The organism is Acetobacter okinawensis (genome assembly GCF_002153655.1).
Classification (GTDB): Bacteria; Pseudomonadota; Alphaproteobacteria; order Acetobacterales; family Acetobacteraceae; genus Acetobacter; species Acetobacter okinawensis_A.
The window spans coordinates 1-115,343 of record NZ_JOPJ01000014.1 but is presented as its reverse complement, the minus strand read 5'-3'; the positions used below and the strand labels follow the sequence as shown (position 1 = coordinate 115,343).

The window sequence follows — 115,343 nt, the reverse complement described above, 5'->3', positions numbered from 1 at the left end:
GTGTGGAGCGGTTTTTCAACAAACGTCTGCTGGTAGACCGCAAACCCCTACGGCTTTCGCTGGATATTCGCGTGCAATCCGCCGTGCGTGAGGAAGTGGCCGCAGCCAAGGACACATTCCAGGCCATTGGGGCGTGCGGCATTGTTATGGATGTGCGCACGGGCGAAATTATCGCCATGGTCAGTCTGCCGGACTATGATGCAAACGAGTTTGCCCACGCCACAAATGATGAGCGGTTCAACCGCTCGGTCACGGGGCTGTACGAACCGGGTTCCACCTTCAAGCTGCAAACCACCGCCATGGGGCTGGAGACGGGGACCATTCATATATGGGACAGTTTTTCCTCCGTCCCGCTCAAGATCGGCCGCTTTACCATCCGGGATATGAAGAACGACCACTTTGCCCCGTGGCTGTCCCTGCCCGAGGTCATGGCCTACTCCTCCAACCCGGCAGCGGCCCATATTGCGCTTGATGTGGGTGGCAAACGGCAGGCCGACTGGCTGCGCAGCATGGGCTTTTTTGCCCCTGTCCCCGTAGAACTGCCAGAGGCCGCCCGCCCGCTTGTGCCCCGCCAGTGGGGCCTTGCCACCACCATGACCGTAGGCTTTGGCCACGGCGTGGCAGAACCGCCGCTGGCCATTGTCCGTGGCACGGCGGCGACAGTTAATGGCGGTATTCTGGTCACCCCCACCCTGCTGGATCAGGAAGATACGGACCCGCCAGAGCAGGACGCCACCCCCGGCGGCGCACTCCAGCAAGGCGTGCAGGCTGTAGCACTCAGCCAGAGCCTGCCCCCAGCCCCCCCCATAAGCACGGGTGCTCCCATGCCCGAGGCCCCGGTTGTGCCGCAGGGTGTGCGTGTTCTGTCCGAAAGCAATTCGGCACTACTGCGCAGGCTGCTGCGGCTGGACGTTACGCAGGGCACTGGCAGAACGGCAGAATCTCCCGGTTATTTTGTGGGCGGCAAAACCGGCACGGCAGAAAAAATCGGGCCGCATGGCGGCTACCTCAAGCACGTCAATATTTCCGCCTTCACCAGTATTTTCCCCATGAACGCGCCACGCTACGCGGTGTATGTCATGCTCGACAGCCCCCAGCCCACGCCGCAGACACATGGCTGGACCACAGCAGGCTGGAATGCCGCGCCCACAGTCTCACGCGTGATCTCTCGCATTGGTCCCATGTTGCAGATTTTCCCCGACATGGACCACGCCAAGCAGATTGACGCCCAGCTTGCCATTCCCATGCACCCGGCAGTGCCGCGTGGCGTCAGACCACTCGGTCCGGGCAACGACCCCGGAGACCCGCGCAAACTGGAGGCCGAACACCGCGCCACCAAACTGGCGGCAAAACAGGCACAGGAACAAAGCACTCACACGCTGGCGATCCGTAAAAAAATGGCACAGGAGAAGATGGACGAATGAGCAGCCCACTCTCCACCCTACTGCGCGCATGCGAACTGAACGCCACAACGCCAGCCGACCCGCACGTCCACGCCATTACGGCCGACAGCAGGCAGGTCGGGCCGGGTGTTATATTCGCGGCACTACCCGGCACACGCGTGGATGGTAGCAGTTTTATCGGGGCGGCAGTCCACGCCGGTGCTGCGGCCATTCTGGCCCCTACCGGCACGCAATGGCCGCAGGGCCTGCCTGCCTGCCCTTTGGTAACCTGCCCTGACCCGCGCCATGTTCTGGCGTTGTGGGCCAGCATGCTGGCAGGGCCACAACCGGCCCATCTGGTCGCGGTAACGGGCACAAACGGCAAAACCAGCACAACCGACTTCATACGCCAGATATGGGCCTTACAGGGCCACAAAGCAGCAGGCATTGGCACGCTGGGCCTGACCGGGGCAGAGGGTACGGGGGTTACCTTCCCCCCCCTGACCACGCCAGACCCGGTGGCGCTGGCCCGCGGGCTGGCAGCCCTTGAGCGCGCTGGCGTGCATTACGCAGCGCTGGAGGCATCCTCCCACGGGTTGGAGCAGCGGCGGCTGGACGGGCTGCACCTCCAGGCTGCGGGCTTTACCAACCTCACACGTGATCATCTGGACTACCACGGCACAATGCAGGCCTACCGGATGGCCAAGTTGCGGCTATTTGACACGCTTTTGCCCCACGGCGGGCTGGCTGTGGCCAATGCGGACATGGATGCAACAACCCTCAATGCCCTGCATACCATTGCCCGCGACCGCAATTTGCACCTGCGCCTGACGGGAACCCACGGTACCACCCTGCGCCTGCTGGCCTGCCACGCAGTACCCGCCGGGCAGGAACTGCATATTGCGTGCAATGAGCGGAGCAAAACTGTGACCTTCCCCCTGCCCGGGCGTTTTCAGGTCGATAATGCGCTGCTTGCCCTTGCGCTGGCTGTGCCTGATGAGACCGCACTTTATGGCGCGCTTGATCTGCTGCCCGCCTTTACGGGGGTGCGCGGGCGCATGGAGCGGGCCGTAGTCCTGCCCAACGGAGCCTGCGCATATGTGGATTATGCCCATACGCCCGATGCCCTCGCCCGGCTGCTGTCCTCATTACGCCCACACGCGCGTGGGCGACTGATTGTTGTTTTTGGCGCAGGCGGGGACCGTGACAAGGGTAAACGGCCACTTATGGCGCAGGCTGCGGCCAATGGCGCTGATATTGCCATAATTACAGATGATAACCCCCGCTCAGAAGACCCCGCGCAAATCCGTGCGGAAGTCCGCGCAGGCGCACCTGACGCGCTGGAGATAGGGGACCGCAGGCAGGCCATAACAGAGGCCCTGTCCATGCTAGGATCGGAGGATGTGTTGGTGGTGGCGGGCAAAGGCCATGAGCAGGGACAGATTATAGGCACAACCGTGCTGCCTTTTGATGATGCGGCGGTCATTCGCGCTGTGGCGGGTCAGCCATGAGCACCCTGTGGACCCGCGCGGAGCTGGAAGAGGCGACTGGTGGCCGCTTTCTGCCCACCACCGGCTCATCATCAACGGCCGACAAACCTGCCAACATCGCAGATTATGGAGCCGTCACCGGCATTTCCATTGACACGCGCACCCTTGCCCCCGGCGATCTGTTTATTGCCCTTACAGGGGATACGAGCGATGGCCACGCCCATGTTCAAGCCGCGCTGGACAAGGGAGCCGCCTGCGCCATGGTGCATACGGCCCATGGGCTGAATGACCCACGCATTCTGGTCGTATCCAACACGATGGTGGGCCTGCAGCAGTTGGCACTGGCTGCCCGCGCACGGTTTGCAGGCAAGGTTGTGGCCATAACGGGCAGTGTAGGCAAAACCACCACCAAGGACATGCTGCGCCTGTGCCTGAGCGCCAATGGCCGGACGCACGCCTCCGTAGCGTCCTACAATAATCATTGGGGGGTTCCCCTTACCCTCGCACGCCTGCCGCGTGATGCTGCCTTCTGCATTAGCGAAATCGGCATGAACCACCCCGGCGAGATCCTGCCCCTTGCACGCATGGTCCGCCCCGATGTGGCGGTCATCAGCACCATCGGTTCCGCACATCTGGGGCACATGGGCAGTCTGGACGCGATTGCTGCGGAAAAAGCCTCCCTCATCACCACCCTGCCCGCTGGTGGCATTGCCGTAGTGCCTGATGATGCCCACGGCGCATCCTTTTTTGCCAGTGCCGCACAGGCAGCCCACGCAACCTTGTGGACGGCAGGCACAAACCCTGCCAGCACCGCGCACATGGACCACCTGCGCGCAGAGGCCAGTGGCACACGGTTTACAGCCCACATAGCAGGGGTGGACGTTGCTGTGCATGTGCCAGCCCCCGGCCTGCATCTGGCCCGCAACGCACTGGCCGCACTGGCCGCCTGTGCTGCTCTTGGGGTGGACGTACCCAAAGCCGCAGCTGCATTGCAGGCTTTTGCCCCCGGCAAGGGGCGCGGGGCGCTCAGCCACATTGCAGGTGGCGCCGTAACCTTGCTGGATGAAAGTTATAATGCGTCCTCGGCCTCCATCCGGGCCGCACTGGATGTGCTGCACCACCTTGATGCCGCCCGCCGCATTGCCATTCTGGGCGATATGCGCGAACTGGGGGACTTCTCCACGGCAGAACACGCAGCCCTTGCCCAACCGGCAGCCACATCAGCCGACCTTGTTTTTTGTTGCGGACCACACATGAAAACCCTTTTTGACGCACTCCCCCCCGCCCGACAGGGCGCATGGGCGGACAATGCCGCAGCCCTTGCCCCACTGGTATGCGCCGCCCTGCGTGCGGGGGACGCGGTGCTGGTCAAGGGCAGTCTGGGCAGCCGCATGCGTGACGTGATAACAGCCCTTGAAAACCTTGATAGCGTGGAGCCCGCCTGAATGTTGTATCTTCTGGTCTCTCACGCGGTCCATGACGGGCACATTACCCTGCTTAACCTGCTGCGCTATATTTCCTTCCGCGCAGGCTGCGCGTGCATGACCGCGCTGGGCATAAGCCTTGTGCTGGGCAGGCCGCTTATTACCATGCTGCGCCGTATCCAGCGCTATGGCCAGCCTATCCGCGCCGTAGGGCCAGAGCGGCATATTCTTGAAAAAGCCGGAACCCCGACAATGGGGGGCATGCTCATCCTGATCTCACTCACCGTGGCAACGCTGCTGTGGGGCAATCTGGAAAACGGGTTTGTCTGGGCGGTACTGCTGACCACGCTCGGCTTTGGCGTTATCGGCTTTGCCGATGACTACCGCAAGCTGGCACGGCGCAATACGGACGGGCTTTCCAAGCGTGCCCGTCTGGGGTCAGAGTTTGCCATATCGCTCATTTGCGGGGCGTGGTTGCAGTACCTTATGCCGCCTGAACTGGCCAACCATCTGGCCTTTCCCTTTGCCAAGGAGCTACTGCTCCCCCTTGGTCTGCTCTACCCCGTGTTCGCCATGATCGTGATTACGGGCTTTGGCAATGCGGTCAATTTTACCGACGGGCTGGACGGGCTGGCCATTGGCCCCGTGGTGGTGGCCTCCCTTGTGTTCGCCATTCTCTCCTACGTGGTGGGCAACCATGTTTTTGCCGACTACCTGCAGGTCCATGCCGTGCCCGGCACGGGGGAACTGGCGGTGTTCTGCGCAGCCCTTGTAGGGGCCGGGCTGGGCTTTTTGTGGTTTAACGCGCCCCCGGCCGCCGTGTTCATGGGGGATACGGGGTCCCTCTCCCTTGGTGGGGCACTTGGCTCGCTGGCTGTCGCCATCAAGCACGAACTGGTGCTGTGCATTGTCGGCGGTCTGTTTGTGGTGGAAACGCTGTCGGTCATTATTCAGGTCTTCTGGTACAAGCGCACCGGCCGCCGTGTGTTCCTTATGGCCCCCATCCACCACCACTTTGAAAAGAAAGGCTGGGCAGAGCCAAAAATTGTCATCCGGTTCTGGATTGTTTCCATCGTGCTGGGCATGTGTGGTCTGGCCACGCTGAAGCTGCGATGAGCACCTTCCCCCCCACAGTGTTTGCCGTGAAACGTTTTGCCGTTCTGGGGCTGGGCCGCAACGGCCTGCCCGCCGTGCAGGCACTCAGCGCCTGCGGCGCACATGTGCAGGCGTGGGATGATGGAGACACAGGCCGCAACGGTCTGGCCGACGCTCTGGCCCACATGCCGCCTGAGCAGGCCGCCTGCATTACCTGCGCTCCGCTGGATGATCTGGGCGGGTTTGACGCCCTTGTGCTCTCCCCCGGTATTCCGCACCACCTGCCACGCGTACACCCCGTTGCAGCGCTGGCCATTGCGGCGGGTGTTCCCATTCTCTCCGATGCGGAACTGCTTTACCGTGCGGTACGCGCCTGTGGGGGCAAGGCCCGCTTTGTCGGCATTACCGGCACCAACGGCAAATCCACCACCACCACTCTTTTAGCCCATATTCTGGAGCAGGCCGGGCTGCCAGTGGCTGCGGGCGGCAACCTTGGCCCAGCGGCCCTTGCCCTGCCCCGCCTGCCGGATAACGGCGTATATGTGCTGGAAATGTCGTCCTACATGCTTGAGCGGCTGGACACCCTGCACTTTGATGCCGCCTGCCTGCTCAACCTGACCCCCGACCATCTGGACCGCCACGCGGGTATGGCGGGGTACGCACAGGCCAAGCGCCGCGTGTTCACGGGGCAGACTGCACAGGACATGGCCGTCATTGGCATTGATGATGCGGACTGCGCCCATATTGCCACCGAACTGGCCCGTGGTGCGGCACATTGCATCACGGTCTCTGGCGCCAATCCTGCTGCCAGCTATTACGGCAAGGATGGCGCCATATGGCACAACGGCGCAGCACTTGCACCGTTGGGGCCTACGCTACCGGGCGCGCATAATGCGCAGAACGCCGCCGCCGCACTGGCCATGGCCCGCTTTTTAGGCGTGGCGGACGATGTGGCGGCCCGGGCGATCGCCAGTTTTACCGGCCTGCCACACCGGCAGAAACTGGTTGAAACCTGCAACGGCACCGCCTTTATTGACGACAGCAAGGCCACCAATGCCGATGCCTCCTCACGCGCGCTGGGCTGCTACGACAAGCTGGTGTGGATTGCAGGCGGCATCGCCAAGGAAGGCGGGATCGACAGCCTTGCCCCGTACTTCAGCCGTGTTGAACATGCCTTTCTGATCGGGCGGGATGCGGCCTTGCTGGCGGCAACCCTTGCCCGCCACAACGTGCCCCATACCGTGGTGGACACGCTGGATCATGCGGTTGTGCAGGCTTACAGTCTTGCGCAGCAGACCCAAACACCCGTTATCCTGCTCTCACCCGCCTGTGCGAGCTTTGACCAGTATGCCGGGTTTGAGGCACGGGGGCGGCATTTTCAGGCACTTGCCCACGCGGTGCATGCGCAACAGACAAGCAGAACGGGGCAGTAGGACAAGCATGGCCGGTTATTCCCGTACTGATGATTCGCCTTTTGGCCGCTGGTGGCGGAATGTGGACCGGACAACACTGGTCTGCACCTTTATTCTGATCGGCTTTGGCTACATCCTTATGCTTGCAGCCAGCCCTGCGGTTGCGGTGCGCATTGGCGCGTCACGCAACATGTTCATTTTCAAACAGGTCATGTTCCTGAGCGTGGCAGGGCTGATTGTGACTGGCGTTTCCATGCTCTCGCGCCGCACCGTGCTCCGGCTTTCCCTGATCGGGGGCGTGCTCATGCTTGGTGCCACCATGCTCACGCTGGTGCACGGCATAGAGATCAAGGGCGCGCGCCGCTGGATTGCACTGCCGCTCATGTCCCTCCAGCCATCAGAGTTCCTTAAGCCGTGCTTTGCTGTGGTTACGGGGTGGCTGCTGACCGAGCGCCGTATTTCACGCTATTTTCCGGGCATGCTCATAGCCTTTGGCCTGTATGGGCTTATTCTTCTGCTGCTCAAGTCCCAGCCGGATATTGGCATGCTTACGGTGATTACCGCCGTTTTTCTGGTCCAGTTGTTTGTGGACGGGCTGAACCTGATTTTTGTCGGGTTTGGGTTTGCCTGCATGGTGGCTGCGGGCATTGCTGCGTTTTTTATCTTCCCGCATGTGCGCTCCCGCGTGGAGCGGTTCATGCACCCCAATGTGGGGGACCATTACCAGATTGATACGGCCCTGCGCGCCTTTGGCAACGGCGGGCTGATGGGCCGTGGCCCCGGAGAGGGCCGGGTCAAGGACCTGCTCCCCGACGCCCATGCAGACTTTGTGTTCGCCGTGGCGGGGGAGGAATATGGTCTGGTCATCTGCCTGCTGATCATCTGCATTTTTGCGGCCATTGTGGTGCGGACCCTGCTACGCCTGATCCGCGAGGACGACCCGTTTGTGGTCATTGCCACCACAGGCCTGCTAACGGGGTTTGGGTTGCAGGCGTTTGTGAACATGGCTTCGACCTTGCATCTTATTCCTACCAAGGGCATGACGCTGCCATTCATTTCCTACGGGGGGTCTTCAGCCATGTCTGTTGCTCTGGCCATTGGTATGGTGCTCGCACTCACACGGCAGCAGCCGGGGGGGCTGCGCTCTGGTAACGGCTTTATCACCACTCTCAGACAATGGCGGTCAGCATGACGTCCCGTACCATCGTGATCGCGGCCGGGGGTACTGGCGGGCATTTTTTCCCCGCCGAGGCTCTGGCCGAAGCGCTGGTGGCGCGTGGCCACCACATTGTGCTCATGACCGATGCCCGCGCAGGCAAACGCGCCAACGGCGTATTTGCCCACAACCCGCAGTATGTGCTGCGCGGTGCGGGGGTTGCCGGGCGTGGCCCCATACGCGCCCTGCGTGCTGGTATTACGCTACTGGGCAGCGCATGGAAGGCCCGCGCCATCTTGCGCACCATACAGCCCGATGCCGTGGTGGGGTTTGGCGGCTATCCCTCCATCCCCCCCCTGCTGGGGGCACGGCTGCTGGGCCGCAAACACCCTGCCCTTATCATCCATGAAGGCAACGCAGTACTTGGCAAGGCCAATGCCGTGCTCTCCCGCTTTGCCGATGTGATCGCCACCTCCTTTCCCACGGTTGCCAAGCTGCCCATGGGGGCCAGAACCGTGCTGACCGGCATGCCCGTCCGCCCCGCCATTGCAGCCCTTGCGGGTGAGCCATGGTCCACCCCGGCACAGGACATCTCCCTGCTGGTCTGGGGTGGCTCTCTGGGGGCGCGCATTTTTTCGCAGGTGGTGCCCGCAGCCATTGCCCGCCTGCCAGCGGAACTGCGCGCACGCATAAACCTGACCCAGCAGGCCCGTGCGGATGATGTGGATGCCGTGCGTCAGGCCTATGCCGACATGGGCGTAAAAGCCCGCGTGGAACCTTTTTTGAACGACGTACCAGCACTCCTGCGTGCGGCTCATCTGGTCATCGGGCGCGCGGGGGGCTCCTCCGTAGCGGAGATCACCACCGCAGGCCGCCCCTGTGTTCTGGTCCCCCTGCCCATTGCCGCCTCTGACGAGCAGACAGAAAACGCCCGCGCCGTAACCGATGCGGGCGCAGGCTGGATGATCCGCCAGCCCGACTTTACCGCCCCAGCCCTTGCAACCCGTCTGCAAGACCTTTTCACCACTCCGGACGACCTTGCCCGTGCGGCTGCCGCCGCAGCAACACTGGCCCGCCCGGACGCCGCCCTCCGTCTGGCTGATATAGTAGAAGAATGCCTCCAACTTTCTCCTTCACCCGCCCATCCGCCCTCACTCGAGACGGAGACACGCACATGAGAGCCCTGCCCCTTTCCATCGGAACCATCCATTTTGTCGGCATTGGCGGCATTGGCATGTCCGGCATTGCGGAGGTGCTGTGCCTGCTGGGCTACTCCGTGCAGGGGTCGGACATAGCGGAGAACGCCAACGTCAAACGCCTGCGTGCTGCGGGCATTCCGGTTACCATCGGGCATGATGCAGCCAATCTGGGCAACGCGCAGGTGGTGGTCATTTCCACCGCCGTCAAGCGCGACAACCCCGAGGTGGTTGCCGCACGCGCCAAGCTTATTCCCGTTGTGCGGCGGGCAGAAATGCTGGCCGAACTCATGCGCCTGCGCTGGGCCGTGGCCATTGGCGGCACACATGGCAAAACCACCACCACAAGCCTTGTGGCCGCCGTGCTGGAGGCCGCCAAACTGGACCCTACCGTTATCAACGGCGGAATTATCGAGGCCTATGGCACCAACACCCGCATGGGCAAGGGCGACTGGATGGTGGTGGAGGCGGACGAGAGCGATGGCTCGTTCCTGCGCCTGCCTGCCGTTATTTCGGTCGTGACCAACATGGACCCCGAACATCTGGACCACTGGGGCTCGGCCGAGGCCATGGAGGCGGCGTATGACCAGTTTGTCTCCAACGTGCCGTTCTACGGCTTTGCCGTGCTGTGCATTGACCACCCGGCTGTGCAGCAGATGATCCCGCGCCTGTCGGACCACCGGATTGTCACCTATGGCTTCTCCCCCCAGGCGGACGTGCGAGCCGAAAAGGTGATTACCGACAAGCTGGGCGCCACGTTTGAAGTCACGCTGACAGACCGCGTAAGCCGCCGCACCCGCAAGGCTGGCCCCTTCCGCCTGCCCATGCTGGGCAACCATAATGTGCAGAACGCCCTTGCCGCCATTGCAGTCGCCACCGAGATGGACATCAGTGACGATGTCATCCGCTCCGGCCTTGCCAGCTTCCGTGGTGTCAAGCGCCGCTTTACCCGCACGGGTGAGGCTGGCGGCATTACCGTGATTGATGATTACGGGCACCACCCGGTGGAAATTGCAGCCGTGCTCAAGGCTGCACGGCAGGCTGGGGCCAACCGTGTTATTGCCGTCATGCAGCCGCACCGTTACTCACGCCTGAGAACCCTGTTTGCCGATTTCTGCACCTGCATGAATGATGCGGATACGGTCATTGTCTCTGACGTGTATGCCGCGGGCGAGGACCCCCTGCCCGACGCCAGCCGTGACAAGCTCATAGAGGGTCTGCGCGAACGCGGGCACCGCTCCGTGGTCCCGCTCTCCAGCCCTGAACATCTGGCGGAAATGATCAACGCCATTGCCAAGCCGGGTGACTATGTTGTCTGCCTTGGTGCGGGCACCATTACCAACTGGGCGCAGGCCCTGCCCGCCCAGCTTGCCGCCCTGCAGGCCGAGCAGAAGGGCGGAAGCGCGGCATGAGCTCTCTCCCCGCAACCACGCTGGAAGACATGGTGCGCCATGCTTTTGCTGGCACACGCGGGCGTGTAAGCGCACAGGCTCCCTTGGGCGCACGCACATGGTTCCGCGTGGGTGGTCCAGCCGAATGGCTGTTCCAGCCCAGCGATGCGGAGGACCTGGCAGGCATGCTCAGCCGCCTGTCCCCCGAATTGCCGGTTATTGCACTGGGTGCCTGCTCCAACGTGATTATCCGTGATGGCGGGCTGGATGGTGTTGTGGTGCGCATGGCCCGTGGTTTTGCCGATATTGCGGTAGAGGCCGACGGGCTTGTGGTCGGCAGCGCCTGCCTTGACGCCACCGTGGCCGAACACGCAGCACAGGCGGGCCTTGCGGGGCTGGAATTTCTGGCAGGTATTCCCGGCTCCATTGGCGGTGCCGTGCGCATGAACGCAGGTGCTTACGGGGCAGATATTGCCAGCGTGCTCGACTGGGCGGAAATTGTTACGCGTGACGGCAACATGCTCCGCCTGGGCAATGCCGCCCTGCGCTTTGGCTACCGCCGCTCTGGCCTGCCCGAAGGGGCCATGGTGGTGCGGGCCCGCCTGCGCGGCACACCGGCCAGCCCGGCTGATATTGCCCGCCGCATTGCCGACATCCGCGCAGCACGCGAGTTGTCCCAGCCCGTGCGTGCGCGCACGGGGGGCTCCACCTTCCGCAACCCCGACCCCGAAGTTTCCGCCCGCAAGGCGTGGGAGCTCATTGATCAGGCCGGGTGCCGGGGCCTGCGCAGGGGGGATGTGCAGGTCAGCGAGAAGCACTGCAACTTCCTCATCAACCTCGGTCACGCCACGGCCCACGACCTTGAAGCACTGGGCGATGACGTACGCCAGCGCGTGGCCCAGCACTCCGGTGTGTCCCTGCACTGGGAGATCAAACGCCTCGGCCGCACACAAGGAACCCCCGCATGAACACTGCCAAACGCATTACCGTGTTGATGGGAGGCATGTCCTCGGAGCGGACTGTCAGCCTTTCCTCCGGGCATGGCGTGGCGGAAGCCCTGCGCAGCCTTGGCCACACGGTCAGCACGCTGGACGCGGGGGCCGACCTTGGCGTGCTGGTGGCCGAACTGGGGGCGCAAAAGCCCGATGTGGTGTTCAACGCCCTGCATGGCCGCTTTGGTGAGGACGGGTGCATTCAGGGTATTCTGGACTGGATGGGCCTTGCCTACACCCACTCGGGTGTGCGGGCCTCCGCCACAGCCATGGACAAGGCCGCCGCCCGCGCCACGTTTGTGTCTGCCGGTCTGCCGGTCGCACCCGGTCGGGTTATTGACATTTCCGAGCTGGAAGCAGGCGACCCCCTGCCCGCCCCCTATGTGGTCAAACCTGTGTGCGAGGGGTCGTCCGTAGGGGTTTCCATCGTCCGGCCCGGCGCTAACGTGCGCGCGCGCATTGTGCGCGACTGGACCTTTGGCCCACAGGCACTGGTGGAAGAATTTATTCCGGGGCGGGAAATTACCGTAGGCGTTATGGGCGATCGCGCCCTGACGGTGACCGACATTACCCCCACAGGCAACGGCCACGATTTTTACGACTACGACGCCAAATACAATGCCGGTGGCTCCCGCCATGAACTCCCGGCCCGGATCGCGCCCGATGTGGCCGAGCAGGCGCTGGACGTGGCCGTGGCAGCGCACAGGGCGCTGGGCTGTTCGGGCGCATCACGCTCGGACTTCCGGCTTGATGATACTAACCCGGATGCTCCACGCCTGATCTTGCTGGAAGTCAACACCCAGCCGGGCATGACCGCGACATCACTCCTGCCCGAGCAGGCGGCCTACTGTGGCATCAGCTACCCCGAACTGTGCAACTGGCTGGTTGAGCAGGCCACCTGCCGCCAATGAAGCGCCCCGCCAGCCGCCCCTCCCGCACGGGACTGTTCCTAAAGCGCCAGAAGCGCCTGCTCCGGCCTGTTATCGGGCTGGCGCTTCTGGCGTGCGCTGGGGCCGGGGTGTATCTGGCAGTGCCACTCCCCCTGCTGGAACAACAGATTGCCCCACTGCGGGACAAAGTTCTGGGCACGTCCGCCCTGCGGGTGACCAGCATCCGGGTCGAAGGGGCCAACCTGACCAGCGATGGCGCAATCCGTGCAGCGCTCAATATTGCCGTGGGCGACCCGGTGCTGAACTTCAACGTCTCCCGCGCGCGGGAGAACCTGAACGCCCTGCCTTTTATTGACCACGTCAGCGTGGAACGCCACCTGTCGGGTGAAATTGACGTGCATATTACCGAGCGCCCCCCCTATGCGGTGTGGCAGCATCAGGGGCATTTCATCCTCATCGACCGGCAGGGGCAAAAGGTGCCTGATCAGGGTGCGAACGACAAGGACGCAACGGCCTTTGCAAAACTGCCACTGGTGGTAGGCGACGGCGCAAACGAAAACGCCGCCGCACTGATTGACGTGCTAGCGCAGGAGCCGGAGGTCAAATCCCACGTGGCGGCTGCCGTGCGGGTCAGTGACCGCCGCTGGAACCTTAGTCTCAAAGATGGCGCAACCGTGCTCCTACCTGAAGGGGAGGAAGCTCCGGCCATTCACCGCCTGGCCCGGATCAACGCCAGTACCCAGTTGCTGGACCGCCCCGTGGTGCTGATAGACATGCGCCTGCCCGACCGGCTGACCATAAGGGAGCGCCCGCCAGAACCTGCCCCGGCCTCCACGCCGCAGGCGGGGGATGCAGCCAAGGCGGCGCCACCGGCCCATAATACTCCGGGCAAGGACACCCCCCACGTCCCGCACCACGCCCAGACCAAAGACACCCCCAAAACCCCTACGGAGGAAAGCCGAGATGAATGACAGCGCGCACTCCCCAGCTTCCCCCGAGCTTAGTCTGACCGACCGCCTGCACAAAAAACGGACCAGCGCCCCGGCCAGTTCCACCCTGCGCATGAGCGGGGGGGCTGGCTCACTCCCTCTGCCGCCGAGCGAGCGCAACAAACGCCCACACACATGGCGCAACGGCTACAGCGCCGTGCTGGACATCGGGTCCACCAAGATCACCTGCCTGATCGGCAAAGGCGAGCCCAACGGCATGCTGCGTGTGGCAGGCTTTGGCTGGCGCCGCTCCGCCGGTGTGCGCAACGGGGCCATTACCGAGTTGCAGGAGGCGGAAGCCGCCATACGCGCAACCGTGGCTCAGGCCGAAAACATGGCCGAGCGCACCATAGACAAGGTGGTTGTCAACCTGTCCTGCGGGCACCCTGCCAGTCGGCTGTTCAATGTCCGCTGGCCCATTGGCGGGCGGGTTGTAACCGAAGCAGACATCCGCCGGGTAGTGACAGAGGGCCGGGTACAGGCCACCGTGCAGGGGCGTGAGGTCATTCACACCCTGCCCATCGACTTTACGGTGGACGATACCGAGGGCGTGTCCGACCCACGGGGGCACCTGTGCGAAACGCTCAAGGCGCGCCTGCATATTATAGATGCGGCAACCACCGCCCTGCTGAACCTTGAGACGGTACTCAACCGGGCAGAACTGCGCATGGAGGCTCTTGTCTCCTCCCCCCTTGCATCAGGGTTATCCGTGCTGGATGCGGATGAGCGTGACCTTGGCTCCACCATTGTGGACATGGGGGGCGGCACCACATCGCTCGCGGTGTTTGGCGAGGGGCAGATCCTGCACACGGCCCAGATCGGTGTTGGGGGGCTGCACGTCACGCGCGATATTGCCCGCGGGCTTGGCACATCGCTCGACAATGCAGAGCGGCTGAAAACCGTTTACGGGAGTGCCGACCTCTCCTCCGATGTGGAGGACGAAATCCTGACCGTGGAACTGCTGGGCAATGACGTGCCGCATTTTGAGCAGATATCCCGCGCGCAGCTTGGCCGCATCATTCGCCCACGCATGGAAGAAACACTGGAGCTGGTGCGCGAAAAACTGGATGGCGCGGGCCTTGGCATGGCCGCCAGCGGTCGCATCGTGCTGACCGGGGGCGGCTCCCTGCTGGATGGAATCCGCCCTCTGGCAGAGCGTATTCTGGGAGCGCCGGTCAGTGTTGGCCGCCACTCCGGCCCCGGTTTTACCCGCTCCGTCCGACTGGGACGGCCCAAGAATATTGCCGGATTGCCAGAAGATACCGCGGCCGCCGCAGGCTTTGCCACAGCCGCCGGGCTGCTGTTCTGGGCGGCCAGTGCGGAGCGCCCGTTCAGTGATGTGGAATTCCGTGAAGCCGCACCAAGTGGTTTTTTACAAAAACTGGTTGCTTTTATTCGTGAGAGGGTTTGATTTGCCTCTCAAAAGCTTGGTAAACTATCCGCAATATTATCCAACCCGCCCCCGTTAACCCGCCGCAGTCCGGGAGAGACACATGACACTCAACCTAACAGTTCCACCCCAGACTCATGCTGATTTTTCGCCCAAAATCACCGTTATAGGCGTAGGCGGCGGGGGCACGAACGCGGTTGACAACATGATTGCCTCCAACCTGGAAGGGGTGGAGTTTGTTGTCGCCAATACCGATGCGCAGAGTCTGGCCAAAAGTCTGGCCGACAGCCGCATCCAGCTTGGCCCGCACCTGACCCATGGCCTTGGCGCTGGCGCCAAGCCCGAAGTCGGGCGTGCAGCAGCGGAAGAAGCTGCGGACGAAATTGCCCGGTATCTGGACGGCGCGCACATGGTGTTCATTACCACCGGCATGGGTGGGGGCACGGGTACGGGGGCAGCTCCTGTTATTGCCCGCATGGCGCGTGAGCGGAATATCCTGACCATTGGCGTGGTCAGCAAGCCCTTTGCCTATGAAGGTAAGCGCCGCGCCCGCGTGGCAGATGAAGGGATTCAGGAACTTCAGCAGTATGTTGATACGCTGATCGTCATTCCCAACCAGAATCTCTTCCGCATTGCCAACGAGCGCACCACCCTGCGTGAAGCCTACAAGCTGGCTGACGAAGTTTTGAACATGGGTGTACGCGGCGTTACCGACCTGATGATGGAGCGCGGCTACGTCAACCTCGACTTTGCCGACATCCGCAGCGTTATGGCCGAAATGGGCAAGGCCATGATGGGCACTGGCGAGGCAGAAGGCGACAACCGCGCGGTAGAAGCAGCGGAAGCGGCCATCTCCAACCCACTGCTTGAAGACACCTGCATGGCTACGGCCAAGGGTCTGCTGGTCAATGTCACGGGTGGTGAGGACATGACCTTCTTCGAAGCCGAAGAAGCGTTCAACCGCATCTGCCGCGAAGTGCCAGAAGACGCAAACATGATCTTTGGTACGGTTATTGAAGAAAAAATGACCGGCCGCCTGCGTGTGTCCGTTGTAGCAACCGGCATTGACGTCCCCCCCAATGGTGGCGGGGCCGAACGCCCCCATACGGCGGTGGAAGCCGAAGCACAGCCAGAACAGCCTTATGCTGCCCCCGGTGCGCCGCCAGCCGCAGCGCCAGTGGCGGCCCAGCAACAGCACGCACCAGCCCCTGTAGCGGAGCAGCCCGTTGCCCCGCAGCCGCAGGCCTATGCACCACAGCCAAGCCACGCAGCGCCTCCGGCACACACCGTGCCCGGTCAGGTGGCCGCGGCTGCTGCGGCACAGCCACGCCAGCCAGCCCCGGCTCCGGCCCCGGCGGCCTCCAAACATGCCAACCTGTTCAGCGAGCCACCGCGCCCTTCGGCCTACCCTGTGCAGGACCCTAACGCACGCAGCCTGTTCGGGCGGGTTACCGGCGCTTTTCGCCGCGCCCCCACGCCAGATGCCCGGCAGGAACCCGTAGCGCAGTCGCACCCGACCATCAGCCAGGCCGAACAGGGCGCTCCCCGCCATGGGGAAGGCGATACAGGACTGGAAATTCCGACCTTCCTGCGCCGTTAAACACCAGTGTGCATACCCCGCCCGACACCCCTGAGCCACAGGGCGGGGTATGAAACACATGGCAATAATCATTGACTCGCATCTGACCCGCACAGGCCCTAGCGTTACCGTGTCATAACTTCCACACGACCATGGGGCGGTTCAGGATCATGGACAATCTGTCAGCGGCACTTACCCCACGTTCCACACCTGCGGAGAGTCTCCCGGTCCCTATGCGACAGATACGCACCAAACCCGATGCAGCCCAGCATACGCTGCACCACGCCATCTCTGCCGTGGGTATTGGCCTGCATACGGGCCGTTCCATCAACATTACTCTTCAACCCGCCCCCGCCGGGCATGGCATTGTGTTCCAGCGGACGGACCTGCCGATGGCAGCCCCCCTGCCCGCACGGTATGATTATGTGGTGGAAACACACCTGAGCACTGTTCTGGGGGATAAACACAACCCCGAAAACCGGGTCGCCACTGTTGAACACCTAATGTCCGCCCTGTGCGGGTGCGGCATTGATAACGCCCTGATTCTGGTGGATGGACCAGAAACCCCGGTTTTTGACGGCTCGGCCACGGATTTTGTGTTCCTGCTCGACTGCGCCGGTCGCACGGCGCAAAGCCTGCCCCGCAAAGTCGTGCGGGTTATGCAGCCTGTGCGGGTTGAACACCAGAATGCCTGGGTGGAACTCCTCCCCCACAATGGCCCGCACACACACCTGTCCATGAGCATTGACTTTCCGGCCAGCGCCATTGGTGCACAGAGCTACGCTCTGGATTTAACGCCATCCTCCTTCCGCAGCGAACTCGCACGCAACCGCACTTTTGCCCTGCGGCAGGAGATTGAGGCGCTGCACAAGGCCGGGCTGGCGCTTGGTGGCTCTTTGGACAACGCCATTGTTGTCGACAACGATCAGGTACTCAACCCGACCGGCCTGCGTTGCCCGGACGAGTTTATCCGCCACAAGATCATGGATGCGGTGGGCGACCTCTATCTGGCCGGGTGTGTGCTTCAGGCCAGCTTCCGGGGGCATCGCTCCGGCCATAAGCTGAACAACCAGCTCCTCCACGCCCTGTTTGCCCAGACCTCCGCATGGCAGGACATGACAAACCGGCAATCCGCCTCCGCTGCGGCGTGAGACTCTTTTTATCAAGACACATGCAATAATCGGCGTTTCTTTGCTTTTCTTGACCCGCCGACATGCTATAAGATTTTGTCTCGATCTGAAGAGCCGGTATGTTTGATATTTCTATAAAAACACAGTCAGTCCGCCGTCGTCTGCCGTTCCTGCTCTCAGCTTTTGCGCTGTTAGGGCTTGCGGATTGCAGCCTTTTGACTGGCAGCAGCAAGACCCCTCCGGCCCCCAAAATTGCGGCACCAGAGACACTCTATAATAACGGCATAGACGCCCTGCGCACCCGCCGTTACGAGTTGGCCGCCGCTGAGTTTGAAACACTCCAGCAGAACTACCCCTATTCGGGCTACATCCCCAACGCGCAGTTGATGGAAGGGTATTCCTACTACCTTAAGGGGAAATACCCCGAAGCCGTGCAGCAGCTTAACCGCTTTATCAGCCTGCACCCCACCAGCGCCGATTCCGCCTATGCCTACTACCTGCGCGCACTCTGTTTTTATGAGCAGATTGCCGATGTGCAGCGTGACCAGCAGGGTACGGCAGAAGCCATGGATGCACTGGAAGAAGTGGTCACCCGCTTCCCCCAAAGCAAATATGCCCGTGATGCCCAGTTGAAAATTGACCTGTGCCGCGACCATCTGGCCGGGAAGGAAATGCTGGTTGGCCGCTATTACCAGCGCGAGCGCAATTATGAAGGGGCGATCAACCGCTACCAGCGCGTTGTGCAGGATTTCCAGACAACCAACCACGTGCCCGAAGCCCTTGAGCGTATGGTGGAAGTCTACCTTGATCTGGGGCTGACCGATCAGGCCCGCAAATCGGCCACTGTACTGGGGTACAACTACTCCAGCAGCAAATGGTATCGTTTTGCTTACGACAAACTCAAAAACCATAACCTGCTGGATGGCAAACTGCCCGTTCCGGGGCAGGCGGTAACCGCTGCCGCCAAACAGAATCTGGACACATCCCATACGTCGGACACGCGTGATGAGCGCATGGCCGCACCAGCAGCCATGCAGCCCGGCAACACACCCCCGGCACCGGCTCAGGCCGCGCCAAGCACGCCCGTTACAGCGCAACCGCTGACAACACCGCCGCCCGCAACCAAAAAGTAATACGCGCTTTGTCGCTTTTTCTCTTGAAATAAGAACACAACCAGAACATACAGAACCTGCCTTTCCTGCCCGCAGCAAAGGCAGGTCTGTGCAGGCCCACGCGGGAGCAGGCGTGAGCGTTAGGTCTGTTCCGCAGACTCCAGTCATTTCAGGTGTGAACCTAAAAGCCGGATGTCGCCATGCTGACACATCTTTCCATCAGAGACGTTGTGCTGATCGAGGCACTCGACCTGACCCTCCACCCCGGCTTTACCGCCCTGACGGGGGAAACGGGGGCAGGCAAATCCATTTTGCTGGACAGTCTGGGTCTGGCCATGGGCGAACGCGCAAACGCCGGTCTGGTCCGCTCCGGGGCAGAGGAAGCGCGTGTAACTGTCTGTTTTGAGGCACCACCCCACCACACGGTTTATGACCAACTGGAGGAACAGGGCATCCCTGCCGACAAAGGCGAGCCACTGGTCCTGCGCCGCGTTATCTCGCGCGAGGGGCGGTCGCGCGCATGGGTCAATGACCAGCCTGTGGGCCTGACCCTGCTGCGCAAGGTTGCGGCAACGCTGATAGAAATTCAGGGCCAGCACGAGCAGATGGGACTGGCCGATGCCACCACCCATCGCGGTTTGCTGGATGCCTATGGAATCAAACCGGCACTCCTTAAAAAAGTCGCGCAGGCTTTTACCCACTGGCAGGACCTGCGCCAAACTCTTGCCAATGCCGAACAGGCACTGGAAGACGCCGCGCGGGAGGAGGAATGGCTACGCCACACGGTGGACGAACTCTCCACCCTTGCCCCCCAGCCGGGGGAAGAAAGCCTTCTGGCCCAGCAACGCCATAGCCTGCAGCAGGCCGAGCGCCGGGGCGAGGCCGTAGCCGCTGCCCTGTCCGAGCTTACCCCACGCGACCGCCGCTCCACCGGCCCTGCGGCAGCCCTGCGTGCCGCCAGCCGCGCTCTTTTGCGCCTGGTGCCCTCCACCCCGGCCGACAATACCACCCCTGATGGCGATGTATTGGCCACCCGCACCACAGAAGCCCTAAGTGCGCTGGAAAACGCAGAGAACGCTCTGGCCGAGGCCGAGAGCCTTCTCTCCCGCCTTATGGCCGATACAGAGGCCAATCCGCGTGAGTTGGAGGAAACCGAGGAGCGGCTGTTCACCCTGCGCACCGTCGCGCGCAAGCACAATGTGCTAGTAGATGAACTGGCCGCCCTGCTCGCACAGTTAAGCGCACGCCTGCATGCGCTGGAAAATGGTGCGACTGAGCTGGAAAGCCTGCGTGCAGCAACACAGGAAGCACGCCTTGCTTACGAGGCCACGGCACGGGAGCTGACCGCCGCACGCACCCATGCCGCCAAAAAAATGGAACAGGCTGTCACCGCCGAACTCAAACCCATAAAGCTGGAAAAAGCGCGCTTTCTGGCCGAGTTGCAAACCCTGCCCGCCGAGCAGTGGAGCCGCCACGGCATGGAGCAGGTGACCTTCCTTATTGCCGCCAACCCCGGCCAGCCCCCCGGCCCCATTGCCAAAGTGGCCTCTGGTGGCGAACTCTCCCGGCTTATGCTTGCGCTCAAGCTGGTGCTGGCTGGTCAGTCCGGTATTGGCACGCTCATTTTTGACGAAATTGACGCAGGCGTTGGCGGCGCGACAGCCGCAGCCATTGGTGAGCGCCTGCACCGTCTGGCACTGAACGTGCAGGTACTGGCCGTAACCCACAGCCCACAGGTGGCTGCCAGTGCAGATGCACACCTGCGTATTGGCAAACAGACCCGCAACGGGCAAACAGCCACCCACGCCACCTTGCTGGCCCAAACCGAACGCAAGGAAGAGATCGCACGCATGCTGGCAGGGGATACCATTACCGATGCCGCACGCGCTGCGGCCGCCAGCCTGCTGGAACCAGAGAAATGACGCAGCCCCCCTCCCCGATCACAGACATGGACCTTGAGCAGGCCCGCGCAGAACTGGCTGATCTGGCCGAAAAAATTGCCTATCACAACACCGCCTACCACCACCATGACGCGCCAGAAATCAGCGATGCGGATTATGATGCCCTGCGCAGGCGCTACAACACTCTGGTGGCCCTGTACCCCGATGCAGAGCCGCAGAACAGTGCAGCCAACGCGGTAGGCGCCACTGCGGACCCCGCCTTTGGCAAACATATCCACCTTGTACCCATGCTCTCGCTCGACAATGTGTTCGACCGCGAGGAGTTTGAGAGCTTTATCACCCGCGCCACCCGTTTTTTGGGTCTGGAGCAGGCGGGGGCAGCCCCCCTGCGCTTTGTGGGCGAGCCGAAAATTGACGGTCTTTCCATCAGCCTGACTTACGAGCATGGGGTTTTTACACGCGGCACCACGCGTGGTGATGGCACCGAGGGCGAGGATGTTACCGCCAACCTGCGTACATTGCGCGACCTCCCCCACACGTTGCCCGCCCCATACCCCGACCTGATTGAAATTCGGGGGGAAGTTTTTCTCTCCAAAGCCGACTTTCTGGCGCTCAACGCAGCGCAGGAGGCCGCTGGCAAACGCCTGTTCGCCAACCCGCGTAACGCAGCGGCTGGCTCTCTGCGGCAGCTGGATTCAAGCATTACCGCGCAACGCCCGCTCTCCCTTTTTGCCTATGCTCAGGGTTTCTGCTCCGACAAAGCAACCCGCAGCCACTGGGACTATCTGGAGCAGTTGCGGGCTTGGGGGTTTGTGGTCAACCCGCTCTCGCGCCAGATTGACGGCGCGGCTGAGGCGGAAGCATTTTTTGAGCAGGTCAATCAGGACCGTGCCAGCCTTGCCTATGATATTGACGGCGTTGTCTACAAAATAGACGACCTGACCCTACAGAACCGTCTGGGCTTTGCTGGCCGCGCCCCACGCTGGGCCATAGCGTGGAAGTTCCCTGCCGAGCAGGCCATAACGCGCCTGAACGCCATAGAAATTCAGGTAGGACGCACAGGCGCGCTAACCCCCGTTGCCCATCTGGAGCCTGTTAATGTGGGCGGGGTGCTGGTGACCCGCGCAACCTTGCATAATGAGGACGAAATCACCCGCAAGGACGTACGGGTGGGGGACACGGTGTTTGTCCAGCGTGCGGGGGATGTTATTCCGCAGGTCCTTGGCGTAGCTCCAGCAGACCCGCAGGGGGGGGAGCGTGGCCCCCTTTTCCACTTTCCCGATCATTGCCCGGCCTGCGGTGCACTGGCCGTCCGCCCCGAAGGTGAGGCCGTGCGGCGCTGCACGGGCGGGCTGACATGCCCTACACAGGCAGTGGAGCGGCTGATCCATTTTGTCTCCCGCCTTGCCTTTGACATTGAAGGGCTGGGTGAGCGCAGTATCCGCGAATTTTATGACGCCGGGTTAATCCGCACCCCAAGCGATATTTTCCGGCTCAAGGAGCACCTGCCCGCACTGGAACAGCGCGATGGCTGGGGCGAGCAGTCCGTGCGCAACCTGCTTCAGGCCATTGAGGGGCGGCGCACCATTGCCCTGTCCCGTTTTATTTACGCTCTGGGTATCCGCCGGATCGGAGAGAGCAACGCCCGCCTGCTGGCCCGCCATTACGGCAGTTTTGCCAACTGGTTACGGCAGATGGAGGCAGCGACCATCATCGGCTCCGACGCCCGGCTGGAGCTGGGCTCCATTACCGGCATTGGCAACGCCATAGCCAGCGATGTTGTGGCTTTTGTAGCCGAACCCCACAACCGGAGCATTCTGGCCGAGCTGGAAGCCGTACTACACATTACGGAAGAGACTGGTGCAAGCGATGGTCCGCTGGCGGGCAAGACCATTGTCTTTACCGGCACGCTGCTCACCATGACCCGACCGGAAGCCAAGGCCAAGGCCGAGCGCATGGGGGGCAAGGTCTCCGACTCCGTTTCCAAAAAGACCGATCTGGTGGTGCTGGGGGAAAAAGCCGGGTCCAAGGCCAAAAAGGCTGCGGAGCTTAATCTCCAGACCATGGACGAGGAAGAATGGAACGCCTTTTGCACCGCAAACGGATAGAACCTCCTCCTGCGCTGTTTTTTAGCTCTGGCGTGTAAAAGAGAGATTGCCCGACGGCCAAATCTGCGCCATGCTGGCGGGCAACGAAGGGGTGGAGTTCGTCGTCCAAACCAAAAATAAAAATTCCGTGCCCAGTCCGGCTGCTGTTCCGGTATCCCCTGTTCCCATCCCCTCGGTCGGAACTTCAGCTCATCTGGCACAAAAGAATGAAGTGAACGGCAAAATGACCAAGTGGATCTACAGTTTCGGTGCTGGCCAAAGCGAAGGCAACGCCGGGATGCGCAATCTCCTCGGCGGCAAGGGTGCCAATTTGGCAGAAATGGCCAATATCGGCCTGCCCGTGCCCCCTGGATTTACCATTACCACTGAAGTCTGCACCGCCTTTTACGATAACGGACGGAAGTATCCGGCCGAGCTGGAAGCCCAGCTTGAAGCCGCCATGGGTCTGGTAGAAAAGGCCATGGGCCTGCGCTTTGGCGATGCCGAAAACCCGCTTCTGGTTTCTGTCCGCTCTGGTGCGCGCGTTTCCATGCCCGGTATGATGGACACAGTGCTCAACCTCGGTCTGAACGACACGACGGTTGAAGGCCTTGTCCGCTCCTCGGGCGATGCCCGCTTTGCATGGGACAGCTACCGCCGCTTCATTCAGATGTACGGCTCCGTTGTGCTGGGCGTCCCGCACCACGAGTTTGAAGACCTGTTGGAACAGGCCAAACGCGCCGCCAACAAGCTGGACGACACCGCCCTGACCGCCGAAGAATGGCAGGACGTTGTTAAAAGCTACAAGCAGATCGTCCTGTCCGAGACGGGGACCCCCTTCCCCGAAAGCCCGAAGGACCAGCTCTGGGGCGCCATTGGGGCCGTGTTTGGCTCATGGATGAACCCGCGCGCCAACACCTACCGCAAACTGCATGATATTCCCGCAAGCTGGGGTACGGCTGTAAACGTCCAGTCCATGGTGTTCGGCAACATGGGTGATGACTGCGCAACAGGCGTGTGCTTTACGCGTGACCCCTCCACGGGCGAGAACATCTTCTACGGCGAATACCTGATTAACGCGCAGGGTGAGGACGTTGTGGCCGGGATCCGTACCCCCCAGCCCATGGCGGAATGTCGCTCGGTCGAGGGCCAGACCTCGATGGAAAAAGCGCTCCCCAACGCCTATAACGAACTGCTCCGGGTCCGTGATCTGCTTGAACGCCACTACCGCGACATGCAGGACATCGAATTTACGGTTCAGGCCAATACGCTCTACCTGCTCCAGACCCGCTCGGGCAAACGCACGGCAGCAGCAGCCCTGCGCGTGGCCATTGACATGGCCAAGGAAGGCCTGATCACGCAGGAAGAAGCGGTGACCCGCGTCCCCCCCGCGTCACTCGACCAGTTGCTCCACCCCGTGCTCGACCCCAAGGCTGAACGCCAGTTGCTGACCCGTGGCCTGCCCGCCTCCCCCGGCGCTGCCACCGGCATCATCGCCTTCTCCGCTGAAGATGTGGAAGACCGTGCCGCCAAAGGCGAGGACGTTATTCTGGTCCGTATTGAAACCTCCCCCGAGGACGTGCACGGCATGCACGCTGCCCGTGGCGTGCTGACCACCCGTGGTGGCATGACATCCCACGCAGCAGTTGTTGCCCGTGGCATGGGCCGCGTGTGCGTGGCTGGTGCTGGCAGCATTGCCGTGGACTACAAGGCCCAGACCATGACCGTGGACGGCCATACGCTCAAGGCCGGGGACTGGATTACGCTTGATGGTGGTACGGGGGCTGTTTACAATGGCCGCGTTCCCACCATTCCGCCCACCCTGTCGGGTGACTTTGCAACCCTTATGGGCTGGGCAGATGGCGTACGCCGCCTTGGTGTTCGCGCCAATGCGGAAACGCCGGAAGACGCCCAGACTGCCCGCCGCTTTGGGGCAGAAGGGATTGGCCTGTGCCGGACTGAACACATGTTCTTTGGCCCAGACCGCATTGGCCATGTGCGCCAGATGATTATGGCAGACGACGTGGCAACACGCGCCCGCGCCATTGAGGCTCTGCTGCCCTTCCAGCGTGGAGACTTTACGGAACTGTTCCGTATTATGGCTGGCCTGCCTGTAACCATCCGTCTGCTGGACCCGCCGCTGCATGAGTTCCTGCCGCATGGTGAGGCCGAACTGGCCGATGTTGCCAAGGCTCTGGGCAAGGATGTGGAAAGCCTGCGCGCACGCCGCTCTGCCCTTTCCGAATCCAACCCCATGCTGGGCCACCGTGGCTGCCGTCTGGGCATTACCTATCCGGAAATCTACGCCATGCAGGTGCGCGCCATTACCGAGGCTGCACTGGACATTGCCAAGGAAACGGGCAAGGCCGTAGAGCCGGAAATCATGATCCCGCTGATCGGCACCAAAGCCGAGCTGGACCTGGTACGCAAATCCTGTGAAGCGGTTATTGCCGATGTGCTGGGCGAGCGCGGTACGCATCTCTCCTACAAGATCGGCACCATGATCGAGCTGCCCCGCGCAGCCCTGACTGCCGACCAGATTGCACAGAGTGCCGACTTCTTCTCCTTCGGCACCAACGATCTGACGCAGACAGCCCTTGGCCTGTCGCGTGATGATGCAGGCTCCTTCCTGCCTGAGTATGTGGACAAAGGCCTGCTGCCGCAGGACCCCTTTGTTTCCATCGACCGCGAAGGCGTGGGTGCGCTGGTGCGCATGGGCGTGGAAAAAGGCCGTGCCTCCAAGCCCGACCTCAAGCTGGGCATCTGTGGTGAGCACGGGGGCGACCCGCTTTCCATCGCCTTTTTTGAGGAAGTTGGTCTGGATTACGTATCCTGCTCGCCCTTCCGTGTGCCGGTTGCCCGACTGGCCGCCGCACAGGCAGCCCTTGCTGCACGCAATAACAAGGCTGTCAAAGCCTAAGGAAAAAGTGGCCGCCTCCCCCTGAGGCGGCCATTTTTCAATCTGAATATCATGCAAAAAATTCTTACTCTCCACCTCGTATCCGAGGCGACGGGGCAAACGCTCGATTCTGTAGCGCGGGCCTGCATAGCGCAGTTCCCCAACACGGAAGTCAGGCTCCGGCACTGGAACCTGATCCGCACCCAGATCCAGCTCAGGCGGGTTTTGCGGCATATTGCCAATAATCGCGGCCCGGTCATGTCCACCCTGACTGACCCCATTTTGCAGGCAGATATGGAAGCCGGCTGCGCCAGCCTCCAGATCAGGCTGCTGGATGTGCTGGACAACGCCCTGAACTTTCTGGCTGAAGAAACCGGGGAGGAGGCAACACGCCACCCCGGCGGCCAGTACATTATGGACGAAAACTACTACCAGCGCATTGAGGCCATGCACTACGTGCTGGCCCATGATGATGGGCAGGAAACACGCGGCCTGAACAAGGCTGATGTTATTCTGGTTGGCGTTTCCCGCGTTTCCAAAACCCCTACGTGCTTTTATCTGGCTAACCGGGGGATCAAGGCCGCCAACGTGCCACTGGTCATGGGTATAGAACCGCCAGAAGCGCTGTTCACCACCACCAAGCCGGTTATTGGCCTGACCATAGACCCCGAACGCCTGATTGAAATACGCCGCAACCGGTTGAACCAGATGATTCCGGGCAAGTCCCGCCCGGAAGCCATAACCGATTATGCCTATATTGATCTGGAAAAAGTGCAGGAAGAACTGCATTGGGCAAGGCGTCTGTGCCGCCGCCACAACTGGCCTGTCATTGATGTGACGCGCCGCTCCATTGAGGAATCATCGGCCTCCATACTGGAGCTGATCGCCACATCGGCATAATACCCCGCCTTTGCTCCTGTGTGCACACAACAGTCCACACAGGGGCAAAGGGTTTTATGCAATCAGGTAGCATACGCTGACATATACGGTTTTAACCCGTATTCTGCTCAGTCTGCCATTTCCTGCGCGGTCAGTCTTTGCACCCGCACTGCCTGACCCTGCGCGTTATAGTAAATCACACTGCTGCCACGCCGTTGGGCGTAGCCATCGGGCTGGCCGTCCTTGGTCCAGAACAGCAGGCGGTTTGTATCTGGCTGTTCCACAACGCGGTCCCCCGGCGGGGTAAAACGGTATTTGCTAAAATCCTTATGGGCACGCGGCAACGGCAGCTTACCTGCCAGATTATGCATGCTGGATGCACGGTGCGCATCCGAATCATCATCTTCCCCACCATTCAGCGGGTCGCCATCAGCGCGGGCAGGCACACTGGCTGCCAAGGATAGCGCAACAGCGCACAAACCGAACATGATTGTCCATTTTTTGCGGAATACCGGCATCATGTCGGCGCGTCCTCCTTTATTCAGGCGTCTGGTGGCAAAATTTGCCGGTTAAGGGCAACCGTAGCACAGGTTAGCTCCTGCTACCGCGTTACTCCTGTTACAAAATGCTGTCAGCCCCAAGTTTTGGCATAGGCCGCCCCTTACAAAAGGCGTATCCGGCCCCTGCTTGCCCGCCCCTGCCCAAAAAGAGTAAGACAGCCGCATGACAGAAACGCTGGTCGGCCCTTTTTCACTCGAACGCGACATCAAAAAAAGCCGCTTTCTTGCACGCGCAACGCCCATAGCCAGCATAGAAGAGGCCGAGGCGTTTATTGCCAGCATAGCCGCGGCCGAACCAGAAGCAACACACCACTGCTGGGCATGGCAGTTTGGCCCCCATTGCCGCTGCCATGATGCGGGAGAGCCGTCTGGCACGGCGGGGCGTCCCATTTTACAGGTGGTTGTGGCCCAGAAGCTGGACCGCGTCGCCATTGTGGTTTCGCGCTGGTTTGGGGGGATCAAGCTTGGAGCGGGCGGGCTGGTACGCGCCTATGCCGGAACGGCTGCCGAATGCCTGCGCGAGGCCCCAAAAGAGGAGCTGATCGAGCGGGTCCGGCTTGGGTTCCACTGCCCGTTCTCATTACTGGGGCTTATTCAGGCACGCCTGCCGGAGTGGGGGGTAGAAGCTGCGGCCCCTGCGTTTGATGCAAACGGAGCGTGGTTCCAGCTTGTGCTCCCCCAGGCCCTGCAACATGACATCAGCGCAAAACTGACCGACCTGACCAGTGGTCAGGCCGATATACGCCTTATTGAGGATGAAGCGCCCGAGGCCTAGCGGGGCGTCACCCAGCCGTTACCTGTGGAGTCACCCACCTGACCAGTGCCAAACGGGCCGGAGCTCTGGTAGGCCGAACCATAGCGCGACAGGTCGGTACCGGTTACCGAATCCCGGTGTACCTTAGCCAGATGGTCCGGGTCATCCCCGTGCTGGAACTCCATGGACGGAGCATCCTGATAACCCGGTGGCAGGCTACGGTGCCCGTGCACGGTTTTTGACTCGGTTGATTTGGCCGCGCCAGACCCCGTATCCATGGCCCCACTCCCTTCGGAAAAGGAGACATCGTCATTCGGGGTCATCAGGGGGTCCGCATGGGCAACACTTGCTGCCCCCATCAGGCTTGCGCCCATCAGAAGGCCGGACATCACGTTTACAAACGGTCTACGCAGCTGCGCCATTGCGCGTTACCCCGCAAGAAAAAAAGAAAAACATACCACATGGGTCACGAGCCAACGGGCCTGCAAGCTCCATACTGGCAACCCTTATCACACCAAAAGTGCAAAAAACCAAATTCTCTGCCCAAGCGTGGAGAGGATGCCACACCATTGGCCAGAACATGGCCAGAAACCGCAAACGCCATTTGCGTAATCCCTGTATTTTAGACATAAAGGCTCCCGCCTTTGGCAAATTCCATGCCCAGAGAGATTGTGTTTATCATTCTGCTTACCATCTGTGTGTAATCAGCCCAACTGAACAGGAACGCGTTATGAGTGCCACGCTCACCCAGCCCAACCCGACGTCTGAGACCTGGATGCCGGATAGCTGGCGTTCGTTTCCGTTCAAGCAGATCCCCACTTATCCAGACGCATCGGCCCTTGGTGTGGTGGAAAACCGGCTGGGCACCTACCCCCCGCTGGTTTTTGCAGGGGAGGTGCGCCGCCTGCGCAATCATCTGGCACAGGCTGCTCAAGGCAAGGCCTTTGTGCTTCAGGGCGGCCCATGCGCGGAAAGCTTTGGCGAGTTCAAGGCCGACATCGTGCGCGACACGTTCCGTGTGCTGCTGCAAATGGCGGTCGTCCTGACCTTTGGGGCCAAGGTGCCGGTTATCAAGCTTGGTCGCATGGCCGGGCAGTTTGCCAAGCCGCGCTCCTCCGATATGGAAACGGTGGATGGTGTGAGCCTGCCCTCCTACCGGGGGGACATCATCAACGGTCCGGAATTCACGCCAGAAGCCCGCATTCCCGACCCCGCACGGATGGAGACCGGCTACTTCCAGTCCGCCGGGATTCAGAACCTCCTGCGCGCCTTCTCCCGCGGGGGGTATGCCAACCTGCATGAGGTACACCGCTGGAACCTTGGCTTTGTGGAACGCTCCCCGCTGGCCAACCGCTACCGCACCATGGCCGAACGCATTGGCGAGACCCTCGCCTTCATGCAGGCCTGCGGGATTGACGCAGCCTCTTCCGCACAGGTGGACGAGACCGAATTCTACACCTCGCACGAAGCCCTGCTGCTGCCGTACGAACAGGCATTGACCCGCGTGGATTCCACCTCGGGCGAATGGTATGACTGCTCGGCCCATTTTGTCTGGATCGGGGACCGCACCCGCCAGCCCGATGGCGCGCATGTGGAATTCCTGCGTGGGGTGCGCAACCCCATTGGCATCAAGGTCGGCCCCACCACCAGTGTGGAAGACATCAAGCGCCTGACGAGCATCCTCAACCCCCATAATGAGGCAGGGCGCATTACCCTGATCTCCCGCATGGGGGCAGAAAAGATCGAGCAGTTCCTGCCGCCGCTCATGCGTGCGGTCAAGGAAACGGGGCAGCCTGTCACATGGATCAGCGATCCGATGCACGGCAACACCATTTCCACTGGCAGCAAGGTCAAGACCCGCTCGTTCGATGCGGTCATGCAGGAAGTCAAAGGCTTTTTTGCCGTCTGCGCGGCTGAAGGCGTGCCTGCTGGTGGTGTTCACCTGGAAATGACCGGCCAGAACGTAACGGAATGTGTAGGCGGTGCGCAGCGCCTGACCGAAGCAGACCTTGGTGATCGTTACGAAACCTTCTGCGACCCGCGCCTGAACGCCGAACAGTCTTTGGAGCTGGCGTTCCTGATCGCGGAGGAGTTGACCGGCCGCAACTAAGGCCGTGCCGCTCTTTGCCTGATCACAGAAGCGGGGGGTGGTCTTTACGCCGCCCTCCATCACACCCATCATCTGTGCAGTGTATTTGGCAGAAAAGAGCATTTCAGCAATGACGCAATTCCCACTTGGCGTACCGGCCCCCGGCATTGCCGCGGCACAGGCCACCACCGCCCTGACGGATGCCGAAATCCGCGCCCGCACGGATTCCTACTTCAACCGGACCCGTCAGATCGTCAGCCATTTTGGGGATTGTCAGGTCACTTATGCTTTTTTCCTGCGCTGTCCGGTTATTTCCGCCCCCGGTATTATGCTGGAATGGCTGAAGAACGTCATGGCAGAGCGCGGGAGCAACTATACCGTGGACCTGCTCCACCCCGAGGGAGAATGGGTGGGAGCGGGCGAGCCACTGGTTTATGTGAGCGGGTCATTCCTGCATCTGGCTGACCTGGAAACACTTTTGCTCCAGAAGCTGGGCAGTTCCTGCGTTGCGGCACTCCGGGCCTACCAGATGGCGCTCTCCCTGCCACAAACCCGCTTTCTGGCCATGGATGCCCGGCACTGTGCCGGGTACGAGATGCAGGAACTCATGGCCTATGCCGCCTCCATTGGTGGGCGGGCCGCCCAGAAGGACGGGGCAGTAGGCTTTGTGGGCACGGCAAACGATGCCGTTTCCGCCTTTTTTGGTGCAACACATGGGGCGGGCACCATGCCCCATGCCCTGATTGGCTACGCCGGTTCCACCGTACGGGCGGCGGAAATGTTCCACGAGACCTTCCCCGAGTCCGACCTTGTGGTGCTGGTTGACTATTTTGGGCAGGAAATAACGGATGCGCTGGCGGTATGCCACCGCTTTGCGGAGTTGGCTCAGGCTGGCCGCATTGCCGTGCGGCTGGACACGCATGGCGGGCGGTTCATGGAAGGGCTGAACCCGCAGGAATCCTACGCTGTTGTCAACCGCCACGCCCCCGATGCCCTGCGCCGCTACCGCTCTGACCGGGAACTGCGCTACCTGATCGGCACCGGCGTATCTGCCGCCTCTATCTGGAAAATGCGCGAGGCACTGGACGAAGCAGGGTTTGACCGGGTGCGCATTATTGCCTCCTCCGGCTTTGGTGTGACCAAATGCGCCTGCATGGCCGATGCCCATGCCCCTATTGATGTGGTTGGCACTGGCTCCTTTATTCCTGAAATATGGAACGAGACTTACGCCACCGCCGACATTATTTCGTACAACGGTGTTGAGCGGGTCAAAATCGGGCGCGAATTCCTTTTCGCCTCCGCCCGCAACAGACAAGACAGCAAGGAAAATCCATGAGCGAAGCAGCCCCCCCACAGGAGCAAGGCTGGAAAGTCCGTATTCTGGACCTGTCCGGCGGTGCGGAAGACAACATTGTGGAAGACGTTGGTGTTTTTCATGATCTTGCCCACGCCAACGCTTTTGCGCGCGCCTATGTGCGCGACAGCGTGGAACGCTGCCGGGTACCCGGTGCCTCTGCCAAGGATGTGCTGGACACATGGATGAGCTTTGGCGAGGACGCGGTTGTGCTCGATACAGGGCTGGACGCTCAGGCCGATGGCTGGCGCTCTGCCAACGAGCTGGATGACTTTACCGCAACCCCCGCAACCCCCATGGAGCGTGACTGGCGCGCACTCGACCCACGTCGTCTGGTGGACGGGGAGGAAATACTCCTTGAAGATGACGACAGTGAGGGCGAGGATGAGGGGGAATACGGCACGGACGAACCGTTCGACCCCGGCCTGCACAACCTGCACTAGCCCGCTCAGGGCTTTGGGGCAGGCCAAACCGCTCACGCCATGCCCCCCTGCCCTGTTTTATCTTTCCTTCCTGCTGGTCTTTCCAGCCCATTCACGGCATAAGCCTCTGTTATGAAACTCCGCTTTGCGCCCAGCCCTACCGGCCTTCTCCACGTTGGCAATGCCCGCCTTGCCCTTGCCAATGCCCTGTTTGCCCGCCGCAACGGGGGCAAATTCCAACTGCGTATTGATGATACGGATACCGGTCGCTCGCGCGAGGAACTGGTAACCGCCATCCAGCAGGACCTGGAGTGGATGGGCATTGCGTGGGACGAGACCTTCCGCCAGACCGAACGGCTGGACCGCTACGCGGCCGCCATTGAAAAGCTCAAGGCATCCGGTCATCTGTACCCCTGCTTTGAAAGCGAGCAGGAACTGGCCGCCAAGCGCGAAACCCAGATCCGCCAGCGCCGCGCCCCGGTCTATGACCGCGCCATGCTCCGCATGACCGAACAGCAGCGCGCGCAGGCCGAAGCCAATGGCAAGGTGCCTTACTGGCGCTTCAAACTCTCGGGCCGCATTGTGCGCTGGCGCGACATGGTTATGGGGGACTGTCAGGTCAAGCTGCCCTCCGTCTCCGACCCGGTGCTGGTGCGTACCGATGGCACGGTGCTCTACACCCTCGCTTCCGTCGTGGATGACCTCGAAACAGGGATCAGCCATATTATTCGCGGGGAAGACCACGTAACCAATACGGGTGTGCAGATCGACATTGCCGAGGCTCTGGGCGCGCGCCCCGACCACTTCCGCTTTGCCCACCTGCCCCTGCTGCTGGACGAAAACGGGGGTAAGCTCTCCAAACGCTTTGACGCCTGCTCCCTGCGCACCCTGCGCCAGGATGGCGTGGAGGCCGAGGCCCTGATCTCCTACCTTGCGCGGCTTGGCAGCTCGGATGACCCGGCACTCATGCCGTTTGATGCGCTGGCCCAGAGCTATGACCTCTCCCATATCTCGCGCTCGGCCGCCCGGTTTGACACACGCCAGCTTCTGGCCATGAACCACCGCCATCTGGCTCAGCTCCCGTTTTCGGCTGTGGTGGACAGGCTGCCGCAGGGTGCGACCGAGGCCTTCTGGCTGGCTATTCGCAGCAATATCGACCTGCTGAGCGAGGCCAAACTGTGGTTGCAGGTCACGCAAAGCCATATTGTCCCCCCCGTGCAGGAAGATGAGGAGGCGTTCCTCAAGGACGCAGCAGCCCTGCTCCCCCCCGAGCCATGGGACCAGACCACGTGGAAGGCATGGACCACCGCCGTAAAGGAAAAAACCGGCCGTAGTGGCAAGGCTCTGTTCCACCCCCTGCGCCTTGCCCTGACGGGCGAGGAAAACGGCCCCGAGCTACGTGACCTGCTCCCCCTTATTGGTCGCGCGCAGGTGCTGGCACGCCTTAACCCCGGGCAATAACCGGGGTTCCATACAAGGGCAGGCATCAGGCACATCCAGACCTACAAAAACATAACTTGACCCAACGGTGCCTCCCATGGACAGTTTGGGTAACAGTTATGCCAGTCTGGATCCTGCATGTCCCCTGCTCTGCACCGTCGTACATTCAGTCTGGGGCTGGCCACGCTGCTGGCAAGCCCGGCCATAGGGCACGCGGCCCCACCGCCAGACCTGATGGACCCCCCCATGCCTGAACTGGAGGAACTGAAGTGGCACCCCCCTATACGGGAGGCCATTCAGGCTCTTGCCAATGCACACGGCCATTACTCCGAGCATTATAACCCCACCAGCCCGCCTTATGTGGTTATGGACTGGAGCAACATGGCCGTTGTGGGCGATGTGCAGCAGATGCTCTTTTTATACATGCTGGAGCATTTCTGCTTTCTTATGCCTGCGCAGAAGTTCCGCGCCCTTATTCATGTACACACCTCCAGCGCACCGCTGCCTGCCCCCTTTACCAACATGGCGGGACAGCCTGTCAGCTTTAACAATCTGGTGGCGGATCTTGTGGAGGATTACCGTGCGCTGGCAGCAGGCTACGGGCATATTCCGCACCCCATCCCCCGTGAGGAGCTACAGGACGACCCGGCATTGCTGGCGTTCCGGGCCAGAATGGCGTTCTGTCATCAGGCTGTCAGCGCACTGCATGGCCCTGATGCGGCCCAGCAATGGATCATCCGGCTTCTGGCCGAGCAGACCCAGACCGATGTGATCGCCTTGAGCCGCGCTGCCAACGAGTGGGGCTTGGGCGCGGGCATTACCACACAACGCTGGGTCTGCCCGAGCGCACGCGCAGGCAAGGCCGGACCAGTGCAGGCCAACATTACCCAGATGCTGCGCTTAACGCCTGAAATTGGTAATCTGCTCCAGATCCTGCAAGAACATGGCATAGACCCGATTATCTGCTCCTCCGCACTGGAAGATGTGGTCGCCCTTTTTGCCACCTCAGCCGAGTATGGCTACAACCTGCGCCACGAACATGTGTTTGGCGCACGCCTGGCCATGCACAAAGGCGTTATGGAGGCCACGGAAGCGCCCCATTATCCCTTCCCCTCCGGGGCTGGAAAAACCGCGTTAATCCGCACCCATTTTCAGGAACGACGCAAGCAGCCACCCCTGATGATCTTTGCGGGTGAGGCCAGTTCGGCTGACCTGCTCAAAGCGTTTCCCGAGACTGCGCTGTGCTGCCTTATCAACCGCACCCAGCCTGAAGAAATGGCCGGTTTTTTAAGGGAAGCCGCAGCCCCACCCAAAGCAGGCAGCCCCCGCAAATTCTACCTTCAGGGGCGGGATGAAAACACAGGGGAATGGAGGCCCCACGCCAGCAGCCTGCCACTGGGCAGCACCACCCCCACAATGCCCGGCTGACAGGCTCTGGCTCAGGTGGGGTCTGCTGGCCGGTGTGGCTTCCACAGGTTTAACAGCAGGGAATTGCTGACGACCGAAACCGAGCTCATGGCCATGGCAGCCCCTGCCAGCACCGGGTTGAGCAGGCCAAAAGCCGCCAGCGGCAGGCCCAGCACGTTATAGACAAACGCAAAAAACAGGTTCTGCCAGATTTTTGAAACCGTTGCGCGGGAGAGGGAGAGCGTATCCACCAGCGCCATAAGCTGGCTGCGCACAAGCACCACATCTGCTGTTTCCAGCGCGATATCCGCCCCTGCCCCAATAGCAAAGCTGACATCGGCCAGAGCAAGGGCTGGGGCATCGTTTATGCCGTCCCCCACCATGCCTACGCAATGCCGCCCGCCATCACGCAGGCGGGTAATCTGTGCAGCTTTGCCCTGTGGCAGAACACCCGCCACGACCTCATCAATACCCACCTGACGGGCCACCACCTGTGCGGCGCGCTCGTTATCGCCGGTTAGCATAACCACACGCAGGCCACCCGCACGCAAAGCCGCTATGGCAGTATGCGCCTCCGGGCGGACCTGATCGGCCAGACCCAGATAGGCAAGGACTTTCTTCCCCCGCGCTACGGCAATAATGCTCTGCCCCTGAGCCTGCCATGCCTCTGTCAGGCTCAGGTCAACCGGGCAGCCGCTCTCCTCCATAAAGGCCAGAGAGCCAAGCCGCACATCCTGCCCGTCCATGCTGGCCGCAACCCCCTGCCCCGGTATGGCCCGGAATGCCGTAATATCCACAGGGGCACTCCCCCTGAGCGTGGCATAAGCCACAACGGCCTTAGCCAGCGGGTGCTCGGAGTTCTGCTCCAGCGCCCGTGCAAGCCCCAGCACCTCTGCCTCCGCCACGCCCGAGGCAAACTGTGTCTGCACAACACTGGGCTGGCCCAGTGTGAGTGTGCCGGTCTTGTCCGTGACCAGAATATCCATCCTCCGTGCCTGTTCCAGCGCATTGGCGTTGCGGAACAGAATACCAGCCTGCGCCCCAAGCCCTGTACCCACCATAATGGCCGTTGGCGTGGCCAGCCCGAGTGAGCAGGGGCAGGCAATGACCAGAACAGACACGGCATTAACCAGACTGCTCCCAAAATGCCCCGTAACCGCCCAGCCCACGCCCAACGTCAGCACGGCCAGCACCAGCACGGCAGGCACAAACACCGCCGCCACCCGGTCAGCCAGCCGTTGCACGCTGGCTTTGCTGCCCTGCGCCTGCTCCACCATGTGCACAATGCCTGCCAGCACGGTTTGCGCGCCCACACGGGTTGCACGCACCTGCAGGGCTCCGGTCTGGTTAAGCGTACCCGCAAACACCCGCGCACCCACTGTTTTGGCAACAGGCGCGCTCTCGCCCGTCAGCATCGCCTCGTTTAGATCGGACTGGCCTTGCAGTACCTCCCCATCCACGGCAACACTTTCGCCCGGGCGCACCATAAACACATCTCCGGGGACGAGTTGCTCCACTGGCTGCTCCACCCACTGGCCATTGCGCTCCACATGGGCTGTGCGCGGTTGCAGGTGCAACAGCCCCTGCATGCCTGCGCTGGCACGGGCCTTGGCGCGGGATTCGAGCATCCGCCCGAGCAGAACAAGGGTTATGACCAGCGCGCTACTCTCAAAATACACAGGCTGGTTAAGGCCCAGAACCACCACCACAGCGCTGAACACAAAGGCAATACCCGTGCCCAGCACCACCAGCACATCCATATTGGCGGCCCCACTCCGCAGTGCATGCAGCGCGGCACCGTACATGGCCCTGCCACACCAGAGCTGCACAATGCCCGCCAGCAGGGCCTGCCCCCACAACGGCAGCATAAGACTGTGCTGGCCACTCATCATACCCGCCATCTGCACACCAAATGGCAGACTCAACAGGGCCGCGAGCACAAAATTGTTCCGCTCCGCACGCCATTGATCGCCGTGGCGCCTGTCCTGCTCCGCGGAGTCCTGCTGGCTGTACAGGCTTGCGCCATAACCCGCTTTTTCCACAGCGGCGATCAGGGTCGGGACATCCACAATACCGGGTACAAAACTGACATGTGCGCGCTCACTCGCCAGATTGACCGTGGCCTGCACAGATGGCAGGGCGTTCAGCACTTTTTCCACCCGGCTGACACAGGATGCACAGGTCAGCCCGCTCAGGCTCAGGTCAGCCTCGGTGCTCTGCGGCACAAAGCCCGCTTTGCGTATGGCCTCCAGCACAGCGGGTATCTGCCCTGCTCCCTCCTCCAGCGTAACCTGCGCACGGGAGGTGGCAAAATTGACCGATGCCTGAACACCGTGCTGGCGATTGAGCACTTTTTCCAGCCGGGTGGCGCAACTGGCGCAGGTCATGCCCATGACCGGAAAACTGACAATCTGGCTCATGCTTCTGGTGCTCCATGCCTGTGTTCAAACACACCGGGCAAAACAGGCTCCCGCACAGGGGGGGATAAACAGGTACTGGCTGTGCCCATTCTTCTTGCCATATATGCCCCCGGGGGGTATATACGAAAGATGCGTTGCTTTTCTCGCCTCTGTCAAATGGTTGTGGGTTGCCTGCTTGTGCTGGCCATCGCCACGGGCGTTCTGGCGCGGCATAACCCTGCACTGGCAGCACAGCACGCAGCCCATGCAAGCATGCACATGCCTGCAACACACGCCATGGCCGCAGCAACGCACAGCCCCCACCATGACCCAGCGGCCGTGGCCTGCCCATCCCCCACAGCAGCCACACACCACCTGATGCACCACCACGCGGCATGCTGCATGACGGGGAACGCCCTATCGGTTGTGGATACATCCGTGGGCATGCTGCCTGTTGGTTTTTTGTGGCACACCCGCGCACGCCCTGTTGCTATCAGCACAACAGCGCTACCTGACCGCAGGGCCGCCCCCCTGCTGCGCCCACCCAAACTGCACACGGCCTGACAAACCAGCCGGAGCCATACAGCTCCACCTGAGCGACCTATGCCCTGCCCATGCAGGGTGTGCAGACTGGACCATACCATGCCCATACTCCCCCCCCGTAACGGGCGGGGCCTTGCGCGCCGCCAGTTCATAACTGGCGCCAGTGCGCTTGCCGCCCTGAGCAGCCTTGCCCATGCCTCCCGCGCACAGGCTGACACGGTTTTTGCACCCACAGTGCCGACCGGCCCCCAATCGGTTTTTGACCTGACCATCAGTCCCCTTGCCTGCACCATTGCGGGCAAGACCCAGACCATTCCCGCCATGAATGGCAGTATGCCCGGCCCCACCCTGCGCTGGCGCGAAGGGGATACCGTAACCCTGAATGTCCATAACCATCTGGCCGAGGACACATCCATCCACTGGCATGGCATACGCTGCCCAGCGGACATGGACGGCGTACCCGGCCTGAGCTTTGGTGGCATTGCACCGGGGCGGAGCTTTACCTACCACTTTCCCGTCAAACAAAGCGGCACCTACTGGTACCACAGCCACTCCAACATGCAGGAGGCACGCGGGCTGTACGGGGCCATTATCATTGACCCACGCACACCAGCCGAGCAGACGTGGGAGCGTGATTACGTCATCCTCCTCTCCGACTGGTCGGATGTGGCTCCGGAGGATATTGTCAGTAATCTGAAGTTTCAGGACGACTACTATAATTTTCGCCAGCGTACTGCCGTCTCTCTTGTGCATGATGCCAAAAAGCAGGGGCTGGGGGCTGCCATAAAAAACCGCCTGCAATGGGCGGGGATGAACATGTCCGCCACAGACATTTCGGACGTGACCGGCATTATCTACACCTATCTGATGAACGGCTGCACGCCCGACACCAACTGGACCGGGCTGTTCCGCCCCAACGAGCGTGTCCGGCTGCGCTTTATCAACGCTTCCTCCATGACCTTTTACGACATCCGCATTCCCGGCCTGCAAATGGATGTGGTGCAGGCTGATGGGAATGACATTGACCCCGTGCGGGTGGATGAGTTCCGCATTGGCGTGGCCGAAACCTATGACTGCATTGTGCAGCCAAAGGACAACAAAGCTTACACCATTTTTGCCCAGACGGAGGACCGCACGGGCTTTGCACGCGGCACACTGGCCCCCCAGCCGGGCATGCAGGCGGCCATCCCCCCCATGGACCCACGCCCTGTGCGCACCATGCTGGACATGGGCATGCCCGAGTCCATGAGCATGAAAGGGATGGACATGAAGGGCATGAACATGGCGGAGCCACCCCCCGCTCACACCCCGCCGCTGAATGTTGAGAACCAGAACATCGCCCGTATGCCCACGGACCGTCTGGCCGACCCGGGTGACGGGTTGCGCAACAACGGCCGCCGGGTGCTGACCTACGCCGACCTGCGCGCCAGACGCCCGGCGGCAGACACCCGCCCCCCCTCGCGCGAGATCACGCTTCACCTGACCGGCAACATGGAGCGCTACATATGGGGTTTTGACGGCAAAAAATTCTCCGAAGCCGAGCCAATTCCCCTGCGGCTGGGCGAGCGGGTCCGCTTTACCCTTATCAATGACACCATGATGGAACACCCCATCCATCTGCATGGGCTGTGGAGCGAGCTGGAAAACGGACAGGGCGCTTACAACCCGGTCAAACATACCCTGATTGTGCAGCCCGGCAGCAAGCTGAGCTACCTTGTCTCGGCCGATACACCCGGATTATGGGCCTATCACTGCCACCTGCTCTACCATATGGACCTTGGCATGTTCCGCACTGTGGTGGTGTCATGAGCACGATCCCCCTCCCCCACACAGCCGTTCTGCTGGGCCTGCTGGCCGCACTCACCCTTCCTCACCCCGCCCATGCCGCCCCCGGCATGGCAGGCATGGACGACATGCCGGGCATGGATATGAGCGGGGATATGGACATGCCTGCACACCCGCCCCCGCCAGCAGCGCATAGCACAGCCCACCCGGCCCACACCGGTGCGGAGCACCTGCCGCCGCCCCACCACACCACTGGCACTGGCACTGGCACTGGCACTGGCACTGGCACTGGCACTGGCACTGGCACTGGCAAAGCGCATACGACCCAAACTGTACGCGTCAACCTGCCAGCACTTGCCCCCAGCAGCCGCTGGCCTGCCACCCCACCACCCATGCCAGCCGTGCATTACGTGCACAACATGCCCCCCGTTATGGACCACAACACGTATTTTCATGTTCTGATGGAACAGTTCGAGGGGCGTTATACAGCGGGGAACAGCCTGCTACGTTACTCCGGCCAAAGCTGGTTTGGCACGGACCATGACAAACTCTGGATCAAATCCGAAGGCACGGTGGACGGGCACGGCCAGATGACCGATGGCGACCATGAGTTTTTGTATGACCATGCCATCTCCACCTATTTTGACCTGCAGGCAGGCGTACGGCTGGACCTGGACAGTGGCCCCACACGGGCGTGGGGGGCAGTCGGGGTGCAGGGGCTTGCGCTGTATTTCTTTGATGTGTCGGCCACGGCCTACTTCAACGCCCAAGGGGTCGCGGGTAAGCTCGAAGGCTCCTACGACCTTCTGATTACCAACCGTCTGATCCTGCAACCACAAGCGGAGCTCAACTTCTACTCCCACACCGATGCGCAGCGTAACGTCAGCCAAGGTTTTTCCGACATCGATGCAGGCTTACGCCTGCGCTATGAGTTCAAACGCAAAATTGCGCCCTATATTGCCGTGACGTACGCAGGCCATTACGGCAACACAGCAAACCATGCCGCCAACTGGCGCGGCACAGCAGACAACGGCCCCGAAGATATCCGCTTTACCTTTGGGGTACGCACATGGTTTTAACCTTTTTATACCCCTGAAGCCCGTAGCACTTTTGCATCCAGTGCGCAGGCCCTCTACACAGGGGACAGACCACACCATACAGGCAGGTGCTGCACCATCCGGCGTTGCACCTGCCCTACCCCGCACGCCCCATGTTTTTAAACAACCAGCAGAATGTTCCATGCCCGCAGAAAAACCCGGCTGCACCGCCTGCACGCCCGCCCCCGCCACCAGCCAGGAACGGCACGTCACACAGCCAGACAAGACAGCCCTTATCAACCGCCTCAAACGGATTGAAGGGCAGGTCGGGGGCATTCTCAACATGGTGCAGGATGACCGCTACTGCGTGGATATTCTAACCCAGCTTTCCGCCGTCAAATCCGCGCTGGATGGTGTGGGGGTGCAAATTCTTACATCCCACGCCAAGGGCTGCGTACGCACGGCCATAGCCGAAAACGGCGGGGACGATGCGCTGGACGAACTCATGGGCGTGATCCGCAAGATGGTCAAATAGTGCTGCTCTGGCAGCTATGGCCAGACACGCACGTTATTTATGCCCCCACTATACCCGGTTCAGCACTCCGTATCGGAAAGGCCAAACAGCTCCGGGTAAGGCATGGCGTTTCTGCCGAGTTTCTTTTTCTTCCACTCAGCCAGCGCCCTGTTGTATTCGACATGACGCAGGACAAACTGCAACGCCTCCTCGTGGCGTTCGTTGGTGTCATCCATCATCTTGCGGCGCCAGCCGGCTGCAATCAGCCAGTATTCCCCGGCAAGCTGCCACGCTCCCGCCCGGTGCTGCTCCATGGCAAGCCGTTCCAGCCCGTGCATGCTGGCATCCGCACTGGCCAACGCCTGTGCTGTCAGAATAAAGTCATCCCCCTTCCACAGGAAAGTGGACTTCATGCTTGGGAACTGCCGGGTAAGTGCTCCCGGATCGCCAAAGTGTTCCTTGATCAGCATCGGAACCAGCCTGTCGTAAGACCTACGCCATTCGCACTGCACAAACTGCCCCTTGCCAATTGTGTTGAAGAACGCTGCCTCTATAACGGACTTGCCCTGCAAAGTCGATTTACACCCGCACCCCAACCCGCAGAATGCAGGAAAAGCCGCAGAACTACCCGCCCCCACAAGACCTTGACGCCTAAATAATGGTTCTGTGCATAGTGCCGGCTCCACTTTGGAGGAAAGAAGCATGACCATGGGTCTGGCACAGGATGTGTCCATTATCGCTGCGGTTTCCGCATTCTGGCTGGTTGCCATGGTCGTGCCGGGGCTGGATTTTCTGCTTGTCACGCGGCTGGCGGTCCTGCGGGGGCGCAGTGCTGCCCTACAGGCTACTCTTGGCATTGCAACCGGTGTTGCGGCATGGGGCGTGGCTGGTTTTTTTGGTATCAGAACACTCTTTATTGCAGCACCGTGGTTATATCTGGCGCTCAAGATCGGCGGCGGTCTTTACCTGATCACAATTGGCGTCAAGCTGTTCATCAGCAGTTGGCACAGCACGGCTGAACCCACAGAGCCAGCCGCCACCACACAAGCGCGCAGCAGTCATTTTCGCGCAGGGCTTCTGACCAATCTGGCCAACCCCAAAGCTCCGGTTTTTATCTCAAGCCTTTTTGCAGCCGCCATGCCCAGACATGCCCCCATCCATCTTGGTCTGGCCTGCGTTGCCGCCATGTTTGCGGTAGCCGTTGCATGGTTTGCACTGGTCACGCTGCTGCTCAGCCTTGAGCGTGTTTCGGCTCTCTTTCTCAGGTGCCGCCGTTGGGTTGACCGTTGCGCCGGTCTTGCATTCATGGCGCTTGGCATGCGCTTTGTCACCGAACGCGCACCAAACTAAGCCTGCTCTGCCGGGCAATAGGCCCGCATTGGCGACGGCGGAACGTGCCGACAAAAAAGGCTCCCCCACATTTGTGAGGGAGCCTTTTTTACAGCGTTATGCCGGTAAGGGCCGCAGTCTTAGTTCTTGGTTTTGTCAACCAGACGGGACTTGGCGATCCAGGGCATCATGCCACGCAGTTTTTCGCCCACGGCTTCAATCTGGTGCGCATCGTTACGAGCACGCGTTGCTTTGAAGAACACGTTGCCGGACTTGTTTTCCAGCACGAAGTTACGCACGAAGGTGCCGTTCTGGATATCCGTGAGGATGTCCTTCATGGCTTTCTTGCTTTCTGCCGTGATCACACGCGGGCCGGACACATACTCACCATACTCAGCAGTGTTGGAGATGGAGTAGTTCATGTTGGCAATGCCGCCTTCGTAGATCAGGTCCACGATCAGCTTCATTTCGTGCAGGCACTCAAAGTAGGCCATTTCGGGGGCGTAGCCACCTTCGACCAGTGTTTCAAAGCCAGCGCGGATCAGTTCAACCAGACCACCGCACAGCACGGCCTGCTCACCGAACAGATCGGTTTCCACTTCTTCCTTGAAGGAGGTTTCGATCGTGCCTGCACGGCCACCACCAATGGCGGATGCGTAGGACAGGGCGATGTCCAGAGCCTTGCCGGACTTGTCCTGTGCAATGGCCACCAGACAGGGCACGCCGCCGCCACGCTGGTATTCGGAGCGCACCGTGTGGCCGGGGCCTTTGGGAGCGATCAGGAACACGTCCAGGTCAGGGCGGGCTTCGATCAGGCGGAAGTGGATGGACAGACCATGAGCAAAGGCAAGAGCCGCACCCGTCTTGAGGTTCTTTTCCAGATATTCGGTGTACAGCGCGCCCTGACCTTCATCAGGTGTCAGCACCATAACAACGTCAGCCCAGGCAGCAGCTTTGTCGGGTGTCATAACCGTAAAGCCGGCATTGCGGGCTTTTTCTACTGCGGAAGACCCTTCACGCAGGCCGATCACAACGTCAGCAAGGCCGCTATCCTTCAGGTTGTTGGCATGGGCATGGCCCTGGCTGCCGTAACCGATAACGGCCACCTTTTTGGACTTGATCAGGTTAACGTCGGCGTCACGATCATAATACACGCGCATAGCCATTCTTCTTTTCTCCCTGTTGCCGGGGGTTAGTCCCCGGCGTTGCTGCCTGTCTATACTTCAGAAGTTCTGAATTGTCTGCGGCCCACGGCAAATGGAGGCAACCCCGGTGCGGGAGACCTCAACCAGCCCGAGTGGACGCATCAGCTCAATAAAACTGTCCAGCTTGTCTGTGGAGCCGGTCAGTTCAAACACAAAGGAACTGGCGGTCGTATCCACCGCCCGTGCCCGGAAAGCCTGTGCAATACGCAGGGCCTCGGTCCGTGGCTCTCCCGAGGAGACCACTTTGACCAGCGCCATTTCCCGCGCAACATAGGGGCCTTCCGCCGTCAGGTTCACTACGCGTGAGACGGGGACAAGCCGCTCAAGCTGCGTTTTAACCTGCCAGATGGAAGACTGCGTGCCCGTGGTGACAATGTTCACGCGTGAGGTGTGGCCATGTTCGTCCACTGGCGCCACGGTCAGGCTCTGGATGTTGTAACCACGACCAGAGAACAGCTCTACAATACGGGCAAGTGCCCCGCTTTCATTATCCACCAGAAGGGAAATAACAGCGGAACCGGAAACTTCGACCTGCATACTCATGTTTCTCGCAATCAAAGCGGAAGGGACAAGGCGGAACCAGACAAGAGCAACTCTGGCGGACTAGACCAGCATCTGCCCTTCCTTGCTGATTGTAGCACTGACGGCCTCCTGCTCCGGGCCAAGGATCATCTGGTTATGGGCAGCCCCCGAGGGGATCATGGGGAAGCAGTTCTCCCCTTCCGCAACACAGATGTCCACAATCACGGGGCCATTATGCTCCAGCGCCTGACGGATGGTGGCATCCAGCTGGTCCAGCCGGGTAACACGCAGGCCAGTGGCATGGAAACTTTCCGCCAGCTTTACAAAGTCCGGCAGTGCATCGGAGTAGCTTTCCGAATAGCGCGAACCATGCAGAAGTTCCTGCCACTGGCGCACCATGCCCATGTAGTGGTTGTTGATGATGAAAATCTTAACCGGCAGGCGGTACTGCGCAATGGTCCCCAGTTCCTGAATATTCATCAGGGTCGAGGCTTCGCCCGCCACATCCAGCACCAGCGCATCGGGGTGGGCAATCTGCGCGCCAACGGCTGCGGGCAGGCCGTACCCCATGGTGCCCAGACCGCCAGACGTCAGCCAGCGGTTAGGCTGATCAAAGCGGAAAAACTGCGCAGCCCACATCTGATGCTGCCCCACCTCGGTGGACACATAGGTATCCCGCCCGGTCTGGCGCGCCAGCTCGTAAATACGCTGGATGGCCTGCTGGGGTTTGATAACCGCATCGGGTGCCTGATCCTGACCAAAGCGCAGGCAGTCCAGCGCGCGCCAGCCCTCAATTTTGGCCCACCACGCCTCCAGTTCAGCCTTGTGCGCGTAAGCGGGCTGTTTTTCCCACTCCTCGATCATCATGGCGATAATCTCGCCCACATCCCCCACAATGCCTTCGTTGACATGCACGATCTTGTTGATCTGCGAGGGGTCAATATCGACATGGATTTTAAACGAACCGGGGGAGAACGCATCCAGCCGCCCGGTCACCCGGTCATCAAACCGGCTACCAAGGGCGATCAGCACATCGCAGTCATGGGTTGCCAGATTGGCTTCGTACGTGCCGTGCATCCCCAGCATGCCCAGAAACCGCTCATCCGTACCGGGGAATGCCCCAAGCCCCATGAGTGTGGAGGTAACGGGAAAACCCGTCAGCGCCACCAGCCTGCGCAGGTTCTCGCTCGCCTGCGGGCCGGAGTTGATGACGCCGCCACCGGTATAGAACAATGGGCGTTTGCCCGCCTTCATTGCGGCCACTGCACGCGCAATGGCTGCGCGGTCGGGCTGGGTGGTCATGCGAATGGTGCGCGGGGTGACCGCGCCTGCATCCACATAAGGGGCATCCCCCACCGTAATGTTCTTGGGCAGGTCGATCAGCACCGGGCCGGGGCGGCCGGAGCGGGCAATGGCAAAGGCCTCATGCACCGCAGGAGCCAGATCCTCGGGCTTGCGCACCAGATAGTTGTATTTGGTCACCGGGCGGGTAATGCCGGTTGTATCCGCTTCCTGAAACGCATCATTACCGATCAGGGGGGTTGGCACCTGCCCGGACAGGCAGACCAGCGGGATGGAATCCATCATCGCGTCCAGCAGGCCAGTGACCGCATTGGTTGCCCCCGGCCCGCTGGTGACCAGCACCACACCCACTTTGCCAGTGGAACGGGCATAGGCTTCTGCCGCATGGACAGCCGCCTGCTCATGGCGCACCAGCACATGGCGGATGTGATCCTGCTTGAACAGCGCATCGTAAATGGGAAGAACGGCACCGCCGGGGTAACCAAAAATGACCTCCACACCCTGTTCGACCAAAGCGCGCAGAAGGACTTCCGCACCCGGCAGGGTGGTGGTTGTCTGAGCGTTCAGCGTGGTCGAACCAGTCATGCTTGTCATAGCGTCCTCTCTTCCCGGAATTGGGAGCAGGTCGTCTGTTTAGGGCCCACTGTCTGGTGCGTCAATCCCCCTTAGAATAAAAGAAACAATTTCGTCACGATTCCTTTCCGAAAATTGCTCAGAATTGGCAAAACAGGCATTAACCGTGCAGGTCAGCCCTTCCGCAGTCAGCGGATGGTGCGCAAACCATGTGGCCTGCCGCTTGGTATACTGCCCTGTGGCAACAATGGCGCGGCTGGCAGCTTCCGCCTGTGTTATCTCGCCGCGCAGCATGGCCGCCAGCTCGGGCACACCATGCGCGCGCATAGCAGGCAGGGTTGGGTCCAGATTCTGTTGTAACAAACTACGCACCTCCTCCACAGCCCCCTGCTCCAGCATACTGGCAAAACGGGCCTGTATGCGCTGGCGCAGTTCGGGGCGGGGGGGAGCCAGCCGCACGGCAACAAAACGGCAGGGTGCTGGTGGCAGGCCCGGCTGCGCCTGCCACCAGTCCAGCCCATGCCCCGTGGCCTGCCAGACCTCCCACGCACGGGCCACGCGCTGCGAATCCACGGGTTTGAGGCGGGCCGCCGTCTGCGGGTCCACCGCCATAAGCCGCGCATGCACGGCTGGGGCGCCTTCTGCCGCCACCAGAGCGCGGGCCGCCTGCTGCACGTCTGGCGCACTTTCAGGTATCTGGGCGAGTCCATCGGTCAGGGCGCGCATGTACATGCCTGTTCCCCCGCACACTATGGGCAGGCAGCCCGTGCTCCACGCCTGCTGCATGGCTGCCAGAGCCTGCTCGCGCCACCATGCTACGCTGCCTTTGTGCGCGGCGGGCAGCACACCGTATAATCTATGGGGTACTCGCTGTTCGTCCTGCGCGTCCGGGCGGGCAGTTAGCACACGCAACTCCCGATAAACCTGCATGGAATCCGCGTTGATGACCACGCCGTTCAACCGCTGCGCCAAATCCAGCGCCAGCGCCGATTTGCCCGAGCATGTCGGCCCTGCAAGAATAAGCGCACGGGGCAGGCCGTGCATGTATGGCGGGGCATGGGCCGCGCTTTGGTGTTCTGCTTGCTTCATGCCCGTATTCCTGCCACACACCCAAGTGCCATGACGAGCCTTGTTCTGACCCTTGTTGCCCCCCGTGCGGCAACAACCCTCGATACCGCCACAATCTCCCTCGCGCGTGACATTGTCCGTGCCAATGGTGAGACCGTTATCCTCTCCCCCGGGGAGGCTGTGGATATTCCATGCCCTTCCACGGCGCGGGACATGCTGCCCCAGTTGCACACCGCACTGGGTGGCAACGTGGATGCGGTCATCACCGCTGCACAAGACCGCCGCAAAAAACTGCTGGTCTCGGACATGGACAGCACCATTGTCGCCAACGAAACGCTGGATGATCTGGCAAGCCTTGCCGGAATCGGGGACAAGGTTGCCGCCATTACCACCCGCTCCATGAATGGCGAACTGGATTTTGCCACCTCCTTGCGTGAGCGTGTGGCCCTGCTCAAGGGGCTGCCCGTAAGCCTGCTGGAAAAAGCATGGCAGGACGTGCGCCTGAACCCCGGCGCAGTAGAGCTGGTGCGCACCATGCGCGCACATGGCGCTTACACGGCACTGGTCTCTGGCGGGTTTACATTTTTCACCTCCCGCGTAGCGGCCCTTTGCGGGTTTGAGGAAAACCACGCCAACACCCTGCTTACCGATGAGAGCGGGCACCTGACCGGCGCTCCCGGCCTGCCCATTCTGGGCGCACAAACCAAGCTGGACCTGCTGCACAAGCTGACCAGCCACCACGCGCTGGCCAACACGGCCACCCTTGCCATAGGGGATGGCGCCAATGACCTGCCCATGCTGGGTGCGGCAGGGCTTGGCATTGCCTATTTTGCCAAGCCGGTGGTGCGTCAGGCCATAGCGGCGCAGATCAACCACACCTCGCTCCGTACAGCACTGTTCATGCAGGGCTATCCTGCATCCGCCTTTGTCAGCGCATAACCCGCAACGCCAGAGCTGACCGCCGGAAGGAGAGATAAGCACCATGCAGTTTGACCCAAGGGATATCTCGACCTACCCCATAGTGCGGGTTCTCTGCATTGTGCTGGGTGCGGGGCTGATGCTGTATTGTCTGGACTTCTATCTGGCCCTGCCGCAGGACACGCCAGAGCATGTCATGCGGCGCATGGCCGCACTGATTGTTGGCACCATTCTGCTGCTTGGCAGTATCTGGATCTAGGCTGGCATTACACTGCACTCAGGTCTTACACATTGCCACCCCCTCCCCCCCAGGGTAGGGATGGGGCATGTCCCACGCAACGCACCCCCAAATCCGCAGGCAACTCCAGCAGGCTCATGGTCACCTTGCCAAAGTGATCGCCATGATGGACGAGGGCCGGAGCTGCTCCACCCTCGCACAGCAGCTTGAAGCGGTGGAAAGCACAATCCGCAAATCCAAGCGCATGCTGGTGCAGGACCACCTTGAGCACTGCATTATCGATGCCATAGCCGCAGGTGAGATGAGCCGCGAGGACGCATTGCAGGCGTTCTCCTCCCTTACAAAATATCTGTAGGGGCAAAGGCACATGCTGCATGTTCTGCGCCACCGCACATACCGGCACCTGTTTGGCGCGCAGCTTGTCGCCCTGACCGGCACTGGCCTTGCCACTGTAGCCCTTGGGCTGCTGGCCTTCCGTATTGCGGGGCAGAATGCCGGGGTGGTGCTGGGTACGGCGCTGGCCATAAAAATGCTGGCCTATGTGGGCGTTGCCCCCCTTGCCGCAGCCTTTGCAAACCATCTGCCCCGGCGCGCCCTGCTGGTCATGCTTGACCTTGTGCGCGGCCTTGTGGCCGCCTGCCTGCCTTTTGTGAACACGCAGTGGCAGATTTATGTGCTGATTTTTGTCTTGCAGTCCGCCTCTGCCGCGTTCACCCCGACTTTTCAGGCCACCATCCCCGATATTCTGCCCGATGAGCGTGAGTATACGGATGCGCTTTCCCTCTCCCGCATTGCTTATGACATGGAGAGTGTGCTCAGCCCGCTGCTGGCGGCGGCCCTGCTGGGGGTTGTGTCTTTTCACGCACTTTTTGTCGGCACGGCTTTAGGGTTTTTGTGCTCGGCAGCACTTGTGCTGTCTGTGCCCCTACCATCCCCCCATACACCCCCGCAGCATGGCGTGCTGGCGCGGACAACCCGTGGCATACGCCTCTACCTTGCCACGCCCCGCCTGCGCGGCCTGCTGGCTATTGATATGGCCGTGGCTGCCGTAGCCTCCATTGTGCTGGTCAATACAGTTGTTTACGTGCAGGGGCTGTTTGGGCTGGACCAGAGCGCCACGGCTCTGACTCTGGCCTGTTTTGGCGCAGGCTCGGTCCTTGCCGCTCTGGGGCTACCGCGTGTGCTGGAACGCATGCCCGACCGCACCGTCATGCTCGGTGGGGCCTGCGTGCTGTGTGTGGGGGCCTGTCTGGCCATATGGGTGCCAAATTACGGCTGGCTGCTCCCCTTATGGGGCGTGCTGGGGGTTGGTTATTCTGTTGCACTCACGCCCTCCGGCCGCCTGCTGCGCCGTTCCGGCACACCAGAAGACCGACCGGCTCTGTTTGCCGCCCAGTTTTCGCTCTCCCATCTCTGCTGGCTGCTGGCTTACCCTGTAGCCGGGCGCATGGGGGCCGCTTTTGGCCTGCCTGCCACGGCACTGGGGCTGGGCTTGCTGGCCGCCGTAGCAACAGGCGTGGCCTGCCTGATATGGCCCCCACATGATGAGGATACGACCACCCTGCCCGCACGCCAGTAAGTGCGGGTTGATTGGGACCGTGCGTTAAAAACCCAGCCTGTTGTGCATCTCGCCCACAAGCTCTGCCGTGTCATCCAAGGGGGTAACGTACCAGGGCGTAGGCAGGCGCACCGCACTCTCGCCCAGCACACGCACACGCCCGGCCAGTTCCAGCTCCTCCACAAACTCGCTAATCCGGCGGGATTTGCCCGGAAGCGGAAAAACCGTGACCGGCGCACGCCCTGCTACGGATTCGGACATCATGGAAACACTGTCTATGGTCACAAGCAGGTTGTCTGCGCAGGCAATCAGCCCGATGTAGGGGTTATCCCCCTCCCCATCCCAGACAAAGCCGCCTGCGGGCTCTATAATTTCCTTCAGCGCGGCAAGTGCCTGCGGGTCCGTCCGGCGCGAGGCGGTAACAATCAGGCTCCCCCCTTCGTCCTGCCGGGTCTGCACCAGCACGGTGGCCAGCCTGCGGGCCTCTGCCTCCCCCAGTTGGAAGCGCCCGTTGGAGCCCCCCACAAAGGCCGCCACAAGCGGGCGGGGCAGATGGGCAAGCCGTGGCTCCCATTCCTGTCTGGCGTGCGCCAGTTCCTCGGGGGTTAATCCATGCAGGGCAGTGCGGCCCAAAAGCACGTTGGGGCCAGAAATATCATCATGGCGGCAGGCAATAATCAGGTCAAAACGCGCAAGGGACTGCCGGGGGTTCTGAATCTGCACCACGGGGCGGCAATGGGCGCGCAAAGCGGCACCAATAGCGCCCCCCTTGCCACCAACACTGATAACCACATCCGAACGCAGCAGGTCTGCATGGGACTCCAGCGTCTGCCCTTCGCTACCGCGCAGGCAGGGGCGGCCGAGCCAGCGCGGGCCAGCCAGCGCCATGCGCGCCATGCGGCTGGGGCATACGGGCTGGAACGTGCCATCCCACCCGGCACGGTGGGCCAGCCCCAATGCCTGCGAACGCATGCCAGCAAAGTTCTCCCCCACCACAAAAGCATGGGGCCGGGAGAGGGGCAAAACCTCCGCCGTGTCTGAACCAGTTTGCGCACCTGCATACATTGCGCTCGCCATAACGCGCATTCCTCCGCTACACATCGGCCTTTGCAACCATGCGCGCTGCATGGCCTGCTTTGTCCTTGCAACCTGATCGCCTTTAAAAGCAAGGCACTTGTACGCATTACAGACCACGAGAAAGGCAACACTATGTCCGCTAGCTTCAAGGAGACGGGTCTTTCCCCTGCCCTTTGCGCCCACGCACAACAGGCAGGCATGGTGCAGCCAACCCCCATCCAGCTTGCCGCCATTCCCCCCGCGCTGGAAGGGCGGGACATTTTGGCCATTGCCCCGACCGGTACGGGCAAAACCGCAGCATACGCCCTGCCTATGCTGCACAGGCTGCTCAAGGCGCGCAAACCCCGCACCTTGCTGGTTATGGTGCCAACGCGGGAACTGGTGTTGCAAACAGCCAAGGTTTTTAGGGCATGTATGGGAGAGAGCGGTAAAAAAACGGCCAGCACCAAACCTGCAAACCTGCCCATAATCTGCCTGTTTGGTGGCGCAGACCGCGACGAACAGGGTAACGAACTGCTCCAGACCAGCGGCATGACGCGCATTCTCATTGCAACGCCGGGCCGTCTGCTGGACTTTATCGGCACTGGCACGTGCGACCTCTCGGACTGTTTTCAACTGGTCATGGACGAGAGCGACCGCCTGTTCACCCATGAGTTTGAGGAAGAAACACGGACCATCCTCAACTACCTGCCCACACCACGCCAGACACTGGCATTTTCTGCCACCATGCCCCCAGCATGCAAAACCATGCTGGCCGCCCTTGTGTACAAGCCGGTTGAACTGAGTGTGGAAAAACCACCCGAGGAGCGCCCCGCCATCCGTCAGGGTGTGCTGTTTTTGGAAGATGAGCAGAAAACCGCTTTCCTCAAGACCTTTTTTGGCCGCAGCCCCAAGACACGCAGCATTGTTTTTGTCCGCACCAAGGCCGAGGCGGATGTGCTGGCTGCAACGCTTAAAAAAGCACGGCTGGCCGTAGCCCCCCTGCATGGCGACCTGACGCAGGACAAACGCACCAGCACGGTAGCCAGCTTTGGCTCGGGCCGCCTGTTTGTTCTCGTTGCAACAGACGTTGCGGCACGCGGGCTGGATATTGCCTCGGTTGCGCAGGTTATCAATTACGATGTGCCCGAACTGCCCGAAACCTATCTGCACCGCATTGGCCGCACAGGCCGTGCCGGGCAGAAAGGCTCCGCCCTGACCCTGTGCTCGGGGGCCGAGCGCAAACTTTTGCGGCAGGTGGAGGTAGGTGCCCATGTTAAACTACGGGTGCTCAGCACGGAGCAGGCCCTCCCCCCCGTAGCCGCCCAGACCGCACGACAGGGCAAACCCCGCCCGGCACGCACGTAAAACACGCTAGCACCCCTAACCCGACGCGGGAGGGATTGCAGCCACGCGCAACCCGAACCATACTCGGGTTTATGTGGTGCAGTTCCTTCCTCCCTCACCCATTCTACCGCGCTCTTGGGGCATCGGTGCGTTACGGCGTACCCGAAGCAGCATGAGCTGCGCTTCCAAACGCCTCCGTAGTGGCCAAAACACCTACCGTTTTCGCACCCTGCCCGAGACCCTGCCCCCTTCCCTGCCACCACTCCCCCATGCCGCCCCCGAGAGGCCGTTGCCAGACCTGACACCATGGGTGCAGGGCAACTGCGGCATAAAAGGTGTGCATCATTTTGAAAGCCATAAGCCCGGCCCCCATGTTGCCATTACGGCACTCATGCATGGTAACGAGTATGCTGGAGCACAGGCTCTGGTCAGCCTGCTGGCCAACCCGCCCAGCCCCCCATATGGGCGGCTGAGCCTGATTTTTCTTAATCTGGATGCTTATGCGGCGTTCGACCTGCGCCGCCCCTCCCAATGCCGCTATATTGAGGAGGACATGAACAGGCTGTGGATGCCTGAACTCATTCGGTCTGAGCATACATCGCTGGAAATGCGCCGGGTGCGCGAGCTTGTACCCGTAATCGACACTGTGGATGTCCTGCTTGACCTGCACTCCATGACGTGGCCCTCCGCAACCCTGCTGCTCACCAGCATGGCCGAGCGGAACCTGCTTATGGCCAATGCCTTGGCGCATGCCCAGCCCACCCCCTTGCAGGTTGTGCTTGATCAGGGGCACCCCACAGGCACGCGGCTGATTGATTACACGCGCTTTTCCGACCCTGTAGGCACCGCGCGCGCCTGCCTGCTGGAAGCCGGGCAACACTGGGCCCGGAGTGCTGTTGTGCAAAGCGAGACCACGGCCCGCGTTTTTCTGGCCCAGAACGGCATGCTCCCCAAAGACTGCGTCAGTTCTGGCACCACCATACCTTCGCAACACAGCACCTCTGCCTCCAACATCTGCGCCATGGTCACCGACTGCGTGGAGGCACACACGGCGGGGTTTGCCTTCCTCCGCCCCTTTACGGGGGGCGAGGTTATCCAACATGCAGGCACGCTTATTGCCGTGGACGGCATGGACGAAATTCGCACGCCTTACGACAATTGTATGCTGGTCATACCCAACCTGCGCCCCCGCCGTGGGCACACCGCTGTACGGCTTGCGCGCATTCTTTAATCCGCCGCACAAAACAGACCTGCCACCACAGCTTGACACCTGCAGCATCCCTGAGCACCCTGCCCTGCGACAAGCGCATAACGCATGCTCCAGCACCGTATTTTAATGGGAATGCCACCCGATGCATTTTATCACCACGTTCGATCCACATTCTTTTCGCGATACGTTTATCAGCTACATGTCCGCCTTTGTTTTTGGCACGCTCATTGGTGCAGAGCGGCAGTACCGGCAGCGTACGGCGGGCCTGCGCACCAATGCGCTGGTCGCCCTTGGGGCCGCAGCCTTTGTGGATCTGGCCCAGCATCTGGCAGGCAGCGCAGATGCGGTGCGGGTTATTGCCTATGTTGTCTCTGGCGTGGGTTTTCTGGGGGCCGGGGTGATTATGAAGGACGGCGCCAATGTGCGCGGCCTCAACACGGCGGCCACATTGTGGTGCTCTGCTGCCGTAGGGGCCTGCTCCGGCACCGACATGGTGGCAGAAGCCGGTATGCTCACGCTCTTTATTATCGCGGGCAACACCCTGCTGCGCCCACTTGTGCGGGCAATTGACCGTATTCCCGTTGCCAGCCAGTCGGAGGAGGCCACTTACTCTGTCAGCGTGCTCACCGACCACGCCCATGCGGGCCAGTTGCGTGACCTTATTGTAGACAGGCTGGAAGAGGCCCGCTTTCCCGTAGCGGAAGTCGAACTTTCCGACCATGCGCAGGGGAGTATAGAAATTTCAGCGACCCTGAGCAGCAACGTGCTGGACACGGACGAACTGGAAAAAGTGGTTAATCGTCTGGAGGACGAGCAGGGCGTGACCCACGCAACATGGCTGACGGAGCGCGAAAACTAGGCGCCCCCTGCCGGACGTCAGGCGTAACAGACACGCCTGACGCCCATCCGGCAAAGACGGTGTTCAGCTCCCCGCTTTTGCCTGCTGTGCCGCAGCGCGGGCTGCTGCTTTTTCTTCCTCGGTCCATACTTTGCGCTCACGCTTTTGCTGCGGCGGCTTGACCTGCTTGACTGGCCCGCCACCCAGCACGGGAGCACGCATGGTGGAGTTCTGCGCGGCATCCGAATGCCAGGGGTGGTCGGCCTGCACATCCAGCTTGCGACCAATTTCGCGTTCCACATCGTGCAGCCATGCGCGCTGTTCCGCATCACACAGGGTAATGGCAAAACCACTGCGCCCGGCACGGCCCGTGCGGCCAATGCGGTGGACGTAGCTTTCTGGCAGGCTTGGCAGGTCGTGGTTGAACACATGCGTGACCGTGTCCACATCAATGCCGCGGGCGGCAATGTCGGTCGCCACCAGCACCTGCGCGGCCCCCGTGCGAAAAGCCTCCAGAGCACGCTCGCGCTGGCCCTGCGACTTGTTGCCATGCAGGGCTTCGGCCGTAATGCCCGCGTCAGTAATAAAAGCGCACACTTCGTTGGCAATGTTCTTTTGCAAGGTAAAGACCACCGCCTGCCCCATGTCCGGCGTTTGCAGCAGGGATAAAAGAGCTTCCTTTTTGTTGGCCGCGTCCATGAACATGACCGACTGCTCAATCCGGTCCACCGTGGTGGAGGGGGGAGCAATCTCCACCTTTGCAGGGTCACGCAGCAGGCTCTCGGCTAATGCGGCAATGGATTTGGGCATTGTTGCAGACAGCAGCACCGTATGCCGCTCCTGCGGCAGGGTGGCTACAATACGCTCGATCGGTTTGGCAAAACCCATGTCCAGCATCTGGTCAGCCTCATCCAGCACCAAGGCTTCCAGTTGGGACAGGTCGCACAGCCCCTGCTCCACCAGGTCCAGCAGGCGGCCGGGGGCTGCAACAATAATATCCACCCCGTCCTTGAGCGCATTGACCTGATGCATTTGTGCAACGCCACCAAAAATGGTGGTGACACGCGGTTTAATGTGGCGACCAAAACTCTCAAACCCATCTGCAATCTGGGAGACAAGCTCGCGCGTGGGGGCCAGCACCAGCACACGCGCCCCATTTTTGGGGGCTGGCCGGGGTGTTTGCGCCAGACGATGCAGCAGTGGCAGCGCAAAAGCTGCGGTTTTGCCCGTGCCGGTCTGTGCCATGCCCAGCAGGTCGCGCCCTTGCAACAGCAAAGGAATAGACTGGGCCTGAATGGGAGTGGGGTTTGTATATCCCTCCTCTGCCAGAGCATCCAGCAAAGGCTGGGTCAGGGCAAGGTCGGCAAAAGTCATGGACATGGTCACGCAGCGCCTCCGGCGCTAATCAGGCTGCGCCGTTTCGGGCTTCGCTGGGTTCGGGGAAGCAGAGATTTACGGGGGGTGAGCCTCCGCGTCAACGCGGAAGCGACGAACTGTCATACACAACGTGACCCTTAATCTTAAGGCTCAGAAACCGCAGAAGACATTGCAATGACCGGCTCATCGGGCATACGTGGAGGAGCAGGCAGGGCCAGATAAGCAAGACGCTTTGCTTCCCGGCGGCCCAATGCAACACTATCCAGCACAAGTCCACACCCTATGGACAAAGCGGCCAATATAACCAAACCCGTTGCCAACAATGCCGTAGGCAAACGCTGCACTAACCCGGTGTGGAAAAAATCCAAGACGACAGGAATACCCAGCCCCATGCCACACACCAGCATAATGACGCATAGGATGCTAAAAAACATCAAAGGCCGTTCCTGTTTAACCAGGTTAATAATCATCCCCAGAATACGAAAACCATCGCGATACGTATTGAGTTTGGACGCAGAACCCGGCGGACGTTCCACGTAGCGGGTAGGCAGTTCACCAATAGGCATCGCCAGTTCAAGCGCATGCACTGTAAATTCTGTTTCCGTCTCAAACCCCGAAGAAAGTGCGGGAAAAGATTTTACAAATCTACGGGAAAAAACCCGGTAGCCAGAAAGCATATCTGACAGTCTGCGCCCGAATACACTTGTGACAAGCCCGGTTAAAACCCTGTTACCAAGAACATGGCCGCGCCTGTAAGCCTCCACACGGTCAGTTACCCGCGCGCCGTTCACCATATCCAACCCATGACCGTAAGCCATACCAAGCATCTCTGGCGCAGAGCCCGGGTCATAGGTTGCATCCCCATCCACCAGAACATAGAAGTCGGCATCAATATCGGAGAACATCCTCCGGATCACAAAACCTTTGCCCTGAAGAGGTTCCGATCTTACAATTGCACCTGCTGCGCGGGCCAATTTTACTGTCTGATCCGTAGAGTTATTATCGTAAACATAAATGGACGCATTTGGCAGAGCCGCCCGGAAACCGTTAACAACAGAGGCAATAGTTACCTCCTCATTATAGCACGGAATTAAAACAACGACTTTGATATCAGATGGAAATAAATTCAAAATACCCATGGAACTATTTGCACTCTATTATATGATATAAAAACAACATATTCCTGTTTTACACCGCCCACGCAGCCCAATCCTTTGGCAGATATTTATTTGATTTCCTCCGTTTTGTATATGCTGTTTCATAAAATTCATTTTTTCTCACATGTAGTCTTCGGTACATTTTGCACGTTCAGTTTATACACGACAAATCCATCTTCCAGATATCCATTGGGGTAACGCGCAATCTCGTGAGCATTCATTAAAAATCTCTTTTTCTGTTCAGATGTAATTGTAAACGTCCATTGGTTATACATATAATGTCGCACAGACTCCTCCTGATCCTCATCCATTATATTGGTTATTTTTGAGGTGAATTCTTTTGTTTTATTTGAATCATTCACAATTAAAATTAACGGAGGATATTCAGAGCAGGCCGCCAGTTTTTGCGCGGCAGTCAGCAGATCATCCAAACTGTAATTAAAGACGCCGCGATATGGAACAACATAGTCAAAATCATTCAAAGACATCATAAAGACTGGTTTTTTTGTGTAATATGGCATTGCCTCCAATGTGTAATCCAGAGACGACAGCATTGGTGACTCTTTAATATCATCATGCATTTTCATAAACGCATAGAACTCTTTTGACCTACTATTGGGTTCGATCAACTCATGAAAACTCAAGAGAAAAGACAACAGACACTGGATACCGAGCATTGTATAAAAAGATGCAACCCCGATATTATTGATCGTTTTTTTATGAACTGCCTGAACATTATTTTTTTTCATCCATGCCAATGCAAAAACAAGCATGATCCACAGAGCCTGATGCCTGTATTCCCCCGGATATACGACGTAAAAGAAAACAGAGAGTCCCACCATTACCAAAATGGCAACGGAAAACAAAAAAACATCACCCCAAAGCATTAAGGTAGAAAGCGCAATAGAAAGATATGATATTATACTTAGAATTTTATATACAGACTTTGATAATGGGCCATGACCTAAATACGAAAAAATATAATCTTTAAAATCATAGAACGTTAAGTGCTGAAAAAAATAAAAATCATGATTGAATGCAATTTTTATTGGACGCACTGCAGCCAGATCATAGCGCGTTGGATAAATTGTTCCAAAACACACACAAAAACCAAGAATACCCACCATGCTATTCATGACCGTTTTGCGTGTATCGTCAGTCCATTTTTTCCCATTCTGATACCAAGCGCTTAATGGCCAAAGGCATGAGAACGCCAGAACAATAAGAGATGAATGAACATTGGTGTTAGCCAGAAAAAATAGTATTGGTCCACTCAGTATATATTTATACTTTTTGTTATTCATAACCAATGGAAGAGTAAGCATAAGCAGAGCGCTCACTCCATAATTTCTGCACATAACAGTATATTCGTACAGTAATGGATAGCCAAATGCCATCATCATTTTAATTTTGAAATTAAATGGTGAAAGAAAAATAACTATAAATAATGTTAAAAATGAAATGAAAAATGAAGAAATTGGCAAAACCCGATAAGAGTCCGTAATCCAATAAAAAAATTGTTCTATTTTATACATCAAAAATGGATGAGGATTCCCCAAAAGGTGAATCCTTGATGTTGTCCCGATAGCAAGCATGAAATTACGCACTTCATCACGCCACATGGCATGATGAAAAATCAGAAACACCGCAACAAGAGACCAAGATACAAGCAGAATCAGATTTTTTATTTTTTTATTGTTTTTAAGAAAATAATTATTCATTTCAACCACTCTGGAATACTTGCGCAAAAAATGTTGCCGGTAATGAGCGACATATCTTTTAAAGCCTGCAACAGTTTTTCAAAAAATCGATCTGAACCACGGCATTCGGGATTACGCTCATGCTTTAAAACAGCATACCAGCCAAAAGATAATCCCTGAGCCTATCAGGCAGGACTGTTACCACTCACAGGGAAGGCATGCTTACAAACGACCTGCTATGGCCGATACAAACTCCAGGACTTCTCCAGTCACCAAAAAGGCGCGGGAGAAGCCTCTCGCGCCTTTTTAATAACCTTACCGCTAAAAGCGAAGACTTAACGCGAATAAATGGGGAAGCGCGCGCACAGGGCTTTCACACGTTCATGCACTGCGTTTTCCACCACCGCATCCCCTTCACCACCGGAAGCGGCAAGGGCTGTCAGCACTTCATCAATCATTTCACCGACCTGACGGAACTCTTCCTCACGGAAGCCGCGTGCGGTCGCTGCCGGACTACCCAGACGCACGCCAGAGGTAATGGCGGGTTTTTCGGGGTCAAACGGAATGGCGTTTTTGTTGGCCGTAATACCTGCACGCTCCAGAGCCTGCTCGGCAGCCTTGCCGGTCACCTTTTTGGGGCGCAGGTCCACGAGCAGCAGGTGGGAATCCGTGCCACCCGTCACAATGTCAAACCCGCGTTCCACCAGAACTTCGGCCAGCACGGCAGCGTTCTTCTGCACCGCTTTCTGGTATTCCTTGAACTCAGGGCGCAGGGCTTCACCAAACGCCACGGCCTTGCCTGCAATAACATGCATGAGCGGGCCGCCCTGCAGACCGGGGAACACAGCGGAGTTGATCTTTTTGGCCAACGCTTCGCTGTTGGTCAGGATCACGCCACCGCGCGGGCCGCGCAGGGTTTTGTGGGTCGTGGACGTTACCACATCTGCATATTCCAGCGGGTTGGGGTACAGACCCGCAGCCACCAGACCAGCAAAATGGGCCATATCGACCATAAGCTGCGCACCCACTTCGTCCGCAATGCGGCGGAAACGGGCAAAGTCGATAATGCGGGGATAGGCAGAACCACCAGCCACAATAATGGAGGGCTTGTGTTCGCGCGCAAGGCTTTCCATCTGGTCATAGTCCAGAATGCCGTCCTGCTGGCGCACGCCATACTGCACGGCATTGAACCATTTGCCAGAATAGTTGGGGGCTGCACCGTGGGTCAGGTGGCCACCAGCAGCAAGGCTCATGCCCAGCACGGTATCACCCGGCTTGCCCATAGCCATGAATGCCGCCTGATTGGCATTTGCGCCAGAATGGGGCTGCACATTGGCATAAGCCGCACCAAACAGCGTTTTTACGCGTTCAATGGCCAGTGTTTCCACCTTGTCCACTTCCACGCAGCCACCGTAATAGCGGCGGCCGGGGTAGCCTTCGGCGTATTTGTTGGTCAGCACACTGCCCTGCGCCTGCAAAACGGCCTCGGAGGCCATGTTTTCGCTGGCAATCAGTTCAATGCCATCTTGCTGGCGGGTCAACTCGGCGGCAATGGCGGACGCAACGTCCGGATCCGTCTGGGTCAGCGGCGCATGAAAAAAACGGTCCAGATCCGTGTGGCTCATTCGGGTGTTTCCTCAAAATCAAACTGTCGTCTGGCAGCAGGCCCGCTTCCATAACAGACAAAAGCACAGGAAGCTCTCTTACCCCGTTCCGCCCGCCCCTGACAGGAGAAAAAAGTCAAAAAAGCAGGCCCCCACCCCTTGTGGTTCCCTGCTTTTACACGCAGCCCGCGCCGGGATAAACCGTAAATCATGCCCACGCGCAAAACGCATACTGCCCCCATGCCCGTACCCCCGCCCCCAGCGGGGCTGATCCTTGCCGCACCGGGGTTGCATAACATGAGCATGAGCGCATACTCCGCCCGTCTTATTCACCCCCGTTTGTTCTGCCTGGGTGCCGGGCCGCAGGTCTGGCCCCATGGCAGGCACCGTGCAAGGAGATCCCGCCCATGATGGCTGGTCGTTTCCCTTTGACCCGCCCGCGCCGCAACCGGTTTGACGATGCGACACGCCGCCTGGTTGCCGAAAATTCACTGGGTATCAGCAACCTGATCTGGCCGATTTTTTTCATGGAGGGGTCGGGTGTCACAACCGAAGTCTCCTCCATGCCCGGCGCACACCGCGTAACACTCGACCGGCTGGCCAAACATGTGGAGCCCGCGGCCAAGCTGGGCATTCCAGCCCTTGCCCTGTTCCCCATCACCCCGGCTGAAGCGCGGGACGAGCGGGGGACCGAAGCCCTGAACCCCGATAACCTGATGTGTCGGGCGGCCAGACTGCTGAAAAAAGAATTCCCCGACATGGCGCTGATCGGCGATGTCGCACTCGACCCCTACACCAGCCACGGCCATGACGGGCTGATAGAAGGCGGCTACGTGGTCAATGAGGCGTCTGTCCAGATTCTGTCCCAGCAGGCCGTTAATCAGGCTATGGCAGGGGTGGATATTATTGCCCCATCGGACATGATGGATGGCCGTATTGGCGTGATCCGTCAGGACCTGGATGCCAATGACCTGATCAATACCCGCATCATGTCCTATTCCGCCAAATATGCCTCCGCCTTCTACGGTCCGTTCCGTGATGCGCTGGGTTCTGGCGGCCTGCTCAAGGGGGACAAAAAGACCTACCAGATGGACCCCGCCAACAGTGACGAGGCCCTGCGGGAAGTGGAAATGGACATTGCAGAAGGGGCTGACATGGTCATGGTCAAACCCGGCATGCCTTATCTGGACATTATCCGCCGCGTAAAAGACACCTTCAGCGTGCCGACTTTTGCGTATCAGGTCTCGGGAGAATATGCGATGCTCATGGCAGCCATCAACAATGGCTGGCTCGACCGTGACCGCGCCATCATGGAAAGTCTGATGGCTTTCCGTCGTGCGGGTGCCAATGGTGTACTCACGTATTTTGCCATTGAAGCCGCACAGCATATTCGGGAAAGATCGGGCCTGTAACCACCTCGCCTGGCCCGCGCCGGGCATAAGCGGGTCAGCACAGGCTGGCCCGCCATGCATCCGGGATTGCCAACCATGACGTCTCCGCTGCGCAATCCGCAGTTTTTTTACACCACTACCGCTCTGCCATGCCCGTACCTGCCTGCGCGCATGGAGCGCAAGATACTGGCTGATCTGGCCGTCCCCGATGCCGACACCCTGCACAGCCGCCTGTCCGCCAGAGGGTTCCGGCGCAGCCACACGCTGGCTTACGCCCCTTTGTGCGAGGGCTGCTCGGCCTGTATTCCCATCCGCCTGCCCGTAGCGGCCTTTACTCCCAACCGTACACAAAAACGCGCATGGAACCGCAATGCGGACCTAACGGCCCATCTGCTGCCACCAGTGGCCACAGGCGAGCAGTACACACTGTTCCGCGATTACCTGAACACCCGCCACGCAGAAGGCGAAATGGCGAACATGAGCCCGCGCGACTACCGGATTATGGTGGAAGAAACCACGGTTGATACGCAGATCATAGAATTCCGCACACCAGACCAAAAGCTGGTGGCCGTCAGCCTGACCGATACGCTCGATGATGGGTTGTCGGCTGTGTACAGCTTTTACGACCCCCAGCAGACAACCCGCTCGCTGGGTGTGTACGTTGTGCTGTTTCTAATCCGCCAGACGCTGCTGCTTGGACGACCGTATCTGTATCTTGGCTACTGGATTCCGGGCAGCCCCAAGATGGCCTATAAAAGCCGCTTCCGCCCGGCAGAAATCCTGCGTCAGGATGTCTGGCAGACACTGGAGCCAGACCAGCCCGTCTGCACAGGGCGCAACGCCCTGTTCCCTGACGCACCGCTTTTTTAACCCCCCGGGGGGCTCAGCCCTTTTTGTTGGTCCATGTCGGGGCCAGCTTGCCAACACCTGCGCGCTTGCCCAGCCAGTCCTGCAAATCGGCCATGCCGCGGCACCGCACCGCACCCGGCCAGACCAGCCCTTCGGATGCGGTAAACACAACGGCCTGACGCAGGTGCGCGCCATCGGCATATTTTTGCAAGGCAACACCAAGACCGCGCCCCATAACGGGCAACTGATCGAGCGGGAAAATCAGGAAGCGGCGGTTATCGCCCAGAACGGCCACGTGGTCGCCCAGAGCAGGAATGCACAGCAGGGCCGAGTCATCATCCTTGAGGTTGAGCACCTGCCGCCCCGAACGTTTTTCGGACACGAGGGCATCATCCTCCACCACCATGCCACGCCCGGCACTGGAGGCCACAAGACGCCTGCCCCCGTCCTCCAGCACAAAGACGGCCAGAAGTTCCTCATCATTGGACAGGTCCACCAGCAGACGCACGGGTTGGCCATCGCCACGTCCACGCGGCAGGTCTGTGCCCTTGACCGTAAAGGCACGGCCGTCGGTGGCAAAAAAGCACAGCCGGTCCGTACTCTGGCAGGGAATGGCGAGTTTGAGACCATCCCCTTCCTTGAACTTCTGGCTATCCAGATCAACAGCATGACCCTTGACCGCCCGGACCCAGCCTTTTTGGGAGAGGATCATGGTCAGGGGCTCACGCTCCACTGTTTCCACTACCGAGATATCAACCGGCTTAGGAGCGGACAGAATGGTGCTGCGCCTTGGGCCAACACGGCCTTTGGCAAACAGCTTGACCATTTTGTCCAATTCCTGCCCGATCTGCTTCCAGCGCTGTTTTTCGTCACCCAGCAGGGCAAGCAATTCGGCTTTTTCCGCCGACAGAGCATCATGCTCCCTGCGGATTTCCATTTCCTCCAACCGGCGCAGGCTGCGCAGGCGCATGTTCAGCACGGATTCGGCCTGCATGTCGGTCAGGCTAAACGTCGCCATAAGGCTGGCCTTGGCGTCATCCTCCTCGCGGATAATACGGATGACCTCATCAAGGTTGAGGTACACCACCAAAAAGCCTGCCAGAATTTCCAGCCGCCGTTCCACTGCTGCAAGGCGGTGGCGGCTGCGCCGCTCCAGCACCTCGTGCCGGTGGTTGAGCCATGCCTGCAACACCTGCTTAAGGCCCAGCACACCGGGCGCACGATCGGCCCCCAGCACGTTCATGTTCAGGGGGAAGCGGCTTTCCAGCGCTGTGGCCCGGAACAGGGTCTCCATCAGCACTTCGGGTTCAATACCGCGAGTTTTGGGCTCAAGGATCAGGCGGATTTCATCCGTACTTTCATCGCGGATGTCCCCCAGCAGGGGGAGTTTTTTCTGATCGAGCAGATCGGCCACCTGCTCGATCAGACGGGATTTTTGCACCTGATAGGGAATTTCCGACACCACAATGTGCCATGTGCCAAAGCGCCCCTGCTCCACAGCCCAGCGCGCCCGCATACGAAAACCGCCCCGCCCAGTCTCATACGCCTGCAAAATAGCGGAGGCATCCTCCACAATCAGCCCACCGGTGGGAAAATCCGGCCCCGGCATAAGCTCCAGCAGGTCCTGCGTTGTGGCTGTCGGCCTGCGGACCAGCAGGGCTGCGGCTGCACACACTTCCGCCGCATTATGGGGGGGTATGCTGGTGGCCATACCCACGGCAATACCCGCAGCACCATTGGCCAGCAGGTTGGGGAATGCCGCTGGCAACACAATAGGCTCGTGCTCCTCACCATCATAGGTGGGCCGAAAATCCACGGCGTCGCTCTCTATCCCGTCCAGCAGGGCTACGGCCACTTCCGTCAGGCGGGCTTCCGTGTACCGCATGGCGGCTGCGTTATCGCCATCGATCGAACCAAAATTGCCCTGCCCTTCCACCAGCGGATAACGGGCGGCAAAATCCTGCGCCAAACGGACAAGGGCTTCGTAAACAGAAGCATCCCCGTGCGGGTGGAACTTACCAATCACATCGCCCACAACGCGCGCGCATTTTTTAAACCCCGAGGCAGGGTCCAGCTTGAGCTGATGCATGGCGTAAACCAGCCGCCTGTGCACAGGCTTGAGCCCGTCGCGCACATCCGGCAGCGAACGCGACATGATGGTGGACAAAGCATAGGCCAGATAGCGCTCGCTCAGCGCATCTGCCAGTTTTGTCTCCTCAATATGGCCTTCAAATGTCTCGTTCATGCTCTGCCCCAGAAAAAACGGTGCGATGTGGTCGGCACAGACATACCGCCACAGGCCCGGTTGTGCCAGCCTTGCTGCGCAGTTCAGGGCTGGTTGGTGTGTGCCTGCAGCTTTTCAAGCCGCGCAAGCAGCCTTTGCCGGGCAGCAGGAAGGGGCAGATGCCGCTGCCCAAAGGCATCCCGCGCCAGAAAATGCCCACTCAGTTGCAGGCCCGCGTGCCACTCCGCCCAACTCCCCTCCTGCGCAGGATCACGCAAAAAAGCGGGCAACGGCAGGAGCCGGTCCTTCCACTCCCCTGCACCTGCCACACTCACGGCCCGCCCCGTGCGGGGGGAGACATAGGCAAGGTCCTGCGTTTGCCCGGTGACCGCACAGGCACTTAAATCCAGCCCAAAGCCCAGCACATCCAGCAGCGCCAGCTCCCATTCAATATAATTGGGCAAGCCAGTCTGTTCCGCCACATCCGGGCTATAGCCAATAAAGGACAGGAGTTTGAGAGTCGCGCCAAAAAATGCCGGGCATGGCTCGCCTTCGGGCAAGGTGGCATCGGCCAGCACACACACAGACTGCATCATGGCCAATGCCAACGGCATGTCCAGAATACGCGCGGCACATCCGTAAAGCAGCTCGCCCGATACACGTATGGGCGCGCCCTCGCCACGCTGTGTCAGACGGGCCTTGACCACATTACCCGGTTGCCACAAGGCGCGGCCTGCGCGGCTGGCACCCCCATAGGCCAGCGCGCGCACCAGCCCGTCTGCCTCGGTCAACATATGGACCCGCGCCCCGCTCTCGCCTTGTGGGGCCACAAAAACAACAAGGGCGGGAGCCTCCCTTTGCAGAGAAGTCCCGCCCTTGCTCAACAGACCAGAACCTGAGGTCTTAGACGCCAGACACCTTGGCCACTTCCGCAGCAAAGTCGTCCACAGTCTTTTCAATGCCTTCGCCCAGGTGGAAGCGGTCGAAGCCAGCCAGCGTGACGCCAGCTTTCTTGACAACGTCCTTCACGCGGGTTTCGCCATCATGCACCCACACCTGTTCCAGAAGAACCACTTCTTCGTAGAACTTGCGGATACGGCCTTCGACCATTTTTTCAATAATGGCTTCAGGCTTGCCCGATGCGCGGGACTGTTCAATGAGAACAGCGCGTTCACGCTCGACTTCTTCCTGATTCAGGCTGTTCACATCCAGCGCGGAAGGACGGGTGGCGGCAACGTGCATACCAATCTGGCGGCCAAGCTGCTCAATGGCTTCATCAGCCGTCGGGGCTTCAATTGCTGCCAGAACGCCAATTTTACCCAGACCGGGGCGCAGTGCGCCATGCACGTAAGTGGCAACAACGCCAGACGGCACGGTAAACACGCGAGCGCGGCGCAGGGTCATGTTTTCGCCAATGGTGGCGATCAGGTGCGTCAGCTCGTCAGCCACGGTGCGGCCCGTGTCCAGTGTGGCAGCCTTGATGGCTTCCAGATCATCACCAACCTTGAGAGCAACCTTGGCAACGGATTCCACAAAGTTCTGGAACGCTTCGTTACGGGCGACAAAGTCGGTTTCGGCGTTGACTTCCACCATGGCGGCGGTTTTGTCGGCAGAGGCCACAGCAACCAGACCTTCTGCTGCCACGCGGCCAGATTTTTTGGCGGCGGCGGCAAGGCCCTTGGTGCGCAGCCAGTCAATGGCAGCTTCAATATCGCCCTGCGCTTCGTTCAGCGCCTTTTTGCAATCCATCATGCCTGCGCCGGTTTTTTCGCGCAGTTCCTTGACCAGTGCTGCGGTAATTTCCGCCATATTCCTACTCCTTAGAAAACCGCAACGCGCCCCTGGCAGGGCGCGCGACAGAACATTCCGTTGCCCGCAAAAAACAGGCATCTCATGTAAAAAAACAGCCCGATCAGAAGACCGGGCTGTTTTTTAAAGGCTTCAGCCTGCCGCCGGAGCTTCTTCAGCCACCGGAGCCGCTTCCAGAGCGGGTTCAACCGGCAGTTCTTCAGCAGCGCCCACGTCGTGGCCCGCAGCGCCCAGCTCGGCAGAAATACCGTCGAGCACGGAAGCGGACACGAGGTCGCAATACAGGCCAATGGCGCGGATGGCGTCATCGTTGCCGGGGACCGGGTAGGTCACGCCGCGCGGGTCGGAGTTGCTGTCCAGAATGGCCACAACCGGGATACCCAGCTTGTTGGCTTCTTCAATGGCCAGCTTTTCCTTGTTCGTGTCGATCACGAACAGCACGTCGGGCAGGCCACCCATTTCCTTGATCCCGCCGAGGGAGCGTTCAAGCTTGTCGCGCTGGCGGGTCAGTTCCAGCACTTCCTTTTTGGTCAGGCCGGAGGTTGCACCTTCGAGTGTTTCTTCAATCTGGCGCAGGCGCTTGATGGAGCCCTGAATGGTCTTCCAGTTGGTGAGCATACCGCCCAGCCAGCGATGGTTGACGTAGTACTGACCGCAACGACGTGCTGCTTCAGCAATCGGGTCCTGCGCTGCACGCTTGGTGCCAACGAACAGAACGCGGCCACCACCGGCCACAACATCGCGAATCGCTTTGAGCGCGCGGTCGAGCAGGCCAACGGTCTGCTGAAGGTCGATGATGTGAACCTGGTTGCGCACACCGAACAGGAACGGCGCCATGCGCGGGTTCCAGCGGCGGGTGTGGTGACCAAAGTGAACACCAGCTTCAAGCAGCTGGCGCAGTGTGAAATCGGGCATCGCCATGGGGCGTATTCCTACCTAACTGGTTAAGACCTCCGCGAGACACCACCCGGCCTTGGGACCGGGCACCAGAGGTGTATGGCCTCGCGTGTGTTATACCCCGACCTGCGCCGGGGCGGCTCTATATGGCGTTTTTTGACCAAACGGGCAAGGCCAAAAAACGTACTCAGCCCTGTTCGAGCGGTTGGGCGTGGCGGTTGGGCACGCCGCTGCGGGCCAACAGGTCACGCAGGCTTTTGACCACGGGGAACACCTCTATGTTGTGGTCCCCCCCCAACTCGCGCCATGCGTTCTGTTCCATTTCCACGACTTCGCGGTCTTCTTCAAAGATGCGATGCGTAAACAGGCCCAGCACCGGCCATGCAAGATCGAGCAGAAAAGTCCATTTGGGCTTTTTGACCGAGAGCAGACCAAACGCCTGAGTAACCTGCTGGGTTTCCCCCAGCGGCAGGTAGCACGCCCACAGGTCCATGATCAGGTCCCCGTCCTTATCGTGGATCTGGAGGGTCTGGTACGGATATGTGGTGCGGATGGAGACAACCTCCTCCACCGGCTGTTCGCGGCCATCATCATGGTGTTTGCCAAAAATCAGGGCTTCGGCCAGCGGCTGGTTGCCACCCTTGCGGGCAAAGCTGTAGCGGGCCTCCATAAAATTGTCGCCCTTGTCCTGACCCAGAAAGCGGGCGGTAATGGAGCCCATCTGGCGGCGGTGCAGGAACTGGTGGTTCATGTCCATCAGGTTTTCATGCATGAAAGTGTAATGACACTTCAGGCGTGGGCTGAACTGGCGGGTCTTGAACTCAGGGTTACCCACCTGTGCAATATCAGGCACCGGCACCTTGTCGGCCAGATCGGGGTCACCGGGGAAGATAAAGATCAGCCCGCTTTTTTCGCGGCAGGGATATGCCTTAACCGGGCGGCCAACGCCCTCCTTGTTCAGGTAGGGTACGGTTACGCATTTGCCCTGCTGGTCAAACGCCCAACCGTGGTAGCAGCACTTTATGCACCCCTTATCGTCCACAACGCCTTTGCTCAGGGGCACCTGACGGTGGGCGCAACGGTCCTCCAGCGCGTAAACCGGGCCGTATTCGGGGCGAATCAGCGCAATGGGGTGGCCTGCAAACCGGGCGGCAAACGCCTTGCCCGGCCGCACTTTGCTGGACCACGCCACAGGGTACCAGAAATTGGGATCAACATCGATCTGTCGCAGATCATAGCGGGGGGCATTGGCCCGGTCCGCTGGTTGCTCCGTGGCTGTTGTTGCCTGTTGCATGGTGTCACCTCATCAGAATACCACAGACCGGCTGTTCCGATGCATATTATTCCGGCCTGAAAAGGACCGCCGCACGATTGAGCATTCCAGCCGGTCAGCACAAGCCCTTATCGTCGCATGCCTGCCCACCGGACGAACAGGGCTTAAAACTGGCACGGGCTATGTGGCGTGGAGCAGGGCGTGCTCCAGCCGGGTTGTCCATGCACCATCCTCCCGCAGATCCTGCCCGTCCAAGGCGCGCACAACGCGCAGGGAAAGGGAATTGACCAGCCATACGCCGCGCGCGCCAGGCAGGTCGACCGGGCTGAGCGGGGCCTCGCGCACAAGGTGGTGTTCCAGCAGAATCTGGCGGGCAATACCCGCCAGTGCGCCCTCGCTCACCGGGGGGGTGAGCACGCCTGCATCGGTTGCCACCAGCAGATTGCTGATTGTACTTTCCGCCACCCGCCCATGCGTGTTGAGCAAAAGAGCATCCTGCGCACTCTGCCGCTCGGCCTCCTGCCGGGCCAGAATACCGGGCAGATAATTCAGGCTTTTGAGGGTGGACAAAGGCGATGCCTCATCCCGCCGGATCAGCCGGCTGGTCACGACACGGACATGACCGAGCGAAAACACACCGGCTGTGGCCGTCAGCAGGACCGTAGGTGTTGCATGGGCCGGGGGCAGCAACCCCCGTGGTCCCTCCCCCCGTGCCACACTCAGCCGTAGCACCGCATTATCCAGCCCGCAGGCGGCCAGCAGTTCGGTTGCGGCATGCTGCACCACCGCCTGCTCAGGCACACCAAGACCCAGCACCTCCCCTCCGGCTGCCAGCCGCGCCATGTGCCGGGGTAGGTGCAGCACCTGCCCACCCACTGCACGCATGGTCTCGAACAGGCCATCACCCAGAGTAAAACCCCGGTCCGCCGGGCTTATGCGCGCCACATCCGGCGCGCACAGCACACCATTGAGCCAGACAAAGCTCATGCTCCCTCCACAAATGCGGCAAAGGGTGCAAGTTTTAGCTGCATTTCCGCATATTCCCTGTGTGGGTCGGATAAAATGGTAATGCCGCCCCCCGTGCCAATGCGCAGTTGCCCCGCATGGGCCACAAAACTGCGGATAATCACCGAGCTATCCATCCGCCCATCCAGACCCAGATAAAAAACAGTGCCACAATACGCCCCACGGGGGGTGGTCTCCAGTTCGTCAATAATTTCCATGGCCCTGTGTTTGGGCGCACCTGTTACCGAACCGGGCGGCAGGGTGACCTCCAGCAGGTCAAACACATCGCACCCATGCCGTAATTGCCCCCTGACCTCCGAGACAAGGTGGTGCACATGCGCAAACCGCTCCACCCCCCAGAGTTCGGGCACATGCACACTGCCAATGCGGGCAACGCGGCCTATATCATGGCGCATCAGGTCCACGATCATCAGGTTTTCGGCCCGTTCCTTGTCATCCCGGGCGAGGTTGTGCGCCAGATGCTGGTCCTCTGCCTCCGTGCGGCCACGCGGGGCAGTGCCTTTTATGGGGCGTGTGGCAATCTGCCCCGCCGGGTCCACCTGCAAAAACCGCTCAGGCGAGCATGACAGAAGGGAAAAATCCCCTCCGCAGGACATATAAGCCCCAAACGGTGCAGGCGCGACCTGCCGCACCCTGCGGTATAACTCTGCGGCACAGACCCCGTCTGGCAGGGACGTGGTATGCTGGCAGGTCATATTGGCCTGAAAAATATCGCCTTGCGCAATATACTCCTGAGCCACCCGCACGGCCTGACAATATGCGGCCTCGGACAAGCTGGCCTGCAACGGCCCCAATGGCACCACAGCAGCGGGGGCGACCTGCTCGGGCAGAGCAGCCCACGCGGCCAGTGCCTGCCTCTGCCCCTGCGCGGGCTGCCCGTCCTGCGTAAAACCGGCGACAAACACACGCTGGTTCTGACGGTCCCACACATAGGCATGGTCATAAAAAGCAGCGGCAAACAGGGGCTCGTCCCCACTGCCATGGCGGGAAGTGATCCCCTGCTGGGCCATGCCGAATGCATAGCTGGCAAAACCAACCCACCCCCCGCAAAACGGCACATCAGACTGCGGAAGTTGCTGGGGGTAGTTCCGCGCTGTTTTGCGCAGGAGTGCAAGAATATGCTCCGGGCTGGAAAAGGCCATAACGGCCCCGTCAAACTCTACCCTATCGGCAAAAACCCGCAGAGTATGCCTTGGGTTATGGCAGAATATGCGCCAGCGTGCGCGTGCCTCCAGCGCCCCCGCACTATCCAGAAAAGCGCACCATGGCGCATGCCCCCACTGAGCCAGAACCACATCTGGCGTCCGCCACGCCAATGCGCGCACCCATGCCACGGGTTACACCTGCTCCACGCGGGAAATGCCTTCCAGCGTACGCAGTTTTTGTCCTAGCAGCGGAGTAACCTTGTAGCCCCCACGCAGGCGGATTTCCACATCGCAGCTTTCCGCCACACCGGGGACCAGCACAATACGGCCAGCACCACCCCTTTGCTCACCCAGAACCATTTGCAGGGCAGGCAGAGCTTCCTCTTTTTCCAGCCATATCCGCATCTCGCTCTGGCCCTGTGCCGCTGCCTGCTCCAGTTCCACAATGTCGGACGCGGTTATGCGCATGGCCTCGCCCTCCAGCTTGAGTTCGGCGGTAACCAGCACGGCATTCCCCGCCACCAGACTCTCCCGCACACGGCCCAGCACTTCAGAAAACACGGTCACCTCACACCCGCCGGTCGCATCGGACAGGCGCACCCATGCCATTTTGTTGCCTGTGCGGGTCGGCCGCTCCTTGCGGTCCACAACGCATCCCGCAATTTTAACCCGCCCGACCCCGGCCTCCGCCGCTGCCAGCAACTGGGAGGATTTGACAACCCCCAGCCTGCGCAGGACGGAGCCATAAGCATCCAGCGGGTGTGCCGTCATGTGGAAACCGATAGCATCTGCCTCCATCGCCAGTTTTTCAAACTCTGGCCAGTCAGGACCATCGGCCAGACGCAGTGGTTCCTTCTCCCCCCCACCGCCAAACAGGCCAATCTGGCCAGAGGCCGCCTCCTGCGCCTGACTGTGGGCACGGCGCAGAATGGCATCGGCAGAATGAAAGACACGCGCCCGGTTTTTATCCAGACATTCAAACGCACCCGCCTTGGCCAGATTTTCCATCTGCATGCGGTTGATGTGTTTGGGGTCAATGCGTGTGGCAAAGTCGGCCAGATCGGTAAAAGGTTTGTCACCACGGGTTGCGACCAGCACCTCCATGGCGCCAAAACCAACTTTTTTAACTGCGGCTAACGCGTAGCGGATCGCGTGTTGCCCGTCTGGCATAACCTCCACCGCAAAATCGGCTTCCGAGCGGTTAATATCTGGCGGCAGCACGGCAATGCCCATGCGCTCGGCCTCCTGCCGCAGGGCTGCCAGTTTTTCCGTCCGTTCCCGTGCAAGCGACATACAGGCCGCAAGGAAGGCCACAGGGTGATTAGCCTTCATCCACGCGGTCTGGTAGGAGACAAAAGCGTAGGCTGCTGCGTGAGATTTGTTAAAACCATAGTCCGCAAACTTGGCCATGAGGTCGAACACCTCCACCGCCTTGTCGTGGTCTATGCCGCGCCCGGTTGCCCCTTTGGTAAAAATCTCGCGCTGGTGGTCCATTTCCGCGCGGATTTTTTTACCCATGGCGCGGCGCAGCAGGTCGGCCCCGCCCAGACTGTACCCTGCCATCTTCTGGGCGATCTGCATGACCTGTTCCTGATAGACCATAATGCCGTAGGTCTCTTCAAGAATATCGCGGATTTCCTCATGCGGGGGTTCCCATGCCTCTCCGTGTTTGCGGCGGCAGTAGTCGGGAATATTGGCCATGGGACCGGGGCGGTACAGGGCCACGGCGGCGATCAGGTCCTCCAGCCGGGTGGGGCGCATCTGCTTGAGCACGTCACGCATGCCAGCGCCTTCAAACTGGAACACGCCTGCCGTATCCCCCCGGCTGAGCATGTCGTATGTGGCGGTATCGTTCAGGGGGATGGAGGCCAAGTCCACCTCCTTGCCCATTTTGTGAATAAAATCCACACCGCGTTTGAGAATGGTCAGGGTTGTCAGCCCCAGAAAGTCGAACTTGACCAGCCCCGCCTGCTCAACAAACTTCATGTTGTACTGCGTGACCAGCGTATCGCTCTTGGGGTCTCGGTAGAGCGGCACCAGCTCCACCAGCGGGCGGTCCCCGATCACCACACCTGCGGCGTGGGTACTGGCGTGGCGGAAAAGCCCTTCAAGCTGCTGGGCAATTTCCAGCAATCTGCGCAATGCCTCGTCGTTATCGCGCATTTCCTGTAATTTGGGCTCGCCCGCTATGGCCTCCTTCAGGGTCACCGGCTTGGCGGGGTTGTTGGGAATAAGCTCCGCCACGCGGTTGACCATGCCATAGGGCAGCCCCAGCACACGCCCGACATCACGCACCGCCGCACGCGCCTGCAACTTACCAAAGGTAATGATCTGGGCTACGCGGTCAGCCCCGTATTCGCGCCGCACATAGGCAATGACCTCGTCCCGTCGGTCCTGACAGAAGTCGATATCAAAGTCAGGCATGGACACGCGTTCGGGGTTGAGGAAGCGTTCGAACAGCAGGTTGAAGGGAATGGGGTCAATATCGGTAATGGTCAGCGCCCATGCGGCCAGCGACCCGGCCCCCGACCCACGCCCCGGCCCTACGGGAATACCATGCGCCTTGGCCCACTGGATAAAGTCCGCCACGATCATGAAGTAACCGGGGAACCCCATTTTGGAGATAATATCCAGCTCAAACGTCAGCCGCTCGCGGTAGCGGGTTTGCAGGTCTTCATCCAGCGTCATGGTGGTCATGCGCTGCTCCAGCCCCTCCCACGCCATGGCGCGCAGGGTCTCGTCCTCCGTGGCCCCTTCTCGCACCTTGGGGCAGACGGGGAGCAGGGGTTTGCGCGTTTCCACCTTTATGGCGCAGCGGCGGGCAATTTCGAGCGTATTGTCACACGCATCCGGCAGGTCCGCGAACAGCGTACGCATCATCTGCGGGGGTTTGAACCAGTGCTCGGGCGTTACGCGAAAGCGATCCTTCTCCGCCATCGTGCGGCCCTGCGCAATGCACACCAGCGCGTCATGCGCCTCGTACATTTCCGGCTTGGGGAAAAAACATTCGTTGGTTGCAACAAGGGGCAGGCCAAACTGGCTGGCAAGGCCCAGCACACCCGGCTCCACCGCTTTTTCCACCGCCAGTCCGTGGCGGTGCAGTTCCACCACCAGCCTGTCATCAAATGCCTCGTGCAGGCGGGCGAGCCAGCGCGTGGCCTCATCCTTCTGCCCTTCCGCCAGCATCTGGAACAGCGGACCGCGCGTGCCCCCGGTCAGCAGGATCAGCCCTTCCGCCCGCTCACACAACACATCCAGACTGACAAACGGGTCTGATGGATCGGATGTCTTGAACCCCTTGGAGGAGAGGAACTGGAGGTTGGCCAGCCCCGCCGCATTCTGCGCCAGCAGCACAACCGGCTCGGAAGGAGCCCCGGGTTTGTCGTTACGGGCAGGCAGACCGATCTGGCCGCCAATAATGGGCTGAATGCCACTTTTTGTGCAGTACTGCGAGAACTCCAAGGCCCCGAACAGATTACCCGAATCGGCTATGGCCACAGCAGGCATCCGCATTTCCTGCGCCAGAGACGCAATTTCCGGCACCCGGATTGCCCCTTGGCTCAGCGAGTAGGCGGAGTGCACACGAAGATGAACAAAATCAGCGTAGGACATGCACCTCCATAGCACAGGCATGTCCTCTCTTCACCGCCCTGTACGCACTTTAACCATCAGGGTGCGGCATGCCCCATGCATGTGGTGGGGCAGCCACACCCGCCCTGCGGCTGGAACCGCACACCAATCGGCACTAAAGTGGGGGACCTACCCTGTTCGGGGGTTTTATCGCCCCGATGTTTCATTTGTTATTCAGGATATTTCATGCGGATTATCAGATCCAGATCAGAGCTGGCCACACAGCGCGCCCAGTGGCGCACAGAGGGCCAACGTATTGGCGTTGTGCCCACCATGGGTTCGCTCCACAGCGGCCATCTGGCCCTTGTCGACGCGCTGGATGGCAAAGCCACGCGGCGGATTGTGAGCGTATTTGTCAATCCCATCCAGTTCAACAATCTGGCTGATTTTGAGCACTATCCACGCGGGCTGGAGGCCGATGCCGCCGTGCTGGAAGGCACCGGCAAGGTTGACGTGCTCTACGCCCCAGATGAGACAGAGATGTACCCGCCGGGTTTTGCAACACGCATTACGGTTGCCGGCCCAGATGCGATGCTATGCGGGGCAGAACGCCCCGGCCATTTTGATGGCGTTGCAACAGTTGTCAGCAAGCTCCTGCTCCAGACGGGTGCCGATGTCGCAGCCTTTGGTGAAAAAGACTACCAGCAGCTCTGCCTGATCCGCCGTCTGGTATGTGACCTTGACCTGCCCGTAAGCATTGTTCCCGTCCCCACCGTGCGCGAGGCAGATGGCCTTGCACTCTCCTCCCGCAACCGGCGGCTGAATGCCGCACAGCGCCAACAGGCCACCCACCTGCCCGCCGCACTGCGCGCCTGCATTGCAGACATTAAAGCAGGCAGACCCGTTGCTGACAGCCTGCAAACCTGCCGCGACCGCCTGACTGGGTCAGGGTTTAACGTGCATTACCTTGAACTGCGCACTGGGGACACACTGGAGCAGACAGCCACCCCCCAGCCAGATGCACGCCTGTTTGTTGCTGCAAGCCTTGGTGACATCCGCCTGATTGACAACATGCCTCTCCACCAAGCCTAACCCAACGCCCCCAATCTTTTTTCCACAACGGAGACAACCATGAGCATCACGCGCCTTGAACCCGAAGAACGGCTGACCGGAGCCGTTATTCACAACGGACTGGTGTATCTGGCAGGTCAGATTGCCGATGACGCCAGCCTGGACGCCCAAGGGCAGATGGCCGATATTTTGCAACAGGTCGATGCCCTGCTGGCCAAAGCCGGGACAGACAAGAGCCGCCTGATTTCCGTGCAGATTTTTTTAGCAGATATGAATGACATGGCCGCCATGAACCGGGCATGGGATGCATGGCTAGACCGCAACAACAAACCGGCCCGTGCAACGGTGGAAGCCAAACTGGCAGACCCATCGTGGAAAGTGGAATTAACCGGTATTGCAGCCCTGCCCTAAGACCTGAATCCGGGCCGAAACACCCCCGTTGCCTTATTGCGCAGCGGGGAGCGTTCTCTGGAAAATGCCTGACATAAACATGCATTCCCCTACACACTGACCAGAGCGCCCAAAGGGGATCGCAAGCGCCACGCAGCAAGCCATAAGACAAACGTAAGATTACAGGTTGGTAGCACGCGATAGGAAACACACCACGAGCGGCACACAACTATTCGCCCGCACATTGAAAACGGCACAAAGTGGACAGGCTTTTCAACGCAATTTAAGAGATTTTTTTGGGGAAAGGTGGTGGCTCCCGAAGTAGGACTCGAACCTACGACCCAGCGATTAACAGTCGCTTGCTCTACCAACTGAGCTATTCGGGAACAGCAATTTTACCACTCTGCTGCACTTTATTGCCCGTTCCCTCAAGGAGAAAACGCAACACCGTGCTGCTGTGTGGGTGTATAACGGGAACCCTTTGGGGGTGCAAGACCCTTTTTATATTACAAAATAGTAATCTTTATCACCTATGCAAACAGCGCAAAAAAAACTGGCCCACTGTCGCATAACAGTGGGCCAGCATCGCTATTTATTTCCTAAGTTTCTGTTCTGCCTGACTTTATGCCACTCAGAAGGTCATGGACGCCTTGACGTAGTAGTAGCCACCCATAAACCCGTAAGGTGAGTTGGTCGGGTATTTATATGCACCGCTGGAGGTCGAGACAGACAGAGAGCGCCGCAACTGGTTGGGGTAGTAGTTGAACAGGTTGTTCGCCCCGACAGCCAGATGCAGACGGTCGAGAACCTGATACCCCACTTCCAGGTCCGTGATGTAACCCGGCTTCACGTTCAGCCAGTCATTCCCGCCCAAGCTGGGCGTTGCAATGTAGGTCACCGAACCATAACGCTCTTCTTGCACAAAGATGGACAGCTTTTTCCAGCTCCAGCGCACACCCACCATCTCACGGTTTTTGGGTGCGGAATGCAGCAGAAGGTTCTGCGCATACGCGTTAAACATTGTTGTGCTGACTTTCATCTTGGAAATTTCCGTATCCGAGAAATTGATCCCAAGGTTGAACTTCAGCTGCCCCATACGCCCCACATCCAGCGTATAGTCCGTTGTAATGTCCCCACCATATGTCACGGTATTGACCGGGTTGCCGTAATAATGGGCATAGGTCACGTTTGACATATTGTACTGGCTCAGAATACTGGCAATGGGTGATCCGTTGTATTCTGTAAACTGGGTGGAGTTGGCCATTCTGTTATTGATCTGGATGCAGTACAGGTTGGCGTTAACATTCCAGTGGTCAAGTGGTTTGGCGTCAAACCCTATGCTGTAGTTCTTTGTTGTTTCCCCTTTAAGCCCTGTAGCACCCAGAGCCTTTGCGGCCTCGCCATTGGCGGGGAGCTGTGCCGTGGAATACCCGGGGAAGGTGGTGATGATGTAATAGTTTTCCTGCCCAAGGGTTGGCGCACGGTAGCCTGTGCCCACGTTAGCGCGGATCGCCCAACGCTTGTTAAAGTTATAGCGTGTGCCAATTGTGCCTGTTGCTGCCGTTTTACCCATATCGGAGTAATTGACCGCATGGCCACCCAGCGTCCACTCCCACTTGGGGGTGACATAGAACTCGGTATTGACAAAACCATCGAAAATATCACGCGATGTATCGCTTGCAGCCGCAGGCTGCGCACCGGGATGGCCAGAGGCACCCGGCGTGGCGCCAGCCTTCATCCCACCATCTGACCAGGACTGGAGGTCACCCGCCATAAGCTGGAATGTATCGTGGCGGTATTCCCCGCCGAACATCAGGTTAACCGGCTTGGGCAGGAACCCGACATTGAAGTTATGGGACATTTTGCCACCCGCCACAAACTGGGTGGAAATGTTTGTGCCATCATAAAACTTTGTCTGGCTGTTCATCCCATATGTTGCGTTGACCGAATCAAGCGTGGAGTATTCCTGCTCGTCCCGCCCATAGGTCACGTATGTGTCCCACATCCAGTCCTTGAACGCCGTGCCACGGAAGCCGCCGTTGATCTGGAAGTCATCTTCCTGCAAGCCCATCTGGGGCTGAAAACCGTTGGGGTAGTATTGCAAAATATTGTTCACGTTCGCAGCCGTGCGGACAGACTGCGGCGTTACGTTGTTACGGTGCGCATAAGTTGCCAGCAGATAAGCCTTGATCGTATCCGTCACCGGCATTTCTGCGTTAGCGGACATTGTGGCAACAAGCTGGCTGCCAGCCCCCATCATGCGGTTCAGGTCCTGACCGGACTGGGGGTCTCCCGCTTTTTCGTAAATACCAGAACGGTTGGTTGGCTGGGTGTGGGTAATCTGGCCAGCAAGGTTCATAAACCCACCGCGCTTGCCCAGCGCCAGACCATAGTCAGCCGAGCCATCCACGCCCTGCCCATCTCCCGCGTAATAACCCATGTTCTGAATATTGAATTCACCACCATGGCTATTGCGCTTGAGCACAATGTTAACCGCACCGGCAATGGCTTCCTGCCCGTACAGTGCGCTGGCGCCATCGGTAATGACTTCCACATGGTCAATGGCGCTAATGGGGATAAGAGCAATATCGGACGGTTCCGTGCCTGCGTTTGGTCCGTCGTTTGAGTTAAAGTTGGCACTCAGGTGGCGGCGCTTGCCGTTTACCAGAATAAGGGTTTCATCCGCTGAGAGGTTGCGCAGCTGCATGGTCCGCACAAAACCGTTGGTGCCCAACCCACTAAAGGATGGCGAGCTGAGCGAGGGGCTAAGCTGCTCAAGGGCCGCCATGACGTTGCTCTGCCCGGTCTGCTTGAGCTGCTCGGACGAGACAACCTGCACGGACGTGGTGCTGTGAACCTGGGTTCTTTCCGACAGTGCGGAGTTGACCCTGTGCACCGCCTGCACCGAAACCTCCTCCGCTCCACCTTGCAAGGAGGCATGTGAGGTTTTCTTTTTTACTGCCTTGGTCGCTGCGCGGCTTTCTTTTGCCGCACCCATCTGCTTATGCAGTTCCTCAGCGTTTGCAATGCGGCCGGATACTACGGAACTACTGCCAAGGAGCATTGTAGTTGCAGAGAAAATCCGTACTGTCCTGATCCAATGCTGGGCCATAAGTTTTCCTGCCTCCCGACAAATTTGCACAGGATGAATACGGTCTGGCGATCAACAGTGACGACGGTCTCTCATCGATCAGATAGCTAAATGGTGCTGAGTGACACTAACGGCCCGTTGGAAGCTCTATTCGTACACATCGTTTCGATATCGTTATATCTTGTTCGGCCCGAGACATTCCATGAAAAAATCCGAAAATAAATTCATCCAACCATTCTTTTTCAGAGCATTTAGCTACAAAAAAAGCCCATAAGCGGGTGCTTATGGGCTTCTCAGGTAACGTGGCAGCTATCTTAGTTGCGCAATGGCCGTCACTTCAACCAATATATCGGGAAAAGCCAGCTTTACTTCGCTACAGCAGCGCGCTGGTGCTTTTCCTGCAACAATCCATTGATCATACACTTCATTCACCGCATTAAAATCATCCATGCATGCAAGCATGATTGTCACGTTCAGCAGTCGGTCCTTGCCGCTGCCTGCCTGCTCCAGCAACGCTTCTATGGCAGCAAGAATATCTTTTGCCTGCCCTGCCGCATCCTTGGTGCGGTCTTGGCCCGTATGCCCGGCAATATAGACCGTGCCCCCAGCCACCACAGCGCGTGAACGACGGTGGTTTGTATCAATGTAGGTTATATCACTCAATTTCCAAGTCCTTCATATCCGTTAAATTTGACTGCGTTACCTTCGGCCATATCCGCCTCATTGTAAGATGCGCTCTCCGCACAGATCCAACGTATGAAGCGGGTAATCAGTGGGTCGTGTGCCTTTTCTGTTGGCGTGACCACATAGTATGCCCCCCGCGAGCGGATTTTTTCTTCCGTAACAATACACAACTCCCCTTCCGCCAGTTCCCGCTCCACAAAAATACTGGGAACAAGTGCCACCCCCAGCCCGGCAACAGCCGCTTCTATTGTTGCATTGAACTGGTCAAACACATTGCCATGGAAAGGAGACTCCACATCCACCCCCACCTCGGCAAACCAGAACTCCCACAAGGCGGGGCGCGTTGTAAGCTGGATAAGGTTGGCGCGCGCCACATCCTTAGCCGCTTTAAGCTGCATGCGCTCACGGTAAGCGGGGCTGCAAACAGGGACTATTGTTTCGTCAAAAATATGGAAAAGCTGGCCATCAGGCCAAACCGCCGCCCCGTAGTGTATGGCAATGTCACAATCCGAATTTTCAAAACTGAAAGGTTGAAAAACCGTCGTCAGGCTGATCCGTACATCCGGGTTTTTTTCAATAAACCGTGGCAGGCGCGGAATAAGCCAGCGGGAAGAAAACGTGGAAAATATATGCAGGCTGAGTGTATTTTCGCCATTACCGGAAGAAATAATGCGGTACGCCGCACCTGCAATCTGCTCCAGAATGGACACAATAGAAGGCAGTATGGACTTGGCCTGCCGGGTCATGACCAGTCTTTTACGCCTGCGATCAAAAAGCGAAACCCCGAGTGTAAGCTCCATATTCCGGATCTGTTTGCTAATGGCCCCCTGCGTCAGGCAGAGTTCTTCCGCAGCGGCGCTGAAGTTCTGGTGCCGGGCCACAGCCTCGAACGCCAGAAGTTCAGGAATGGAAGGAATCAGACGACGCGGTATAAGCATCAGAACCTCCTGTAGAGAATACGGCTTGAGCAGAGCAGTGCGCCCCCCCATGCAACCGCAACCGCGCAGTCCAGACAAAGCAGAACCGGAAACTGCATAACATGCGCCAAAATCAGGGCGACACAGGTTGCACCACACGTTTGCCCCATAATTCTGGCAAGGGAGATCATGCCACTTGCACTACTGCTCCGCTCATGGGGAGTGGCAACAAGAGTAAGGCGGTTGTTGGGCGAAACAAAAAAAGCAAACCCCACCCCAGCCACCGCAAAGCGCCACATAATATCAAGATTACTGGCATCAAACGGTGTCAGGCGCACCAGCAGAAAGCCACAACCTGCAATAACAAGCCCTATGGCAGAGAGAACCTGCGCTGGAATTTTGTTGGCCAGATAAGCCACCAACGGCCCCACCATAACCATGGAACCGGGCCAGGGCGTCAGCAGCATGCCGGTCATGACTGGGGAGCGACCAAAGAGTTCCGTTAAGGAAAATGGCATGGAAATCATAAAGAAATTTGCAGCCGTGTAGCCTAAAAAACAGGCCGTGATACCAATGGAAAAGTCCCGCCTGGCAAGCAGGTCCAACGGCAGCAGGGGGGCTGCCTGACCTTTCTGGCGCAAAAACAGGAGCAGACCGCAGACAATACCCAAACCCAGCACAAGGCTGCCGCCAAAAACCCATTCACCACGGGCCAGAAAGTCACACCCAACCAACGTCAGGCTGAATGTTAACATGTTGAGTATGACAGAGGATTTATCAATCCTGCGTTCAGTCCCGGGAGTACGGGGCAGATAAACAAAGCTGACAAATGCCGCCAGAAGCCCCACAGGCAGGTTAAACAAAAACAGCCAGCGCCATGAACCGGTGAGGTAAAGAATACCCCCCGCAACAGATGGACCAACCGCCACCGCCAAAGACGTAATCAGCGCGTTCAGCGCCAGACTGTGCCCCAGCCTGGCGGGGGGGCACACCATGCGCACCAGTGCTGTGTTGACCGCCATAATGGCAGCCCCACCCGCCCCCTGTATGCCGCGGGCCAGAGCCAGAACCCACAACTGGTTTGCAAGACTACAGATGACCGAACCCACAACCAGAACAAGCAGCCCGCCAATACAGACAGACTTGGCCCCAACCCGCTCAGCAAAAGTAGCCAGCGGCAACAGCAGCATGCAGTTGACCAACTGGTAAGCATTGACCACCCAGATGGAAACAGATGCAGACGTATGGAGGTCCTGACCAATTGTCGGCAACGCAATATTGGCGACCGCGTAATCCAGCACAGCGAGAAACACTGCAAGAAAAATCGCGCTCAATGCACCCTTTTGAACCGACTGAACCGGGGCCGCCAACTGTGTGGTCATGGAACTGCCTATTCTTTGCCGCCACGACAAAAACGCTCCACCGTATAGGGAGCCACCTCGGGCACCGCATCCCCAGCGATCAGACGCGCAATAAATTCAGCCGTAAGTGGCGCACTTACCAGCCCAAGGTGCCCATGCCCGGTGGCGTAATAAACCCCACCAACTTTGGAGGACGGCCCAATAACTGGCAGGCAGTCTGGCGTGGATGGGCGGTTGCCCATCCAGTGGTTGGTTGTGGAAAAACCACCAATTTTCAGGCGTGGCAGGCCCTCACGCAGGCAATCCAGCAAAATGCGCGCGCGCCGCCAGTCCGGTGCAGCGCCCTTGAGGGCAAACTCCACCTGCCCGGCTGCCCGCAACCCGCCAGTCATGGGAGTAATCCCGAATTTGAGGTCGGACATCATAACCGGGATTGGCAACCCACCTTCAGCACCGGGCACTTCCACGTGGTAGCCCCGCTCGCTGACCAATGGCAGCTTATCCCCGATCTGGGATGCAAGCTCCACCGAGCCCATACCCCCCGCAATAACCAGATGGTCACATGCAAGCTTGTTGCCATTATAGACAACACCGGAGATTTTTCCGCCATCAATCAGGAATTTTTCCGCACAGCCGGAAATATAGCGCACGCCCTTTTTTTCTGCGTACTGAGCCAGCGCGGCCACATACCCCCCCGGGCTGCGACAATGCGCGCCATCAACAATAAAGGCCCCATACTGGTAACGCTCGCCCAGTTCAGGGCATAGCGCCACCAGTTCCGCGCGCTCCATTGTTTTCCAGACAACATTGTTCTCGCGCCTGAGGCTCCATGCCAGTGCATCGGCCTCGTACGCAGCTTTATTGGGATAAACGACCAGCAGGCCCTTTTTCTCAATCAGTTCTGGCACACCTGCGGCTTCGGCCAGCGCGCTGTGCCGTGCGGCGGAATCTGCCAAAAACGGGCGCAGCGCACGCGCTATACGCCGGACACGCTTTTGCGTAGCGCCACAGGCCACAAACCCCAAAAGCCACTGCCATGACTGCAACAACGCAGAAGGACGGAGTTTGAGCGGCCCGTTAGAGGCAAGCAGGTACCCGGGAATTTTTTTCCACATCCCGGGCATGGACAGCGGAACAACCGAGCCGGGGTTCAGCCAGCCCGCGTTGCCATAACTTGCCGCTTCCTGCGAACCGGGCTTGTCCATGGACAGCAGTGTTACCTCATGCCCACGCAAACGCAGCTCAAGCGCGGTTGTAACACCAACAATCCCTCCCCCGACCACAACAACATGTGTGGCGGCGCACTCTGTATTTGGTTTATCCATGTCACGAACACCCTGCGTGAAAGTGTTTTAGAAAATCTTTGGTACGCTCTTCCTGCGGGTCTTCTATGACCTGCCGGGCCGGACCTGACTCAACCACACGCCCATCGGCCATGAACATGACAATGTCCGCCACGTCCCGCGCGTAGGACATCTCATGGGTAACAACAACCTGCGTCATGCCAGCCTGCGCCAGCTCCCGCATAATCGTCAGAATTTCGGCCACACGTTGCGGATCAAGGGCGGATGTCGCCTCATCAAACAGCATGACCTTGGGGTTCATGGCCAAAGCACGGGCAATGGCAACGCGCTGCTTCTGCCCACCGGAGAGGCGCTGCGGCATGCTGGCGGCAAAGCCCTCCATACCAACCTGTGCTAGAAGCGGGCGGGCTATAAGTTCTGCCTGATCTTTGGAAATACCTTTTACAAACCGCTGCCCAGCCATAACATTTTCCAGAACAGTCATGTTCGGGAACAGATTGAACGACTGGAACACCATGCCTGTCTCAGCCCGGAACGCCGCCAGTTCCGTGGTGCGGTAACGCAGCGAGAGAATGCCAAAGTCCATTGTTTTGCCATTGATTGTAATGGCCCCGGCATCTGGCATTTCCAGCAGGTTGATACAGCGCAGCAGGGTCGATTTGCCCGAACCACTCGGCCCGATCAACGCAATGACCTTCCCTTTGGGGACAGAAAAGGAGATGTCCTCCAGAACCTTGTGTTTTCCAAATGATTTTTCCAGATTAACAACGTCAATCATCACTTCTTTAGACATGATAACGGCGCTCCAGAATACGGGCCACCTGCGTGATCGGGAACAGGATCGCAAAATAGATGATGGCAATTGTTGTATAGACTTCCAAAGGCTTATACGTGGCGGATGCCACCATCTGCCCCTGATAGACCAGGTCTGGCACCGTCACGACGGAAACAAGCGAGGTATTTTTAAGCTGGAGCACAAACTGGCTGACCAGTGGTGCAATCATGATTTTAAAGGCCTGTGGGCCAATAACACGGCGTAGGGCGGTAAACGGGCGCATACCCAGCGCATAGGCTGCATCCCACTGCCCTATCTCCACTGTATCCAGCCCGGCCCGAAAAATTTCGCTGTAAAATGCCGCGCCATAACACGACAGGGCAAGCAGGGCCGCCATCATGGGGGAGAGCGTAATACCCAGCACCACAGGCAACGCGTAGTAGCACCAGACAAGCTGGACAAGTGCTGGGGTACACCGGAAGACCTCAACAAATGCCACAGCAGGCACGGACAGTATTTTCCACCCGCTCCGGCGCAACAGCGTCAGCAAAGCCCCTGTGACCATGCCAATAAGGGCGCTGATAAGCGTAAACCCCAGCGTATAACCCAGACCGGTTTCAAACAGGGGCCAGTAGTGCAGAACGTCCCCAAAATCCCAATGATAGTTCATGGATATGCCCCTTTTTAAAACTCGAGACCTGCGGGCAGGCTGGCAATATCCACATGGTTTTCCTGCAATGCTTTGTACATCCACTCCTGCACAATGCTTTCGGAGCGTGAGTAAAGCAGCCAGTTGTTTACAAATGTCAGGAAACGTGAATCCGCTGTTGCAGGCACCCCAATGCACGTAGGCTGGTGCGCAATGGGGGTGGGCATAACAAGGTCCCCAATATTCGGGTTCCGTGCATGCATGACCGATGCAATCACCACCACCTGCACCACGCAGTCTGCCCGGCCTGTTTGCAGGGCCATAATGGCATCTGTTGGGGACTGAACCGCAACGGGCGTGCAGTGCGGCAGACGCCTGCGCACGAAAATATCGTGGGAAGAGCCGGTATCAAACGCCACGCGCACTTCAGGCTTATTGATATCGTCCCATGTTTTGGCAACCAGTCCTTTTTTGACGATCGCAGTAAAGGAGTTGTTAATTGCAATGTCGCTAAAGGCAATCTGCAAAGCGCGCGCGGGTGTGGGGCTGAGGGCAAACATGATGTCGATTTTGCCTGTCTGCAAATCCATGACGGAAGCACCCCACTCCGCCTCTATGACCTCAAGCTTGACCTGTAGGGTTTCGGCCATGTTTGCGGCCATCTCCAGGCAGGCGCCACTCCAGCCTCCGGTCATAATATCCTTATGAAAGAAAGGCTCAGCCCCCGGAACAGCCGCTGTGCGCAGCTTGCCCGAAGCTCTGATACGCTCCAGCGTGCCGCCTTCCGCTGCTGCTGCTTGTGTCGTGTTCAAACCTGGAACAGCAGCAGCAACAGCCGCCACTCCCGCCATCGAAAAAACAGATGCAAAGGCTCGACGAGTTGTCACGGCAACCTCTCTTTCAGCAACTAGATCATATTTGCCGGGGTGTCGGATACAGCCTTGACACCCCGGCCAGAGAACAATCCGGTTCGTATATCCGGTTTTAGACTATCTGGTTTTTCAAAGCGCCACCTGTTTCCATGGCCTGAATGTTGTGCAGCAGAATGTCCACAACATTGCGCTCGTAAAACTGCGTTTCACCAGCCGCATGCGGCGTGACCACCACGTTTTCCATCCCCCACAGCGGGGAGGATGCGGGGAGTGGCTCTTCCACAAATGTATCCAGTGCTGCGGCTGCAAGCTTGCCAGACTGCAACACATCAATCATGGCGGCCTCATCCACCACCTTACCGCGCGCCACGTTAATCAGAACTGCATCGGGGCGCATGGCCGCAAACGCATCCACACCCATAAGCCCGAATGTTTCTGGCGTCAGCGGGCAGGTCAGGATCACCACATCAGCCAGCGGCAGGGTGGACAGAAAATCCTTCTGGCCAATAATCCGCACACCTTCGGGTGATGTTTCGGGAACGGAACGACGCATCGCAATAACATTCATGCCAAATGCACGGCATAGGGATGCAACACGCGCACCAATGCCACCAAAACCCACGATCAGGACGGTCTTGCTGCTCAGCTCATGCAGGCGTTCGTCCGCCTTGGTGCTTGTCGGCCGCCAGTAGGATTTTTTCTGGTCGTCACGCGCCTCATACAACCGGCGGGACAGGTTAAGGAGCAGGCCCATGGCATGGTCCGAAACCGCATTGGCGTTCACACCCTGTGCACTGCACAGATGAATGCCCCGCTCACGGAACAGGTCCTGCCCATAGTGGTCCACACCCGCACTGACGGACTGCACCAGTTTGAGGTTGGGAGTCCAATCCAGAATGCGATCTTTCCAAAGCATGGAAACAACCAGCACTTCCGCATCGTGCGCAACTTTTTCCAGAGCATCAAGCGAGGTCACCTGCGTGCAGGGGTAGGGGGACCCCCGCCGGGCCAGCTCGCCTTTCAGGTCATAATGTGCATGGGCTACACAAATCTGGGGTTTGTCTCCGCGCCAGGGTTTTGTCATGACTTACTTCCCTTACTATTTGATAGAATGATGAACCCTGTGGTTCCATCTCAATTCGTCTCATAGGAGCATACACGGGCGGGTTATTCTATTCCGTTTTCGTAATGAAACACGAAAAAAAATCTCTTGGCCATTACTTTTTGGAATACCGCCGGTTTTAGCCCCTAAAAAATTCCGCTGTAGTCCCCACCATCCACCAGCAGGCTCTGCCCGGTGACAAAGCCACTTGCCTGTGAACAGAAAAAACCAACAGCCGTTGCTACCTCAACAGGCAGGCCATACCGTGCCGCAGGCGTGCGGGCAGCCCGCTCGTTCCAGATATCTGCATAACTACGGCCTGTGCGCTTTGCCAAATCCTGCACATGCGCGTACTGGGCCTCGGAATCGATGATACCGGGCAGGACATTGTTGATTGTCACATTATGCGCAATCACCTGCCGCGACAGCCCGGACGAGAACGCAACCAGCCCCGAGCGCGATGCATTGGAAAGCCCCATTTCCGCCTGCGGGCTTTTCACACTCCGGGATGCCAGATTGACAATGCGGCCAAACCTGCGGGCAATCATGCCATCTATGGCCAGACGGATCATCTCTATGGGGGCGAGCATCATGGTATCGATCCCCCTGATCCAGTCCTCCCGCCTCCATTCGCGAAAATCGCCCGGCGGCATGCCTGCGCCGTTGTTGATGAGGATGTCAGGCTCAGGGCAGGCTTCAAAAATATGTTGCCTACCTTGTTCGGATGTAATGTCCGCCGCAACACAGTTTACCGTCCGCCCCGGCCTGTTGCCGATCAGGTGGACCGTTTCCTCCAGCTTGGTCGCGTCACGCGCCACGAGGGTCAGGTCAACATCTTCCTTTGCCAAAAGCAGCGCAATGGCGCGCCCCATGCCACGGCTTGCACCACAGACCAGTGCGTGACGGCCAGAAAGTCCCAGTTCCATTGTGGTCTCCCCCAGACTTTTGATCAGCCGTGCTGTGCCAGAAAGCGGCGTGGCCGCAGGCCCGACATAAACCAGCTTACTGCCGTGTAAATATCGTAAACAGGCAGCCCGGTTGCCTGCGCCACGGCTGCGGCGTAGGGGGGCATATTGGTGCATTCAAGCACAATGGCGCCCACATCGGGGTTGTCCTTGACCAGTTGCAGCGCGGCATTCACCACGTCCTGCTCGGCCTTGTCCACGTCCATTGAATCACTTTCCGCACGGATAAGAATACGGAAAAACTCTTCACCATTCTCGGTTCCGGCAATGGGCGTATCGACTGGTGCGCCAACGGCGCTCAAATGTGCCGCCGTAAGGCTGCTGGCGCACACGGTAACAATACCCACGCGCTTGCCCGGTGGCAGGGTTGTCTGCACAAGCGGGATCTGAACAAGGGAGGAGGCCAGAACAGGCACCTTGAGCGCTGCCGCCAACTGGGGCTGCAACAGGGCCAGAAAACCACAGTTGGTGGTAATGGCGGAAACCCCAAGCCGGATCAGCCGCTGGCCTTCGCGGATGAACTGGTCCAGATAATCCAGCGGGTTACCCATAACAATATGTTCGGGGGTTACCCCATCCACAATACAGAGCTGGACCGGGAACGGCCATGTTGTTGCATTGCCCATATCCCCTTCAATACGGGGGAATTTGGCTTCAAGCATCAGCACACCCAAGGGCACACCGTACAGGGAATATCCGCCTTTTGCAGTACCATACATGACTTTTATCCTATTCCTGATGACCCAGAAGGCGCAGTACGCCGTTTTTCATGCGCTCAAATGCAGCGCTCAGGGCTTTGTCCGATGTTGCATAGGAGAGCCGGATGAACCCCTCCCCCCCAAAGCAGGAGCCCGGCACAACCGCCACCCCACACTCGTGCAGGAAGTAATGGCAAAGTTCCTTGTCATTCCGGACCTGTTTTTTAATAACCTCCGGGTGGGCAACCAGCTCACGAATATCGGCAAAGGCATAAAATGCCCCTTCTGGTGCACGGCAGGAGATACCCGGAATATCATTCAGCGCGGCTACACTCAGGTCACGCCTGCGCTGGAACACATCCCGCCTTACGGCAATATTGTCCTGTGTGCCGTTGAGTGCCTCCACCGCCGCCACCTGGCTGATTGAGCAGGGGTTGGAGGAGCTCTGGCTTTGCACAACCGCCATGGCGGCCACAATCTCGGCCGAGGCCCCGGCATAGCCAATGCGCCAGCCGGTCATGGAATATGCCTTGGAAACACCATTGACCGTAACCACGCGCGGCTTCAGGTCCGGGCAGGCATGCGCCATGCTGACAAAAGGTGTGCCACCATACGTAATATGTTCATAAATATCGTCAGACACGATACCGACATGCGGGTTCTGTCGCAGAACATCCCCCAACGCTTCCAGATGTTCCTTGCCGTACACCGTGCCCGTGGGGTTGGAGGGGGAGTTCAGGAGCAACCAGCGGGTTTTAGGGGTTATGGCGGCACGCAGCTGCTCCGCCGTCATGCGGAACCCCTCGTCATCACTGCACTGCACGGCTACCGGCACACCACCGGCAATGCGTATAATATCAAAATAGCTGGTCCAGCATGGCATGGGCACGACAACCTCATCTCCATGGTTCAGCGTTGCCATGAACACATTGAACAGCAACTGCTTGGCACCCGGCCCAACGCTTATTTCAGATACTTTGTAGTCCAGATTATTTTCGCGCAGGAATTTCTGCCGTATGGCTTCTTTTAACGCAGGAATACCATCGAGTGCCGTGTAGCGCGTCTGGTTATCAATAATGGCCTTTATACCAGCCATTTTTACATTATCGGGCGTTGGAAAGTCTGGTTCCCCGGCATTGAGGAAAATAATGTCCTGCCCGCTGGCAACCAGTTTATTCGCCTCGATACCAATGCGAATGATTTCCGAAACATTAATTCCATCGAGTTTTTCTGAACGTGAGAACTCAGACCATTGCATCATGTCTTAAACACCCTTGCTCCCGGATTTCGTTCCGAAACGTTAACATACAACAAGAGGCTTCCGTCTTTAGTCATTTTTGTAAATTTGGAGATGAAACTATTCCATTCTTTGACCGAAATGTAAAAAACAGCACCGCGTGCATAAAAATGGCGCAAATCCTCTCTGCTTTCATGAATTTTTATCACATGCCCATCCCTGCCATGAGCAACAACGGCAAGGCGAAAACGGCCAAACACGCCTGAACAACGCATCTGCACGACACAGAAATACCTAAAAAACCAAGAAAATATTTTTGTATATATGTAAAAATACTACAAACATTCATGCACACACGTAAAATGGTATTTTGTTATTTATTAGAAATGAATTGAATGCCGGAATCAATTGACAGAATGCCGCTCAAGGCACTTTAATTTCGGCAGATTGCAATGTTGGTCGGCATTATGAAACTGGATGAAACAGACAGTGCCCTTTTGGCACTTTTAAGCGCCAACGCACGCATGAGCACTGTTGCCCTGTCCAAAAAACTGGGCCTGTCCCGTACCACTGTGCAAAGCCGTATTGAACGGCTGGAGCGCAGGGGTATTATTCAGGGCTACACCGTAACACTCGCCCCCGATGCCGACCTCTCCATCCGTGCGCATGTCATGATCGCGGCCAGCCCACACGCATACGCTGGGGTGGAAAACCAGCTCAGGCAGCAACGCGGCGTGCTCGAACTTTATGCCGTAAGCGGAAAAATGGACATGATCGCCATGATCGCCGCCCCTAATATGGAAATGCTCAACACGATCATAGACAACATTGGCGCATTGGATGGCGTGCAGCGCACACAATCATCCATCATCCTGTCCACGCGCATCAGGCAGGACACGGGCCACACGGAACGTCCCCCTTTTGCACCCTGATCCGGTGGTTGGGATTTTTTCATTTTCTCCCCACATAACAGGGACACCCCGGCCAACACAGTGTAAGTAAGAGGCATGAGCGCACCTGCCCCCTCTCCCATCTCCCGCCGTACCCTGTTGTGGGGGGCCGGAGGTTGCGCCGCCGTGGGTGGTGTGGCCGTGCTTGCGTACCACTCCCGCCCCCGCGCGCCCCGCAAACAGCCCGATGGTGTGTACCGCAAACTCAAAATCGCATGGCCGGAAGCCGCCATGTCCCCCGTGCTCGCAGCGGCGCTGGAGAAGAGTTTTTTTGCCCAGTACAATCTGGACGTGGACCCCCTGCCCGACATCCATAACGGGCAGGATGCGCTGGAGGCGCTAACCCGGCAAAAAACCGCCTATGCTCTGGCTCCGGCCCTGACATGGCTGCAACGCCTGCATGCTGGCCTGCCCGCACATCTGGTCATGGGTGTGCAGTCGGGCAGCCGCCGCCTACTGGTCCGGCGTAGCAGCGGCATTACCCGGCTGGACCAGCTCATGGGCCGCAATGTTGCCGTCCCCGACCAGAATGCCGCCGACAAGCTGTTCTTCTGTATCATGATGCGCCGTAAAGGCATGGACGCGCTCAACCACATCAACTGGATTGACCTGCCCATCCAGCAGATTGAGCAGGCCCTCCATGACCAGAAAATAGACGCCGTTGTAACCCACGACCCCGATGCATGGACCCTGCTGCAGAACAACCCCGACCTTTTGTACGAACTGGTGGGGAGCGATACGGGGCATTATGCCGCGCGCACCAGCCTTATTCTGGGTGTTGCTGACACAGCGCACGAGGCAGACCCCACCGCAGCCACCGCTCTGGTGCTGGCCCTGCGCGATGCGGCCCTGTGGGTCAACACCCACCGCGATGATGCCGCCACCCTGATAGCCGATAATGCAGCAGACCTGCCTGCTGCGAGCGCACGCAACATGTTGCGTAACGAGCCAGTTATCCGCCCCCTGCTGGGGCACGGCCTGCGTGAGCAGATTGCCCAGTACTGCGATGAACTCCAACTTGTGGGCATGCTGGCCGATGGGGAGGATTCAGCAGCCCTTGCCCGGCATTATACGCTCAACGTCCTGCACGAATAACCTTACCACGCTCTGGCCCAGAGCCACCCTGCAAACAGCCCTTCCCCACATACCCACCAAAACATGGCGGACCATGCAAGCCCTCACTCCCGCGTGCGTTTGCGTGGCAGGCGTATCTCGCTGGTTAACACGCCCAGAATAACCATGCCTCCGCCAAGCAGTGCGCGCAAAGGCAGGGCATCCCCCGCCAGATGCCCCACAAGCCCCGCCCACACAGGCTCGCCCGCGTAAATGAGTGTGGCCCGCGTGGGCGAGACCGTTTTTTGCGCCCAGTTCATAACCAGCTGGATCACGGCACTCATAACCCCAAGGCACAGCGCGGGCACAGCCCACCACCATGCAAAGGCTGGCACATGCTCCCCCATAACGGGCATGGCGGCAAAAGCCAGAAAACCAGCAACAACCAACTGCACAATAGCGACCCGAAAACTATTGATGGCAGGAGAGGCAAAGCGGCTGATCAGCACGACCTCCATGGCAATGGCTATGGTGCTGACAAGGGTAATGACCTCACCAAACTGGAGGCGCAGGTGGGTTATGGCCTGTGGCCCAGTTAGTAGCACCAGACCACAAAAAGCAAATAGCACCCCAAGCCAGACCATAAGGTGCGGGGGCTTTCGGAAGAAGAACCACTGCAAAAATGGCACCACAGGCACATACATGGCTGTAATAAAAGCGGACTGGCTGCTGGCAATACTCCCCAGCCCCACAGTTTGCAGCGCATAGCCAAAAAAAATGGCCACCCCCACACATGCCCCCGCACGGACCTCACGCAAGGTCAGGTCCAGCAGCAGCCGGCGGAACAGCAGCATGCAAAGCAGGGCCGCCGTGGTAAAGCGAAGCCCTACAAAAAACATGGCCCCCGTGTAGCGCATGGCCGTATGCACGACCAAAAACGTAACGCCCCACAGGACAGTAATACAGACCAGCGCCCCCTCCTCGCGCGAGAAGGCACGGAACGCTATTTTTTCCCGCACAGGCAGGGACTGGTCGGGCAAGTCAGGTGCTCCCGGCCCGAACCGGCTGGCGGTTGCGGGCCTGTTTTATTCGGGTCAGGTCTTATTTTAACCCGCTTACAAAGCGCGCCATACGCGTGCAGGCCTCGGCCAGCACATCATCCGATGTTGCGCAGGACAGACGCAGGTAGGGGGACTGCCCAAAGGCCGAGCCGGGCACAGTCGCCACGAACTCTTCCTCCAGCAGGGCGGTAGCAAAGTCGTGGTCGGTTTCTATCCGTTGTCCACCTGCGGATGTACGGCCCAGACAGGCCGCCACACCGGGATAGGCATAAAACGCGCCCTCTGGCATGGCGCAGGTCAGGCCCGGCACCGCGCGCAGGGCTTCCACCACAGCACTCCGCCTGCGGCTGTATGTCTCCACCATTGTGGCCACAAGGTCTGGCGGGCCATCCAGCGCAGCAGCAGCCGCCGCCTGCGCAATGGTGCACACACCTGATGTTGCATTCCCCTGCACACCCCGCATGGCGCCAATCAGGTCTGCCGGACCACCGGCAAACCCCACACGCCAGCCGGTCATGGCATAGGCCTTGGACACACCATTGAGTGTAATGGTGCGCTCCTTGAGGTCTGGCGCCACAGCCGCAATGGAGGCCGAGCGCACCCCGTCAAACACCAGATGCTCATAGATCTCGTCCGACAATATCCAGACATCGGGGTATGCGCGCAGAACCTCGGCTATCTCCGCCATATCCCCAGCCGGGCAGATCGCCCCAGTCGGGTTATTGGGAAAATTCAGCACAACCCAGCGTGTGCGCGGTGTTAGCGCCTGCGCCAGCACGTCCGCCCGGAGCCGGAACCCGTCCTCCTCCTGGCATGGAGCAAAGACCGGCGTTGCCCCGAACATACGGGCAATAAGGGGGTAGCTGACCCAGTAGGGTGTTGGCACTACCACCTCATCCCCCGGATTCAGCGTCGCCATAAAGGCGTTGAAGATGACCTGCTTGCCGCCGTTGGAGACCATGATCTGCTCAGGCGTGTAGTCCAGCCCGCTCTCGCGCACAAACTTGCGGGCAATGGCAGCTTTGAGCGCGGGCGTGCCATCCACGGGCGGGTATTTGGTCTGCCCATCCCGTGCGGCCTTGTAAGCGGCCTCCACCACAGCGGGGGGCGTAGCAAAATCCGGCTCCCCCAGTGCGAGGGAGATAACCGGCCTGCCTTCCGCCCGAAGAGCACGGGCGCGCCGCGCCATCTCTATGGTTGCGGGGGCGGGCAGACCGTCCAGACGGCGTGCAAAACTCCGTGGCATGGCTTACAGCAGGCCTTCACAAAAACGCTGGATGCGTGTGCAGGCATCACGCAGGCTCTGCGTATCCGTTGCGTAGGAAATACGCATATACCCCGGATACATGAAGGCTGAGCCATGAACCGCAGCCACACCTTCCTCTTCCAGCAGGGCGGTTACAAAGTCCTCATCCGTCTGCAAAAGCTTGCCACCGGGGGAGGTTTTGCCAAGGCATTTTTCAATACAGGGGAAGACGTAGAACGCCCCCTGCGGCACGGCACATTCCATGCCTTTGGCCTGATTGATCATGCTCACCACCATGTCACGCCGCCCCTGATAGGTGTCGACCATGGTCTGGATAAAGTCCTGCGGCCCGCTCAGGGCTTCCACCGCAGCGGCCTGCGCAATGGAGCACGTGTTGGAGGTGGACTGGCCCTGCAGCTTGTTCATGGCCTTGGTCAGTTCCACCGGAGCGCCGGAAAAGCCAATGCGCCAGCCGGTCATGGCATAGGCCTTGGACACGCCATTCATGGTAAGGGTACGGCTGCGCAGGCGCGGCTCCACCTCCACGAATGTTGCGGGGCGGAAGCCATCGTACACCAGCTTTGCGTAAATATCGTCCGTAAAAATCCACACATGCGGGTGGCGCAGCAGCACATCGCACAGCGGGCGCAGGTCCTCAGCCGAATAGGCAGCCCCGGTAGGATTGCAAGGTGAGTTGAGGAAGAGCCACTTTGTGCGTGGCGTAATGGCCGCCTCCAGCTCATCCGCACTCAGCCGGAACCCGTTTTCACGCTTGCAGGGCACCACAACGGGTACGCCTTCAGCCAGCGTGACAATATCGGGGTAGGACACCCAGCACGGAGCGGGGATAATGGCCTCGTCCCCCGGGTTCAGGGTCGCCATCATGGCGTTGTAGATGATCTGCTTGCCGCCGGTGGAAACAATAATTTCCTCCGCCGTGTAGTCCAGCCCGCTATCAAGGCGGAAGCGCTCAGCCACGGCCTTGCGCAGTTCGGGTGTGCCCGCCACGTCCGTGTAACGGGTCTGGCCCGCGGCAATGGCTTTTACAGCCGCCTGAGCAATGTTGTCGGGGGTGTTGAAGTCCGGCTCACCAGCGGAAAGGCTGATGATGTTCCGCCCCTCTGCCTTCAACGCACGTGCACGCGTTGAAATGACAATGGTCTGGCTGGGGCTGATCCTGTTCAGGCGGTCAGCAACAAGGCTCATGGTTTTTTACTTTCCGACTCAATATTCAAGCACCCCCGCCGTCCGGGCGGGCCAAAAAGCCCATCTTGCGGCGCGGATACACTGCTACGGCGCGCACAGTAATCCTCTTCCGGTCAGGGCGGAACCGGAGATTCCACCTGCTCTGTCTTTTTTGTTCTGCGCGGGTCCATTCCCTGTCATGCAAAAACGCGGGTCATGGGCTGTGGGGCGGGGGTTGCCTATGGTGCGCCAGCCTGTGGCAGGGCCGCAAACATGGCCTTGTTGCGCACCTGCTCCGCACTCATCCCGCTCTCACGCATGGCGCTGACGGCAAGAGCACCATCACGCTTGGCAAGGCGACGCCCCTGTGCATTGCACAACAGGGGATGGAACGCATAATGCGGCGCAGGCCAGCCCATAAGGGTCTGCAACAGCCGGTGCAGGCTGGTTGCGGGGCGCAGGTCCTCCCCCCTTGTCACCAGCGTGACGCCCTGAGCAGCATCATCGCATGTGACGCACAGGTGGTAGGATGCGGGTACGTCGCGCCGGGCGAGCACCACATCTCCAAACAGTTCGGGCTGACAGGGGACCAGGCCAGTATTCAGGTCATGGTAAGTCAGCGGCCATGCGGCATCTGCCACACCCCCGCAAGCGCTCCCCTGCCCTGTAACCCCCGTACCATCCGCCCCCGGCCTGCCCACGGGGGACATTGCATATTCTCTGGCACGGGCCATGGCACGCGCCATATCCAGCCGCAGCACATAGGGCTGCCCTGCCTCCATCCGCCGCAACCGCTCCGCAGTTCCAAGCGTGCGGCACCGGCCGGGGTAGAGCACCGAGCCATCAGGCGCGGTATGCGGGGCGGAGAACATGGCCGCACTCTCACGCGCGATGTCCGATCTGGTGCAAAAGCAGGGGTATAGCACCCCCATGCGCTCCAGCCTGTCCAGCACATGGCCATAGACCGCCATGCGGGCAGACTGGTAAAGCACCGGCCCATCGGGCAGCAGACCCAGCCATGCCAGATCATCCAAAATGGCGGTAGCAAAGGCAGGTTTGCAACGCTGGGGGTCTATATCCTCCATCCGCACCAGCCATTGCCCTGCTGGACGTGCGAGAGTCCACCCGAACAGGGCGGACGCCACATGGCCCAGATGCAACGCCCCCGTGGGGCTGGGGGCAAAACGTGTAACCCATTCTGTTTTATAATGGTCACAGTACTGTAATCGAATAGTCATACTGATCTTACCAAATGCATAAGGTCACCAAATATCCGTTACTATTGCCCCGCATTTTCTTGCCACGCTGGAAGACGTCTGCAATACTCCTTGCGGTAATGATCTCGACGACGCACTTCTGATGGCGGTCGGCTTGAGTTGTTTTGACCCCCTTGGAACTGTGTTCTCGTGCAAACGGGGAGACACGTCTTGGCCGATGGCAGTACTCTGAACTACCCAGCCCTTGTTCTGAACGCAGACTTTCGACCACTTTCATATTTCCCCCTCTCACTATGGGGGTGGCAGGATGCCATAAAGGCTGTCTGCCTCGACCGGGTTTCGGTCCTGAGTGAATATGACATGGAAGTCCACTCCCCCAATCAGGCATTCCGCCTGCCCAGTGTGATTGCCCTCAAGGACTATGTGCCCGCAGCGCGCAAACCGGCGTTTACACGGTTCAATGTTTTTTTGCGGGACAATTTTTCCTGCCAATATTGTGGGGAGCGCCACCCCACGCAGGAATTGACATTTGACCATGTTATTCCCCGCTGCAAGGGCGGGCGCACAAGCTGGGAAAACGTGGTAACCGCCTGTGGCTGCTGCAACCTGCGCAAAGGCCCGCACATGCCCCACCATATTGGCATGTTGCCCCGCCGCACCCCCGTACGCCCCACATCATGGGAGTTGCAGGAAAACGGGCGGGCATTCCCCCCCAATTACCTGCACAAAAGCTGGCGGGACTATTTATACTGGGATGCGGAACTGGAAGGTTAGGCCCATACCCCGCCCGCTCTAGCGGGTGTAGGTATAGCCGTATTCATCCGCCAGTTTTTGCAAATCAGGCGCGCCCTTGAGGTTGAGCGGAAGCGGCTTGGCCTTGGACTCGCCCAGTACAAACCCGCCGTTGCTCATGCGCTGGCAGGTATTGGCCGCCAGTGGAAAGCTCAGGAACATAGGCCCTGCCATCTGCTTGTGCAGGCAGGTTATATCCGTATCCAGCATGGGTACGCGCCCGATCTCGGACGAGCATCCGGCCAGCACGAGCCCCCCCGCCGCCATTACACCCAGAGCAAATTTGTTTGTTTTCAGCGTCACGGACCAGCTTACCTCTGTTGCCGCCCATCGGGCGGTCTTGCTACCACCGGTTGCTCCGGTGCAGGCCATGGTGCCATGTCCACCAGCCAACAGCCAGAGGCCACAACTCACGCCCCCTTTCCGCTGGCTGCATGGCAGGCATGGGCCTGTTCAGCTTACCTCGTAACCCGCTCCACGAATGGCGTCACGCAGGGAGGAAACACCAACACGTGCAGGGTCGTATGTGACCTTGACCTCACCATTGGCCAGATTGACATCCGTGCCGTCCACGCCATCAATTGCTGCCAGCGCACGTTTTACGGAAGAAACGCAACCATCACACGTCATCCCTTCGACCATGAAGCTTGCTGTCGTCTGGCTCATTGCGTTTACATCCTTTTTGTCAAATTCCTGAATGGCGCTTTTACACGGTCATCCCGTTTCTTCCATAACGCAACTCCCCCTTGATGCGAAACAGAAGATGTGCCGCCGCACCCAGCCCCAAAGCATGATATAAGCAGCGCATGCCCGACTTTAAGCCCCCCGCCCCGACAACAGCCCCCCTGCCCTCCGTCTGGCAGGACAGTTTTTTGCACCGGCTGATGCTGGCAAGCCTGATCAACCAGATGGAAAACCGCCTGCTGGCCGAAAACAGCGCCACACAAACGCTCGAACACTGGCTAAGGGCGCATAAGCTGCTATGCGGGCAGGAAGCCCTGCGGGCCGAGCGCGTAACAAGCCCCCCACGCCCCTGCCCAGCCGACCTGCTGGCAACGCTGGACATGCCCACCCCGCACACAGGGCAGGGTCTCGGCTACCGCAAAATTCGCCTGATGGGGACCACGCACACGTACTCGGAGGCGGAAAACTGGTTTGTAACAAACCGCCTGAGCCAGTCCATGACTCAGGCACTGGAGCAGACCGACACACCTTTTGGCCGTGTTGTCTCCCCCCTGCGTTTTACCCGCCAGCTTATCCGGCGCGAAACGCTGTGGTCCCCCCTACCGGATTTGTGGGAAATGCAGGAGCAGCTCCTGCACGGCACGGTACCGGGCGCACCGCAGAGCCAACCACTGGCCCTGCCCCCCCACCTGTTCCGGCACGTGGCCCTTTTACGCACCCACGCGGGCACGCCATTCAGTCTGGTGGTGGAGACCTATACCCCGCAGGCATTTGCCTTTGGCCCGCCACCCCACCAGACTGCGTTGTAAATTAAAGGCTGCTCAGGCCTCTTCCCCCATGCGGGTTTTATCCACAAAGGTTTCGGTCGCATCGTCCAGCGCACGGGTTTTGCGCCCACCGGGGCCGTGCACGTACAGGTCATTGCGGTCGATCTTGTCCACCGCATCGGGCTGCACGGGCATAAGGTAGCGCGCAGGGCGCTGGTGGTCGGCAAGCTGCAATTCGGGATTGAACACCGAGTTGAACTTCCACAGCATTTTAACAAAATTGGTCTGCCCGTTCTTGAGCAGATTGACCGCAATGCCCGCCGTGTCCTTGAGTGCCTGCCAGCCCATATGCTTGGTGTTGAGAACCTGCTGGGTTTTGACCAGTTCTTCATAAAACTCAGGCAAAGGCAGCGTGGTGGGCAGAACCGCGTGCTGGATATCAAACAGGCGGTAGTCACGCGTGGTCAGGCGGCGTGCCTCCTTGTGCCAGATTTCCGTCCCCGGATACGGCGTGGTGACGGAAATATTCACAATATCAGGAATTTCCAGACACCATTGCCGCACCGCCTCAAACCGCGCACGGTCCCATGACGGATCGGCAATAATATTGATGGCCACAATCAGCCCCAGCGAGCGGGCGTATTCCAGTGCCTCAAAGTTCTTGTCGAGCGAGACGCGCTTGCGGAACTGCTTAAGCCCTTCCTCATCCACCGCTTCCATGCCGATGAAGATGTAGGACAGCCCGATCTCGCTCCAGACCTTGAACACCTCCTTGTTGCGCAGCAAAACGTCTGCGCGGGTTTCAAGGTAATATTCCTTTTTAATGCCCCGCTTCTTAATTTCATCGGCAATGGCCATGCCGTGCTCTTCGTGCACAAAGGCCACGTCATCCACAATAAAGATGCCGGGTTCCTTGATTTCCTCCAGCTCGTCGGCAATCACCTGCGGGCTGGCCGTACGGTAGGAGCGCCCGTAAAAGGTCCATGCCGAGCAGAATGTGCAGTCCCACGGGCAGCCACGGGCAAATTCAATGGAGGCAGCGGGGTCCAGCGTGCCAATAAAGTATTTGTTGCGGTGGCGCAGCAGGTCACGCGCGGGCCGCACCTCATCAAGGGATTTGACAAAAATGGGGGGCGGGCCTTCCCCATCCAGCGTCACCGTACCGGGGACATCCAGAATATTTGTGCCATTCTGCACGGCCTCAAGCAGCAGGCCAACGGTTGCATCCCCCTCGCCCTTGAGAATGCAGTTGACCGACCCTTCGGACAGCTCAAGCACGTCTCTGGCGATAAACGAGACGGAGTGCCCGCCAATAAACTGGAACACCAGCGGAAAGCGGTAGCGGGTTTCACGGCACAGATCGAGAATTTCGGGCACATTGGCAAGGTAGCTGCCGGAGTAGCAGATGGCGTCCGGCTGGAACTCCTCAACCAGCTTCCAGTAATCTTCGTGCGTTTCGGCCTGCAGGTCGATAATGCGCACGTCATGTCCGGCATTCCGCGCAGCACCGGCCACCAGCTCCAGCCCCAGCGGCTCCAGCCGCAGGAAAACCTTGGTGTACATCAGGGCGCTGGGATGAACCGCCAGAACTTTCATGACATTCCTTTCTGCCTACTGCGGGCGGGGAACACGCATGTCGTTCCACCCTGCCCATAACGCGGGAGCATAAGAAATGTTTATATAAGAAAGGTCGCCGCTTGCCCTGCCTTGCCGCCGGGTATCTCCCATGCGCAAGACGTCTGGCTTGGCGGTTAACCGCCATTCTGGCGGCCCCGACGTATGCACAAGGCACAACGCCGGGGTGTGCTCTGCCAGAATTAGGGCAGGATTTCCGTTTCTGCAAAGAAGAAGCGGATTTCGTTTGCAGCGTTTTCCGCGCTGTCGGAACCATGCACGGAGTTTGCTTCAATGCTTTCAGCAAACTGGGCGCGGATGGTCTGGGGGTCGGCTTTTTTGGGGTCGGTTGCACCCATGACTTCGCGGTTCTTGGCAACAGCGTTTTCGCCTTCGAGCACCTGCACCACAACCGGGCCGGAGATCATGAAGGACACGAGGTCGTTATAAAAAGGGCGTTCCTTATGAACCGCGTAAAAAGCGCCAGCCACAGCGGGGGAAAGCTGCACGCGCTTCTGGGCGACAATGCTCAGGCCTGCATCTTCAAACACGGCGTTGATCTTGCCGGTCAGGTTGCGACGGGTTGCGTCCGGCTTGATAATGGACAGGGTACGTTCTTTAGCCATAAGGCCCTCCTTCGGGTGTAAACGCGGATATCCACCCTGTTCAGGCGGATGTTCAGCGTTTCCATCTAGAGCATATCGGCGCTGGCTGGTAGGTACCACACAGAATGTAATCTATTATTCCACAAGAAACGAGAGTTGCGTTGAGCCTGCTTGTCATCTCCAACCTTAGTCTGCGCATGGCTGGCCGCGTTCTGCTGGACCAGGCGAGCCTTTCCATCGACCCCGGCCGCAAGGTCGGTCTGGTCGGGCGCAATGGTGCTGGCAAGTCCACCCTGCTGGCCGCCATTGCGGGGGACATTACCCCCGATGGTGGGGACATCCGCCTGTCCTCACGCGCGCGCATGGCCCGCGTCAAGCAGGAAGCCCCGGCAGATGGGGCCAATCTGCTGGAAACCGTTCTGGCGGGGGACGTAGAGCGCACAACCCTGCTGGCAGAGGCCGAACAGGCCACGGACCCCATGCGTCTGGGCGAAATACACGAGCGCCTGCGCGCCATTGGAGCCGACAGTGCGCCTGCACGCGCAGGGGCCGTTCTGGCGGGGCTGGGCTTTAGCGCGGAAGCGCAGATGCGCCCCGTGTCCGATTTTTCTGGTGGGTGGCGTATGCGCGTCTCACTTGCCACGGCATTGTTTTTGGAACCCGACCTGCTGCTGCTGGACGAACCAACCAACCATCTGGACCTTGAGGCCACACTCTGGCTGGAAGACTGGCTGCGCCGATTCGCAGGAGCGGCCCTGATTGTCAGCCATGACCGGGGGCTGCTGGACTCCTGCGTGGACGCCATTGCCCACCTTGAGCGTGGCAAGCTGAACCTGACCCCCGGCGGATATGAAAATTTTGTGCGAATCCGCACCGAGCAGGCCTTGCAGCAAACCCGGCAGGCCGAAAAAATAGCCGCCCGCCGTGCGCATATGCAGTCCTTTGTTGACCGCTTCCGTGCCAAGGCCACCAAAGCCAAGCAGGCGCAGGCCCGGATCAAGGCGCTGGAAAAACTGCCCGTGATCGACGCCGTGGTGGAAGACACCGCAGCGCATTTTGCCTTCCCCGAGCCAGAACAGCTTCCGCCCCCCATCCTCAGCGTCAATCGCGCCAGCGTGGGGTATGACGGCAAGCCAGTGCTGGGGAACCTCTCCTTCCGGCTGGACATGGAAAGCCGCATTGCCCTGCTGGGGGCCAACGGCAACGGTAAATCCACACTGGCCAAGCTGATCGCGGGGCGGCTTGCCGCCCTGTCGGGCGATGTGGAGCGCAACCCACGGCTGAAGGTGGGCTATTTTGCCCAGCACCAGACCGAGGAACTGCATCTGGACCAAACCCCCATTGCCCATATGGCGCGCGCCCTGCCCAAGGCCACCCCACCCATTGTACGCGCCCAGCTCGCCCGCTTTGGGCTGGACGCGGACCGGGCGGAAACCGCAGTCAAAGACCTCTCGGGGGGGGAAAAAGCCCGCCTGCTGCTCGCCCTTGCCACGCGTGATGCCCCGCAACTGCTGATACTGGACGAACCCACCAACCACCTTGACCTCGACGCGCGCGATGCGCTGATCCGCGCTCTGGCCGATTTTGAAGGCGCTGTGGTGCTGATCAGCCATGACCCCCATCTGGTGGAACTGGTGGCAGACAGGCTCTGGCTGGTGGCAGATGGCCACGTGACCCCATTTGAAGGGGATATGAGCGAATACCGCACATGGCTGCTTGAGCGCGCCCGCGCCGCCAACCGCCCACGGCAGGATAGTACCGGGCAGCAAAGCCGCAAGGATGACCGGCGCGACCGGGCAGAGGCGCGCAAAGCACTGGCCCCCTTACGCAAAATTGCCAAGGATGCAGAGGCCAAGCTGGCCAAGCTGGCAAGCGAGCGCGCAAAGCTAGAGGCCGCTCTGGCCGACCCGGCCCTGTATGCAGATGGCAAGGCGGCGGAAGTGACCCGCCTGAACACACGTCTGGCCGCCATTGCCAAGGACGAAGCTGAAGCCGAGGAACGCTGGCTGGCCGCGGAAGCGGAAATGGAAGAAGCCGCCACCAGCGAGCCCTAAGCCGCGCGCTGCCCTCGCAACAAAGGCCCGCACCATTCCGGCACAACGGCCCTCACCTGCGTGAGCGCACAACTTGGGCTGCAAAGCACTCCTTGCAGCCCAAGTTCTTATCCGACCTGCCCATCCACGGCTGCGGCCTTGCTGGCGTCACGCGCTTCCACCTGCAACGAGAGCAAAAAGAGCACCAGCCCCACAAGCGAGAGCGCCATACCTGCCCAGCCCGTGGCTTCCAGCCCAAAACCCACGGCCAGCACCACCCCACCCAGCCATGCCCCAATGGCATTGGCGAGGTTGAAGGCAGCGTGGTTCATGGAAGCGGCAAGGGTTTGCGCATCGGCTGCAACATCCATCAGGCGCACCTGCATGGCCGGGCCAATGGCAATGCCACCCCCGAGCATGAAAACGGCCAGAGCCGTCAGCCATACCGAATGCGCAACCAGCGCAAACAGGCCCAGTGCTGCTGCATTCCACAAAAAGGCAGAAATGGTCGCCCATTTAAGGTTCTTGTCCATCAGATGCCCGCCAGCCCATGCGCCCGAACACATGCCCACACCCCAGAGCGCCTGAAAAAGCGGCACCCCCCATAACGGCACATGGGTTACGTCCTGCAAAGTCACGGAAAAATAGGTGTACACGCAAAACATGCCACCACAGCCCACAGCCACCGTACCCATGACGTACCAGACCTGCTTGCGCGAAAAGGCTCCCAGCTCCGACAGGGCCGAGCGCGCCCTGTTTGGCGGGTCATAAGGTACCCATGCCAGCACCATAAGGCAGCACAGCGCCCCAATAAGGCCGATAAACAGGTAGGACAGCCGCCAGCCAAAATAGGACCCGGCATAAGTTGCAAAGGGAGCCCCCACCACATTGGCAATGGTCAGGCCCGAAAAAACACGCCCCACTGCCCGCCCACGGTAACCACGCTCCACCAGCCCGGCCGCCACAAGGGCAGCAACCCCCATAAAGGAGCCATGTGGCAACCCGGTTACAAACCGCGCCAGATCAAGCATGCCCAACGTGCCAGCAAGGGTGCCCAACGCATTGGTCACGGCAAACCATGCCATGAGCAGCACCAGCAACTGCCTGCGCGACATCCGCGCCGCCATGACCGACACAACAGGTGCGCCCACCACCACACCCAGAGCGTAGGCCGAAATGGCCTCCCCTGTGCGGGGAATACTGGCGTGCATGCTGTCCGCCATCTGGGGCAGCAGCCCCATTGCCGCAAATTCCCCCGTGCCGATGGCAAAAGTGCCCACCGCCAGAGCGAGAATGGCCTTGGAGGCAGCCGCCAGTCCCCCATCGTTCCCGCCAGACATGTCCGTTCGTGCTCCTGCAACTATCAAAGAAATGTCTTCTCACATCCGCGCCAGAATGGATAAGACTACACAAAAAAGTAATAAGTCGTGTGCTTACACACAGAATGAGCGGACAGCCGTTACACAGCCTCCCCCGATCCTGAAAGAGTTTTCTTGCATGTCATCCGATAGCGGTTTTCCTCCCCCCCACACGTCACGACCGGACACCCCCGCTTTTGGCCCCGAACACATTGCCCGCATTCTGCGCCTGTGCGCGGGGGCTGTGTGCATGGGCCTGCTCATCTGGCTTTTGGGTGACGTGCTGATGGTGGTGTTTGCCTCCGTACTATGCGCGGTGGTGCTTTATGGCCTGTCCAACATCCTGCGCCGCCACCTTGGGCTGTCACACGGCTGGGCGCTGTCCATTGTGGTGCTGGCCCTGCTGTCCAGCGCGGGTCTGCTGGTATGGAACAGCGGGCCGTCCATTGTGAGCGAGGCAATCCGCCTGCAAGAGGCCCTCCGCCAGCAGGAAATGGCCTTGCGTGACACCCTGCAAGGCACCCCGACCGGACAGATGATTCTGAACTATCTGCCTGCCTCGCTCGGGGGGCACCATACGGGAGGGGATAGCGGGCTGGCCTCCCTTGGCTCGCGCATTGCAGGCTCCATGACAGGTATCCTCGGCTCTGCCTTTGGCGCCATTGGCACACTGCTGGTCGTGCTGATTGCGGGGCTGTATTTTGCCATGTCCCCTGCCACCTACGCCAACGGCCTGCTGCGGCTGGTCCCCCCCGAGCGGCGGCCGATCATCCGCCAGTTGCTGCTGCGCGCGGGCCAGACCCTGTGGGCATGGGTTGCGGGCCAGTCTTTGGACATGCTGGTGGTTGGCACGCTCTCGGGCATAGGACTGTGGTTTATTGGCGTGCCTTTAGCGCTCGCACTGGGCGTGCTGGCGGGGATGTGTAATTTCATACCCTATATTGGCGCGATCATGGGCGCTGTTCCCGCACTGCTCCTCGCACTCTCCCTTGGCACGCGGGAGACCATTATGGTGGCCGTGCTCTACAGCGTGATCCAGTTTTTTGAAGGCAACGTGCTGGCCCCCGTTATCCAGCGCCATGCGGTGCAGATGCCACCAGCCCTGACTGTTCTGTCCCAGACCCTGTTTGGTGCCATTCTGGGCTTCCCCGGGCTGATATTTGCCTCCCCCCTTACGGCGGTTTTGCTGGCAATACTCGATTCCCTCACAAAACCCCTAGCCGAAACAGACCGTATATGAAACATTTCCGCACTAAGCCGTGACAAGAACATATATTTCTTGTAAGAATTTCGTAATCCGTTTGGATAATCTGGGGTCTGTCTATGCGTGTTCTTCTAATAGAAGATGATCAAACGGTCCGTAACTTTGTCGCCAAGGGCCTGGCGGAAGCGGGTCATCTGGTCGAACAAGCAGCAGACGGCAGACAGGGGCTGAGCCTTGCCTGCCAGGACAAGTTTGACGTCATCATTCTCGACCGCATGCTGCCCGGTGGGGTGGAGGGGCTCCATATTCTGGAAACCCTGCGCCGCGAGGGCAACATGACCCCCGTACTCCTGCTGTCCGCGCTGGCAGATGTGGATGAAAAAGTGGCCGGGCTTAAAGCAGGCGGGGACGACTACGTCAGCAAGCCTTTCTCTTTTTCCGAGCTACAGGCCCGGCTGGAAGCCCTTGTGCGCCGCAACCGCAACGAGGCCCAGCCCCTGACCAAGCTGACCGTCAGCGACCTGGAAATTGACCTGCTCTCCCGCTCGGTCCGCCGGGGCGGGCAGAAAATAGACCTCCAGCCGCGCGAATTCCGGCTTCTGGAGTTTTTAATGCGCCATACCGGGCAGGTGGTTACCCGCACCATGCTGCTTGAAGGGGTGTGGGACTACCACTTTGACCCGCAGACCAATGTGATTGACGTCCACATCTCCCGCCTGCGGCAAAAAATAGACAAGCCGTTCGAGCATGCTCTGGTGCATACCATCCGTAACGCCGGATACATGCTGCAGGAATGAGGGCTCTCCAGCGATTTATGCAGGCCAATTTCAGCAAGGTCCGCATACAATCGGTCAGCCTGCGCTTTGGCGTTGTTTACAGCGCCCTTTTTATCATCTCCGCAGTCATGTTCCTGTCTTTTGTATGGTGGGGCACCATTGGACTGCTGGACCAGCGCGTCCGCCACTCCATTGCTCTGGACGCCCACGCCATGCTCACCGAATGGACGCATGAGGGCGTTCTGGGGCTGGAAAACCTGATCAGCAACCGTCTGGCGCAGGATATAGACGATAACGCCATTTACCTGCTGAGCGGACCAGACAATAAACTGCTGGCTGGCAATCTGGCCCACTGGCCCGCACGGCTGGACCCCAACCTGAGCTGGCAGACACTGCCTGTCCTGCGTGATGGCCAACTCAACCTTGCTCAGGTCCGGGTATGGAGCCTACAGGGCAATTACCACCTGCTGATCGGCCGCGACATAAGCGAACGTACCCAGATCCAGCGTATGCTCACCGACGCCATGCTCTGGACCTGCCTTATGGTCGGGCTGCTCGCAGTTGGGGGCGGCTGGGTCGTGCGTACGCTGTTCCGCCAGATCATCCATTCCATCAACCGCACCACGCTGGCCATTACCCAAGGCGATATGTCACGCCGCATTCCCGTATCGGGCATGGGGGATGAGCTGGATGACGTGGCCCTGACCATCAACCAGATGCTCGACCGCATTACCCGGCTGATGGACGGGGTCAAACAGGTTTCCAACTCCATTGCGCACGACCTGCGCACCCCCATTGCCCGCGCCCGTGCGGAGCTGGAGGATGCAGCCTGCTCCGCCACAAACGAGCAGGCCCTGCGCGCAGCCATTGATCAGGCTGTGATCAATCTGGACAACGTCACCGGCATTTGCGAGGCGCTGCTGCGCATTGCCCAGATTGAGGCAGGCACCCGCCGCTCGGCCTTTGCCATATTCGATCTGGCCACCACCCTGCGCGACATGGCGGAGCTGTACGAAGCCGTGGCCGAGGAGCATGGGCTTGAACTGCGGACCGACCTGCCCGCCCACCTGCCATTCTGGGGCGATCAGGCCATGTTCCAGCAGGCATTGGCCAATATACTGGACAACGCCATAAAGTTCTCCCCTCCACACGGCGCCATCAGCCTGAGTGCATGGAGTATTCCCTCCGACCGGGAGCAGGCAGGTACTCTACGCATTACGGTCGTGGACTGCGGCATTGGCATGAACGAGGCCGATCTTGCCCGCGCCCCCGAACGCTTTTTTCGCGCCGAGCGGGCACGCCACACACCGGGTTCGGGCCTTGGGCTGGCACTGGTGCAGGCCATTGTGGAACTGCACGGCGGAACCCTGCTGCTGAGCCACAACAACCCCGGCCTTGCGGTGACCATTGACGTGCCAGCCACGTATGATCTGCCCGGCCAAATCTAAAAATTACGTCATTCTTCAATCATGACCAGAAACTATTAACGTCAATAGATCGTTTTCGAGAGAGAGTTTAGTTGAAATAACATTGATTTATGTTTCTTAGTGATCCCATGAAGCTCCGCTTACCTTTGGTTCTGGCCCTAGCTATGGCCTGCGTTGTTACGGGAGGGTCCGTTACCCTTGCCAGTAACCTGCATGTGCCTACCGGCCTGCCCTTTGGCTGGCATTTTTTTCCATCCGACAGGCTCTCCACCCCTGTGATTGTCACATCCGACAGTCTCTCGTTCTGTCTTGAGCTGGCCCATCTGGTTGAGACATACCCGGACACCTCCCCTTCCGCCGCCATCACCAGCCTGAAAAAAGAAGGCATGAACCTGTGCGAAACAGGGCATGTCCGCCTGGGGCTGGTCCGCCTGCGCCGCGCCTTAATGAATGCCGAAGGAGCACCGTCTTGACACACCCAACCCGTGTTTACTCCACAGCCCGGCTGGCGCTGGCCCTGACCTCGGGCGTGCTCGGCCTGACCTTTGCCCCCCTTGCCCATGCCCAGAGCAGCACGGAACCCTTTACCCGGCTGGAAATCCACGCAACAGGCACAACACAGGCCACACCAGACAAGCTGAGCGCGCATTTCCGCGCCGAAAGCCAGAACCGCAGCGCAGCCTCCGCCCAGACCGGCGTCAACGCCATGGTTAAAAAAGCCACGGATGAGGCCGCCAAAAATACGGATATCAAAGCCGCAGTGCTCCAGTACTCGGTGTACGAGACCCGGCCAGAAAAAGCCCGCCCATACTGGACCGCCAGCCAGACCCTGACATTCTCGGCCACAAACGGCACCAACCTGCTGCCGCTAGCCGGCCAGTTACAGGCACAGGGCTTTATTCTGGAAGGTCTGGAATGGTCCCTCTCGGATGAAAAGCGGCAGGCCCTGTTCCTCGAAGCAGAGAAAAAAGCCGTAGAGGAACTTAAAAAACAGGCCGACACACTGGCAGCCTCGCTCGGGCTGCATGTGGCGCGGTTTATGCAGGTCAGTGTTTCTGACCAAGGCTACCCTCACCCTATGCCCGTTATGCTCCGTGCGGCCGCAGGTGTGGCTGATTCCGCCAGTTACAGCCCCTCCAGCACGGCAGAAGAACAGACCGTGCGGGCAGACCTGCGCGCCACGGTTCTTTTAGGCCCCTGAACGCTTGCTGCCCTAAACCCCAACCCGGCAGATACGGCACAAAAAAACCGCCCGAGGGAGACCCCCGGGCGGTTTTTTATAGCCAGTCCAATTGGAATGACGCTTAGCGTGGTGCAAGCACCATAATCATCTGACGGTTTTCCAGACGGGGCATCTGCTCCACCTTGGCCAACTCGTCAATTTCGGTCCGAATCCGCTCCAGAACCTTGATCCCCAGTTCCTGATGCGCCATTTCGCGCCCACGAAACCGCAGTGTGACCTTGACCTTGTCGCCGTCGCCAATAAAGCTTTTTACAGCACGCATTTTGACCTGATAGTCATTTTCGTCGATATTCGGACGAACCTTGACTTCCTTGATCTCAATGACTTTCTGCTTCTTTTTGGCTTCGTTGCGCTTTTTCTGCTGCTCGTATTTGAACTTGCCGTAGTCCAGAATCTTTACAACCGGCGGCTCAGCATTCGGGCTGATTTCCAGCAGATCAAGCCCGACGCCATAGGCACGGGCCAGCGCATCACGCACGGACATAACGCCCGCCATTTCGCCTGTTTCATCAATCAGGCGAACCTGCGGCACACGAATTTCTTCATTCACACGCGGCCCTTCTTTGCTGGGCGCCGCGGGGTAAGGGGATCTGACTATGGTCGGCTCCTGTAATTCATTTCAAAAACAAACAGGGGCACCGTCATCCGGTGCGCCCGCCTGCGTGTAGTATGTGCGCAATTCTCCGCTCTTTATCAAGCGGTCCATGCAATAAATCAGGGGCATTGCAGCATTGCCACAAAAACCCGGCCTGCTTCACGCTTTTTTGCGTAAATCGGGGGGTGTTGCCTCCAGTCCCAGTGTTGCAATGGCCTGCGCAAGGGGGAGTACCTCCTGCGCCTGCGAACCAAGGCGGCGCATGGCCACTGTGCCTTCCTCCGCCTCGCGCCGCCCGACAACCAGAATAACCGGCACGCGGCCCACACTGTGCTCGCGCACCTTGGCGTTGATCTTGTCGTTCCGTGTATCGGCCTCGGCCACCAGACCGGCGTTGCGCAGGGCTGCGGCCACCTCCTGCGCATAGGGTGCTGCATCACTGACAATGGAGGCCACAACCACCTGCACAGGCGCCAGCCACAGCGGGAAGCGCCCGGCGTGCTGCTCGATAAGAATACCAAGGAACCGCTCGAACGAGCCCAGAATGGCACGGTGCAGCATAACCGGACGGTGTTTGGCCGAGTCCTCGCCCACGTAGCTGGCATCCAGCCGTTCGGGCAGCACAAGGTCCACCTGCAAGGTACCACACTGCCAGTCCCGCCCGATGGCGTCACGCAGCACAAATTCAAGCTTGGGGCCGTAAAACGCGCCCTCACCCGGATTGTACTCGTACTCAACCCCCGCCACGGAGCAGGCTTCCTTCAGGGCTGCCTCGGCCTTGTCCCACACGGCCTCGCTCCCGGCGCGCTGCTCGGGGCGGTCGGCAAACTTGACGCGCACATGCTCGAACCCGAGGTCCTGATACACTTCATGCAACATCTGCACGAACTGCACGGTCTCGGCCGCAATCTGGTCTTCGGTGCAGAAGATATGCGCATCATCCTGCGTAAAGCCGCGCACACGCATCAGCCCGTGCAGAGCGCCCGATGGCTCGTAACGGTGGCAGGCACCAAATTCCGCCATACGCAGCGGCAGCTCACGGTAGGAGCGCAGGCCGTGGCGGAAGATCTGCACATGGCACGGGCAGTTCATGGGTTTGAGGGCAAGGGTCTTGTCCTCATCCTCCACCGTGGCCACAAACATGTGGTGGCGGTACTTGTCCCAGTGGCCCGATGCCTCCCACAGGCCACGGTCGACCAGTTGGGGGGTGCGGACCTCCTGATACCCGTGGCGGGTCTGTGCGCGGCGCATGTAATCCTGCAATACGGAGTACACACGCCAGCCCTTGGCGTGCCAGAACACCTGCCCGACGGCTTCTTCCTGAAAATGGAACAGCCCCATTTCCCGCCCGATGCGACGGTGGTCGCGCTTTTCGGCTTCCTCAAGCTGGAGCAGGTATGCGTCCAGTTCCTTCTGGTCACGCCAGGCGGTGCCGTACACGCGGGTCAGCATGGGGTTGCGGTGGTCACCCCGCCAGTAAGCCCCGGCCACCTTCATGAGTTTGAACGCCGTGCCCACATCCTTTGTGGTGCGCAGGTGCGGGCCACGGCACAGGTCCAGCCACTGGCCCTGACGGTAGATGGAAATATCTTCGCTCTCGGGCAGGTCACGGATCAGTTCGGCCTTGAACGACTCGCCACGCTCCTCAAAAAACGCAATAGCGGCATCCCGTGGCCAGACTTCGCGCTCAAACGGCTCCGCCCTTGCCACGATCTCCTTCATCTTGGCTTCGATCGCGGCAAAGTCTTCGGGTGTAAAAGGCTCGGCACGGAAAAAATCGTAATAGAACCCGTGTTCAATGGACGGGCCAATGGTGACCTGCGTGCCGGGGAACAGTTCCTGCACGGCCTCGGCCAGCACATGAGCCGCATCGTGGCGGATCAGTTCGAGCGATTCCGGGTCTTTTTTAGTAATAAAGCGGACCTTGGCATCAGCCTTGATGGACTGGCGGATGTCGCTCAGCTGCCCATCCACCTCCATGGCGAGTGCGGCTTTGGCAAGCCCTGCACCGATGGATTCCGCCACCGTAGTGCCCGTGACTGGCCCGTCAAAACTACGAACAGAACCGTCAGGCAGGGTGATAGCGGGCATGGGTGCAAGCTCCAGAAGGGTGCAGAAAATAAAAACGAAGGATGTTTAATGGCGCTACCAGAGCGCGGCTGCAACCCTCTGGAGCGAAAGGAATGCAAGATCACGCGCCCACAGCACCTCCACCTGCCCCGGCCTGTAGCCCAAAGGTGCTGTGCGTGCGGGTGTGCTGGCGCGTGAGAACAGCACAAGGCAGCGGCAACCAACCTCCGCCGCCAGATGCATGGGGCCAGTATCATTCCCCACAGCGCCCCATGCGCGTGCGGCCAGCCCTGCCAGCTCTGGCAGGCTGGTCTGGCCTGTCAGGTCGCGGGCCTGCGGGCAGTGCTGCATAATTGCCGCAGCCAGCGGCTGCTCTGCGGCACTCCCCACAATAACAGGCGTAATACCGCGCTCCGCCAGCAGGGCCGCCAACTGGCCATAATGCTCTACAGGCCAGCGTTTTTGCGGGCGGTGCGGGGCCGCGCCGGGTACAAGGAGTGCATAGGGCGCAGGCAGGTGTGGCCCACCCTCCACAAGCCAAGACAGGTCTGGCCGGTCCACCGGGGCAACTCCGGCCATGCGCAACTGGTCGCGCTGGCGGGGCCTTGTGTGCATGATGTTGCGCCACGGGTTGGCATGGGGGAAGGCCGCCCCCGCCACATGACCCGACCAGACGGGCCTGCCCGCCAGCCAGAAATACCGTGCCGTGCGCCCCGATGTCTGCAAATCGTAAACCCGGTCATACCCCCGCAACTGGCAGCGCAGGGCCAGCACGCCAGCAAGGTCGGTCCAGCGGGGGCGGTGGTCCACCTCCACATGGTCAAACCACGGGGCAAGGCGGGCCAGCTCCACAAAGGGGCGGGTTGTCAGCAGGGTAATCCGGGCGTTGGGGTGCGCGCGCCTTATGGCTGCAAACGGGCCAAAGCTCTGCACAAAATCCCCCAGCGCACTCAGCCGGATTACCAGAATGCGCTGTGGTTCCTCCCCTTGTCCGCGGGTCATGGGGAATCGGGGTCCGCCGCCATGACGGCAAGGTCCTGCCGGGCCATGTCCGCCTCGTGGCTGTCGGGGGACAGGTCGAGCACTTTCTGCCAGTCCTGCCGCGCCCCTGCCGCATCCCCCTTGCGTTCGCGGATAATACCGCGCTCCAGCAGGGCGGCGGCATTGTCGGGGGCAACACCAAGCGCGTGGGTGACATGCTGCATGGCCTGTTCCAGCCGCCCCATTTTACGCTCGGCCTCGGCCAGCATGATGTAGGCCTCCAGCGCCGTGCCGGGCTGGCGGGTCACAAGGGTTGTCAGCTCCTGCTCGGCAAGGTCCGCCCGGTTCTGGGCCAGCAGGCTGCGCGCCCGCGCAACCTGCAACCCCTGATTGCCCGGCTGGACCGAAAGACCAAAATCCGCACTGGCCTGTGCCTTGGCGGGCACCCCGGCAGCAAGCCAGGCCTCTGCGGCCTCCTCCTCCACGATGGCGCGCAGGGCCGGGGGCATGTTGTCCCCCTTTTGGGCCGTCTGGTGGGCCAGATCATCCAGCTCCCGCGCGGCTGTGTCCTCATCCCCCGCCTCCAGCAGGGCCAGTGCGTGGCAGTGCCGGGCATCGCGCCCGCCGCCATGGTGCTGCCAGTCCAATGCGTAATCACGCGCGCCGTACGGGTCATCCCCGATCATGGCCATGCAGGTGGTCACGGACCAGACCTGCTTTCCCTCCCCCGACGCCTGTTGCGTGCGGGCCTGCGCAACACCTTCCATGGAAGATGTTCCCGCCAGAACAACAGCGCCAGCCAGCATGCAAGGCAGGGACCGACGCGTGGAAAAAGCTGCTTTCATACATCATCCATAGCAAACTCTGGTCCGTATTGGTCAAGCGCGGACCTAGCGTGTTCAGAATATGGCACTTTTGCGTTGTTGCATGGTAAGAGGAGCAGCATGGCCAGTTTTTTAAATCCTCCTGTTATTCTGCAAATTCTGCCCGCTTTACAGCAGGGCGGTGTGGAGCGTGGCACGCTGGAAATGGCACAGGCCATTACACAGGCCGGAGGCAGGGCGCTGGTCGCCAGCAGCGGTGGACGCCTTGTGCCGTTACTGCGGAGTCTTGGGGCGGAGCATATCACCCTCCCCGACTGTGGCAGTCGTAACCCAGCACACGTCCTGCGCAATGCCCGCATGCTGGCGCGCCTGCTGGGCGAGCACAATGTTGCTCTGGTGCATGCCCGCTCGCGTATTCCCGCATGGACGGCCAGACTGGCATGCCGGCGCACCCACACACCGTTTGTCACCACATGGCATGGGGTGCATGCCAACACCATACCGGGTAAAAAACTCTACAACTCCGTACTGGCCAGCGGAGACAGGGTCATTGCCATAAGCGCTCATATCGGGCGGATGCTCAGGCAGGAGTACCATGTCCCGCCCGAGCGGCTGCGGGTTATTCCACGCGGGGCGGATATAGAGCAGTTCAGCCCCCATGCGGTCAGCGGCCAGCGCATGCACCACCTTGCCGAACAATGGAACATTCCCGCAGGCTCGGCCATTATTCTCATGCCCGGCAGACTGAGCGCATGGAAGGGTCAGTCCCTTGTTCTACAGGCTCTGGCCCAACTGGAGGCGGGCCTGCCAGAGCAGCCATGGCACTGCGTCTTTGCCGGGTCCGACAGGGAAGACGGGCGCTACGTGGGCGCATTGACGCAACTGGCCAGCAGCCTTGGACTGGACGACAGAATCCGCTTTGCCGGACATTGCGAGGACATGCCCGCCGCCATGGCGCTGGCCACCATGGTGCTTGTTCCCTCCCTGCGCCCCGAGCCCTTTGGCCGTGTTGTGGTGGAGGCTCAGGCCATGTGCCGCCCTGTTATTGTCTCGCACCACGGTGCTGCGGTCGAGACAGTGGAGCACGGCGTAACGGGCCTGTCCGTCCCCCCCAATCATGTGGAAGAACTGGCGGATGCCATGTTCGCGGTGCTGAACGCCCCAGCCGCAACCCTTGCCAGCATGGGCGAGGCCGCCCGGCAGGCCGTACTGGCACAATACACGACACAGGCCATGCAACATGCCACACTGGCTGTGTATGACGAGGTGCTGGGCACACAGCTTGCCCCGGACTTTCTCCTCACCAAAAATGCGCCTGCCCCCTTTCAGGACCACGACCTTGCGGGGTAAGACACTTCCTCCCTTCCCCCACCCACAGGGCAGAGCATGAGTGCCGCACCCCCCTCCACGCAGCCCCTTTTTGCCCAGACACCGCGCAGGCTCGCCTTCATGGCCGCCCCCACGCATGAGGCGCGGGCCGAGCTGGACCGGCTGGTTGCGCATTATGGCAACTGCCATCCGGGGGATGCGGAAATTATTGTCTGTCTGGGCGGGGACGGCTTTATGCTCGAAACCCTGCGCGTGGTGCTGGAAACACAGCTGACCGCCCCGGTTTATGGCATGAACTGCGGCTCCGTCGGGTTTTTGATGAACCCGATGAACGAGGAAGACCTGCCAGAACGGCTTTTCCATGCGCAGGCCGCCACATTGCACCCACTGCGCATGACCGCCACCACCCGTGACAACGAAACGCACGAGGCCCTTGCACTCAATGACGTGTATCTGTTCCGCCAGACCCGTCAGGCGGCCAAGCTGCGCATTGATGTGGATGGGCTGGTCCGCGTACCCGAGCTGATCTGCGATGGCGCGCTACTGGCAACCCCGGCAGGCTCCACCGCGTACAATCTTTCAGCCCACGGGCCGATTGTGCCACTCTCGGGCAATCTGCTGCCACTGACCCCCATATGCGCTTTTCGTCCGCGCCGCTGGCGGGGTGCCCTGCTGCCCTCAACCGCGCATGTCGGCTTTACGGTTATGGAATCGGAAAAACGACCCGTAGCCGCCGTGGCCGATTCGGTAGAAGTGCGCGACGTTACCTCCGTACAGGTGCGCGAAGACCGCAACCTGACCGTAACCTTGCTGTTTGATCCGGGGCAGACACTCTCCGAACGTATTGCCGAAGAGCAGTTTTCTGCATGAGTGCGCGCATTTTTGCCGCGCTATGCCAGCATACCCCGTTTTATCCCTGCCACCTTCTGGGCTAGTCTGCACCGTAATGAAAAAAATGCTCTCCCTTTCGTGCCGTCTTTCCCTGCTCTGCGCCGCAGGGTTGCTTGAAGCTGGCACGGCACAGGCCCAGATCACCACCAATGCGCAGGCACTCGACAGCCTGAGCAGCCCAGAGGCCCCGGCCCGCCCGGCTGCCACGCAAAACCGGGAAGAAAGTGCTCCCGCCCGCCCGCGCCGCACCGCGCCACGCCCGGCCCAGACCACACAGGCACCCACAGCCAAACCCGTGCAGGCCAGCGTTCCAGCCCAGAACAGCCAGAAGCCACAAGCGCCGACAGCCACAGCACACACGGCCACACAGGCTCCTGCTCCTGCTCCTGCTCCTGCTCCTGCTCCTGCTCCTGCTCCTGCTCCTGCTCCTGCTCCTGC

At 59.7% G+C, this 115,343-nt stretch carries 100 protein-coding genes, 1 tRNA gene and 1 pseudogene (1 of these 102 running past the window's edge); 54 read left to right on the top strand and 48 right to left on the bottom strand.

From position 1 onward, the window contains the following. The 19 genes from HK26_RS07955 to HK26_RS07865 all read left to right on the top strand — a co-directional run. Positions 1 to 1,424, top strand: the 3' portion of a protein-coding gene (locus HK26_RS07955; RefSeq protein WP_086639282.1) for a peptidoglycan D,D-transpeptidase FtsI family protein. 628 nt of this gene lie to the left of the window's left edge; only the last 1,424 of its 2,052 coding nucleotides appear in the window; its start codon lies beyond the left edge, outside the window; the stop codon is at positions 1,422 to 1,424. Then, complete coding sequence (locus HK26_RS07950) at positions 1,421 to 2,893, top strand: UDP-N-acetylmuramoyl-L-alanyl-D-glutamate--2,6-diaminopimelate ligase (protein ID WP_086639281.1); 1,473 nt, start codon at positions 1,421 to 1,423, stop codon at positions 2,891 to 2,893. The genes HK26_RS07955 and HK26_RS07950 overlap by 4 nt, the downstream gene beginning before the upstream one ends. Next, a complete protein-coding gene (locus tag HK26_RS07945; protein WP_086639280.1) occupies positions 2,890 to 4,317 on the top strand; it encodes a UDP-N-acetylmuramoyl-tripeptide--D-alanyl-D-alanine ligase in 1,428 nt (475 codons plus the stop codon). Before HK26_RS07950 ends, HK26_RS07945 begins: the two co-directional genes overlap by 4 nt. Next, complete coding sequence (mraY, locus tag HK26_RS07940; RefSeq protein ID WP_025826468.1) at positions 4,318 to 5,412, top strand: phospho-N-acetylmuramoyl-pentapeptide-transferase; 1,095 nt, start codon at positions 4,318 to 4,320, stop codon at positions 5,410 to 5,412. After that, complete coding sequence (gene murD, locus HK26_RS07935) at positions 5,409 to 6,824, top strand: UDP-N-acetylmuramoyl-L-alanine--D-glutamate ligase (protein ID WP_086639279.1); 1,416 nt, start codon at positions 5,409 to 5,411, stop codon at positions 6,822 to 6,824. The genes mraY and murD overlap by 4 nt, the downstream gene beginning before the upstream one ends. Positions 6,825 to 6,831: 7 nt before the next feature. Further along, on the top strand, positions 6,832 to 7,995 hold the full coding sequence (locus tag HK26_RS07930; protein ID WP_086639278.1) for an FtsW/RodA/SpoVE family cell cycle protein: 1,164 nt from the start codon (positions 6,832 to 6,834) through the stop codon (positions 7,993 to 7,995). Then, the gene (gene murG, locus HK26_RS07925; protein WP_086639297.1) at positions 7,992 to 9,137 is read left to right on the top strand and encodes an undecaprenyldiphospho-muramoylpentapeptide beta-N-acetylglucosaminyltransferase; all 1,146 of its coding nucleotides are present in this window, start codon (positions 7,992 to 7,994) and stop codon (positions 9,135 to 9,137) included. The genes HK26_RS07930 and murG overlap by 4 nt, the downstream gene beginning before the upstream one ends. Continuing rightward, positions 9,134 to 10,567, top strand: coding sequence for a UDP-N-acetylmuramate--L-alanine ligase (murC, locus tag HK26_RS07920; protein ID WP_025826464.1), 1,434 nt, complete (start codon positions 9,134 to 9,136; stop codon positions 10,565 to 10,567). Before murG ends, murC begins: the two co-directional genes overlap by 4 nt. Beyond that, the gene (gene murB / locus HK26_RS07915; protein WP_086639277.1) at positions 10,564 to 11,514 is read left to right on the top strand and encodes a UDP-N-acetylmuramate dehydrogenase; all 951 of its coding nucleotides are present in this window, start codon (positions 10,564 to 10,566) and stop codon (positions 11,512 to 11,514) included. Before murC ends, murB begins: the two co-directional genes overlap by 4 nt. After that, complete coding sequence (locus tag HK26_RS07910; RefSeq protein WP_086639276.1) at positions 11,511 to 12,449, top strand: D-alanine--D-alanine ligase; 939 nt, start codon at positions 11,511 to 11,513, stop codon at positions 12,447 to 12,449. Before murB ends, HK26_RS07910 begins: the two co-directional genes overlap by 4 nt. Further along, entirely contained in the window at positions 12,446 to 13,399 is a 954-nt protein-coding gene (locus HK26_RS07905) for a cell division protein FtsQ/DivIB (protein WP_086639275.1), read from the top strand. Before HK26_RS07910 ends, HK26_RS07905 begins: the two co-directional genes overlap by 4 nt. Next, the gene (gene ftsA, locus HK26_RS07900) at positions 13,392 to 14,828 is read left to right on the top strand and encodes a cell division protein FtsA (RefSeq protein WP_086639274.1); all 1,437 of its coding nucleotides are present in this window, start codon (positions 13,392 to 13,394) and stop codon (positions 14,826 to 14,828) included. The genes HK26_RS07905 and ftsA overlap by 8 nt, the downstream gene beginning before the upstream one ends. Before the next feature lie 82 nt (positions 14,829 to 14,910). After that, on the top strand, positions 14,911 to 16,407 hold the full coding sequence (gene ftsZ, locus HK26_RS07895) for a cell division protein FtsZ (RefSeq protein ID WP_086639273.1): 1,497 nt from the start codon (positions 14,911 to 14,913) through the stop codon (positions 16,405 to 16,407). 149 nt (positions 16,408 to 16,556) lie between these two features. Beyond that, entirely contained in the window at positions 16,557 to 17,537 is a 981-nt protein-coding gene (lpxC, locus tag HK26_RS07890; RefSeq protein ID WP_086639272.1) for a UDP-3-O-acyl-N-acetylglucosamine deacetylase, read from the top strand. A 98-nt stretch (positions 17,538 to 17,635) separates the two neighbouring features. Next, positions 17,636 to 18,649, top strand: a complete 1,014-nt coding sequence (locus tag HK26_RS07885; protein ID WP_086639271.1) for an outer membrane protein assembly factor BamD — start codon at positions 17,636 to 17,638, stop codon at positions 18,647 to 18,649. Positions 18,650 to 18,828: 179 nt separating this feature from the next. Continuing rightward, on the top strand, positions 18,829 to 20,550 hold the full coding sequence (recN, locus tag HK26_RS07880; RefSeq protein ID WP_086639270.1) for a DNA repair protein RecN: 1,722 nt from the start codon (positions 18,829 to 18,831) through the stop codon (positions 20,548 to 20,550). Positions 20,551 to 20,576: 26 nt separating this feature from the next. Then, entirely contained in the window at positions 20,577 to 22,637 is a 2,061-nt protein-coding gene (gene ligA / locus HK26_RS07875) for an NAD-dependent DNA ligase LigA (RefSeq protein WP_086639296.1), read from the top strand. Between the two features lie 223 nt (positions 22,638 to 22,860). Beyond that, positions 22,861 to 25,536, top strand: coding sequence for a pyruvate, phosphate dikinase (ppdK, locus tag HK26_RS07870; protein ID WP_086639295.1), 2,676 nt, complete (start codon positions 22,861 to 22,863; stop codon positions 25,534 to 25,536). Positions 25,537 to 25,587: 51 nt separating this feature from the next. Next, entirely contained in the window at positions 25,588 to 26,415 is an 828-nt protein-coding gene (locus HK26_RS07865; RefSeq protein ID WP_086639269.1) for a pyruvate, water dikinase regulatory protein, read from the top strand. 107 nt (positions 26,416 to 26,522) lie between these two features. Here the strand turns inward: HK26_RS07865 and HK26_RS07860 are convergent, their stop codons facing one another. Further along, positions 26,523 to 26,915, bottom strand: a complete 393-nt coding sequence (locus tag HK26_RS07860; protein ID WP_086639268.1) for a hypothetical protein — start codon at positions 26,913 to 26,915, stop codon at positions 26,523 to 26,525. A gap of 202 nt (positions 26,916 to 27,117) precedes the next feature. Here HK26_RS07860 and HK26_RS07855 point away from each other — a divergent pair, with 202 nt between their 5' ends. Then, a complete protein-coding gene (locus tag HK26_RS07855; protein ID WP_086639267.1) occupies positions 27,118 to 27,729 on the top strand; it encodes an IMPACT family protein in 612 nt (203 codons plus the stop codon). Here the strand turns inward: HK26_RS07855 and HK26_RS07850 are convergent. Further along, the gene (locus tag HK26_RS07850) at positions 27,726 to 28,130 is read right to left on the bottom strand and encodes a hypothetical protein (RefSeq protein ID WP_025828551.1); all 405 of its coding nucleotides are present in this window, start codon (positions 28,128 to 28,130) and stop codon (positions 27,726 to 27,728) included. The genes HK26_RS07855 and HK26_RS07850 overlap by 4 nt on opposite strands. 308 nt (positions 28,131 to 28,438) lie before the next feature. On the opposite strand from HK26_RS07850, the gene HK26_RS07845 reads away from it, so the two are divergent. From HK26_RS07845 to HK26_RS07825, 5 genes are all read left to right on the top strand, one after another. After that, positions 28,439 to 29,818, top strand: coding sequence for a class II 3-deoxy-7-phosphoheptulonate synthase (locus tag HK26_RS07845; RefSeq protein ID WP_086639266.1), 1,380 nt, complete (start codon positions 28,439 to 28,441; stop codon positions 29,816 to 29,818). 109 nt (positions 29,819 to 29,927) lie between these two features. Continuing rightward, positions 29,928 to 31,133 carry a nicotinate phosphoribosyltransferase gene (locus tag HK26_RS07840; protein WP_086639294.1) on the top strand — a complete coding sequence of 402 codons (1,206 nt, stop codon included), beginning with the start codon at positions 29,928 to 29,930 and terminating at the stop codon, positions 31,131 to 31,133. Next, complete coding sequence (locus HK26_RS07835) at positions 31,130 to 31,594, top strand: hypothetical protein (protein WP_249208626.1); 465 nt, start codon at positions 31,130 to 31,132, stop codon at positions 31,592 to 31,594. The genes HK26_RS07840 and HK26_RS07835 overlap by 4 nt, the downstream gene beginning before the upstream one ends. A 111-nt stretch (positions 31,595 to 31,705) precedes the next feature. After that, entirely contained in the window at positions 31,706 to 33,034 is a 1,329-nt protein-coding gene (gene gltX / locus HK26_RS07830; RefSeq protein ID WP_086639265.1) for a glutamate--tRNA ligase, read from the top strand. 117 nt (positions 33,035 to 33,151) lie between these two features. Next, positions 33,152 to 34,441 (top strand): lipoprotein pyruvate-formate lyase, encoded by a 1,290-nt coding sequence (locus HK26_RS07825; RefSeq protein WP_086639264.1) that lies wholly within the window; start codon positions 33,152 to 33,154, stop codon positions 34,439 to 34,441. An 11-nt stretch (positions 34,442 to 34,452) separates the two neighbouring features. Here the strand turns inward: HK26_RS07825 and HK26_RS07820 are convergent, their stop codons facing one another. Further along, positions 34,453 to 36,840, bottom strand: a complete 2,388-nt coding sequence (locus tag HK26_RS07820; RefSeq protein WP_086639263.1) for a heavy metal translocating P-type ATPase — start codon at positions 36,838 to 36,840, stop codon at positions 34,453 to 34,455. Between the two features lie 156 nt (positions 36,841 to 36,996). Between HK26_RS07820 and HK26_RS07815 the strand changes: the two genes are divergently transcribed. The 4 genes from HK26_RS07815 (at position 36,997) to HK26_RS07800 (ending at position 40,719) form a co-directional block, all read left to right on the top strand. Next, entirely contained in the window at positions 36,997 to 37,383 is a 387-nt protein-coding gene (locus HK26_RS07815; protein ID WP_086639262.1) for a hypothetical protein, read from the top strand. Between the two features lie 78 nt (positions 37,384 to 37,461). Beyond that, positions 37,462 to 39,171 (top strand): copper resistance system multicopper oxidase, encoded by a 1,710-nt coding sequence (locus HK26_RS07810; RefSeq protein ID WP_086639261.1) that lies wholly within the window; start codon positions 37,462 to 37,464, stop codon positions 39,169 to 39,171. After that, a complete protein-coding gene (locus HK26_RS07805; protein ID WP_257640919.1) occupies positions 39,168 to 40,226 on the top strand; it encodes a copper resistance protein B in 1,059 nt (352 codons plus the stop codon). Before HK26_RS07810 ends, HK26_RS07805 begins: the two co-directional genes overlap by 4 nt. Before the next feature lie 160 nt (positions 40,227 to 40,386). Next, positions 40,387 to 40,719, top strand: coding sequence for a metal-sensitive transcriptional regulator (locus HK26_RS07800; protein ID WP_025829064.1), 333 nt, complete (start codon positions 40,387 to 40,389; stop codon positions 40,717 to 40,719). A gap of 59 nt (positions 40,720 to 40,778) precedes the next feature. Here HK26_RS07800 and HK26_RS07795 read toward each other — a convergent pair whose 3' ends face one another. Then, positions 40,779 to 41,270: a hypothetical protein gene (locus HK26_RS07795; protein ID WP_249208971.1), complete on the bottom strand. Its 492-nt coding sequence runs from the start codon at positions 41,268 to 41,270 to the stop codon at positions 40,779 to 40,781. A gap of 130 nt (positions 41,271 to 41,400) precedes the next feature. Here HK26_RS07795 and HK26_RS07790 point away from each other — a divergent pair, with 130 nt between their 5' ends. Beyond that, on the top strand, positions 41,401 to 42,048 hold the full coding sequence (locus HK26_RS07790) for a LysE family transporter (RefSeq protein WP_180539433.1): 648 nt from the start codon (positions 41,401 to 41,403) through the stop codon (positions 42,046 to 42,048). Positions 42,049 to 42,167: 119 nt separating this feature from the next. Here HK26_RS07790 and ilvC read toward each other — a convergent pair whose 3' ends face one another. The 4 genes from ilvC to miaA form a co-directional block, all read right to left on the bottom strand. Next, entirely contained in the window at positions 42,168 to 43,187 is a 1,020-nt protein-coding gene (gene ilvC / locus HK26_RS07785; protein ID WP_086639258.1) for a ketol-acid reductoisomerase, read from the bottom strand. Between the two features lie 63 nt (positions 43,188 to 43,250). Next, positions 43,251 to 43,769, bottom strand: a complete 519-nt coding sequence (gene ilvN / locus HK26_RS07780; protein WP_025829071.1) for an acetolactate synthase small subunit — start codon at positions 43,767 to 43,769, stop codon at positions 43,251 to 43,253. A gap of 66 nt (positions 43,770 to 43,835) precedes the next feature. Beyond that, positions 43,836 to 45,650, bottom strand: coding sequence for a biosynthetic-type acetolactate synthase large subunit (ilvB, locus tag HK26_RS07775; RefSeq protein ID WP_086639257.1), 1,815 nt, complete (start codon positions 45,648 to 45,650; stop codon positions 43,836 to 43,838). Between the two features lie 39 nt (positions 45,651 to 45,689). Then, on the bottom strand, positions 45,690 to 46,673 hold the full coding sequence (gene miaA / locus HK26_RS07770; RefSeq protein ID WP_086639256.1) for a tRNA (adenosine(37)-N6)-dimethylallyltransferase MiaA: 984 nt from the start codon (positions 46,671 to 46,673) through the stop codon (positions 45,690 to 45,692). 75 nt (positions 46,674 to 46,748) lie between these two features. Here miaA and serB point away from each other — a divergent pair, with 75 nt between their 5' ends. The 4 genes from serB to HK26_RS07750 all read left to right on the top strand — a co-directional run bounded on the left by serB (position 46,749) and on the right by HK26_RS07750 (position 49,432). Next, entirely contained in the window at positions 46,749 to 47,636 is an 888-nt protein-coding gene (gene serB, locus HK26_RS07765) for a phosphoserine phosphatase SerB (RefSeq protein ID WP_086639292.1), read from the top strand. Between the two features lie 43 nt (positions 47,637 to 47,679). Continuing rightward, positions 47,680 to 47,874: a hypothetical protein gene (locus HK26_RS07760; RefSeq protein WP_025826779.1), complete on the top strand. Its 195-nt coding sequence runs from the start codon at positions 47,680 to 47,682 to the stop codon at positions 47,872 to 47,874. 67 nt (positions 47,875 to 47,941) lie between these two features. Beyond that, on the top strand, positions 47,942 to 48,208 hold the full coding sequence (locus HK26_RS07755) for a metal-sensing transcriptional repressor (RefSeq protein ID WP_086639255.1): 267 nt from the start codon (positions 47,942 to 47,944) through the stop codon (positions 48,206 to 48,208). A 12-nt stretch (positions 48,209 to 48,220) separates the two neighbouring features. Further along, positions 48,221 to 49,432 carry an MFS transporter gene (locus HK26_RS07750; protein ID WP_086639254.1) on the top strand — a complete coding sequence of 404 codons (1,212 nt, stop codon included), beginning with the start codon at positions 48,221 to 48,223 and terminating at the stop codon, positions 49,430 to 49,432. A gap of 24 nt (positions 49,433 to 49,456) precedes the next feature. Here HK26_RS07750 and HK26_RS07745 read toward each other — a convergent pair whose 3' ends face one another. Further along, the gene (locus HK26_RS07745) at positions 49,457 to 50,488 is read right to left on the bottom strand and encodes a mitochondrial fission ELM1 family protein (RefSeq protein WP_086639291.1); all 1,032 of its coding nucleotides are present in this window, start codon (positions 50,486 to 50,488) and stop codon (positions 49,457 to 49,459) included. Positions 50,489 to 50,620: 132 nt separating this feature from the next. Between HK26_RS07745 and HK26_RS07740 the strand changes: the two genes are divergently transcribed. From HK26_RS07740 to HK26_RS07730, 3 genes are all read left to right on the top strand, one after another. Next, the gene (locus tag HK26_RS07740; RefSeq protein WP_086639253.1) at positions 50,621 to 51,835 is read left to right on the top strand and encodes a DEAD/DEAH box helicase; all 1,215 of its coding nucleotides are present in this window, start codon (positions 50,621 to 50,623) and stop codon (positions 51,833 to 51,835) included. A gap of 151 nt (positions 51,836 to 51,986) precedes the next feature. Then, positions 51,987 to 53,045, top strand: coding sequence for a M14 family metallopeptidase (locus HK26_RS07735; RefSeq protein WP_086639252.1), 1,059 nt, complete (start codon positions 51,987 to 51,989; stop codon positions 53,043 to 53,045). Between the two features lie 121 nt (positions 53,046 to 53,166). Then, on the top strand, positions 53,167 to 53,883 hold the full coding sequence (locus HK26_RS07730; RefSeq protein WP_086639251.1) for an MgtC/SapB family protein: 717 nt from the start codon (positions 53,167 to 53,169) through the stop codon (positions 53,881 to 53,883). A 63-nt stretch (positions 53,884 to 53,946) separates the two neighbouring features. Here the strand turns inward: HK26_RS07730 and HK26_RS07725 are convergent, their stop codons facing one another. The 4 genes from HK26_RS07725 to glyA form a co-directional block, all read right to left on the bottom strand. Then, on the bottom strand, positions 53,947 to 55,242 hold the full coding sequence (locus HK26_RS07725) for a DEAD/DEAH box helicase (RefSeq protein WP_086639250.1): 1,296 nt from the start codon (positions 55,240 to 55,242) through the stop codon (positions 53,947 to 53,949). 140 nt (positions 55,243 to 55,382) lie between these two features. Next, on the bottom strand, positions 55,383 to 56,378 hold the full coding sequence (locus HK26_RS07720) for a glycosyltransferase family 2 protein (protein ID WP_086639249.1): 996 nt from the start codon (positions 56,376 to 56,378) through the stop codon (positions 55,383 to 55,385). Positions 56,379 to 56,506: 128 nt separating this feature from the next. Next, positions 56,507 to 58,117 (bottom strand): hypothetical protein, encoded by a 1,611-nt coding sequence (locus HK26_RS07715; protein ID WP_086639248.1) that lies wholly within the window; start codon positions 58,115 to 58,117, stop codon positions 56,507 to 56,509. Positions 58,118 to 58,431: 314 nt separating this feature from the next. After that, complete coding sequence (glyA, locus tag HK26_RS07710; protein ID WP_025826761.1) at positions 58,432 to 59,721, bottom strand: serine hydroxymethyltransferase; 1,290 nt, start codon at positions 59,719 to 59,721, stop codon at positions 58,432 to 58,434. A 386-nt stretch (positions 59,722 to 60,107) separates the two neighbouring features. Here glyA and hemB point away from each other — a divergent pair, with 386 nt between their 5' ends. Together hemB and HK26_RS07695 are read left to right on the top strand one after the other, a co-directional pair. Then, a complete protein-coding gene (gene hemB, locus HK26_RS07700) occupies positions 60,108 to 61,112 on the top strand; it encodes a porphobilinogen synthase (protein WP_086639246.1) in 1,005 nt (334 codons plus the stop codon). A gap of 75 nt (positions 61,113 to 61,187) precedes the next feature. Next, positions 61,188 to 61,961, top strand: a complete 774-nt coding sequence (locus HK26_RS07695; RefSeq protein WP_086639245.1) for an arginyltransferase — start codon at positions 61,188 to 61,190, stop codon at positions 61,959 to 61,961. Between the two features lie 13 nt (positions 61,962 to 61,974). On the opposite strand, the gene parC is transcribed toward HK26_RS07695, so the two are convergent. The 8 genes from parC to dnaE form a co-directional block, all read right to left on the bottom strand. Beyond that, entirely contained in the window at positions 61,975 to 64,185 is a 2,211-nt protein-coding gene (gene parC, locus HK26_RS07690) for a DNA topoisomerase IV subunit A (RefSeq protein WP_086639244.1), read from the bottom strand. 83 nt (positions 64,186 to 64,268) lie between these two features. Continuing rightward, positions 64,269 to 65,027: a DNA repair protein RecO gene (recO, locus tag HK26_RS07685; RefSeq protein WP_180539437.1), complete on the bottom strand. Its 759-nt coding sequence runs from the start codon at positions 65,025 to 65,027 to the stop codon at positions 64,269 to 64,271. A gap of 40 nt (positions 65,028 to 65,067) precedes the next feature. Continuing rightward, positions 65,068 to 65,973, bottom strand: a complete 906-nt coding sequence (gene tsf, locus HK26_RS07680; protein ID WP_086639243.1) for a translation elongation factor Ts — start codon at positions 65,971 to 65,973, stop codon at positions 65,068 to 65,070. A 132-nt stretch (positions 65,974 to 66,105) separates the two neighbouring features. Beyond that, on the bottom strand, positions 66,106 to 66,894 hold the full coding sequence (rpsB, locus tag HK26_RS07675; protein ID WP_086639242.1) for a 30S ribosomal protein S2: 789 nt from the start codon (positions 66,892 to 66,894) through the stop codon (positions 66,106 to 66,108). Between the two features lie 163 nt (positions 66,895 to 67,057). After that, positions 67,058 to 68,164, bottom strand: a complete 1,107-nt coding sequence (locus HK26_RS07670) for an aromatic ring-hydroxylating oxygenase subunit alpha (RefSeq protein ID WP_086639241.1) — start codon at positions 68,162 to 68,164, stop codon at positions 67,058 to 67,060. Positions 68,165 to 68,323: 159 nt separating this feature from the next. Then, entirely contained in the window at positions 68,324 to 69,130 is an 807-nt protein-coding gene (locus HK26_RS07665) for an aminotransferase class IV (protein WP_086639240.1), read from the bottom strand. Beyond that, a complete protein-coding gene (locus HK26_RS07660; RefSeq protein WP_086639239.1) occupies positions 69,127 to 70,503 on the bottom strand; it encodes an anthranilate synthase component I family protein in 1,377 nt (458 codons plus the stop codon). The genes HK26_RS07665 and HK26_RS07660 overlap by 4 nt, the downstream gene beginning before the upstream one ends. 3 nt (positions 70,504 to 70,506) lie before the next feature. Then, positions 70,507 to 73,926: a DNA polymerase III subunit alpha gene (dnaE, locus tag HK26_RS07655; RefSeq protein ID WP_086639238.1), complete on the bottom strand. Its 3,420-nt coding sequence runs from the start codon at positions 73,924 to 73,926 to the stop codon at positions 70,507 to 70,509. A 204-nt stretch (positions 73,927 to 74,130) separates the two neighbouring features. On the opposite strand from dnaE, the gene panC reads away from it, so the two are divergent. Together panC and HK26_RS07645 are read left to right on the top strand one after the other, a co-directional pair. Continuing rightward, complete coding sequence (gene panC / locus HK26_RS07650) at positions 74,131 to 74,976, top strand: pantoate--beta-alanine ligase (RefSeq protein WP_086639237.1); 846 nt, start codon at positions 74,131 to 74,133, stop codon at positions 74,974 to 74,976. A gap of 39 nt (positions 74,977 to 75,015) precedes the next feature. Next, the gene (locus HK26_RS07645; RefSeq protein WP_086639236.1) at positions 75,016 to 75,366 is read left to right on the top strand and encodes a RidA family protein; all 351 of its coding nucleotides are present in this window, start codon (positions 75,016 to 75,018) and stop codon (positions 75,364 to 75,366) included. A gap of 289 nt (positions 75,367 to 75,655) precedes the next feature. Here HK26_RS07645 and HK26_RS07640 read toward each other — a convergent pair. The 14 genes from HK26_RS07640 to HK26_RS07575 form a co-directional block, all read right to left on the bottom strand. After that, positions 75,656 to 75,731, bottom strand: a tRNA-Asn gene (locus HK26_RS07640). A 245-nt stretch (positions 75,732 to 75,976) separates the two neighbouring features. Next, positions 75,977 to 78,409 carry a TonB-dependent receptor plug domain-containing protein gene (locus HK26_RS07635; protein WP_257640918.1) on the bottom strand — a complete coding sequence of 811 codons (2,433 nt, stop codon included), beginning with the start codon at positions 78,407 to 78,409 and terminating at the stop codon, positions 75,977 to 75,979. A 336-nt stretch (positions 78,410 to 78,745) separates the two neighbouring features. Further along, positions 78,746 to 79,099 (bottom strand): RidA family protein, encoded by a 354-nt coding sequence (locus HK26_RS07630; RefSeq protein WP_086639235.1) that lies wholly within the window; start codon positions 79,097 to 79,099, stop codon positions 78,746 to 78,748. Further along, positions 79,096 to 80,058 carry a LysR substrate-binding domain-containing protein gene (locus tag HK26_RS07625; protein ID WP_180539431.1) on the bottom strand — a complete coding sequence of 321 codons (963 nt, stop codon included), beginning with the start codon at positions 80,056 to 80,058 and terminating at the stop codon, positions 79,096 to 79,098. The genes HK26_RS07630 and HK26_RS07625 overlap by 4 nt, the downstream gene beginning before the upstream one ends. Beyond that, the gene (locus tag HK26_RS07620; RefSeq protein WP_086639233.1) at positions 80,058 to 81,419 is read right to left on the bottom strand and encodes an MFS transporter; all 1,362 of its coding nucleotides are present in this window, start codon (positions 81,417 to 81,419) and stop codon (positions 80,058 to 80,060) included. The genes HK26_RS07625 and HK26_RS07620 overlap by 1 nt, the downstream gene beginning before the upstream one ends. An 8-nt stretch (positions 81,420 to 81,427) precedes the next feature. Beyond that, positions 81,428 to 82,723 carry an NAD(P)/FAD-dependent oxidoreductase gene (locus HK26_RS07615; protein ID WP_086639232.1) on the bottom strand — a complete coding sequence of 432 codons (1,296 nt, stop codon included), beginning with the start codon at positions 82,721 to 82,723 and terminating at the stop codon, positions 81,428 to 81,430. A 1-nt stretch (position 82,724) separates the two neighbouring features. After that, a complete protein-coding gene (locus HK26_RS07610) occupies positions 82,725 to 83,495 on the bottom strand; it encodes an amino acid ABC transporter ATP-binding protein (protein ID WP_086639231.1) in 771 nt (256 codons plus the stop codon). After that, positions 83,488 to 84,147, bottom strand: a complete 660-nt coding sequence (locus HK26_RS07605) for an amino acid ABC transporter permease (RefSeq protein ID WP_086639230.1) — start codon at positions 84,145 to 84,147, stop codon at positions 83,488 to 83,490. Before HK26_RS07605 ends, HK26_RS07610 begins: the two co-directional genes overlap by 8 nt. A 14-nt stretch (positions 84,148 to 84,161) precedes the next feature. After that, positions 84,162 to 85,013 carry a transporter substrate-binding domain-containing protein gene (locus HK26_RS07600; RefSeq protein ID WP_086639229.1) on the bottom strand — a complete coding sequence of 284 codons (852 nt, stop codon included), beginning with the start codon at positions 85,011 to 85,013 and terminating at the stop codon, positions 84,162 to 84,164. Between the two features lie 97 nt (positions 85,014 to 85,110). Beyond that, positions 85,111 to 86,082, bottom strand: a complete 972-nt coding sequence (locus HK26_RS07595) for a D-2-hydroxyacid dehydrogenase (RefSeq protein WP_086639228.1) — start codon at positions 86,080 to 86,082, stop codon at positions 85,111 to 85,113. A gap of 164 nt (positions 86,083 to 86,246) precedes the next feature. Beyond that, a complete protein-coding gene (locus HK26_RS07590; RefSeq protein WP_086639227.1) occupies positions 86,247 to 87,026 on the bottom strand; it encodes an SDR family NAD(P)-dependent oxidoreductase in 780 nt (259 codons plus the stop codon). Between the two features lie 23 nt (positions 87,027 to 87,049). Continuing rightward, positions 87,050 to 87,784, bottom strand: coding sequence for an aspartate/glutamate racemase family protein (locus tag HK26_RS07585; RefSeq protein ID WP_086639226.1), 735 nt, complete (start codon positions 87,782 to 87,784; stop codon positions 87,050 to 87,052). Between the two features lie 10 nt (positions 87,785 to 87,794). Beyond that, positions 87,795 to 89,024: a pyridoxal phosphate-dependent aminotransferase gene (locus HK26_RS07580; protein ID WP_086639225.1), complete on the bottom strand. Its 1,230-nt coding sequence runs from the start codon at positions 89,022 to 89,024 to the stop codon at positions 87,795 to 87,797. Then, the gene (locus tag HK26_RS07575) at positions 89,021 to 89,281 is read right to left on the bottom strand and encodes a hypothetical protein (protein ID WP_143296315.1); all 261 of its coding nucleotides are present in this window, start codon (positions 89,279 to 89,281) and stop codon (positions 89,021 to 89,023) included. The genes HK26_RS07580 and HK26_RS07575 overlap by 4 nt, the downstream gene beginning before the upstream one ends. A gap of 171 nt (positions 89,282 to 89,452) precedes the next feature. Between HK26_RS07575 and HK26_RS07570 the strand changes: the two genes are divergently transcribed. Both HK26_RS07570 and HK26_RS07565 read left to right on the top strand, forming a co-directional pair. Then, a complete protein-coding gene (locus HK26_RS07570) occupies positions 89,453 to 89,932 on the top strand; it encodes an Lrp/AsnC family transcriptional regulator (RefSeq protein ID WP_257640917.1) in 480 nt (159 codons plus the stop codon). Between the two features lie 75 nt (positions 89,933 to 90,007). Further along, positions 90,008 to 91,045 carry an ABC transporter substrate-binding protein gene (locus tag HK26_RS07565; protein ID WP_086639223.1) on the top strand — a complete coding sequence of 346 codons (1,038 nt, stop codon included), beginning with the start codon at positions 90,008 to 90,010 and terminating at the stop codon, positions 91,043 to 91,045. An 83-nt stretch (positions 91,046 to 91,128) separates the two neighbouring features. Here the strand turns inward: HK26_RS07565 and HK26_RS07560 are convergent, their stop codons facing one another. The 4 genes from HK26_RS07560 to gluQRS all read right to left on the bottom strand — a co-directional run bounded on the left by HK26_RS07560 (position 91,129) and on the right by gluQRS (position 95,733). Next, on the bottom strand, positions 91,129 to 92,043 hold the full coding sequence (locus HK26_RS07560; protein ID WP_257640916.1) for a DMT family transporter: 915 nt from the start codon (positions 92,041 to 92,043) through the stop codon (positions 91,129 to 91,131). A 61-nt stretch (positions 92,044 to 92,104) separates the two neighbouring features. Then, positions 92,105 to 93,310: a pyridoxal phosphate-dependent aminotransferase gene (locus HK26_RS07555; RefSeq protein WP_086639222.1), complete on the bottom strand. Its 1,206-nt coding sequence runs from the start codon at positions 93,308 to 93,310 to the stop codon at positions 92,105 to 92,107. Positions 93,311 to 93,313: 3 nt separating this feature from the next. Then, positions 93,314 to 94,516, bottom strand: a complete 1,203-nt coding sequence (locus HK26_RS07550) for a pyridoxal phosphate-dependent aminotransferase (RefSeq protein ID WP_086639221.1) — start codon at positions 94,514 to 94,516, stop codon at positions 93,314 to 93,316. Between the two features lie 218 nt (positions 94,517 to 94,734). After that, on the bottom strand, positions 94,735 to 95,733 hold the full coding sequence (gene gluQRS / locus HK26_RS07545; RefSeq protein WP_086639220.1) for a tRNA glutamyl-Q(34) synthetase GluQRS: 999 nt from the start codon (positions 95,731 to 95,733) through the stop codon (positions 94,735 to 94,737). Positions 95,734 to 95,922: 189 nt separating this feature from the next. Between gluQRS and HK26_RS07540 the strand changes: the two genes are divergently transcribed. After that, entirely contained in the window at positions 95,923 to 96,486 is a 564-nt protein-coding gene (locus HK26_RS07540; protein ID WP_025826712.1) for an HNH endonuclease, read from the top strand. Positions 96,487 to 96,504: 18 nt separating this feature from the next. Here HK26_RS07540 and HK26_RS07535 read toward each other — a convergent pair whose 3' ends face one another. Then, positions 96,505 to 96,771: a hypothetical protein gene (locus HK26_RS07535; protein ID WP_051544101.1), complete on the bottom strand. Its 267-nt coding sequence runs from the start codon at positions 96,769 to 96,771 to the stop codon at positions 96,505 to 96,507. 186 nt (positions 96,772 to 96,957) lie between these two features. Further along, complete coding sequence (locus tag HK26_RS07530) at positions 96,958 to 97,170, bottom strand: heavy-metal-associated domain-containing protein (RefSeq protein WP_025826709.1); 213 nt, start codon at positions 97,168 to 97,170, stop codon at positions 96,958 to 96,960. Between the two features lie 140 nt (positions 97,171 to 97,310). Here HK26_RS07530 and HK26_RS07525 point away from each other — a divergent pair, with 140 nt between their 5' ends. Beyond that, positions 97,311 to 97,997: a hypothetical protein gene (locus HK26_RS07525; protein WP_086639219.1), complete on the top strand. Its 687-nt coding sequence runs from the start codon at positions 97,311 to 97,313 to the stop codon at positions 97,995 to 97,997. Positions 97,998 to 98,009: 12 nt separating this feature from the next. Here HK26_RS07525 and hpnR read toward each other — a convergent pair whose 3' ends face one another. Continuing rightward, entirely contained in the window at positions 98,010 to 99,551 is a 1,542-nt protein-coding gene (hpnR, locus tag HK26_RS07520; RefSeq protein ID WP_086639218.1) for a hopanoid C-3 methylase HpnR, read from the bottom strand. 221 nt (positions 99,552 to 99,772) lie between these two features. Further along, positions 99,773 to 100,195 carry a nucleoside-diphosphate kinase gene (gene ndk / locus HK26_RS07515; RefSeq protein ID WP_025826705.1) on the bottom strand — a complete coding sequence of 141 codons (423 nt, stop codon included), beginning with the start codon at positions 100,193 to 100,195 and terminating at the stop codon, positions 99,773 to 99,775. 140 nt (positions 100,196 to 100,335) lie between these two features. Between ndk and HK26_RS07510 the strand changes: the two genes are divergently transcribed. Then, positions 100,336 to 102,228 (top strand): ABC-F family ATP-binding cassette domain-containing protein, encoded by a 1,893-nt coding sequence (locus HK26_RS07510; RefSeq protein ID WP_086639217.1) that lies wholly within the window; start codon positions 100,336 to 100,338, stop codon positions 102,226 to 102,228. Positions 102,229 to 102,335: 107 nt separating this feature from the next. Here the strand turns inward: HK26_RS07510 and HK26_RS07505 are convergent, their stop codons facing one another. After that, positions 102,336 to 103,547, bottom strand: a complete 1,212-nt coding sequence (locus tag HK26_RS07505) for an MFS transporter (protein WP_257640915.1) — start codon at positions 103,545 to 103,547, stop codon at positions 102,336 to 102,338. Positions 103,548 to 103,704: 157 nt separating this feature from the next. Here HK26_RS07505 and HK26_RS07500 point away from each other — a divergent pair, with 157 nt between their 5' ends. The 5 genes from HK26_RS07500 (at position 103,705) to HK26_RS07480 (ending at position 108,173) form a co-directional block, all read left to right on the top strand. After that, complete coding sequence (locus HK26_RS07500; protein WP_086639216.1) at positions 103,705 to 104,805, top strand: AI-2E family transporter; 1,101 nt, start codon at positions 103,705 to 103,707, stop codon at positions 104,803 to 104,805. An 83-nt stretch (positions 104,806 to 104,888) separates the two neighbouring features. Further along, positions 104,889 to 105,566, top strand: coding sequence for a winged helix-turn-helix domain-containing protein (locus HK26_RS07495; protein ID WP_025826699.1), 678 nt, complete (start codon positions 104,889 to 104,891; stop codon positions 105,564 to 105,566). Positions 105,567 to 105,583: 17 nt separating this feature from the next. Then, the gene (locus HK26_RS07490; RefSeq protein WP_086639215.1) at positions 105,584 to 106,993 is read left to right on the top strand and encodes a HAMP domain-containing sensor histidine kinase; all 1,410 of its coding nucleotides are present in this window, start codon (positions 105,584 to 105,586) and stop codon (positions 106,991 to 106,993) included. An 89-nt stretch (positions 106,994 to 107,082) separates the two neighbouring features. After that, a complete protein-coding gene (locus tag HK26_RS07485) occupies positions 107,083 to 107,445 on the top strand; it encodes a hypothetical protein (RefSeq protein ID WP_143296314.1) in 363 nt (120 codons plus the stop codon). Next, a complete protein-coding gene (locus tag HK26_RS07480) occupies positions 107,442 to 108,173 on the top strand; it encodes an SIMPL domain-containing protein (protein WP_086639213.1) in 732 nt (243 codons plus the stop codon). The genes HK26_RS07485 and HK26_RS07480 overlap by 4 nt, the downstream gene beginning before the upstream one ends. 103 nt (positions 108,174 to 108,276) lie before the next feature. Here the strand turns inward: HK26_RS07480 and infC are convergent, their stop codons facing one another. From infC to HK26_RS07460, 4 genes are all read right to left on the bottom strand, one after another. Continuing rightward, the gene (gene infC, locus HK26_RS07475; RefSeq protein WP_086639212.1) at positions 108,277 to 108,813 is read right to left on the bottom strand and encodes a translation initiation factor IF-3; all 537 of its coding nucleotides are present in this window, start codon (positions 108,811 to 108,813) and stop codon (positions 108,277 to 108,279) included. 156 nt (positions 108,814 to 108,969) lie between these two features. Beyond that, positions 108,970 to 110,901: a threonine--tRNA ligase gene (gene thrS, locus HK26_RS07470; RefSeq protein WP_086639211.1), complete on the bottom strand. Its 1,932-nt coding sequence runs from the start codon at positions 110,899 to 110,901 to the stop codon at positions 108,970 to 108,972. Positions 110,902 to 110,955: 54 nt separating this feature from the next. Further along, complete coding sequence (locus HK26_RS07465) at positions 110,956 to 111,882, bottom strand: glycosyltransferase family 9 protein (protein ID WP_086639210.1); 927 nt, start codon at positions 111,880 to 111,882, stop codon at positions 110,956 to 110,958. Continuing rightward, on the bottom strand, positions 111,879 to 112,706 hold the full coding sequence (locus tag HK26_RS07460; protein WP_180539429.1) for a tetratricopeptide repeat protein: 828 nt from the start codon (positions 112,704 to 112,706) through the stop codon (positions 111,879 to 111,881). The genes HK26_RS07465 and HK26_RS07460 overlap by 4 nt, the downstream gene beginning before the upstream one ends. Positions 112,707 to 112,805: 99 nt before the next feature. On the opposite strand from HK26_RS07460, the gene HK26_RS07455 reads away from it, so the two are divergent. The 3 genes and pseudogenes from HK26_RS07455 to HK26_RS13470 form a co-directional block, all read left to right on the top strand. Next, positions 112,806 to 114,035 (top strand): glycosyltransferase family 4 protein, encoded by a 1,230-nt coding sequence (locus HK26_RS07455; protein WP_086639209.1) that lies wholly within the window; start codon positions 112,806 to 112,808, stop codon positions 114,033 to 114,035. A gap of 36 nt (positions 114,036 to 114,071) precedes the next feature. After that, the gene (locus HK26_RS07450; RefSeq protein ID WP_086639208.1) at positions 114,072 to 114,884 is read left to right on the top strand and encodes an NAD kinase; all 813 of its coding nucleotides are present in this window, start codon (positions 114,072 to 114,074) and stop codon (positions 114,882 to 114,884) included. Between the two features lie 76 nt (positions 114,885 to 114,960). Next, positions 114,961 to 115,343 (top strand): annotated as a pseudogene (locus HK26_RS13470) (hypothetical protein); the annotation flags it as partial.

Excerpts from the sequence above, each read along its gene's own strand:
- HK26_RS07950 (WP_086639281.1), top strand. The coding sequence starts at position 1,421 with ATGAGCAGCCCACTCTCCACCCTACTGCGCGCATGCGAACTGAACGCC.
- HK26_RS07945 (WP_086639280.1), top strand. The coding sequence starts at position 2,890 with ATGAGCACCCTGTGGACCCGCGCGGAGCTGGAAGAGGCGACTGGTGGC.
- mraY (WP_025826468.1), top strand. The coding sequence starts at position 4,318 with ATGTTGTATCTTCTGGTCTCTCACGCGGTCCATGACGGGCACATTACC.
- murD (WP_086639279.1), top strand. The coding sequence starts at position 5,409 with ATGAGCACCTTCCCCCCCACAGTGTTTGCCGTGAAACGTTTTGCCGTT.
- HK26_RS07930 (WP_086639278.1), top strand. The coding sequence starts at position 6,832 with ATGGCCGGTTATTCCCGTACTGATGATTCGCCTTTTGGCCGCTGGTGG.
- murG (WP_086639297.1), top strand. The coding sequence starts at position 7,992 with ATGACGTCCCGTACCATCGTGATCGCGGCCGGGGGTACTGGCGGGCAT.
- murC (WP_025826464.1), top strand. The coding sequence starts at position 9,134 with ATGAGAGCCCTGCCCCTTTCCATCGGAACCATCCATTTTGTCGGCATT.
- murB (WP_086639277.1), top strand. The coding sequence starts at position 10,564 with ATGAGCTCTCTCCCCGCAACCACGCTGGAAGACATGGTGCGCCATGCT.
- HK26_RS07910 (WP_086639276.1), top strand. The coding sequence starts at position 11,511 with ATGAACACTGCCAAACGCATTACCGTGTTGATGGGAGGCATGTCCTCG.
- HK26_RS07905 (WP_086639275.1), top strand. The coding sequence starts at position 12,446 with ATGAAGCGCCCCGCCAGCCGCCCCTCCCGCACGGGACTGTTCCTAAAG.
- ftsA (WP_086639274.1), top strand. The coding sequence starts at position 13,392 with ATGAATGACAGCGCGCACTCCCCAGCTTCCCCCGAGCTTAGTCTGACC.
- ftsZ (WP_086639273.1), top strand. The coding sequence starts at position 14,911 with ATGACACTCAACCTAACAGTTCCACCCCAGACTCATGCTGATTTTTCG.
- lpxC (WP_086639272.1), top strand. The coding sequence starts at position 16,557 with ATGGACAATCTGTCAGCGGCACTTACCCCACGTTCCACACCTGCGGAG.
- HK26_RS07885 (WP_086639271.1), top strand. The coding sequence starts at position 17,636 with ATGTTTGATATTTCTATAAAAACACAGTCAGTCCGCCGTCGTCTGCCG.
- recN (WP_086639270.1), top strand. The coding sequence starts at position 18,829 with ATGCTGACACATCTTTCCATCAGAGACGTTGTGCTGATCGAGGCACTC.
- ligA (WP_086639296.1), top strand. The coding sequence starts at position 20,577 with ATGGACCTTGAGCAGGCCCGCGCAGAACTGGCTGATCTGGCCGAAAAA.
- ppdK (WP_086639295.1), top strand. The coding sequence starts at position 22,861 with ATGACCAAGTGGATCTACAGTTTCGGTGCTGGCCAAAGCGAAGGCAAC.
- HK26_RS07865 (WP_086639269.1), top strand. The coding sequence starts at position 25,588 with ATGCAAAAAATTCTTACTCTCCACCTCGTATCCGAGGCGACGGGGCAA.
- HK26_RS07860 (WP_086639268.1), bottom strand. The coding sequence starts at position 26,915 with ATGATGCCGGTATTCCGCAAAAAATGGACAATCATGTTCGGTTTGTGC.
- HK26_RS07855 (WP_086639267.1), top strand. The coding sequence starts at position 27,118 with ATGACAGAAACGCTGGTCGGCCCTTTTTCACTCGAACGCGACATCAAA.
- HK26_RS07850 (WP_025828551.1), bottom strand. The coding sequence starts at position 28,130 with ATGGCGCAGCTGCGTAGACCGTTTGTAAACGTGATGTCCGGCCTTCTG.
- HK26_RS07845 (WP_086639266.1), top strand. The coding sequence starts at position 28,439 with ATGAGTGCCACGCTCACCCAGCCCAACCCGACGTCTGAGACCTGGATG.
- HK26_RS07840 (WP_086639294.1), top strand. The coding sequence starts at position 29,928 with ATGACGCAATTCCCACTTGGCGTACCGGCCCCCGGCATTGCCGCGGCA.
- HK26_RS07835 (WP_249208626.1), top strand. The coding sequence starts at position 31,130 with ATGAGCGAAGCAGCCCCCCCACAGGAGCAAGGCTGGAAAGTCCGTATT.
- gltX (WP_086639265.1), top strand. The coding sequence starts at position 31,706 with ATGAAACTCCGCTTTGCGCCCAGCCCTACCGGCCTTCTCCACGTTGGC.
- HK26_RS07825 (WP_086639264.1), top strand. The coding sequence starts at position 33,152 with ATGTCCCCTGCTCTGCACCGTCGTACATTCAGTCTGGGGCTGGCCACG.
- HK26_RS07820 (WP_086639263.1), bottom strand. The coding sequence starts at position 36,840 with ATGAGCCAGATTGTCAGTTTTCCGGTCATGGGCATGACCTGCGCCAGT.
- HK26_RS07815 (WP_086639262.1), top strand. The coding sequence starts at position 36,997 with ATGGTTGTGGGTTGCCTGCTTGTGCTGGCCATCGCCACGGGCGTTCTG.
- HK26_RS07810 (WP_086639261.1), top strand. The coding sequence starts at position 37,462 with ATGCCCATACTCCCCCCCCGTAACGGGCGGGGCCTTGCGCGCCGCCAG.
- HK26_RS07805 (WP_257640919.1), top strand. The coding sequence starts at position 39,168 with ATGAGCACGATCCCCCTCCCCCACACAGCCGTTCTGCTGGGCCTGCTG.
- HK26_RS07800 (WP_025829064.1), top strand. The coding sequence starts at position 40,387 with ATGCCCGCAGAAAAACCCGGCTGCACCGCCTGCACGCCCGCCCCCGCC.
- HK26_RS07790 (WP_180539433.1), top strand. The coding sequence starts at position 41,401 with ATGACCATGGGTCTGGCACAGGATGTGTCCATTATCGCTGCGGTTTCC.
- ilvC (WP_086639258.1), bottom strand. The coding sequence starts at position 43,187 with ATGCGCGTGTATTATGATCGTGACGCCGACGTTAACCTGATCAAGTCC.
- ilvN (WP_025829071.1), bottom strand. The coding sequence starts at position 43,769 with ATGCAGGTCGAAGTTTCCGGTTCCGCTGTTATTTCCCTTCTGGTGGAT.
- ilvB (WP_086639257.1), bottom strand. The coding sequence starts at position 45,650 with ATGACAAGCATGACTGGTTCGACCACGCTGAACGCTCAGACAACCACC.
- miaA (WP_086639256.1), bottom strand. The coding sequence starts at position 46,673 with ATGCACGGCCTGCCCCGTGCGCTTATTCTTGCAGGGCCGACATGCTCG.
- serB (WP_086639292.1), top strand. The coding sequence starts at position 46,749 with ATGACGAGCCTTGTTCTGACCCTTGTTGCCCCCCGTGCGGCAACAACC.
- HK26_RS07760 (WP_025826779.1), top strand. The coding sequence starts at position 47,680 with ATGCAGTTTGACCCAAGGGATATCTCGACCTACCCCATAGTGCGGGTT.
- HK26_RS07755 (WP_086639255.1), top strand. The coding sequence starts at position 47,942 with ATGTCCCACGCAACGCACCCCCAAATCCGCAGGCAACTCCAGCAGGCT.
- HK26_RS07750 (WP_086639254.1), top strand. The coding sequence starts at position 48,221 with ATGCTGCATGTTCTGCGCCACCGCACATACCGGCACCTGTTTGGCGCG.
- HK26_RS07745 (WP_086639291.1), bottom strand. The coding sequence starts at position 50,488 with ATGGCGAGCGCAATGTATGCAGGTGCGCAAACTGGTTCAGACACGGCG.
- HK26_RS07740 (WP_086639253.1), top strand. The coding sequence starts at position 50,621 with ATGTCCGCTAGCTTCAAGGAGACGGGTCTTTCCCCTGCCCTTTGCGCC.
- HK26_RS07735 (WP_086639252.1), top strand. The coding sequence starts at position 51,987 with ATGAGCTGCGCTTCCAAACGCCTCCGTAGTGGCCAAAACACCTACCGT.
- HK26_RS07730 (WP_086639251.1), top strand. The coding sequence starts at position 53,167 with ATGCATTTTATCACCACGTTCGATCCACATTCTTTTCGCGATACGTTT.
- HK26_RS07725 (WP_086639250.1), bottom strand. The coding sequence starts at position 55,242 with ATGTCCATGACTTTTGCCGACCTTGCCCTGACCCAGCCTTTGCTGGAT.
- HK26_RS07720 (WP_086639249.1), bottom strand. The coding sequence starts at position 56,378 with ATGGGTATTTTGAATTTATTTCCATCTGATATCAAAGTCGTTGTTTTA.
- HK26_RS07715 (WP_086639248.1), bottom strand. The coding sequence starts at position 58,117 with ATGAATAATTATTTTCTTAAAAACAATAAAAAAATAAAAAATCTGATT.
- glyA (WP_025826761.1), bottom strand. The coding sequence starts at position 59,721 with ATGAGCCACACGGATCTGGACCGTTTTTTTCATGCGCCGCTGACCCAG.
- hemB (WP_086639246.1), top strand. The coding sequence starts at position 60,108 with ATGATGGCTGGTCGTTTCCCTTTGACCCGCCCGCGCCGCAACCGGTTT.
- HK26_RS07695 (WP_086639245.1), top strand. The coding sequence starts at position 61,188 with ATGACGTCTCCGCTGCGCAATCCGCAGTTTTTTTACACCACTACCGCT.
- parC (WP_086639244.1), bottom strand. The coding sequence starts at position 64,185 with ATGAACGAGACATTTGAAGGCCATATTGAGGAGACAAAACTGGCAGAT.
- tsf (WP_086639243.1), bottom strand. The coding sequence starts at position 65,973 with ATGGCGGAAATTACCGCAGCACTGGTCAAGGAACTGCGCGAAAAAACC.
- rpsB (WP_086639242.1), bottom strand. The coding sequence starts at position 66,894 with ATGGCGATGCCCGATTTCACACTGCGCCAGCTGCTTGAAGCTGGTGTT.
- HK26_RS07670 (WP_086639241.1), bottom strand. The coding sequence starts at position 68,164 with ATGCAACAGGCAACAACAGCCACGGAGCAACCAGCGGACCGGGCCAAT.
- HK26_RS07665 (WP_086639240.1), bottom strand. The coding sequence starts at position 69,130 with ATGAGCTTTGTCTGGCTCAATGGTGTGCTGTGCGCGCCGGATGTGGCG.
- dnaE (WP_086639238.1), bottom strand. The coding sequence starts at position 73,926 with ATGTCCTACGCTGATTTTGTTCATCTTCGTGTGCACTCCGCCTACTCG.
- panC (WP_086639237.1), top strand. The coding sequence starts at position 74,131 with ATGCGGATTATCAGATCCAGATCAGAGCTGGCCACACAGCGCGCCCAG.
- HK26_RS07645 (WP_086639236.1), top strand. The coding sequence starts at position 75,016 with ATGAGCATCACGCGCCTTGAACCCGAAGAACGGCTGACCGGAGCCGTT.
- HK26_RS07635 (WP_257640918.1), bottom strand. The coding sequence starts at position 78,409 with ATGCTCCTTGGCAGTAGTTCCGTAGTATCCGGCCGCATTGCAAACGCT.
- HK26_RS07625 (WP_180539431.1), bottom strand. The coding sequence starts at position 80,058 with ATGCTTATACCGCGTCGTCTGATTCCTTCCATTCCTGAACTTCTGGCG.
- HK26_RS07620 (WP_086639233.1), bottom strand. The coding sequence starts at position 81,419 with ATGACCACACAGTTGGCGGCCCCGGTTCAGTCGGTTCAAAAGGGTGCA.
- HK26_RS07615 (WP_086639232.1), bottom strand. The coding sequence starts at position 82,723 with ATGGATAAACCAAATACAGAGTGCGCCGCCACACATGTTGTTGTGGTC.
- HK26_RS07610 (WP_086639231.1), bottom strand. The coding sequence starts at position 83,495 with ATGTCTAAAGAAGTGATGATTGACGTTGTTAATCTGGAAAAATCATTT.
- HK26_RS07605 (WP_086639230.1), bottom strand. The coding sequence starts at position 84,147 with ATGAACTATCATTGGGATTTTGGGGACGTTCTGCACTACTGGCCCCTG.
- HK26_RS07595 (WP_086639228.1), bottom strand. The coding sequence starts at position 86,082 with ATGACAAAACCCTGGCGCGGAGACAAACCCCAGATTTGTGTAGCCCAT.
- HK26_RS07590 (WP_086639227.1), bottom strand. The coding sequence starts at position 87,026 with ATGGAACTGGGACTTTCTGGCCGTCACGCACTGGTCTGTGGTGCAAGC.
- HK26_RS07585 (WP_086639226.1), bottom strand. The coding sequence starts at position 87,784 with ATGTATGGTACTGCAAAAGGCGGATATTCCCTGTACGGTGTGCCCTTG.
- HK26_RS07580 (WP_086639225.1), bottom strand. The coding sequence starts at position 89,024 with ATGATGCAATGGTCTGAGTTCTCACGTTCAGAAAAACTCGATGGAATT.
- HK26_RS07570 (WP_257640917.1), top strand. The coding sequence starts at position 89,453 with ATGTTGGTCGGCATTATGAAACTGGATGAAACAGACAGTGCCCTTTTG.
- HK26_RS07565 (WP_086639223.1), top strand. The coding sequence starts at position 90,008 with ATGAGCGCACCTGCCCCCTCTCCCATCTCCCGCCGTACCCTGTTGTGG.
- HK26_RS07555 (WP_086639222.1), bottom strand. The coding sequence starts at position 93,310 with ATGCCACGGAGTTTTGCACGCCGTCTGGACGGTCTGCCCGCCCCCGCA.
- HK26_RS07550 (WP_086639221.1), bottom strand. The coding sequence starts at position 94,516 with ATGAGCCTTGTTGCTGACCGCCTGAACAGGATCAGCCCCAGCCAGACC.
- gluQRS (WP_086639220.1), bottom strand. The coding sequence starts at position 95,733 with ATGACTATTCGATTACAGTACTGTGACCATTATAAAACAGAATGGGTT.
- HK26_RS07535 (WP_051544101.1), bottom strand. The coding sequence starts at position 96,771 with ATGGCGGCGGGGGGGCTCGTGCTGGCCGGATGCTCGTCCGAGATCGGG.
- HK26_RS07530 (WP_025826709.1), bottom strand. The coding sequence starts at position 97,170 with ATGAGCCAGACGACAGCAAGCTTCATGGTCGAAGGGATGACGTGTGAT.
- HK26_RS07525 (WP_086639219.1), top strand. The coding sequence starts at position 97,311 with ATGCCCGACTTTAAGCCCCCCGCCCCGACAACAGCCCCCCTGCCCTCC.
- hpnR (WP_086639218.1), bottom strand. The coding sequence starts at position 99,551 with ATGAAAGTTCTGGCGGTTCATCCCAGCGCCCTGATGTACACCAAGGTT.
- ndk (WP_025826705.1), bottom strand. The coding sequence starts at position 100,195 with ATGGCTAAAGAACGTACCCTGTCCATTATCAAGCCGGACGCAACCCGT.
- HK26_RS07505 (WP_257640915.1), bottom strand. The coding sequence starts at position 103,547 with ATGTCTGGCGGGAACGATGGGGGACTGGCGGCTGCCTCCAAGGCCATT.
- HK26_RS07500 (WP_086639216.1), top strand. The coding sequence starts at position 103,705 with ATGTCATCCGATAGCGGTTTTCCTCCCCCCCACACGTCACGACCGGAC.
- HK26_RS07495 (WP_025826699.1), top strand. The coding sequence starts at position 104,889 with ATGCGTGTTCTTCTAATAGAAGATGATCAAACGGTCCGTAACTTTGTC.
- HK26_RS07490 (WP_086639215.1), top strand. The coding sequence starts at position 105,584 with ATGCAGGCCAATTTCAGCAAGGTCCGCATACAATCGGTCAGCCTGCGC.
- HK26_RS07485 (WP_143296314.1), top strand. The coding sequence starts at position 107,083 with ATGTTTCTTAGTGATCCCATGAAGCTCCGCTTACCTTTGGTTCTGGCC.
- thrS (WP_086639211.1), bottom strand. The coding sequence starts at position 110,901 with ATGCCCGCTATCACCCTGCCTGACGGTTCTGTTCGTAGTTTTGACGGG.
- HK26_RS07465 (WP_086639210.1), bottom strand. The coding sequence starts at position 111,882 with ATGACCCGCGGACAAGGGGAGGAACCACAGCGCATTCTGGTAATCCGG.
- HK26_RS07460 (WP_180539429.1), bottom strand. The coding sequence starts at position 112,706 with ATGAAAGCAGCTTTTTCCACGCGTCGGTCCCTGCCTTGCATGCTGGCT.
- HK26_RS07455 (WP_086639209.1), top strand. The coding sequence starts at position 112,806 with ATGGCCAGTTTTTTAAATCCTCCTGTTATTCTGCAAATTCTGCCCGCT.
- HK26_RS07450 (WP_086639208.1), top strand. The coding sequence starts at position 114,072 with ATGAGTGCCGCACCCCCCTCCACGCAGCCCCTTTTTGCCCAGACACCG.